Here is an 81,376-nt window from a genome sequence, read left to right as displayed (position 1 = left end):
GACGGTGGGGTGTGGAAGCCGTGGTGCGTCTGTTACCGGCGCGTCGTCGGTGGGGAGGCAGCGTCGGTGGTCCGGGCGCGGAGCGGACATCGCATGAGGCGACGCGGGTAGAGGAGCTGGGACCGCGAGGAGCGCAGGCTGAGGAGGACGGTTTCGATGAGCACTGCGGACAAGGCCGACAACACCGGCGACAAGAAGAAGGGCAAGGCAAAGGAAGCACTCGGCAAGGCGGTCGGCGACGAACGCCTGCAAGCAGAAGGCAAGGCCGACCAGGTCGAAGGCGACGTCAAACAGGCCGGCGAGAAAGCCAAGGATGCGGCGAAGGACCTCTTCAGGGACTGAGTTGCATTCCTGACGAAGGCGGGTCATGGCTCATCGAGCTGCGGCCCGCCTTCCGCGCTGCCCCCGGTTCGACATCGGAGTCGCGCGCGGCAGCGGACCGGCGAGGCAGTTGTGAGGATGCCCAGTCATTCCTGTGGGGAGTAGACGATCATGGATGATACTGACGGTCGTAAGCAAGAGTGGTGGGCGGCGCTGTGCCGCACACCGGTGGCGGTCTGGAACGATGACGTCACCGACTGGGCCGCCGCTCTGACCTACTACGCCGTCCTCGCCCTCTTCCCCGTCCTGTTGGTGATTCTCTCGGTTCTGGGGCTGACCATGCCCACTACGACGCCTGAGGTGATCGACCGGGTGACGGGGGTCGTCCCGGTCACCTCCCGCGGGCTGCTGCGCGGTGCTCTTCTGCAGATGGCCGAACAGTCGTCCGCGGCATGGATGCTGGTCTTCCTCGGCGCCGTCGGGGCGTTGTGGTCGGGCTGCAGCTATCTGAGTGTCTTCCGCAGGGCCCTGCACGCGATCCACCACGCCAACGCACACCGGCCGGTATGGCGCACCGCCCCGCGCATCATCATCACTGCGATCGTACTGATCAGCCTCCTGCTCACCACGACTCTCGCGCTGTTGGTGAGCGGGAGCCTGGCCAGGCGCCTGGGCCGGGCCTTCAACCTGGGCACCGTGCCTCAGACCGCGTGGGACGCGCTGCGCTGGCCCGTTCTGGCTGCGGTGGCGGTTGCCCTCGTCCTGGTGCTCTACCGGTCAGGTCCCGCCCCCTCGAGACGGGTGCGGAAAACGGCGCCGGGTGGTGGGCTGGCGATCGTGCTTCTGCTGACCATCTCCCTCGGCTTCACCCTCTACGCCTCGCACGTGAGCACTTACCACCGCCTGTACGGTTCGCTGGCGGGCGTGGTGGTCTTTCTCATCTGGCTGTGGCTGTCCAACCTGGCCCTCTTGATCGGCGCTCAGTTCAACGTAGAGCTGGCGAAACCCGCCCCGCATCGGTCGACTGCGATTACTGCCTCAGCGTCGGCGACCCCACAGTCTCCCAGCTGATCGTCTGCTTTATGAAGGTACGCCGGGTATGTACCAGCTTAACCCTGTGCCAGTAGTCACCAGCGGCCCGTCAAACGAGACATCGGTGCCGGGATGCGGCAGGCCCCCGGGCATCTGCCTGTGCCCTGGAAGTGACCTGCGAAGGGATCGGCTCCGGTTTCAGCTGTTGAGTCCCTTGCGGTGGCTTCCACCGCTGCCTTTCTCTCGCTGGGGTGCCGGTGTCCGCACGGATTGCGCGGACACCGGGAGTGGGATGGTCAGGTGGGCTGGGGGCGCCCGAAGAGCAGGTCGTAGCCTGCGGGGAGCTGAAGCAGGATCTGCTTGAGGAGGTCGTCCCCGGCAGCGTCGGCGACCGTACTGAGGACGGCGCTGACGTCCCAGGCTGCGGTCTGCTCGGTGGCCCCCTCGATCCAGGCCGCCGTCGCCCGCACGAACCGCTCCGGCGGCAGCGGTTCGGCGCTTTGCAGCGGATTGAGCAGGATCAGGGCGAAGGCCTCCGGCAGGCGCGCCGCCAGCTGGGCGCGTACCTCGCCGACCAGGTGTGCGCCGAGCAGGGCGAGGACCACGCGGGCTGCGCGTTCTGCTTCCTGCTCGTTTTCGTACTCGCCGCGTTCCTTGACTTGGTCGAGGAACGCTTCGATTCGCAGGGTCACGTCGGCCGCCGCCCTTCTTCGGCTTCTGTGCTCCGGTGGGTGCGGAGGGCGGGTGAGGGGGAGATGCCCGCCCTGCGCTGCTGATCGGCCCCTGTCGCCTGCCGATTCAGCCGGAGATCTCCTTGCGGCCGGATCCGACGCCGATGGAGATCTTGCGGGGCTTGGCACGCTCGGCGATCGGGATGCGCAGGGTGAGCACCCCGGCGTCGTAGTCGGCCGTGATGTGCTCGGTGTCGAGGGTGTCGGCGAGCACGATCTGGCGGGAGAAGACGCCCAGGGGCCGCTCGGAGAGTTCCATCTGCACGTCGTCGCCCTTCGCCACGGGTCGGCGCTCGGCCTTGACGGTCAGCATGTTCCGCTCGACGTCGATGTCGATCGCCTCGGGGCTGACGCCCGGCAGGTCGAAGGCCACCACGTACTCGTCACCCTCGCGGTAGGCGTCCATCGCCATCGCGGACGGCCGCGACCAGGTGCCCGGACCCATCATCTGCTGAGCCAGCCGGTCGAGTTCACGGAAGGGGTCGGTGCGCATCAACATCGTGAAACACCTCCAGAAGGTTCGGGCAGTTGCTGCCAATGCGCTTCACTGAAACCGTTGTAACATGTCATCCAATGGATGACAAACATGGTGTCATCGAACGGACGACACGCTTGAAGGAGGTGCCCATGGCAGCAGCCGACCACCCGGCCTCTTCCAGCACCGACGGTCGCAGCCCGACCTCGTTCCTCGCCGCCGCCGCGGCCTTGCACGCCATAGACGACGCTCTGGAGGCTGCCCGGCAAGCGACCTCCGACGCCCCTGATACCGGCCCTGAGCCGGAGCAGGCCCTGGCCTCGCTGCTGCTGCTGCGGCAGGTTCGCGAGCAGCTCGCCGGCTGGGAGAACGGCCTGATCGAAACAGCCCGCGCCGCGGGCGCCAGCTGGGCCGACCTCGCCCACCCGCTCGGCGTCGCCAGCCGCCAGGCCGCCGAACGCCGCTACCTGCGAGGCCGGCCCGGTCCCGCCGGCGCCACCGGCGAACAACGTGTCCAGGCGACCCGCGAACGCCGCGCCGCCGACCGCGCCCTCACCGCCTGGGCCCGCCGCAACGCCGCCGACCTGCGCCGCATCGCCGGCCAGATCACCGCCCTCACCCAACTCCCCGCCGCCGCCCGCGGCCCCGTCAGCCAGCTCGACGCGGCCCTCGCCCAAGACGATCCCGCCGCCCTCGTCCGCCCCCTGAACGCCACTCGCCCCTACCTGACACACCTCCGCCCCGACCTCGCCTCCCGACTCGACGCCCTCACCGACACCACCTCCGCCGCCTCCGACTGAGCCGGTGCTTTGACCGGTACAGCTGTCGGCGCCGAGAGGGATCTGCTGCCGGGAGGCGCTGTCAGGATGTCCGGGCACGGCGCGGACGACTGTGACCGGCTGGCTGCGGCGCGCCGGCTCCGCACTACCAGTTCTCCAAACAGCCCATGGACGCTCACCTGGGCAGGTCACCTACCACGGCGGACACCACCGCGAGGATCACGGTGGCCACCGTGATGGCGGCTATCACCGGGCGTCTGCTCCACGACGCCGGCCGCTTCGCCGTGCGTTCATGCACGTCGGCGTTGTTGGGACTATCCGACTCGGGCGGCAGCCGGTACGCCCCAGCGAAGCCGCAAAAGGCTCCGCACCAGCGTTGTGAGCATCCACGCACTGCCAACGAGTGATCCGACTCGTAGGCTTCGGCCATGGCAGAGATCAAGACTCCGACGCCCCGTGACGCCTTCGAGCTGCTGCTGGCCGGTAACCAGCGCTTCGTCGCGGGCTCCCCCGAGCACCCGAACCAGGACGCTACCCGCCGCGCCGAGATTGCACCGTCCCAGCAGCCCTTCGCCGTGCTGTTCGGATGTTCCGACTCCCGGCTGGCCGCCGAGATCATCTTCGACCGCGGCCTGGGCGACCTGTTCGTGGTGCGCACCGCCGGCCACGTCATGGGCCCGGAGGTGCTGGGCAGCATCGAGTTCGGCGTAGACGTGCTGGGCTGCCCGCTGGTCGTGGTCCTCGGTCACGACTCGTGCGGCGCGGTCGGCGCGGCGTGCGCCGCGCTGGAGGACGGCATGACACCGGCCGGATACGTCCGGGACGTCGTCGAGCGGGTGACGCCCAGCGTGCTGGCCGCGCGGGCCGCCGGAAAGGTCGAGCCCGATCAGATCCTCGCCGAGCACATAAGGCACACCGCCGACCTGCTCTTGGACCGCTCCCGAGTCCTCGCCGACAAGGTCACCGCCGGGCAGGCCGCCGTGGTGGGCCTGCACTACCGCCTAGCCGACGGCAGCGCACAGCTCGTCGCCGCCCGCGGCCTCGACGCCACAGTCCCCGCCGCGTCCTGACCGCCCCGGCCGTGGCTGCTCAGCGCGATGTGCCGCGGCCGCAGGACACGCCTATGTACGTGGATGAGGCGCGCGCCCAGCACCGTCCCCCGCCCTGATCTGGCGCGGGCCGCGGGCTGCGAGGTGTGCCGGGGATGAGGAACGGTCGTCACCGACGACGGGCGGCACGAGCTGTGCCTGGCCTGCCAGAACGGTGGCCGCTCAGCCGAACCCGTCCCCAACCCGCCCCGCCCCGTCTCCAAGAGCAGTGAGAGCACGGCGCCCGGCGCCGGTCACGCGGTAGACCGTGGCCCCGCGGCGCGGCGAAGCCGGTTGACGATCGCCAGTCCTAGTCCCTCCTCCGTCGGCAGGGAGGCGATGATGAGGTCGCATCCCTGCTGGTCGAGTTCGCGCAGGAACCCGTACAGCCCGCGCGCGTAGGCGGCGAGAGAGCTGGGGACCTTCACCAAAGCGTGCGCCTTCACCGCAGTGCCGGCGAAGGTCGGGGGAAGGAATACGCCCACCTGGTGTCCCGGGGATCGGTCCGTGCACGGTGGACTTAACGGGGGTGGCGGGTCGACCAGGCACGTCCCAGGTGCGAATGCTCAGGCCACGCTGCAAGCTGGTGCCGTAGGCCGCAACTGTCGAAGGAAGTGTCGTGGTGGCGGTGGCCACACGTGGGATCGCCGGAGCGTCGACCCGGTGGGGGACGGCGCCGCCAGCCGAGGGTGTGATCGGGGCAGCCCTGCTGTCGCCTGTGATGTGCGCCGGGCTGATGCATGCGGCTTGCCGGTACATGCCGTGACTGAGAACGCGTCGCGACCGGCGACCGGCGCACGACGGCCCTATCTGATCGTGAACCCGCATTCAGGGGGAGGGAAGGCGAGCCGGTTCCGGATCGCGCAACGCGCCCGTGCGTTCGGAGCTCAGGTTTTCCTGATCGATCATTCCCTGCCCCAGGACCTGGCGACTGTCGCGCGACGCGCCGTGGACGACGGTGCGGATCTGCTCGGGGTCGCCGGGGGAGACGGCACGCAGGCGCTCGTCGCCGAGGTGGCCGCGGAGAGCGGCCTGCCGTTCATGGTCATTCCGGCGGGCACCCGCAACCACTTCGCGATGGATCTCGGTCTGGACCGTGAGGACCCTTCGGCCGCGCTGGAGGCCCTCAGGGACGGCGTCGAGCTGCGCGTGGATCTCGGGTACGCAGGCGAGCGGGCGTTCGTCAACAACGTGTCGTTCGGAGCGTACGCCGCCCTGGTGCAGGACCCCGCCTACCGGGAGGACAAGATCGGCACGATGGTACGGATCCTCCCGGAATTCCTGGCCCACCACCAGGGTCCGGAGCTGGTGGTACGCACAGGGCTGCTCACCGTGGACCGGCCGGACGCCGTACTGGTGAGCAACAACCCCTACCAGATCGACGACCCGGCCGGGCTCGACAGGCGTGCGCAGCTCGACTCCGGGCTCCTGGGAGTACTGGCCGCCAGGGCGGAGACCCCCGCCGAAACGGCCGCCAGGCTGCGAAGCGGGCAGATGCACGGACTGACCCGTCTGGCGACACCCGACGACGTCGTCATCCACGCCGATCCCCCGGTCGTCCCCGTCGGGCTGGACGGCGAAGCCGTCACCCTGCGCACTCCCGTGCGGTGCCGGATCAGTCCCCGGACGCTTCGGGTATGGGTTCCCCGCCATCGGCCGGGCATCGCGCCCACCGGATGGCGACCGCCGGGATGGTCCGTCGCCCAGCGGGCTGCTTCACTTGTCGGGCGGTTTCATGGCCGTCACACCGCTTGACCGAAGCAGGTCGCACAGTGGGCAGCGGAGACAGGGCCCGAAGGCCCATTGGGGCGTGGCGGCTAAAGGTGGAAGGTGAGATGGTGAGGCCGCTGTCAGGTGATCTGTGTGCGGGCCCGTCCCCCCGTCCGCTCAGCGCTGCCGGACGTTCGTCCGGCTGTGCGCGGACGTGTTCGCCTCTGTGGAGCGCCCACCGCCCGGGCGGTGGGCGCTGATGGTGACCACTGTCGGGGCGAGGCCGATGGCCGCGGGGCGTGCCGTCTCGGCGGCCGCCCTGCCCACCGCGCAGGTGCTCCGTGATCTCCAGGTGCCGGAAGGCGGCCTGTCGTCGGAGGAGGCGGCAAGACGACTGAAGCGCTGGGGCCCGAACGCCGTCCACTCCCACCGAGCTCGGGCGTGGTTGGTGCTGTGGCATCAGCTGCGGTCCCCGCTGCTCGGCCTGCTGCTGGCCGCGGCCGTCGTGTCGTACTTCGTCGGGGAGCGCAGCGACGCCGTGATCATCGCGGTGATCGTCGCGCTCTCCGTCGGCCTGGGTTTCGTCAACGAGTTCCGGGCTGAGAAGACCGCCCAGTCGCTGCACGCGAAGATCCAGCACCGCGCGGTCGTACTGCGCGACGGGCGACCGCAGGAGGTGGCGGTCACCGCTCTGGTCCCGGGTGACGTGGTCGAGCTGCGGCTCGGCGACATCGTGCCCGCGGACCTACGGCTGCTTCAGGCAGCCGGGCTCGAGTGCAGCGAGTCGGTGCTGACCGGCGAGTCGTTGCCGGTCGCGAAGGACACCGCTGCCGTGCCAGCCGGAACGGCGCTGGCGGACCTGTCCGGCTGCGCCCTGATGGGCACGGTGGTGCACTCCGGAACCGGCCGCGGTGTCGTGGTCGCCACCGGTGCCGAAGCCGAGTTCGGGAAGATCGCCGCCGGCCTGAGCGGACACCAGTTGGAGACCGAGTTCCAGGTGGGGCTGCGCCGCTTCTCCATGCTCCTGGTCTACGTCGCCGGGGCACTGACCACGTCGATCTTCATCATCAACGTCGCACTGCACAAGCCGCTGATCGACGCACTGCTGTTCTCCCTTGCCATCGCGGTCGGCATCACCCCGCAACTGCTGCCCGCGGTCGTCTCCACCAGCCTCGCCGCCGGCTCCCGGCGCATGAGCCAGCGCAAGGTGCTGGTCAAGCGGCTGGTGTGCATCGAGGACCTCGGCGACGTCGATGTGCTGTTCACCGACAAGACCGGAACCCTCACCCAGGGCCGCATCGACTTCATGCGGGCCGTACCCGTCCCCGGCACGTCGGCGGAGGAAGTGCTGCGCCGGGGACTGCTGTGCACCGAATCGGACGTTGACGGCCAAGGCCGGCCGGTAGGCGGGAACCCGCTCGACGACGCCCTGTGGGACTCACCGGCCGCCACCGCCCAGCGCCCGCTGCTCAGCGGCTGGAAGCTGGCCGGCGTCCTGCCCTTCGACCACGAGCGGCGGATGGTCACCGTCACCGTCACCGATCCCGCCGGTGACACCCTGCTCATCACCAAGGGCGCTCCGGAGACGGTACTGGAACGCTGCGCAGAGGTCCCCCGGCCGATCCGCGAGGCGCTGGACGCGGAGTTCGCCGCCGGGAACCGAGTCGTCGCGGTGGCGACCCGGCCCGCTCACCCGGCCACCGCACTCAGTAAGGCCGACGAGCGGGACCTCCGTCTGGCCGGTCTGCTGGTCTTCCTCGACCCGCCCAAACCCGACGCGGCCGAGGCGCTGGGACGGCTGGACGCGCTCGGCGTCACGGTGAAGATCGTAACCGGGGACAACCCCACGGTCGCCGCCAAGGTCTGCCGCGACCTGGGGCTGACCGACGCCGCCGTGCTGACCGGGACCGACCTGGACGCCATGGACGACGAGCAACTCGCCACAGCTATCCACGACACAACCGTCTTCGCCCGGGTCAGCCCCGAGCACAAGGCTCGCATCGTGCGCATCCAGCGGAAGACCGGCGGAGACGTCGCCTTCCTCGGCGACGGCGTCAACGACGCCCTCGCGCTGCACGCCGCCGACGTCGGCATCTCGGTGGACTCGGCCACCGACGTGGCCAAGGACGCCGCCGACGTGATCCTGCTGGAGAAGGACCTCGATGTTCTGGCCGACGGGGTCGCCGAGGGGCGACGCATCTTCGCCAACACCATCAAGTACGTCCTGATGGGCACGTCCAGCAACTTCGGCAACATGTTCAGTGCGGCCGGAGCCTCACTGTTCCTGCCCTTCCTGCCGATGCTGCCCTCCCAGATCCTGCTCAACAACCTTCTCTACGACACCAGCCAGCTCGCCATCCCCACCGACGAGGTCGACGAGGAGCAGGTACGCCGCCCCGCGCACTGGGACATCGCCTTCATCCGGCGCTTCATGATCTGCTTCGGGCCGATCAGCTCCCTGTTCGACTTCGTCACCTTCGCCGTGATGCTGGGCGTCTTCCACGCCGACGCCGCCCAGTTCCACACCGGCTGGTTCGTGGAGTCCCTCGCCACGCAGACTCTGGTGATCTTCGCCATCCGTACCCGCCGCATACCGTTCTGGCGCAGTCGCCCCAGTCTGCCTCTGACACTGACCGCGCTGGGAGTCGTCGCCCTCGGCGCCGTCCTGCCGGCCACTCCCCTGGCCCACGTCCTGGGCTTCCAACAACTGCCGACCGCCTTCTTCGCCGCCGTGGCCGTCATGGTCATCGTCTACCTGCTCCTCGTCGAGCTCGGCAAACGGATCTTCTACCGGACCACGGGTCCACGGGGTCGCCCCGAACCCGCTCCCGGCCACCGGCATCTGCGCCGCCGTGCAGCACGGTTCAGCACCGTCACCCGCCTGCCCCACCGGCAAGCCCTCCGCCCTCCGCCGGTGGAGGGTCCACACCCGACGGGCGCGGCCGTGTCTTCCCACTCGCCCGTTCCTCGGACCCCATCTGCGTGATCCGCCGGAATCCTGCATCCGTCCGCCGTACGAATCCGCAATTTTCCGGCCGGTCGCGCTTCTACGGCCGACGCAGTCGGTGATCCGCCCGCGCAAGGCAGGCCCAACAAACGCATGCTCGCCGAGCCTGTCCGTCCACTTGAGCCGTTCATGCGCTATGCATGCTTTTCGTGGCCGGGACCGGGAGGAGTTCGACGCTTCTGCACTCCTCTGACTCGGGTGGAGCGTGAGTACGGCCCTGATGGGCCGATACTCGAGAACGCCCCCGCCGGCCGATCAGTGCTGGGGGTGCGCACGCGCGTGGAACAGAGGGCGCCGCTGCGTGGCTGTGCCGGGAGCAAGATGGCCGATCTCGACGCGTGTCCTGATGGCGCGGACCACCTCGGTCAGGCCGAGAACTATGGCCATGACGCCCACCACCAGTGTGAGTGTCGCGATGGATGCAAACGGCATGATGATCATCACGATGCCGGCCATAGTGCCGATGATGCCGAAGGCCACGTGCCAGCCGCGCGCCGGCATGGTCTGGTCGGAGGCTGCGGCAATCGTCTCCAGGGTGCCCCGCAGGAGCCAGCTGAAGCCGATCCACAGGGCGAGCAGGAAGATCGACTCAAGGGGGCCCCTGAAGCAGATCAGTCCGAGCAGGATGGAGGCCGCGCCGGTGATGAAGTGCAGTACGCGAAGATGCCGGGGGACGTGGGTGCCGAAGGCGGCGGCGAGTTGGAAGACACCGGTGGCAAGCAGGTAGACGCCGAAGAGCACGCCGATCACGCGAAGCGTCGCACCGGGCCAGACCAGCGCGATGACGCCCAGGGCGATGGTGGCGAGGCCCAGGGTGAGCAGGATCTGCCAGCCCATGTTCGCCAGGGCTGCCATGCCTTCGGTCAGGGGGCCCTCTTGCGGCTCGGTGCCGCGCGGAGAAACGGGCCCGGAGGAGTGTGAAGGAACTGTCATGGCACCTGCCTCCTTCTCGGAGCAGCGTCGTCACATCCGTCTATTTCCATCGTCACCCGTTCGGCCTCATGTCGCTCGGCGGAGAGGGCGGGCTTTGTGGCGCATGTCCTGCTGTCCCGTTCGGGTTGACACGTCGGTACTCATGCGTCGGGGGTGATGACGGCGCGTCCTTGGATCTTGCCGTCGTGCAGGAGCTGGTAGGCCTCGCCGGCGCGTTGCAAGGGGAAGCGCTCGACCAGCATTTTGATCTTGTCCTGCTGGGCGAGGGTGATCACTTCCATGAGTTCGGTGAGCGAGCCCCAGTAGGGCGAGGCTACCGAGCACTCGTGCGGCGGGCTGGAGAAGTTGACGGGCAGGGCTCCGCCGCCGAGGCCGACGATGGTCAGGTGGCCGAGCGTCCTGGCCACCTGTGCGGCCATCCGCAGCGTCGGGTCTATGCCGACCATGTCCAGCACGAGCTGAGCGCCCTGTTGCGCCGTGATGTCCTTGATGCGCGCGATCGTCTCGTCGCCCGAGAGCAGTGCTTCGTGGGCGCCCATGCGCTTGGCGGTTTCCAGCTTGTCGGCGTCTGTGTCCACGGCAACAACGGTGGTCGCCGCGCTGAGCGCGCGCAGGATCTGGATGGTCATCTGGCCCAGGCCGCCGGCCCCGATCACGACGGCGGTCGAGCCCGGTCCCAGCAGGTGCAGCGAGCGTTTGACGGCGTGATAGCTGGTCAGTCCGGCGTCGCTGAGCGGGGCGGCCTGGCGGGGGTCAAGGGTGCCCAGCGCAATGAGGTGTCGCGCCGCCGGGACCAGCAGGTACTCGGCCATTCCGCCGTCGCGCCCCCCTCCCAGGCCCGGGCCCTGACCACGGAGGTTCTGGCAGTAGTTCTCCCGGCCCTGACGACAGTTGGCGCACACCCCACAGCCCCAGGAGCCGTAGACGATCACAGGGTCTCCCGGCGCGAACCTGGTAACACCGGGCCCCAGCCGTTGCACCCATCCCGCGTTCTCATGGCCGAGCGTGAAGGGCAGATGTGTGAAGCCGGGTAGCGGTGCGGGGGCCTGCATGATGTGCAGATCGGAATGGCATGCACCGGCACCCCCCACCTTCACCAGGACCTGCCCAGGCCCGGGCTCGGGCACCGGCACCTCTCGCAGCTCGGGCGGCTGCCGCCAACCGACGAGTTGAAAAGCCTGCATAGCGATCCTTTACACGCACTGGGTCAGTCGTGGATGCCGTCGATGTCGACCAGGACGTGGCGCGGGCCGCGGAAGATCTGGTTGTGCCGGTACGGCGGCGGGTCCTCGACGAGCCGGGGGTTCTGCACCCGGCGGATGAACTCGCCGACCGCGATCTGGACCTCGAGCCGGGCGAGAGGAGCGCCGAAGCAGAAGTGGATGCCCTGGCTGAATCCGAGGTGCTGGTTGTTGGGGCGTTCGAGGTCGAGTTCGTCGGGGTCGGTGAAACGGTGCGGGTCGCGGTTCGCCGAGCCGTACGCCAGGAAGATCGGCGCCCCCTTGGGGATGGTGGTGCCGGCGATGTCGATGTCTTCCAGGGCGGAGCGGGTGTGCCAGAACTGCACCGACGACTCGAAGCGCAGCAGTTCCTCCACCCCGGGCACGATCAGCTCGGGCCGGCGCCGCAGCTTCTCGAACGCGTCGGGGTGGCGCAGCAGGGTGAGGACGCTGTGGGCGATGAGATTGACCGTGGTTTCGTGTCCCGCGAAGATCAGGAGCAGGGCGTTGCTCACGAGCACGCCCTTGGACATCCGTCCCTCCGGGCCGTCCTCGTTCACCATCGCCGAGAGCATGCCCGGGCCGGGCTGCCGGGCGTACCGGTCGAGCAGCTCGGCTGCGAACTGCCCGAAGTCCCGCACGGCCTGTCGGCCCCCGGCCTGGCGGCTTCGGATCTCTTCGGAGGTGGCCTCGGGGCCGAAGTCCAAAGCGTCCAGGGCGGTCTCGATCCACTGGTGGAAGCGTGGCTCGTCCTCCAGCGGCACGCCCAAGACCTTGCAGATCACCGTCACCGGCAGGGGGTAGGCGAAGTCGTCGACGGCGTCGATCCGCTTCTTGCCCTTCATGTCGTCGAGGAGTCCATCGACGATGCGGCGGATCTCGGGCTCCAGGTCGGAGATCAAGTGAGGTGAAGGAGGCGGGCCGACGAAGTGCGGCATCATCGTCCGTCGATCCCGATCGTGCTCGGGTGGATCGCAGGTAATGATGTTCGGCTCGTTCAGCACTTGCCTGATCGGCTCCGCGGAGCTCTCTGCCTGAGCCGCGGCCGGGGCGGGGCACTTTCGTGGGTCCGAACTGACCCGGGGGTCGTGCAGCAGCGCGACGATCTCCCGGTAGGTGCTGACGACATAGGTGCCATCCGGCTGCCGCGCCACCGGTGTCTTGCGGAGTTCCTCGTAGAAGGGGTACGGGTTGGCGCGGTTGGCGTAGCGGAGGGCCTGCTGCCAGGGGGTTTCCTCGACCACGAGGCTCCCCTCCTTCTTCCTGTCGGTGCTGTCCGCCTACACGCTCGCCCCGACGAGCGCGTCAGTGACGGCGCGGCCGGAACTCAGCCGTCCGCTCGCTCGGGGCGTGTCCGGTCAGGACGACGTCGGGGATCGCCGTCGGGACCCTCGGGTCCGGAAACTCGGCCGGCATCGGCTTCGTGTCGGACGGCTGGTCCCAGCCCGGCGGCGGAGGCGGGAACGGACCAGATTGCTCGATCAGCTTTCCGTAGTACTCCAGCCACTTGCCGTGATCGAAGGTCACGGCCGCGACAATGCGACCCCGGTGACCGTAAGCCGCTGCGAAACGACGCTCTGCAACAGACCCCTGCGTGAAGACGATCTCGTCACCGAACGGCGGCACACCGACGGACTTGATATTGATGCCGAACTGACCCGACCAGAAGCCGGGCAGCAGCAGATGGGGGCGATAGTGGGGCTCGAGGTTCACCATGTTGTGCGCCGCGACCTCGGCGCCCAGAACGGCGTTGTCCCAGTGCTCCATCGCCAGGAACTGGTACTCGTACAGCACATGCGGCGCACGGGCCACGTCACCCGCCACGTAGATGCTGTCGGTTACCACCCCGTTGATGTCGAAGGCACGGCCACCGGCATCGCACCCGACACCCCAGAAACCGGCCGCCAGCCCAGAGCCCTCCAGCCATTCCACGTTGCGGATCGACCCCAGCGAGGCCACCACCACGTCGGCGTCGACGGTGGATCCGTCCGAGAGCTCGGCACGCCGCACATGTCCGGCGGCGTCGCCCTCAAGTGACGACACGCCCAGCCCGCAGCGCAGGTCCACACCGTGATCACGCTGCATCTGCGCGGCGATCTCCCCGATCACCCCACCGAGCGCGCCGACCAGCGGCGCCGAACCCCGCTCGACGACGGTCACCGCGACGTCGAGCTCCCGGCAGACAGAGGCCACTTCCGAGCCGATGAATCCGGCGCCGATGACCAGGACCCGCGACGGCGACTCGGCCAACGCCTTCTGCAGCTGCGCGGCATCATCACGCGAGCGAATCGTATGGACCCCGTCCAGGGCGGCCTCGGCCGGGTTCGGCCACTGTCGCGCGCGGGTGCCCGTGGCGATCAGCAACCGGTCGTACGGAACCTGCTCACCGTCGGCCAGGTGCACCTGTTTGGTGACCCGGTCCAGCGCGACGGCGGCCACCCCGAGCCGCCAGTCCGCATCCACTTCTCGTATGCGGGGCAGCTTGGTGTGGTCGGCCGGCACCCAGCCCTTGAGCACCTGCTTGGACAGCGGGGGACGGTCGTAGGGCTCGTACGGCTCGTCCCCGATGATGGTCAAAGAACCGGTGAAGCCCTCCTCACGCAGGGTCTCCGCGGCCCGAAGCCCGGCCAGAGAGGCACCCACGATGACGATCCGGCCGCTGGCCCGGAACTCGCGCACCAGCTCCGCGACCGTTGCCCGCAAGGTCATGACGTCTCGCCCCGCTCCGCGCCGTCCAAGCGGTCGATGACGATCGCCTGCACTGGGCACGCCGCAGCGGCTCGCTCGACCTGCAGGCGCCGCGCGTCATCGGGGTTCGGCTCATAGGTGAGCGCCTCTTGACCGTTCAACCTGAAGACCTCGTGCGCCAGATACACGCATTGTGCGTATCCCTGGCATCGATTCAGGTCCACGACGATCCGCATGGGCAGACTCCTTCCGTTCTGCCTACCGCCCCCACTGCCACCATCGACTCGGTCATGAAGCTATGGGGCGGTTCTCAACCCTCCCGTGAGGCGACCGGGCTGGATGTCCCACTCGTCGCCTGGGCCGCGGCCACCGACTGAGCAGGTTCGGTCCTGTTCGCTGCGCCGCAGCGTTCACGGTGACGCTTGTCAGCTGTGAGCGTCACAGCTGGAACGGGGCGGTACATCGACAGCGTCGACATCAGGTGGACCCCGGTCGTCGCGCCCTAAAAATACTCGTCCCGCCTTCCGACGATCGCAAACGGTCGGCACCGCTGATCGACGCTCCGCCGCCGCGCCAGGTGCGCCAGGCAGCCGATCTGTCGCGGCTGCTCGTCTCCGGCGCCGTGCTGGTGGTGGCAGTGCTGCCGGCCGTCGCGGCGCTCGCACCCACCCGCAGGATGCAGCAAGGGGCTGCTCGATGCGGCGACCGCGCTACCGCCGGGATTGCGCGATGGTGTCGTCGGGCGGTGCAGGTGGTCGCTGTCGTCGCGCCGGTGGTGGCCGTCGGCGTACTGGTCGCCCGGCGGCGGGGCGACGCGATTCTCCGGATCGTGCCCGCAGCGGCGCTGGGCGCGTGCTTTCGTGGCCCGTCACCCACCTGGCCATGACGCGTAGCAGTCCAGGCGTATGGCCGCAGGTGCTGGCGGGGCGGGGCGCGCTGGTGGATGCCGGCTGGCCGCCGGCGCGTATCTGGCCGCTTGCGTTGCGGTGGTCGTGGCGGCAGGTCCGTGGCCGGACACACGTCTGCGGCGGACGTGGTGGACGCTGGCCGTCGGGTGCGCCGGGCTGAGCATCGCAGCCGCCGCCATCGTGCTCGGCCCCGAGGACCGCAACCGCGATCTCTTCCACCGGCTGGCCCGGCTCGCGCTGCTGCGCCACCCCGCCGACACGGACGCATATACCCCACTCGCCGCGGTCAAGCACGAACTCCTCAATCTCGTGTTCGCGTGCCGTACCCGGTGGCCAGGGGCGGCGCACTCCTGGTGGCGGTCGAGCACGCCGCCTGTCCGCTTTCCCGGGCGAGGAGATGACCGACCAGATACTCACCGGCGTGTGGACGTCCGTGGCCCACGCGGTCGCGATTCCACGGTGATCATCGATCCACCGGACATGAGAGTTGCGATGCACCATGCAAACCCAGACGAGCACGCAACGCCGTCCGCACGGGGATGCCCCCGACACCGACAAAGCGTTCCGCCGACTGGCCACCCTGCCGCCGGGACCCCAGCAGGACACCCTCCGTGAGGAGGTGGTCGGGGCCTGGCTGCCGATGGCCGACCGCATCGCGAGCCGCTTCCGCGGCCGCGGGGAAAGCTACGAGGACCTGCGCCAGGTCGCGGCCCTCGGACTGGTCAAGGCCGTCGACCGCTACGACCCCGGGCGCGGCAAGGCCGTCGCGCGCTGGTTCTCGGCGATCTGGCATCTTCGAGTTGCCGGCGTTTCAGGCGGTGGCCGAGTCTCTGGGCGGTTCCTCGATCGGAAAGAGGATCGGGCTGAGCAAGTACCGCGCGCGGTCGCCTGCGGGCTGGTTGGCCAGCCGGGGGGCGATCGCGCTGCGCAGCTCACTGATCAGCTCGTGGAGTTCGTCGCGGCTGAGCCAGACGGCATGCTGCCGGTAGCCGACGAGATCCGCGGCCGGGTCGGCGTGGTCTTGTCCGAGGTAGGCATTGAACTCGGCGGCCAGCACGGCGAGCGCGATGGCGAACGCGCCACGATGATCGTCGAGCGAGAGTGACTTGACGGTGTCGGCGTCGATGACCGCCCGGTCCTGGCGCAGGCGGAAGACCCGTTCCACCGCGCCCCGCACCCGCCGTTCCTCGGCCACTTCGAGGATTCCGCCCCCGGAGAGCAGGTCGACATGCCGGTAGACCATCGCCTTCGACACGTCCGGCACCAGCGCGCACAACTGGGACGTGGTCAGCATCCGCCCGCCACGCATGGCGTGCACGATCCGCAGGCGCACGGGGTGCGCCAGGAGTTCCAACGTGTCCATGAGCCAACCTTCTCGCAATCTGCTACCGTTCGCAAAAAATGAGAAAGGTAGCAGGGGATGGAAGCGAGTCCGATACGGAGTGCGACGCGGGTCGTCGACCTGGCATGCAGCGGGCGCTTCACCGAGATCGAAGAGCTTTTCGCCCCGCGGCTGCGAGCAGTCGTGTCCGCGGAAACGGTGCGGACGGCCTGGGCAACCGAGACGGGCATGAAAGGATCGGTCTCGGAGATCGGTCAACCGACGACCGAACAGCGCGACCCGGGGCTGGTCCGCGTGAGCGTCCCGGTGACCTGCGAACGCGGGGGCCTGACCGTGGTCATGTCGGTGGACGACACCGGCATGCTGCACGGCCTACGATTCGCACCCCTGTCCACCACGTCGTGGACACCGCCGCCCTACGCGGCCCGGAGCGGGTTCACCGAGCAGGAGGTCACAGTCGGCACCGACCCACTCGCCGTGCCCGGCACGCTGACGCTGCCCCGCAGGCGCGGCCCGCGGCCCGGCGTCGTACTCCTCAGCGGCGGCGGCCCCTTCGACCGCGACGAGACCAGCGGAGCGAACAAGCCACTGAAGGACCTGTCCTGGGGACTGGCCAGCCGCGGCGTGGCGGTGCTGCGGTTCGACAAGGTGACCCACACCCACCCAGACGTCGCCTCCGCGCCCGATTTCACCATGTCGGACGAGTACGTGCCGCATGCGGTCGCCGCCGTCCACCTGCTGCACCGACACCCGGCCGTGGACGCCGAACGAGTCTTCCTGCTGGGCCACAGCATGGGCGGCAAGGCAGCGCCGCGCGTAGCAGCCGCCGAACCGTCCGTCGCCGGCCTGATCATCCTGGCCGGGGACGCCGAGCCGATGCATCACGCCGCCGTCCGGGTCGCCCGCTACCTATCCACCGTGAACCCAGGCCCTGCCATCGAGGCCGCCGTCACCATCGCCGCCGAACAGGCCGCACGTGTCGACAGCCCGGAGCTGTCCGCCACGACGCCGGCCGAGGACCTTCCGTATGGCTTCCCAGGACAGTACTGGCTGGACATGCGCGGCTACGACCCCGTCTCCGCTGCGGCCGACACGGACAAACCGATGCTCATTCTCCAAGGACGACGCGACTACCAGGTGACCGTCGACGACGACCTCGCACGGTGGAGGCGTGGCCTCGCCCACCGCCCGGATGTCACGATCCGTATCTACGACGCCGACAACCACCTGTTCTTCCCCGGCGAAGGGCCATCCACGCCGACGGACTATGACGCGCCCCAACACGTCGACCATGCCGTCGTCACCGACATTGCACAGTGGCTGGCACCGAACCGCGGGAAGCTCACCCGCTTCCTTCCCACAGCCAGACGCCGCCGAAGCTGATCACGGGCTCAGGCGCGACCATGTGTAATTGCCATTCCTGAAGGGGCCGGGTGTGTCAAGCGGGGTATTTCCGTTGGCTGTCAGTGGTTCTGGGCAGCGTTGATCGGCACACCGTCGGTGGGATGGTGACGGCGGGTGGGACGGGGCTGCTCGTCGGATATGCGGTTGTGGGGGTCGTTCTCCAGCCCTTGATGGGGTGACGGCAGGGCCGTGCTCGGCTGCCGGTCATTCCTTCGCGGCGCGGGGCCGCATGGAGCGGTGCGACGTGCGACAGGCGGGGTCGATCAAAACCGCGACCACGCCGTGCAGGGGGTCAGACAATTGCCCGACCGCGCGCCTGCCGCGTCCGAGGTGCTCACGCTGCCTGGCGGGCCAGGGCGCGGATCTGTCCGTCGCGCAGCCCGTAGTAGACCAGTGTGAGCAGCTTGCGTGCCGCGGCGATCTTGGCGATGTTCCCGCCGCGACGGGCCTCGATCCGGGCCCGTTCCTCGGTGGTCTTGGGGGTGGTCTCGCGCAGGACCGCTTCCACCACGGCCCAGCGCACCAGCTTGCTGTCCTGTTTGGTGACGTACCCGCGGCGGACGACGGTGTCGGACTCTTAGTGCCGCGGGGTCAGCCCCGCCCACGAGCACAGCCGGTCGGCGGAGGCGAACCGGTGCACGTCGCCGATCTCAGCCACAAGCACCGCCGCCAGGGTGGTGCCGATGCCCGGCAGTTGCTGGACGGCCCGGTAGCCGGCATGGTCGCGAAGCCGTCCCCGATGCGGCCGTTGAACAGGACTTCCTCGGCATCCAGTCCGTCGATCAGCTTCGCGACTACAGTCAGATCTCTGACGCCAGCGTTAGCCGGATCACCTCTGCCCTGGAAGCCGCCGGCTACCTCAAAGTACGCAAGGGATACATCGGCAAGCGCCCACGCACCTGGCTGTCGCTCACACCCATGGGCCGCACGGCCCTCGCCCGCCATCTGGCAGCACTTCAAACCATCGCCGACACGGCACAGGAAGCAGGTGACCAAGCTGAGGGGACAGCGGAAACCCGACGTCACCATTAGTCGGCGCCGAACGGCGCCGGGAGGCCGTCGACCGCGTCACCGCCCTTCAGTTCGACCGGCACGGCCAGCGGGTCTGGCGAACTGCGAAGAGCCTGCTGGACTCCGGGCACGTCCGCCGGGCGATCGGCGAGGTCGCGACCGCCTACGGCGTCTGCCGGGAACCATCCAACGTCGCAGCCGGCGGCCGCTCCTGCCCGCTCCGGTTCCGCTGCCTGGGCTGCGAGCACTTAAGCACCGACGTGTCCTAACTGCCCGACCTCGAAGCCCATCTCGCCGACCTGCTCCGCAACCGCGAACGCCTGATGTCCGCCATCGAGGCCGACGACGGGGCACGAACCCAGGCCATGCCGGCCGAGGAAGAGATCCGACGAGTTCGACGCCTCATCACACGCGTCAAGTCCGACCTCGACGACCTCACACCCGAGGACCGCGCCCAGATCGAGCAGGCCGTCGGCGTCGTACGGCGCGGCCGCACCGTCCTGCTTCGGCATGCCGCGAGTCCGCCAGTCCCTGCCCGACGTCCGACCCCCGGGGACCGCCGTGTGACGACCGCGATGAACGACGGGCGATACGCCGGCACCGAACGCCGCCGCGACCGAGTGGAGGCGGCTATCGCTGCCGCCACACGGGACGGGACCAATCTGACCGCCTCAGCCATCGCCCGCGCCGCAGGAGCGACTCCACACCGCAGCCCGCGAACCCACCGGTCCAGCAGCCGCGAACGGAGCACCCGTCACCAGGGCTTCCCTGGAGGCCGACCTCGCCAACGCCCACGCCCGCAACACCCGCCTCGTCGCCCGGATCCAGCAACTGGAGAAACGCCTTTCCGAGGTACTGGAGGCACAGGTCTGGCGCGAGTCCGGCGTCGGGGCCACCACCGACATCGAGGAACTCCAGCAGACGATCACTCGCCTGGAACAGCAGGCCGTGGACGTGAGCGCGTCCCTGGAGGAGCGCGAGGCCGAACTGGAGGCTGCCCGGGAAGCCAACCGGCAGCTGACCCGGGCCCTGAACCAGCGCGAGTGACCTGGCCGTCAGCCGGGCGCCACCTCCGAGATCAACACCCGTACACGCGCCTCGATCGCGTCACGGATGGGACGCACGGCGTCAACACCCTGCCCGGCCGGGTCGTCGAGCTGCCAGTCGAGGTACCGCTTGCCAGGGAAGACAGGGCAGTGGTCGCCGCATCCCATGGTGATCACGACGTCGGACGCCTGGACGGCCTCAACGGTGAGGATCTTCGGGATCTCGGCGGAGATGCCGATGCCGACCTCCTTCATCGCCTCCACAACGGCTGGGTTGACGGTGTCCGCGGGAGCCGAGCCGGCGGAGCGGACCTCGATGCGGTCGCCCGCGAGGTGAGTGAGGAAGGCGGCGGCCATCTGGGAGCGGCCGGCGTTGTGGACGCAGACGAACAGCACCGACGGACGCGGCGTGGTGGAAGAGCTCATGAGCGGGGGCTTTCTCGGGAGAACGCATCGGTCAGGAGACGGCGGGTTCCGGTTCGCCGTGCGGGACGACGACCTCATCCGGGACAGGAGCAGGACGGCCGTGGACCACAGCGACGGCCCCCAGCCCGACCACCCCTCCCAGCAGCTGGGCCGCGATGAACGGGGCAACGGAGGCAGGGGCGATGCCGGCGAAGGTGTCGGTGAACGTCCGGCCGATGGTCACCGCCGGGTTCGCGAAGGAGGTGGAGGAGGTGAACCAGTACGCGGCCCCGATGTAGGAGGCCACCGCGGCCGGGGCGAGCGCGGCGCGGCCGATCCGGCCGAGGCCGAAGATCAGGAGGATCAGCCCGGCCGTGGCGACGACCTCGGCCAGCAGCAAGTGCCCGGCGGACCGGTCGTGGGTGGAGAACTTGACCAGCGGCTGGGCGAACATCGCGTCGGCCAGGATCGCGCCGCCGATCGCGCCGGCGATCTGGGCGGGCACGTACGCGGCGACGTCCCGCAGGGCCAGGCCGTCCGGATCACGACGGCCGGTGAACCAGGCGGCGAGCGTGACGACCGGGTTGAAGTGCGCGCCGGACACGGGCCCGAGCAGCAGGATGAGCACGCCCAGGCCGAAGACAGTGGCGAGGGAGTTGGCGAGCAGTTGCACACCGACGTCGTGCGACAGCTCGGTGGCCTGGATGCCGGAGCCCGCTACCACCGCCACCAGTAGTGCGGTGCCGATCGTCTCGGCGGCGACGCGGCGGCTGAGGGAGGCGTTCACGCAGTGGCTCCGGCGGGCTGCGTGGTGGTCAGGAACGCGGCGAGCTGGTCGAGGACGCCGGGCAGCACCCAGTAGTAGACCCAGGTCCCGCGGCGCTCGCAGTCGATCAGGCCGGCCTGGCGCAGGAGCTTGAGGTGGTGGGAGATCGTCGGCTGGGACAGGTCGAAGGCCGGGGTCAGCTCGCACACGCAGACCTCCGCGTCCTGGCCGCGGGAGGCGATCATCGACATCAGGCGCAGTCGGACCGGGTCGCCCAGGGCCTTGAAGACCTTCGCCAGGTCTGCGGCCTGGTTTTCGTCCAGCGGCGTGGCGGACAGGCCCGGGCAACAGACGGCGTCCTGGCCGAGCACCTCAAGCTCTTGTTTTGACATGCCTCTATGTTGACGTTTTTCAATTCAAGGCGCAAGGTTGCATCAATGAACATCAATACAAGCAGTTCGAGTCCATTCTGCGGCCCGTCATCTGGGAGTGATTCATGAGCGAGCAGACCACCACCGACCTGCGGGAAACCGTCCGCCAGCGGTACGCCGCGGCGGCCGTGAAGGTCACCGAGGGCCGAACCGCCTGCTGCGGGCCCGAGCCGGTCGAGATCGACGACAACTTCGGCTCCGCCCTCTATGCCGCCGACGAGCGCGACGCCCTGCCCGCCGAGGCCGTCGCTGCCTCCCTCGGCTGCGGCAACCCCACCGCCGTCGCCGAACTCCGCGCGGGCGAGCGCGTCCTCGACCTCGGCTCGGGCGGCGGCATCGACGTCCTCCTCTCCGCCCGCCGCGTCGGCCCCACCGGCCAGGCGTACGGACTCGACATGACCGAGGAGATGCTCGCCCTGGCCCTAGCCAACGCCGCGAAGGCCGGCGCGACGAACGTCGAGTTCCTCAAGGGCGCGATCGAGGCGGTCCCGCTGCCCGCGAACACCATCGACGTGGTGATCTCCAACTGCGTGATCAACCTGTCCGTCGACAAGCCCGCCGTCTTCGCCGAGACCTTCCGCGTCCTCAAGCCGGGCGGCCGGATCGGCGTCTCCGACGTCGTCGCGGACGACGCCCTCACCCCCGACCAGCGTGCCGAGCGCGGCGACTATGCCGGCTGCATCGCCGGCGCACTGTCCTTCGCCGAATACCGCGCCGGCCTGGAAACGGCCGGGTTCACGGACATCGTGATCACCCCGACCCACCAGGTCGCCGACGGCATGCAATCCGCCATCGTCCGCGCCATCAAGCCCACCACCGCCACCGGACCGGGCGCCTCCGCGACAGACGACTCCTGCTGCGACGTCACTGCCTGCTGCACCCCGGCCGAGCAGGCAACCGACCCGTCCGTCACCGTGAGCGAGGCCAAGAGCGCCGCGGGCTGCGGCTGCCAGGGCTGAAGATGTGCCCACCGGGATGGCGCAGTCGCTCGATCCAGCGATGGCGCCACACCTGTTGTGTCCGGTAGCGTCAGCCACACCGGCGCTGAGCTGCACTGCCTTGATGAACTCCGCCCCGCACCACACGACTTGCCTCAGAGAAACCGCTGTGCCAGTGGTGGGCCGCACCGTGCGGTTCACGAGCACACGCTCCTGACCCCTCCCGCGGACAACAGCCCGGTCCCTCGTCTACGCGCTGCGGGGCCGACGGCCCGCCGACTTCTTCCCGCCCGGCTCCTTCGCAGCGGTCTTCTTCGCCGCGGCCTTCTTCACCGGCTGCTTCCTCGCGGCCGCCTTCTTCGTCGGCTTCGGCAACTCGCGCACCTGTGCCGGGCCCGCGCCAGCGGCGCGGGAGGCCCTGGCCTTCTGCACCGACTCGTTCAGCGCGGCCATGAGGTCGAGGACGAGAACCTCGTCCTCGAATCCCTGGTCCACCAGGGCCATCTCCAACGCATCCCGCACCGCTCGGCCGCCTGGTCGAGCAGAGCGATGCCGGCGGCGTTGTCGTGGGCGGAGGCGGCCAGCACCACGACGCGCTGTACGGGAGAGAGCCCGGCGATTAGAGGACCCACGTGGCCTGCGCGACGAGGAAGGCGTTCAAGATGGCCTGGTAGACGGTGGGAGCCTCGGCTGGTTCGGGTTCTACCCCGGCTGGTGCGAGGTCCGCCAGACGGGCCTCGGTCTTGGCCAAAACGGCTGTCAAATCATGGATCCCTTCGCGTAGTTCCGGTGAGACCGCCGCTTCCGGCTCCGCGGCGCGTACGTCCTGAGTTGGTGACAACGTGCAGCAACCCTGAGCCCGCTGGGTACGTTGTCCGCGAGCGTGGTCGGCGTGGCCTGAGGGGGGCGTGGCGTGGAGATTGGCAGTGGTGCGGTTCTCGGGGGCCGGTACAAGCTGTCCGAGCGGATCGGCGCTGGCGGCATGGGCGTCGTCTGGCAGGCCACCGACGCCCGGCTCGACCGGGCGGTCGCCGTGAAGCTGCTGAACATGCCCGCCGGTCTGACCGACCAGGAGCAGGAACGGTTCCTCGGGATGTTCATGCGGGAGGCCAGGGCCGCCGCAGCGCTGGAGAGCGCGTACATCGTGCCGGTCTTCGACCACAGCTCCGAGGACGACACCCCGTATCTGGTGATGCCGCTCCTCAACGGGCGCACAGTACGTGAACTCATTGACGAAGACGGCCTGTTGGAGCCCACTCGCGCAGCGGACATTGCCGCCCAGGTGTGCCGTGCGCTCACGGCGGCGCACCGCGCGGGCATCGTGCACCGGGACATCAAACCGCCGAATGTGATCCTCACGAACGAGGGGACCGCGAAGGTCCTGGACTTCGGGCTCGCGAAGTTCATGGAGGCCACCGCCGGCGCTGGGTTCCTGACCAGGTCGTCCGACTCGCCTGTCGGCACACTGCACTACATGGCACCCGAGCGGTTCACCCAGGGCGGGGACGTCAGCGCGGGCGATCTGTATTCACTCGGCTGCATGCTGCACGAGATGCTGACCGGGGTCACCCCGTTCACGGGTACTTCTGCCGCTGTACTTATGCACAGCCATGTATACGAGGAGCCCCGGCGACCGTCTGAACTGCGGCCCGAACTAGGCGGAGTCTGGGATGAGTTGGTGCTGCAGCTCCTCGCCAAGGATCCGGCGGCTCGGTCGGATGCCGCGTCCCTGGCGGGGAGGCTCGACGCGCTGGCCCGGGTGGCGGCACCTGTGTCCGAACCGGTCACCGCAGTCTTACCCGATCCCGCCCCTCCCACCTCGTATGTCATCGCCCCGCCCCGACCGGTCGCCCCCGCACCGCGCCGGGCCCTGTGGGTGACAGCCGTTGCGGTACTGGCGGCGGGCGTGCTCACGGCTACGCTCCTCGCCCTCGCACCGTGGGAAGGATCCACCCACGGCGGCGATCGCGGGGGAATCACCGTCGCCCCTGCCGCACTGACCCAGACCCTCAGCGAGGGCACGGCGGACGACTCAAGGGGCCCGGCACCGGCGGTGAAAGGTGCCAGACGCGGAGGAACGATCACGGTCCTGGAGCCACACCAGATCAAGACGATCGACCCGGGCAACGCGGAGTACGGCACCGACTCCAAATTGATGCAGCTCGCCTATCGCAGCCTCACCGGCCTGAAGACAGCGCCCGACGGCACCGTACGCGTCGTCGGTGATCTCGCCGACGACGCGGGGACGGCGAGCGACGGCAACCGTACCTGGACCTTCCACCTCAAGTCCGGTGTGACGTACGACGACGGTGCCCGGGTGACCGCGAAGGACTTCGCCCACGCAGTGGAGCGCACCCTCGACCCGTCGTTCAACTACGGCTACGGACTGCTGCGCAGTTGGCTGCTCGGCCCAAAGGGCTCCGCACAGAAAGCCGGGGCCAAGCTGCCCGCAGGGGCGATCGACACCCCGGACGACCGCACCGTCGTCTTCCATCTGGCCGCGGCCCGCGCCGATTTCAACGTAGCCCTGTCCGGTCCTGCCGGCGCTCCGGTACCCGCAGGCTGGAACGAGAAACCGGATGCGTACGAGGCGGTCCCGACCACCGGGCCGTACCGGATCACGAGTTCGGCGGCCGCCAACAAGCAGGGCAAAGTCACCCTGACCCGCAATACGCACTGGCAGCCCGCGAGCGATCCTCTGCGTACCGCGTACCCGGACAAGTTCATAGTGGACAGCACCGTCGCACCCGGCTCCCTCGCCACCAGCATGGAGAAGCTGGCGACGAAGCCTGTGATGACCTTCACCGGCGACCCGGCGGTCACGAAGAACAGCACCCCGGCCGCGACCGCAGGACTGCAGGTTCTCAAGAGCCCGGTGTTCTACGTGACGTCCTATGTGATCAACACCAAGCGCGTACCGGATCTGGCGGTCCGCCGCGCCATTGCCCTGGCCATGCCCTCGAAGGACGTCCTGGCGGCCTTCGGCAAGCCCGGCACCATCACCCACCACCTGCTGCCGCCGGGCGTCCCGGGCTCCAAGGATTTCTACAGGTTCCCGTCCGGAGACAACGGCGATGCGGACGAGGCCCGTTCCCTCCTTACCCAGGCGGGCAAGCTCGGCACAAAGCTGACGCTCACGGTCCCGGATGACAGGCCCGTCAAGGCGGACGAGGCGACTGTCGTGCAACAGGCTCTGACCAAGGCCGGGTTGACGGTCGCGATCCACGTCGCGGATACCTCCACCTACTTCAGCAAGACCGGCTCCTACGACATCTTCTTCGCCGATCTCAAGGCCAGTCTGCCCATCGGCTCGACCGACCTACCGGACAACTTCGGCAGCAACGGCCAGGCGCTCGGAATCCAGTTCTCCGACAAAGATGTCGACCAAGCCATCGACAAGGCCAATGCCGCCCCGGACCTGAAATCGGCGGGACCCCTGTGGGCGGACGTCGACCGCCAAGTGATGGGGCAAATGATGGCGGTCCCCGTCTTCGTACCGATCCGCCCCTATCCGGCGTCGAAGAGCGTGCACGGGCTGCAGACAGACCTGCGCGGCGTATCGGCCCTGAACGCCTACGTCACCGAAGGCTGAGCGCCGGCAGGCGGCGAACCCGACCCACCCGAGAGACGCACACCACCTGCCAAGCCATCCTGAAAGCCTTCAACCAGCACCCCGACCAGGAGTTCCGAGCCCGCGAGCTGCACGAACTCCTTGGCATGCCCACCTACGCCGTTCCAGGCGCCGGATCCGTGTGACGAGCCGGGTGTTGCGGGCGTGGGAGTTGGCGAGGTCGGCTTGAAGCGACGTCAGGCTGACGGGCGGGCCGCTGGCTGAGGACGGCGATGCGTTTGGCTCGCGTTCGGCCACGTGGATCAGTGCGAGCAGGTCGCGGTGGCGGTAGAGGAAGGTGCGGTCGACGCCGGCTTGCCGGGCGATGCCGCTCACGCTGACACCCGGCACCGCTCGATCCGAGAGCCGCCCACGCCGTTCACATGTGCACGCTGTGCGATCCGGACATGCCCCTCGCTTCCATCCCCGACGAGGTCGGCCTGTCGGCACCGCGGCTGCGGGCCTTGGTCCGGCAGGACTTGGGCATCGCGCTCGCTCACTTGCGGCGATGGGGCCGACGCCGTACCGCGATCGCCAGCCTGCCGGACGGGGCTGCGGCCCTGGCTGCGGCCACCGCGGGCTTCGCCGACCAGGCCCACCTCACCCGTACGGCACGGGACTTCATCGGCCGTACGCCCGCCTCTCTGCGACCCAGCAGGTCCGCCTGACGGGGGTCCACGACAGCATCTGCGCACGCCCGCTACTCGAACGCATCCGCGTGCCCCGCACCGGCCTGGGCCGACCACGCTGCAGGCCCGACCAGGTCATCGCAGACAAGGCCTACAGCTCCCGTGGCTTCCGCTCCTACCTGCGCAAACGCGGCATCGCACACACCATCCCCGAGAAGGCGGACCAACAACGGCATCGCTACAGTCGCGGCCGCCACGGCGGCAGACCACCAGGATTCGACAGGCAGATCTACCGCCGACGCAACATGATCGAGCGCTGCTTCAACCGGCTCAAGGGCTTCCGCGGCACTGCCACCCGATACGAAAAGACCGCCACCTCCTACGAGGCAGCGGTCACTCTCGCGTCGTTCCTGCTCCGGGCAAGATCCGTTTGAAGACGGACCCTAGCAATCACTGGACCTGCTGAACGAGCCAGTCACCGGGGCCCGCGAGGATGACGATCTCGGAGTCCTTCCCGTGATCAACCGGTCCCTCGGCTCTCGCTGCGCCGTGCCGTGGATCGTCGGCCGTCCGCGCGGGAAGTCGAGCGGTCGCCTCATCCGCCATCCGGGCCTGCTCGCGATGTCGGCCTCTGATGGGTTCGTCATCGTCGACGCCCGTACCGGAGCGGTCCGCGCCCCCCCCCGGGGCCAGGGGCGTATGTGCACCTCTGGCACCGTGACTTCGACGGAACGTCCGTCATCCTCTGCAACGACCGGCTGTTCGGTCAGACGCACTCGATCGCGGCTTTGGACGCGACGTCGATGAAATGGCTGTGGTCGATCACCGAGGCGCCGGAAGGACGACTCGTGCCGGAGGTCACCGCCGTGTGGCATGGAGCGGTGCACGGCCGGACGGCCAACGGCAATGTCGTCCTCGACGCCCGCAGCGGCGCCGACCGGGCAACCCCGAAGCTGGCTCCCTTCCTCGTCAACACCTGCGTGGGCATCGAGAACCGAGGACGCAGCGTGACCCTGATGCGCTCCACGGGGTAGCGGGATGCCCCGGTTGCCGGAGCGCCCCTCATGGCTGCAGCGCGCGCAGGAAGGTCAGCGCGGCACGTGCGGTCGCGTCGTTCTGGCGGAGGCTGGCGGCATTGGCTCGTGGCCGCGGGAGTCCCACTGGGATGCGGGCGTTGGTGAACGGTCCGAGCGCGAAGCGCCGGGGGTGGGGCCGACCGTCGCGGTCGAGCACGCGTCCGTCGGCCGGGGCGACAACGAGCAGTCCGCGAGGAGTCACGCGGGCGTGTGCACCAAGAGAGCGGAGCAGGGGTTCCCGGGCGCGCGTGACGGACGGTGGCGGCTGCCTGGCCTCGACGAGCGTCCGGGCCTCGGTGACGCGGCCGGGCAGGCTTGCACTGTGCGCCCGGAAGACACCGCGCACCGGGTCGGCCTCGATGGTCGTGCCCGCACCGAGGAACCGGACCACCCCGGCACGCGAGAGCGCGAGCAGCTGCCGCAGCCGCGGAGCCGGCGGGCCGGATGCCAGGTAACTGAAGAAGCCGTACCACCAGGGGCCGATGCCTTCCAGCCGCCGGAGCTGGCGGTGCACGGGAAACAGACGGCGGATCACCGCAAGATCGGGGCTGTGTCGAGGATCGTCCCTGCGGGCGAGGTCGGCCTCGATGTAGGCGCGCAGACCACGTTGGAGAGACTGGGCGTCAGGGAACCTGACGCCGACGAGCGGCTGGTCAAGGGTGTCGAGGTCGAGCCGGTCGTTCGGGTCGGGTACCGAGGACTCGACCAGCGCGCGGAGTTCGGCACTGCCCGGCGCGCAGGCGGCGTACTTCACGTCGAACGCGTCCCAGGTGAGGCGGGTGCGCTCGGGGTGTGCGGCGAACAGTTCGTGATAGTGGGCGAAGCCCAGCTCTTTGGCGACGAGAGGACGCACGTCCTGCGAGAAATCGATGCGGTCGGGGCGGCGCAGTAACTCGTCGATGGCAGCCGGCCCCAAGTAGCGTGGCGGCGGCAGTGGTCGACCGAGCATCCCGTAGCCGATCTTCGCGTGATAGGGCACTCCGCGCCTGGAGCCGACGTGAAGGACGGGTTCGCGGCCGGTGGGGTGGTAGGTGAGCTTCCCGGAGCCGTCGTCCGTGTAGCGCCCGCCGCGGCCTTCGGTGAGCAGCACCATCAGGTCGGTGAAGGCGAGACCCAGGCCGCGTACCAGGACAGAGGTGCCGGGCAGCAGGACGCTCAGGTCGGCCTCGGACGTGAAGTCGGGGGGAAGGTAGACCAGACCGTGGCGGGCGGCGAAGGCGGCGAGCGTGGTCTGTTCGTCGTCGGGTTCCGACGCGAAGTGACCAACGGCGATCACGACGAGGTCGGCGGTCAGTGGGTCGGCCCGGCCGTCGAGCCAGACCCGCTGGCGCCCGGTGCGCGGGCCGGCCAGGCGAACGGCGGTCGCACGGTGTTCGTGGACAGTGATGCCCGGCGGCAGAGCGGCGATCGCCCGCGCGTACACCTCGCGCAGGTAGGCGCTCTGCAGCCGGCGGCTCGCGAAGCTCTGCGCGGTCAACTCCCTTGCCTCGGTGGTGAGCTCGGGGGACGAAAGGGGCGGTGCGGCCAGGGCTGCCCACTCGGCGAGCGTGGGGCCGGGCCTGACCGGGCCCTCCATCGTCACCGAGTCGTCGGTGTACATGGTGACGTCCTTGGCCCTGGAGTTCATCCAGAGCAGTGGTGACTGCTCGTGCCTCCAGGTCCGGCCACCGCCTGGTGGATAGGGGTCGACGATATGAAGATCCAGCCGTTCGGGGCCCAGAAGCTCTGGTGCGTTGGCGGCGATGCGTTCGACCACTCCGGTGCTGCGGGGCCCAGCCCCGACGATGACGAGGGACGGGATGCGGCCCGCCGGCTGTGATCCGCTGGCTGAGATCATGTCCTCTTGTCTGCCGAGTGCTGTGCCGAGTGGTGTGCTGCCGACCGCGTCCCGAGAAGCGCGGGCACGATCGTCGGCCATGCTATTCGGGACGGCACGAACCCAGTTGGGCCTTGTCGCGGATCTCCGCCGACTGTAGCCCCGTGGGGTGAATCGAGTCACCCGCAGAGGGGAGGAGACGGACGCTCGCCAAGTCCTGCGGGGCGCCCTGCCCGTTACGTACTGCCGGGCTGAAGCCGCCGCGGACCAGAGCAGGAATTCGGCCATGGTCGGCTCACCGCTGAAGCAATCCGGCTGCCAGGGCCCGATGCGTTCGATTGGGATGTGTGACATGCGAGTTGTTCTGCTGGGCGAACATCGCGCGGACCGAATGGTGCCGCCGCTGGCGTGCGCCGGCGCGGAGGTGGTGGTCCTGAGCTTCGTGGATCTGGACGAGCTGCTGGGCGGGGAGGCCAGCTGCGCGAAGCTGCCGGCCGAACTGACGGATGCCGGGCTGCTGTCGCTGCTGCGCGAGCACGACGCGGACCTGGCAGTCGCGAACCTGGGCCAGATCGGCCAGGAACGCATGCTCCCGGTCTACGCCCGGGTGGGGGCCGCCTGGCGGGCGCGTGGGCGTCGGATGCTCGCGCACTCCGAGGAGTTCGCGCGACTCGCCACCGACAAGGTGTGGTTGCACACGGTCGCGCGGCAGCGGCGCTGGCCGACCCCGCAGGGAGTCGTCTGCGACGGACCGGCGGCCGTTCTGGCTGCCGCCGAGACGATCGGACTGCCCGCGATGGTCAAGGAAGCGTGCAGCGAACCGTTCGCCGGCCGTCACTACGTGCCGGACGGCCGGTCCCTGCGACAGGCGTGCGGGCAGGTGCGGTTCCCGGCCCTGGTCCAGGCCGTCGTGGCGGGGGAGGAATTCGGCGTCGAGCTGCTGACGACCCCCTCGGGCACGGTTGTCTGGCCGATCGCCTCCATGGGGCGGCTCGACAGTGACTGCTCACCCGGGAAGCGGGCCCGGGTCGCGCCAGCGCCGATGCCGGACGAGGCGCACCGGGAGTTGCTGCGGGTCGTCGAGGACATCACGGCGGGCTTCGGCCCGGCGGGCCCGTGGCAGATGGACCTGGCGGTCGGCGATGACGGGCGGCTGCAGATCATCGAGATCAACGGCCGGCTCAGCGGCATGTCCAATCTGAGCTGGACGAGCTCGGGCGTGGACCCGCAGGCCGCACACGTCGCCGCCGCCCTCGGCGAGCCCGTGCCGCCGTGCCGGGCCGAACAGGTGGCGCTCGAACTGCCGGTGCGCAACGATGCGGTCCTGCCGCCGGCTCCGGTGGGGACCGAGCTGCGTTGCTTCACGGGCAACTCCGCCAACCGCGGGCCCTTCCACCTCGGGTACTACCGGGCCGTCCTCGGCGTCCCGGCCGATCGCGCGGAGAGCGCACGCGACTGGTTACGGTCCGTGCCGCCGCAGCTGCTGCTGGCGCCCCCTCGAACGGCGGTCGATCAACTCGCCCGTGGCACGCGTGCGCTCGAACAGAGTCCCCCGGGTGCAGCCTGAGCCAGTACCATCACTCCTCGAAATTGATTGCCTACCTAAAGTGTCCGGGGTTCGTATGCGTGTCGTGCTCGATTCGGTGGTTCCGTCCGCTGAGGTCGCCGACCGCTATCGCGAGCGGGGGTGGTGGCGCGATGCGACGTTCTCCGACGATCTGCGCACTGCGGCGCTCGAACGGCCCGTTGACCCGGCTCTGCTGACGTGGCGGCATCTGGAGGACACACTCGTCACGCTGTCGTTCGGAGAGTTCGATGTGAGGGCCGATGCTGTCGCGGCGGCCTTGCGGGAGCTCGGGGTGCGTCGCGGCGAGGTCGTCGCGTACCAGCTTCCGGCCTGGTGGGAGGCTGCCGTGCTCGCGGTGGCGTGCCTGCGGGCCGGCGTGGTGGTGGCCCCGATGCCGTTGCTGTTCGGGCCGCAGGAGGTGGAGCGGATGCTCGCGGCCACCGGGGCGGTGGCGTGCGTGGTGCCGGACAGCTGGGACGGCGTCGAGTACGGCCGCCGACTGGCCGAACAGGCTGGCAGGCTGCCGGCACTGCGGCATCGCATCGTCATCGGTGACGCGGCGGCCACCGCGGCGGAGAGCCTGCAGGGCGCCTTCAGCGGCGATCGACCCGCAACGGCTCCCGGCGAGCCGCTCGGCGCCGACGAGGTGTGCGCACTCCTGCTCACCTCCGGCACCACGGGCGAACCCCACCTGGTCGCCCACAGCGCCAACACTCTGAACGCCTCGCCGAGACTCCGCCCGCGCACCAGCCCCGAGCGGCTCCATGCGGTCGTCGTCGGCATGACGTTCATCGGTGGGTTCCGCAGGGTGCTGCAATCCACGAGCCGGCGAGCCCCCACACTGTACGGCGACACCTGGGATGCCGCGACCTGGCTGCGCCTGATCGAGGAAACGGGCGTCAGTCACCTGTGGGTCTCGCCCCTGACGCTGCGCCGCCTCACCGAGGAGCAGCAACGCCAGGCCCGCGACCTGTCCGGGCTGCAGCTCATCACCTGCTCGGGTGGCCCGCTGTCGCCCGAGCTCCTGGCAGCGGTGCGGCTGACACTCTGCCCGGCCGTGGTGAACGTCTGGGCGATGACCGAATGCGGCAATGCCATCGCCACCGCCCCGAACGATCCCCCGCACTGGGCAGCTGAACGGCTCGGCCGGATGAGGCGGGGAGGAGAGGTCAGGCTGGAGCCGGCGGGCCGCACCCGGGACGGGGAAGGTTTCCGACTGCATGTGCGCGGTCCGGGAGTGTGCCTGGCCACCATCGGCCGCGACAGCGGGACGGTCGCCTGGTCGCCGGTCGACGACGAGGGCTGGCTGGACACGGGCGACCTGGTGGCGTCCGACGAGGCGGGGGTGCTGCGGTTCGTCGGACGGGCTGCCGACCGCATCGGTCACCCGAGGGTGATTCCGGTGGCCGATGCCGAGCGCGCCCTGCTGACCCACCCGGGCGTCGACGACGTGGTGCTGGTGCCCTGGCCGGCCGCCGACGGCGGCGAGGACCCGTGCGCGGTCGTCATCTCCTCCGAACCCCTTGAGCTGGGCGAGGTGCGCGACCACCTGGCCCGGTCCGGCTTCCATGAGACCTGCCTGCCCGTCCGGATCGAACGCGTGGACGAGTTCCCCCGCACGGAAACCGGGAAGGTACGCAGGCACCTGCTGCTCGACCACCTCAAGGACCGCCTCTGTCGCACGGATCCGGCTCACGCCTGACGGCGCGTCAGCAACAGCACACATCAATTACGCAGGGGGAATCGGTCGATGGCTGAGGGTGGTCAAGGCATGCGTGCTGTGTTGGAGTCGGTGATTCCGTCTGCGGACGTTGCCGTCCGCTATCGCGAGCAGGGGTGGTGGCGCGATGCGACGTTCTCCGACGATCTGCGCACGGCCGCCCTCGAACGTCCCGATGACCCCATCCTGCTGACCTGGCGGCACCAGGAGCAGCGACTGTCCAGCCTGTCGTTCGGCGAGTTCGATGCCCGCGCCGACGCCGTCGCCGCCGCCCTGCGGGAGCTCGGGGTGCGCCGCGGCGACGTCGTGGCACATCAGCTTCCGGCCATGTGGGAGACGGCCGTGCTGATGGTGGCCTGCCTGCGCGCCGGTGCGGTGCTGGCTCCGGTGCCGTTGCTGTTCGGCCCGTTCGAGGTGGAGCGGGTGCTCGCTGCCACCGGGGCGGTGGTGTGCGTGGTGCCCGATGAGTTCGACGGGGTCGCGTACGGCCGTCAACTGGCCGAACCGGCTGGCAGGTTGCCGCTGTTACGGCATCGCATCGTGATCGGTGACGCGGCGGACAGCGGGGCGGTGAGCCTGCGGGCCAGTTTCGGCGGCGAGCGTCCCGCGCCGGCGCCCGCCGAGCCGCTCGGGGCCGACGAGGTGTGCGTGCTGCTGCTGACCTCCGGCACCACGGGCGAAACGCAGTTCGTGGCGCGCAGTGCCAACACCCTGGGGGTCGCCCTGACGGACTGGGAGCCCCGGCCCAGGACCGGAGAGCTGTTCGGCACCACCTCGGGGATGGGGCACTCGACCGGGTTCCGTCAGGTCGTCCGAACGCTCGCCCAGGGGGTTCCGACGCTCTTCAGTGACTGCAGGCATCCGGAGTGCTGGCTGCGGCTCATCGAGGAGGTCGGCGTCACCCGGCTGTTGTGGGCGGCCCCGCGGATGCTGCGCTCGCTCATCGAGGAGCAGCGGCGCCGTCCCCGCGACCTGGCCAGCCTGAAAACCGTGCACAGCACCGCCGGACCGCTGTACCCGGAGGTGCTGGCCGAGGTGCGGGCGACGCTGTGCCCGGTGGTGCTGAACAGCTGGGGGATGACCGAGACGGGCAACCTGCTGAGCACGGACCCGGCCGACCCCGGCCACTGGGCGGCACAGAGCCTGGGCCGCCCCCACGGATCGGCGCAGCTCCGGCTGGACCCCGTCGGCGGCGGAGCCTTCCGCATGCACCTGCGCGGTCCCGCGGTGGGCTTGGCGACCATCGGCCGCGACAGCGGCACGGTCACCTGGTCGCTGGAGTCCGACGAGGGATGGCTGGACACCGGCGACGTGGTGGCTCCCGACGGAGCCGACGGTCTGCGGTTCGTCGGGCGTACGGCCGAACGCATCGGCGACGCATGGCAGATCCCGGTGGCCGACGTCGAGCGGGCGCTTCTCGCCCACTCCGTCATCGAGGACGCGGTGCTGGTGCCGTGGGCGGACGGCGAGGGCAGGGAGGTCCCCTGTGCGGCCGTCATCTCCGCCGCACCACTGGAGTTGAGCGAACTGCGCGAGCATGTGGCCCGGTTCGGCTTTCACGAGTCCTGCCTGCCCGTCCGGATCGAGCGTGTCACCGAGTTCCCCCGCACCGACATGGGCAAGGTGCGCCGGAAGGTCCTGCTAGACCAGCTGAGGGATCGTGACCGGCACATCACCGAGTCGGCATCCGCCGAGTCCTGAACCCCTGCGAGGTCTGCGTGCGCACTGTGTTGGATTCGGTGGTTCCGTCCGCTGAGGTCGCCGACCGCTATCGCGAGCGGGGGTGGTGGCGCGATGCGACGTTCTCCGACGATCTGCGCACTGCGGCGCTCGAACGGCCCGATGCCCCGGCTCTGCTGACGTGGCGGCATCTGGAGGACACACTCGTCACGCTGTCGTTCGGAGAGTTCGATGCGCGCGCCGACGCTGTCGCGGCGGCCTTGCGGGAGCTCGGGGTGCGTCGCGGCGAGGTCGTCGCGTACCAGCTTCCGGCCTGGTGGGAGGCTGCCGTCCTCGCGGTGGCGTGCCTGCGGGCCGGCGTGGTGGTGGCCCCGATGCCGTTGCTGTACGGACCGCAGGAAGTGGAGCGGATGCTCGCCGCCACCGGGGCGGTGGCATGCGTGGTGCCGGACAGCTGGGACGGCGTCGAGTACGGCCGCCGACTGGCCGAACAGGCCGGCAGGCTGCCGGCACTGCGGCATCGCATCGTCATCGGTGACGCGACGGCCACCGCGGCGGAGAGCCTGCAGGGCGCCTTCAGCGGCGATCGACCCGCAACGGCTCCCGGCGAGCCGCTCGGCGCCGACGAGGTGTGCGCACTCCTGCTCACCTCCGGCACCACGGGCGAACCCCACCTGGTCGCCCACAGCGCCAATACGCTGCACGGCGGATCGCTGCTGAGCGCGCCTTCCGAGGCCGAACGGCTCCACGCGACCAGTTCCGGCATGACGTTCATCGGAGGGTTCAGCCGGGCGCTTCGTGCGACGGCCCGGCGCGTCCCCACGCTCTACAGCGACAGCCGCGAGGCGGGGTGCTGGCTGCAGCTGATCGAGCGGACCGGTGTCACCCAGCTGTGGACCACGCCCGGCTCCCTGCGCGCCCTGACCGAGGAGCAGCAGCGCCGAGCCCGTGACCTCTCCAGCCTGCAGGCGGTCCGCTGCTCGAGCGGCCCGCTGTCCCCGACGCTCGTGGCGCAGGCGCGCGGGACAATCTGCCCGGTCGTGCTGAGCGTCTGGGCCACGACCGAGTGCGGCCACGTGATCTCCACGTCGGCGGACGATCCCCGGCATCGGGCAGGGCATCGGCTCGGCCGCTTGAGGGGCGCGGGAGAAGTCCGGTTGGAGCCGGACGGCCGGACACGGGACACGGATGCCTTCCAGTTGTACGTCCGCGGTCCAGGCGTGTGCCTGGCCACCATCGGCCGTGCCAGCCGACAGGTCATCTGGTCACCGGCTGACGACGAAGGATGGCTGGACACGGGCGACGTAGTGGCGCCCGACGAGCAGGGCGCGCTGTGGTTCATCGGACGGCGCGCCGGACGCGTCGGCCGGGCATGGCAGATTCCGGTGGCTGACGTCGAAGAGGCTCTGTGTTCCCACCCCGGAGTCGACGACGCGGTGCTGCTGCCCTGGCCGGACGCCGAGGGCGGCGAAGTCCCGTGCGCGGTCGTGGTCGGCTCGACGCCACCGGACCTCGGCGAACTCCGTGACCACGTGGCCGGGCTCGGCTTCCACGAGTCGTACCTGCCCGTCCGGGTCGAGCACGTGAGCGAGTTCCCCCGCACGGAGCTGGGCAAGGTGAGTCGGCGGCTCCTGATCGACCAGCTCAAGGACCGGGCGCGTGCTGCCGAGGAGCTGCCCCCGCCGAGTCACGGGCTTGAGAACGGCAGCCTGCCGCACTGATGCGCCACCGCTCCACGTCACTGATGCGGGCCGTCCGCGATGCCCTGACCGCCATGTGCGCCGTCCTGCTTGCCCTCGCCACCGCGGTGGCGCTCGCGCACCTCGTGGGCTCGCCGGTGGCGCCCTTGGCCGTGTCGGGGGCCGCGGCCGCCTTCATGCTGAGCGGGCAGCGCGGTGGCGATCCGTGGCGTGGGGGCCTCGCATCGGCTGCCGCGTTCGCGGTGCTGATGGCGGCCGGCACCTGGATCACCTGGCGGATGCCGCGTCAGCCCGTCGTGGGCGCCGGCTTGTTCGTCGCGCTGATGACCGTGTCCGTCTGGGCGCGGCGGTTCGGGGCCAGGGCGGTGCGGCTGGGCGCGATGGTGCCGCGCGCGTTGCTCGTGGCGCTGATGACTCCGCACAGTGGTGGGGCCCGCGGGTGGTGGCCGGCCGGTTGTTGGGTGGCCGTGATCGGCTTCACGGCCTTCTGGTGGGTGCACGCGGTGCGGTGGGCAGGCCGGCGGATGGCCGGCAGGTCCGGGCCGGCTCGGCGTCCGGTGGCACCGCTGCCCCAGCGGCGCTCTGTCGGCCTGTTGGTCAGCACGAGGGCCGCTGTGCAGACCGGTGTCGCTCTCACCGCTGCGTTCGCCGTCGGCCACCGGCTCTTCGCGCATCACTGGCAGTGGACGGTCGTGACGGCCCTGGTGGTGGGCCTGGGCCGGGGCGGCCGCGGCGATCTGGCGCTGCGCGGCGTCGAACGGGGCGCCGGAGCGATGGCCGGCGCGCTGCTGGCCGCCGGTCTGGCCGTCGTGGTCCACCCGCACGGGACCCTGGGCCTGGTGGTGATCTTCGCGGTCCTCGCCACGGCCGCGGGGTTCCGCGCCAGGAGTTACGCGCTCTTCACCGCCACCCTGACCACCCTGATGTCCCTGCTGCACGAGTACTTCGGCCACTCGGCCGCGCACCTGCTGCTGATCAGGTTCCAGGCCGTCGCCGTGGGCGCGGCGCTGGCCGTTGCCGTGGGCTGGTTCGTGGCACCCGTGCGGGCCGGCGAGGTGCTGCGGCTGCGCCTGACCGCCGCACTGCGCGCGCTGGCGGCGCTCCTCGACGCCCACCACAGCGGCACCCCGGTCGATGTGGCGCTGCTGCGCTTCGAACGCGCCGCCGACGCAGTGGAGTCCGTCGCCCGGCCGCACCGCATCTACCGGCGCCTGCTCGGCACACGGCGCGGACGACCCCATCGCGCTGACCTGGCGGACGCCCTGCACGACTGCCGCGCGCCGGTCCGCGCCCTCACCGCTCTCGGCGCTGTGCCCGGCCACCCAGCCGGGGCGGCCGGGACCGCCGCCACCGTGACGGCGCTGCGGCACTGGCTCGCCGACCCCGGCACGGCGCTCGGTCTGCGGCACGCCCCGGCCGCTGAGTGGCCGCTCGCCGACCTCGACGCCGCCCTGGCCCGCCTGGGCCGCGCACTGCCCGCGCTGGCCCCGCGCCAGGCCCAGCCCGCCGCCCGGTCAGCGGATCAGGCCGAGCCGGACGCGGAACTCAAGTCCTCAGGCAGCCGCGACCGCGGGTGACTCAGCGGAAGAAGCAGTAGGAGTCGTCGAGCACGCCCTGGGACTGGACGAACCGGGCCAGGCGCCCGGCAGCAGCGGCCGCCTGTCGGTGGTGGCGGCCATAATCGCGGTCGTCATGATCCCCGGGTCTGGACGTCCTCGTTGTCCGCGCTGAACGACTTCGCCACCTGGGAGCCGCTGTTGCGGCTCCTGCGGGATCCAGGCGATGGCCGGGGCCCACTCATCGGCCGACCCACAGCCCTCTGACCTCTCGACCTCAACTACGGGGATCGGCGACAAGGCGTCCGGGCATCGCCATCACAGTGATCCGTGTCGTCTTGTTGTTCGTCACCGTGCAGTGAGCATCGACGCCCCGTTCATCCGCCGTCGAGCACCAGGGCGCCGGCAAGCCCGGCCACTGAGAATCGGACTCATTCATCTAGGCGCGCAGTAGGCGGTACAGGAGTGGGCGGTAGTGCGCGAAGGAGGGCACCGCGGCCTTCGGGTCCTTGGCCGCCTCGTCCCAGCGCCTGAGGTCTGTGGCCTGTCGGGCGTGGGGCAGGGCGGCGAACTCGTCGGCTTCGGCGGCCGACATGGAGCCGCCTTGCACGTTGAGCGTGTAGAGCGAGGCCGGTGAGAGGCGTTGGAGGTAGTCGGGTTCGACGGCGCACAGGTAGCGTTTGGCTGCGACGTGCAGCCGAATGGGTTCAGTGACCTCCGGCGGGAACCAGGTGGCGAGCCAGTCAGCGCCGGTGTGGCTGTGCCGGTTGTCGGTGCCGGCCATGAGCTGGTGGCCGCTGATCCGACCGGTGAAGTGGCCGATGTCGTGCAGGAGCGCCGCTGCGACGAGAGCGTCGGGGGCGGCTGCGGCCTCGGCGTGCGCGGCTGTCTGCAGCATGTGCGCGGCTTGTGTGAGCGGCTCGCCGAGGTACTCGCTGTTGCCCTCGTCGTTGAAGAGCTGTTCGAGTTGGGCGACGATGTCGAGGCTGCGGCGCAGGACGGCCAGATCGCTGGCGGCGGCGTCGAGGTCGGCGTAGCAGCCTTGCAGGTGCCGGGCGCCGTCGGCGGTGAAACCGGAACGGGCGTGCAGGATCCGGGTGTTGTCGAAGATCACGCAGTCGCCGGGTTCGAGTCGGAAGCTCAGCTGTGCGGTGGGGCGGTAGAGCAGTTCGGCGAAGGCGCGGTAGGCCTCGTAGAACGCGGCTATGCAGTCCGGCTCCAGTGCGATCGGCCGCATCGAGCGGTTGTTGAAGCGGATCTGCCGGATCCGGCCGAGTGGATCGAGTCCGATGAGTGGTGCGCTGGTGCTCAGGTCCGCGCCGGAGTCGGCGTAGCGGAAGGTCACCGGGGTGCGGGTGAGCAACTCGAAGGCATCCGGCTGCTCACGGCGCAGCGTGGCCGCGGCGTGGAAGCCGTCCACGAGGCCGGAGTCACCGCCGGCTGCCGCGTTGGTGAGGCAGTGCAGCAGTTGGACGGTCGGGAGCGGATCGCGGTAGGGGTTGTCGGTGTGGGGCAGGATCGGACGAGAGCTGAACGCCAGGTTTGCCGGATTCTGCTCGACACGCACCTCGAAGAGCTCGCCGTAGTTCGTCTCGCGCACGTAGCCGAACGACCTCGCGACGTCCAGCACGGCACGATCTGCACGGGGTACGCCGCGGAGGATGACGAAGCCCTGGGTCAGCAGCGCGTGCAGACAACGCGCGCGTTCGGCGGGATCGTCCGCGAAGGAGGGCCAGTCACCGGTGGGTGTGACGCCCTGAAGGTCCGCGGCGGTCCACAGGGACTTGGCGTCCTCGGTCCGGTCGTCGTAGGGAGGCGCCGTGCCGGGCCGGTAGGTCTCCAGCCATGTGTGGGTGAAGCGCGAGCGGTGCCCGTCCGGGGCGAAGACGACCTGAACGCCGTCGGCATCCTCGTCCGCCTGCGCGATCAGGACGTCGCGGGCCAGGTCGGTGATGTCGAACAACTTCTGGCCACTGCCCGGGATCTGGCATGTGCCGCACGGGCAGTTGTCACGAAGCCAGAGGGCGGGAAATCGCGTCCCGTCCTGGCGGATCAGTTCCGTTTGCACGGTGGTGGTCACTTTCCTGTCACCGGGGGCCGGTCGCGGACGAGCGGAGAGGCCGCGACGGAGTTGCGGACGGTGAAGGCGACGGCGTCGCCGAGGTAGCGGTCCTGCGACCATTCCAGCGGCCGGCCCTGGTGATCGGTGGACCGTCGTCGCTCGCGCAGCAGCGCGATGCCGGCCGGGATCTCCAGCAGCCGGGCGTCCTCGGCGTCGGCGTTGACCGCGTCGATGGTGTGTTCGGCGTGTGCGAAGACGATGCCGTGCTCCTCCAGCCGCTCGCAGATCGACTCACGCTCCAGGTCGACGAAGGCGAACAGCGTGCCGACCCGCTCCGGATACGCCGTACGCTCGATCATCACCGGGACACCGGTCAGCAGTCTGACGCGCACCAGATGGACCACCGGGTCGCCGGGCTCCAGTCCGAGCGCGTGCGCCTGCGCCAGATCGGCGGGCCGGCGCTCCAGGACATCGACACGTCCGGACGGCACCTCCCCGATCGAACGGGCCCAGCGCGAGAACGACCTCAGTTCCCCGAAACTCTGCAACCGGGGCAGGGCGAGCACCGTACGGCGCGCGCCCTGCTGTGAGGCCATCAGACCGTCCTCGCGCAGCACCTCCAGAGCACGGCGCACCGTGTTGCGGGACACGCCGTACTCCTGAGCGAGGACATGCTCCGACGGCAGCCGGGACCCCGGCGGGAACACCCCGTCGGCGATCGCCCTGCGCAGCCGGACCACCACTTCCAGGTAGAGGGCATCGCCCTGGTCCGTCATCACACCTCCCCATCTTGTAGGTACAAGATGAATCTTGTACCTACAAGTTAGCGGGTGCGGGCGAGGCGGACAAGAGCCCGGCGCCTCCGGGGCGCCGACGCGCGCAGGAGTGTCTCGGGGCTCCCGCGTGATCGGCCGCGCGCGGCATCAGCTTGCGAATTTCTCGATGGCTGCCGGGGTGACGGGGGTGAAGAAGTTGACGAGGTTGCCGTCGGGGTCACGGAACAGCAGCGACCGGTTGCCCCAGGGCATCGTGGTGGGCCCGTTGACGAAGTCGGTGACGAAGCCGGTCAGGTTCTGGTGCACGCGGTCCACGTCGTCGACGAGGAACTCGGTGATCACGCTCCGGTTGTCCGCCGGGCGGGCAGAGCCCGGGGCGAACAGCGGGACGGTACGGGTGCCGGCGATCGCGAGGGTGGCGCCCGGGGTCTTGAGTTCGGCGAAGTCCTCGGTGGCCCACATCGCCTGCACTCCGGTGGCTCGCTCGTAGAACTCGACGAGCCGTGCGACGTCGCCGGTGATGATGCGGATCGAGACGAAGTCCATGGTGATCTCCTTGACAGATGGATGCGCTGCACGCCGCAGACTAGGAGAAATAGTGGACAGAATCGGTCCTGTATTCACGTAGGCTGTGAACATGACCCGACCCACCGGCCGCGTGCTGACACTCCTGGAGCTGCTGCAGTCGGGCGGCACCCGGACAGTGGCCGAACTCGCCGACCGGCTCGGCGTCGAGGGGCGCACCGTGCGGCGCTATGTGGACCAGCTGATCGACCTTGACGTGCCCGTCGAATCGGTGCGCGGCCGCTACGGCGGGTACCGGCTCGCCTCCGGATACCGCTTGCCCCCGCTCATGTTCAGCGACGACGAGGCGCTGGCCGTGCTGCTCGGCCTGGTCTCCGGCCGCCGAGCGAGGTTGACGACGACGGAGCTGACGGCAAGCGAGACGGCCTCGGCCAAGATCCGGCGGGTACTGCCCAAGCACATCGCCCACAGGCTCGACACGCTCCTGGAATCGCTCGCCTTCACGGATCAGCCCGGTGAGTTCGACACCCCGGACGCCGGGGTCTTGCTCACCGTCGCCGATGCGGTACGCCACCGCCGACCGGTCTCGATCCGCTACACCGACCGCGACGGACGGCGCAGCGAACGCACCCTGCACGCGTACGGGATCGTCGCCCATTCGGGCCGGTGGTACGTCACGGGCAAGGACCCCGAGATCGGCGAGGACCGGACCTTCCGGCTCGATCGCATCGCGGACGCGCGAGCCCTGCCCGGCTCATTCGAGGCGCCCGAGGGTCCCGCTCCGGCGCAGCGCCTGTTGTCAGGGTTCGCCACAGCGGAGTACCGGCACGAGGTGACCTTGCGGATCCACGGGACAGTTGAGCAGATCCGTGCCCGCCTTCCCGCCGGCATCGCGAGCCTGGAGGAGCACGAGCCCGAGGCGGACCAGGACCAGGAACGGGACCAGGAACGGGACCAGGAACGGGCGCCCGAGCGCTGGCTGCGCGTCGAGCTGCGTGCGGAGCGGCTCGACTGGTTGCCTCCGCTGCTCGCCTCACTGGACCGGCCGTTCGTCATCGAACGCCCCGATGAACTACGCGACCTGGTCATCGCGCTGGCCGATCGCCTCGCGTCCTGCGCCCGCCGAGCCTGACAGCGCGGAACCCATTCGTTGGCCGCGGGCCGGGGTACAGACAGCTGCAGGCTGGAACTCATGAACTCCCGTCGGGGATCGGGACGTTCACGGCCACATGGCGAGAGCCCGCCGACCCCGATGTGACGACAGCCCTAGGTCCTGTGTGATGTCGTGATCAATCTTGCCGGTTTGGGTCCTTCAGGAAGAGGGATCCGGTAGGAAGACGAGCGTGACACGCAGGCAACTCACTGACGAGCAGTGGAAGTTGATCTAGCCGTATCGGCCGATAGGCGAGTACGGGCCGTACCCCGAGCGGCTGAGGGATCAGTTCGAGGGGGTGATCTGGCGGTTCCGCACCAGCAGCCAGTGGCGGGAGATGCCCGGCGAGTTCGGCCCGTGGCCGACGGTCTACGGCCGCTTCCGGGTGTGGAGGGATGCCGGCGTCTTCACCGCACTGCTCGAAGGCCTGATCGCCGAGGCCGCCCGCCAGGGACAGACGGACTTGTCCCTGGTCAGCGTGGACTCCACCACGGCCCACGCCCACCACGACGCAGCCGGGATGCGCATCGACAGGGAAGTCATGGACGCCCTTGAAGAGGCCGCCGTCGAGCAGGAGCGGGCCCGGCAAAAGGGGGTGGCTCGCCAGAACAGGACGGACAGCACGGCCGTGACGACCCCGATCAGGAAGAGCGGCGGCACATCAGACGACGGCGCAAGCTTCGCCTGAGTCAGGCCCTGCTCGGCAGATCCCGTGGTGGACTGACGAGCAAGATTCATCTCGCCGCAGACCGCAAATGCCGCCCGCTGTCTCTCGTGCTGACCGCAGGACAGGCCGCCGACAGCCGGCAGTTCGTCCCCGTGCTGCAGAAGGTGCGCATCCGTGTTCCCGTTGGCCGGCCCCGAACCCGGCCCGACGCTGTCGCCGCCGACAAGGCCTACTCGTCCCGCGCTAACCGCTCTTACCTGCGGAAACGCAACATCAAGGCAGTCATCCCGGAGAAGAAGGACCAGGCCGCCAACCGGAAGAAGAAGGGCGACTGCCAGGACCAGCCGCCCCTCCGCCGTCCGGGGAAGCCGTAATCCTGCCAGTGCCCTGCGCAGCCGGGACAGATCCATACGCCCGTGGTTCAGTCCGCCGTACAACGCGCCGTGACCGCGCCGGTGCTCAGGTGCCAGGGACAGTTCGGCCAACGTCCTCACCGGGCCGTCCGCACACGGCAAGGCGTCACTCAGCTCGAACAAGGCGTCGGGCCGCTGGGTCATGCAGGCACAGAACTCGGCCCGAAAGCATGTCAGTTCGGCAAACGCATCCCGCCGGACACCCCGCTGCAGCAGACTCATTGCTACGGCCTTCGTACTCATCAAGTGCCTCTGTGACGGAGCACAGGATCAGACGAAGGCCGCTCTCGCGTCAGGCACTCAGACGAAAACGTCAGCAAGTTCGAGGCCATGTTCGACCAGAGACGATAAACGCCAAGCTCAGTCGATGCAGAACTCGTTGCCCTCGATGTCCAGCATCGGGATGCACGAGTCATTGCCGTCATACAGCGTTCGTACGTGTACCGCCCCGAGCGGGACCAGCCGTGCGCACTCGGCCTCAAGTGCGGCGAGGCGTTCTTCACCCACGAGTCCGGTGCCGACCCGCACGTCGAGGTGCAGCCGGTTCTTGGCGGCCTTCCCCTCGGGGACGCGCTGGAAGTACAGGCGCGGACCCACGCCCGAGGGGTCGATGCAGGCAAACCATGCGTCCTGCTGCTCAGGTGGCTGCGAGCGCTTGAAATCGTCCCACGTGGCAAACCCCTCGGGCGGCGGCGGTACGACGTACCCCAACACCTCGCACCAGAAACGGGCGAGGCGCTCAGGTTCCGCGCAGTCGAAGGTGACTTGGAACTTCTTGATCGACATCACCGGGCCACCGTATTGGCGCGTACTGCTCAGCGAAACCCCCGCGGTGCCATCGCCTCGCCGGGCGAGGTCGGCGGCGCAGGTGCTGCGACGGTCGCCGGCCTCGGGACTTGAGGGGTGACGCATGCGGCGAGCGAGCCCCAACTCCGTGTTCCAGTGGCCGAGTCCCACCAGCCGGTGTAACGTCGTGATCAGCAGTCGTGGTTCCGAAGTACCGTTCGCCCGTGATCGCAGTCACGGGCGTTTTTGCTGTTCAACGCCTCTCCGGACCAGGGCGATCACCTCGGGGTCCCGCACGGTGCGGGATCCGATACGAGTCCCTTCGAAGGAGACAAGCACATGGCTACTGGCACCGTGAAGTGGTTCAACGCGGAAAAGGGCTTCGGCTTCATCGAGCAGGACGGCGGCGGCCCGGACGTCTTCGCTCACTACTCGAATATCGATGCCAAGGGCTTCCGGGAGCTCCAGGAAGGCCAGAAGGTGACCTTCGACATCACGCAGGGCCAGAAGGGCCCTCAGGCGGAGAACATCCGCCCCGCCTGACGACCCACGTGGATGCCCCGGCGCATCCACCAGCCGGGTATGTGCCGGCCTTCGCACCGTCCGGCCGCAGCTGCCGGCCGCGTTGAGGAGCGCCCGCTGCTCCCAGGAGTCCGGGGGCGTCGTCCCGGACGCGCGGTGCCTGGCCGCCACGACGCTCGCCCTCTCGTCATGGGCCTGCGAACTGGGCCGCCCGGCCACGGGCAGCAGCCCCGCGGACGACCTGACCGGCGCCCTCTTGCTGCTCGCGCAGGGGGCCGCCGGCCGGTCGGTCCCGGCGGCTTTCAGGCGAGCCGACGGCACAGGAGGGCAGCGGGCCCCGGGCGGCTGCCCACCCTGGTGGTGAAGGCGATGCCGGCGGCGTACTCGTCGTCGGCGCACTGGCCCTTGTAGTCGCCGTACGCGAAGTCGCCGCCGGAGGCGTCGGCAGGGCGGTTGTCGGACCGGTCGAACCACACCGTGCGGCCGGCTCCCGCCAGCGCTGTGCGCGCGGGCGCGCACAGCGCCGCCGACACGCGTTCGCCGCGCACGCTGTAGCCGATGAGGTAACTGCCCGCGGGACACTGCAACTTGGTGTATCCGGACGCCCAGTCGCCGCCCGCCGGGACATAGCGCTCGTCGGTGACGACCGTCTGGCCGTCGAAGGCCGCACGCAGGTCGGCCGGGCCGCTGCCCGTGGTGTCGGAACACAGCCCGCGCCCGCTGGTATGGCCGAGGCCGATCAGCCGCAGCCCGTCCGGGCAGGCGGCCTTGTACGCCCCGGAGTCCCAGTCACCGGTGGCCCGCACCCGCAGGGACTCCACCGCGTCGCCGTGGTCGACGGCGAGCATCCGCCACGTGGGAACGGCCGCCACCTGGCCGGTGTCGCTCGGCGCCGACATCAGGTGCTGCCACGCGGTCGCGCGCCAGTCGCCGGAGTCGAGGATGCCGGAGCGGTGACCGGACTCGTCGTAGCTGAGCAGCGCCCAGTCGTCGTGGCCCGCGAAGCCGACCAGCGGCCAGAAGGCGAAGTCGGTGTCGTGGTCGGCGAAGTAGTCGGTGATGTTCGTGAACCAGGTGCGGGCGGCCGGGTTCGTCTCGTTGGCGCCGATGCCGAACTCGCTGACCCAGACCGGTGCGGTGTAGTGCCGGCCCGACTCCTCGACGAAGAACGCCTCGTCCTTCAGCGCCGCGTACAGCTCGTCACGGGTCAGGTCCTGGTAGCGAGGGTCGTGTGTCTCGCCGATGCCGGTCGCGCCGCTGTGGTGCGGGCCGGTGTATCCGTAGAAGTGCGCCGAGTAGACCAGCTTGTGGGCGTCGACGAGGGTGTGGGACAGGGTGCCGGCGGGCGTGAGCACCGGCCGGCCGTGCGGGAGGCCGTCCGCCGGGATGCCGGTCCAGTTGATGCCCTCGATGACGATGAGGAGCCGGGGGTTGGCCTCGGTGAGGATACGGTCGGCGGCGAGCTGGGCGGCGGCGTACCAGTCGTGGTCGTCGCCCATGCCCCAGTTCGGATCGTTGAGTACGTCGCGGCGGACCTCGTTGTAGAGGTCGGCTCCCACGACGCGCGGGACACCGGCGTAGCGGCGGGCCATGAACACCCAGTCGTCGGCCCACGTCTGCGTCGACTGCGAGCTGTTCCAGCGCTCGTTGCCGTCGACGCCGCAGCACCAGCGGGAGGTGTTGGTGTGGTTGTTGAGGATCACGGCGAACCCGCTCCCGCTGAGCGCGCCGACCACCGCGTCGTACACCTCCAGCGGTGTCTTTCCGCGCAGCTGCGGATTGGCGGTGACCGCGTTGTCGGGGACGGGGGTCGTGCTGTGGATCATCTCGTTGGAGAACGGCAGCCGGATGGTGTTGATGCCCAACTGGTGGAAGTCGGCGAGGAGTTGGCCCAGCGGGACGCGGTCCAGGCCGAGCGGGATGCCGTGGGAGTCCTGGCCGGCGTGGTGGTTGGCGGGGTCGGTGACGCCGCCGCTGCCCAGCCAGGAGCCCTGTGCGCCGTCCCAGTTGGCGCCCTTGAGGCGCAACCTCCTGCCCTGGCTGTCGACGACGTAACGGCCTTGCGTCGACAGGGGAGCGGACCAGGAGGGTGTGTCGGCGGCTCTGACCGGCGTACTCGGTGTACCCGGCGTACTCGCGTGGACTGCTGCCGTGGGAGAGGCGGCGGATGCCGCCGTGGTCGGGGCGGCGACGAGCAGGAGGCCTGCGGCTGCGACGGCGAGCCGTAGGGCGACAGGTGCGAACGACATCTGGGAGGCCCTTGCGTGAAGAGGGGTGAAGGAGAACTGCTCGACCGAAGTGACGACATCGGCCCGGTGGGCGAGTGTCCACCACAGGACGCGCACAGGGAAGGGGCCCGCCCCGGAGCCCGGGGACCTCTTCGACGCGTGCACCTACGCGGCCGCGGTGATCCCGGAACACGGCGTCGTGGTCGGCCGGACCCGCTGCGTCACGGCGCTGCTCGGCCACCCGGCACCGGGGGTGGGCGGCCACCCGCATGGTCATGGCTGCGGGCGGGAGGAGGACCGGCGCTGTGCGGAACTCCTCCTCGTCCCGCCCGCTTCGCGGCCGAACAGCGCCGCGGAATCATTCTTCCGCGGCCGGGAGCCGTTCGTGCACGAAGAGGATCGTGCAGCCGGTCCCGCTGAAGGTCTGGTGCTCGACGGGGTGCGGGTAGTCGAAGAAGTCGCCCTTGGCCCGGTGCGCGGTGTGCCGGGCCCCGTCGGGGAAGACCAGTTCGTCGTCGGCCTCACCGTCGAGGAACAGGAAGCGGTGCGCCGTGCGGTGCGGGTGCCGGGGCGAGAAGGAGCCCGGCTCGAAACAGGACAGCCCGACAACCCGTTCGCCGAAGTGCCCGTCGAAAGCGACGTCGAGGAGCAGCCGGAACCACTGGCCCGGTCCCGACTGCTGCCCCCTACGGACCCAACACGTCGTCGGCCGGAGTTCCCAGCCGCTTCCCGGTCAGTACGAGGGCCAGGGCGCTCCAGGCCGCGGGCCAGCCACCGCATCGACTTCAAGTACGCGATGGCCATGGACCTGGACGATCCCGGTTTCCAACACAGCGTGCCGGCCGACTTCCGTGGCCGTCTCGCCGAAGACGACCGTGCTGACCGGCTCCTCGATCTCGCGCTTGCCCGTCTCAAGAAGGCCGGCCTGGTGCGCGAGCGCACCACGCAGCGCACCGACTCCACCCACGTCCTGGCCGCGGTGCGTGACCTGACCCGACTGGAGCTGATCACCGAGGCCGTCCGCGCCGCGCTCGCAGAAGTCGCCGGCACGTCCCCTCACCTGCTCGACGAGCTGGCCGATGAGGACTGGGGGCTCGGCTACGGCCGACCGGTCCGCCTGGGCTAGAACCCCACCAAGCCCAAGACCAGGATGCTCGCCACCGGAAACGACGCCGTCCGGCTCCTGGAACACCTCGGCTGGGCCCGGAGCCGACCGCATCTCCGGTCCTCGTGTCCATGTCCTGCGCCACATCATGGTGCAGAACTACCTCTAAGGCACCGTTGGTTTCGTAGGCGAGAGCGAGCACCGTTTGTCCACGGACTTGGGCAGCACTCAGCGATCAGACGGCTTGAGAACGTCGATGAGAACTGACAACGCCCGGGACCGGGCCGTCATCCGCGTGGGCGACACTTGTCGATGCGGATTCGGCTGAACGTCGAGGCTGATCAGTCAAGGACCGCGAGGTGGTCAGCGGCGCCCCCGCGCCACTCGATCATGAAGAGGGTGGCGTCGTCGCTGGTGAGCCCTCCACGCTCCCTCTTCAGCGTGTGGGAGAGCTGGCGCAGATCCCCCCGCACCCCCTGTGACGGCTCCTGCCCAAGGCGGTTGATGCAGCGGATGAGTCGCTCCTCACCGAACGGCTCCCCGCCGTCGACGTGCTCCTCGATGATGCCGTCGGTGTAGCACAGCACCCGGTCGCCCTGCTGGAGCATGTGTTGTCTGATCGGGGGTGCCGCACCGCCGAAGCCGACGGGCAGCGTCGTCGCGCTTTCCATCTGCCGCACGACCTGGCGATCGCGGATCAGCAGCGGGGCGGGGTGGCCCGCATTGACCAGTTCCAGCTCACCGGTGGCGACGTTGACATGCATCAGCTGCGCCGTGACGAAGTGGTCGGGCCCGAACTGCCGTGAGATGGCTTCGTCCATGAACACGTACTTCTCAGCCAGGCTGACGAACACGCGCCGGGCATGCCGATAGGCGCCGATGGCGATGGTCGCCATCGCGGCGGCGTCCAGGCCGTGGCCCATCGCGTCGATGACGGCCACGTGCAGGATGTTGTCGTTGAGGGCGTAGTCGAAGCTGTCGCCGGCGACGCGGTAGGCGGGCTCCAGGATGCCGGCCACCGAGACCTGCGGAATGGACATCGTCAGCGGTGGCAGCAGGCTCCATTGGATCTCCGCGGACACGCTCATCGGCTCCCGGCGCCGGGCCAGGAAGAACTGGTCGGTGTAGGCGTTCTTGGTGACCAGCATGTCGGCGACCAGGCCGGCGAGCCTGCCCAGCAGGCGCCGGTCATCATCGCCGACGGCGTCCAGGGTGAGGGCCATCACTCCCACCTGGTCGCTGCCGTCCAGCAGCGGCAAGTACATCCGCACGCCGTTGGCCCGCTTCACCTCGACGATCTCCGCGCGCAGAAAGGCCCGGCCAGCGGGGGAATCATCCACCGGCTCGGGCTGGCTGACGTGCAGCTTCCTACCCGGCAACGGCACCATCAGCTCCTGCGCGTAGTCCTGCAGCAGGATGGAGACGTCACGCCCGCCGATCCTGGCCACCTCTTCCGCGATCAGCGGGGCAATCAGCTGCGCCGGCAGCAGCCGCGCCCGATCCAGCAGCAGCCCCAGCAGCCGCTCGCCGAAACCCTCCGACCGGTCCACGCTCTCCTCAGCCATGGCCCGTCTCGCCACCTCCTTCCGCCACCCACGCCACTCACCGCCTTCGCACAAGATGACCTGGAAAGCCGCCTGAGCGGCCCATTACGCCATGTGCGGCATGTCAGCACACGCTGTCCACGCGAAGTGATCAGGCCACCCGGGGCAGCGAAGACGCCGTCACCCTCTCGCGCAAGGCTTGGTGGATGCCTCGACCTTCGCCGTGGCCACGCCACTGTTCGCGTCTGGGGTGCGCGGCCTGCCCAAGGCGCAGGCCCAACGACGGGCCGGGCCGGCGTTGTGACGTGTCTACCGTCGTGAACTCGCGGAAGCGTATCTCTTCGTGGCGGCCACGCCGCTGCTGGGTCGCGGGGGCTGGCGTGGGCCGTGGATGGTGTGCTCGTGCCGGTCAGGGACGTGGTCGTCGGCAGGTGATCGTCTGTCAGCGGCTGACTTCCGCGTTCGTCAGCACGAGCAGGGCGCGCAGGAGTGTGGTGGCGTGGATGGCGTTCATGCGGACCTTGCTGAGGATCCGCCAGTTCTTCAGGTCGGCGAAGCCGCGCTCGTTCGCCGCCCGCTCGCGGCTCACCAGCCGGTTCGCCTCCTTCTGGGCGGCGGTGAGCGGATGGCCGCGACGCGCCCGGCGGCCGGTGGCGATCACAGGGTCGTCGGGGTCGTCGTCCGGACCGATGAAGCCGAGGTCGGCCAGGGCATCGAGGCCGGCTTCCCGCAGGCGGGTGGTGATCTTGTTGTGGCGGGCGGTGGTGATCTCACTGGAGCGCCCCGGCTTCGCCGCCGAGATCCACACCAGGTTGCCGCGCTCGTCGGTCAAAGCGAGGAACGGCAGGCCGTGGGCCTTGTGTTTGCCCGAATAGTTCGGCCGGTTCCCGTCCCCGGTACGCCGGCGGGTGCGCACAAGGGTGCCGTCGAGCAGCACGACAACGCCACTCTGGCGGGCGATTTTCTTCAGGGCGCGGTCCAGACGCGGGGCACGCGCTGCGAGGAGCTCGAGCACTTCCAGCAGCCGGCGGCGCACGGCGGAGGCGGAGTCGCCGTTGCCGCCCGCCATGTAGGAAAGCCGCTGGTCGTGGCGGAGGACGGCGAGGCCGATCAGAGCGATCCGGCCGGGCGGGAGCTTGCGCCAGCGGGAGCGGATCTTCTTCAGGTGGTCGCGGACCAGGCCGGAGACGAGGTCCAGGTTGGCGCTCGGCAGCGGCAGGCGACACTGGTAGACAAGGCCGTCAGTGCCCTCGACGGGGTGGTTGTTCTTTCGCACGGACGCCCCAACTCCCGCCGGGGGCCTGCGTGTTACGTCGACATGCGGCTGAGAGCGGTCATGCGGGAGGCTGCGGCAGGGCGGTGAAGCGGGCCGGGGGGTGCGGTGCAGTCAGACCCGGTCCGCCAGGCGCCTGAGCTTGTCGCGCACCGGCTCCACCTGACCAGGCGCGGTACCCCTGCCGAGTTTGACACTGATGTCCTTGACCGGGACCGGATCCGGGGCCGCGGCCACGATCGTCATGATCGTCTGGCAGTCGGCGGGCAGCACGCTCTCATCCATGGCCGGCTCGCGGTGCGGGACCAGGAGCATCCCGCCCGCACCCGGGGCAGTCGTGACCCGCTCCAACTCGGCGGCCACGGCCGGTCGTCGGCCTCACCGGCGCGTTCGGCCTCGATGAACTGCCCGATCACCACCTCTGCCGCCTCCAGCCGGGCCAACTCGGCATCGATCTCGGCGAGTTCCTTGCGCAGCCGGTCGGCGCGATCGGCCAGAACCACCCGCTGCTGCATCACCCACACCCATACATCCGCCACCAGCAGCTCCTCCCGCACACGCTCCCTCGGGAGCCTTCGAAGGAGCCAGAACCCGGCACCGCGATTCCAACGAGTCGACAACGCGCCCGGTGATCACCTGCTAGCGATCACGCATCTGACCCGCACAAGCACCCCATCCGCGGTCCACGCCAGCCCCTGCGACCTGCAACTTCAGGTTGAAAACCTCTCAGTGGTTCCGGGCTGGTGAGTGCTCACCTGCTGGCGGCTTCGAACCGTAGTCCCTCCTACGACCCGCTGAGTCCCATGAGGGCCGGCAGGCTGATCCACCGCCGCCGCAGGATACCGGTCACGGGCTCGCCGGCCGGAGGTTCCGGCTGGGCGAGCGCCACTTCGGCGTCGGCGACCTGGTGCTGCGCCGAGGCCAGAACGCGCTCCAGTGCCCGGGTAAGTCTTCGCTGATGACATACCAGGGTGAGGCGCACTGCGGTGCGGGAGCGCAGTGCGATCAGGTCGGCGAGACAGGAGTCGGCTGCAGGCTCCTCGGGTGGGGAAAGTGACCGTTTGTGAAAGTAGCCATGCGTGGGGCTCTGCCTGCCTGCCACGCCTTGTACGGCGGCCGTCGGCTCGTGCCCGGGCCGGTCTCGGTGGAGTGAACTGCTCGTGTGGACGGTCTACATGGTGGTGTCGTGGAGCGGGCTGACGACCTGTGTGCTGACGTGCTGGTAGATCACGTTGCTGCGGAAGTTGACGATCTCTCGGCGCTGGCTGAAGCGGTCCATGAGGAACGTGTGTAGTTGGTCGACGTCCGGTACGGCCACGTGGACGAGGAAGTCGTCGCTGCCCGCGATGACAAACACGGACAGGACCTCGGGCAGGGCGCTCACGTACGTTTTGAAGCCTTCGATGACATCCCGGCTGAGCGGGCGCACCTGGATCGACAGCAGCGCCTGGACGGGGCGGTTGAGTGCGCGCAGGTCGACCGCCGCGTGGAAGCCTGTGATCACTCCGCGCTGGCGCAGCGCGCGCGTGCGCTCCAGGCAGGTGGACGGGGCGATACCCAAGACGCGGGCCAGCTCCCTGTTGGTGATCCGTGCATCGCGCTGCAGATGTTCCAGGATCAGCGAATCAAGTTCGTTCATGACCACCATTCTCATCCATCAGACGAATTTCCTTCGGCTCATCTCTTGAACTGTGGTTGATCGCTCTATGTTTGCCTCCGTCAGCCGAACAACGAGTGGAGGCGCATGGTGGAGAGGCGGCCTGGCCTGGGGGTCGGGACAGGTACGGCCCTGTGCATCGGTGCGGTACTGGGGCCCGGAGTACTGACTTTGACGTCCACGGCCGCGGCAGCCGCGGGACCGGGGTCGATACTGGCGTGGCTCGGACTCGTCGTGGTGAGCCTGCCGATCGCCTGGGTGTTCGCCGTGCTGGGCGCCCGGCATCCCGACGGCGGCGGGGTGGCGACCTTCGCTCGCAGAGCCTTCGGACCGCGACTCGCCGCACCCGTGGGCTGGTGGTTCTACTGGGCCGTTCCTCTGGGCGTGCCTGCCGCGGCACTCATCGGCGGGGAGTACACGGCCGCCGCAGCCGGGTGGGGGCATTCCACCGCGGCTGCGGTCGCCCTGCTGGTCCTGGCCACGGCCTACGGCAGCAACCTCGTCGGCTTGCGCCTGTCGGGCCGGATACAACTGCTCATGGTCGGACTGCTGGCATCCCTGCTGGCGGTCACGATCACCGTGGCTGGCACTCATGTCCAGCGCGCCCACTTCACTCCCTTCATGCCCCGTGACTGGACCTCCGTCGGGATTGCGGCGGGCATCCTGTTCTTCGCCTTCGCGGGTTGGGAAGCCATCAGCCACCTCTCGGCGGAGTTCTCCGCCCCCCGCCGTGATCTTCCCCGCGCGACCCTGCTGGCCTGGGGCATCGTCAGTGTCCTCTACCTGGGACTCGCCCTCGTCACCATCGGAGTGCTCGGGCCACGGGCCGGAACCACCACCACCCCTCTCACGCTCCTGCTGGAACAAGGCTTCGGCGCACCCGCCCGCGCCGTGGCGGCAACCGCCGCGCTCCTGCTCACCTTCGGCGCGGTCAACGCCTACCTCGCGGGAGCCGCCCGGCTGGGCGAGGCACTAGGACACCAGGACGCCATGCCGCGCAGCATCACCACCAAAGCCGCGGGGGCCACGGCTGTCCCCCGGCGCAGCCTTACGGTCGTCACGCTTGCCTCGGCAGTGATCGCCGTGACGGCGGCCTTCGGGCTCATCGGCCTGGACAGCCTGTTGCGCGCCACCTCCGCCTGCCTGGCCGCCGTCACTCTTGCCGGACTCGCCTCCGCGACCGTCCTGCTGCGGGGCCGCGCCCTCTTGCGGATCAGCGCCGGCGTGAGCTGCGGCATGGTCGGCACCGTGCTCATCTTCTGCGGCCCCTTCCTGCTGGTGCCCACTGCCCTGGCTGCTGCTGCCACCGGCTTCCATGCCGTCAGCACCTCCGCTCGCACCGTACGAAGCGCAAGAGCTCACGAGACCGCACGAAGCCGTGAGGCTGCAGGAAACCGCGAGAAGGGAATTGCCGCATGACCACCGCGTCCGACCACTACGACCGCCTTCTGGCAGCGCACTACACCTGGATGCTCGGCGGAGATGTCGCTGTCGTGGCCCGAGACCAAGCGCGCCTGCTGAACGACCTCGACGTATGCCCTGGCGCGGCAGGCACGCTCGCCGTCGATCTCGGCTGCGGACCGGGACCCCAGAGCCTGGCACTCGCCGAACTGGGCTTCTCCCCGGTCCTCGCGATCGACACCAGCCGACCGCTCCTCGACGAACTCACCGACCTCATGGGCCGCACCGGACACGCGTGTGCCATCCGCCCGACACAGGCGGACGTCCGGGGCGCGCTAGCAGCACACACCCAACCCGCCACCGTGTCCGCAGTGGTGTGCATGGGCGATACCCTGACCCATCTGCCGAGCAAAGATGATGTGGCAGCACTGCTGCGCGACGCGGCCCGGTGCCTCGCCACGAACGGCCAGCTGATCCTCAGTTACCGCGACCTGACCCGGCCTCTCACAGGAACCGACCGCTTCCTTCCCGTACGCGCCACCGACGAGAGGATCATGACCTGTTTCCTTGAGTACGTCGACGTCGATACCGTCATGGTCCACGATCTGATCCACACGCGCGCCGGGAACACATGGACTCAGCACGTCAGCTGTTACCCCAAACTCCGTATCAGCCCCGCCTGGCTGATCGATCGCTGCCGCGATGTGGGTCTGCACATCCAGCACAGCGCCGACGGGCCGCGCGGTCTACACATCATCACCGCGACCAAGTCTTGACCTCGAATACTGACGGAAGGACCGTAGTGACCCCTCGTCCGGCTACCGCCGCACCCTGGCTGCGGGCTGTCCACTGGTACCGAGCGGAACCGCAGAACCACTCTCGCACCGCCTGCGATCCCAGTGCCGAAAAGCAGCGCCAGGGAGGCCCGCGATGAGCCGCATAACCGTGAACGACGCCACGCTGCACTATGACGACTTCGGCCCCTCGGACGGCATTCCGGTCGTTCTGATCCACGGGCACCCGTTCAACCGCACGCTGTGGGCCCCTCAGGCCCACGCGCTCAGCGCGGCCGGGCACCGGGTGATCACCCCCGACCTGCGTGGTTACGGGGAAAGCAGCGTGACGCCCGGCAAAGTGCTCCTCTCCGATTTCGCCGACGACATCGCCGTTCTCCTTGACCACCTGAACATCGAGCGCGCAGTGATCGGCGGCGTCTCCATGGGCGGCCAGATCTCCATGGAGTTCTGCCGCCGCCACCTGGCGCAGGTTCGGGCGCTCGTCCTGTCCGACACGTCAGCCCTCGCCGAGACCCACGCGGGCAGGGCATTCCGCAACCGCCTCGCCGACCGGCTGCTCTCCGAGGGTATGGGTGGTTACGCGGACGAGGTCATCGACAAAATGCTCGCTTCCTACAACGTCGCTGCTCTCCCGGATGTGGCCGCACACATTCTCGGCCTGATGCGCACCACCGATCCCCGTGGGGCTGCCGCGGCACTGCGCGGCCGCGCCGAACGTCCCGACTACCGCGACACCCTCGTCACTGTCGCCACCGCCGGTGTTCCCACTCTGATCGTGGTCGGCGCGGACGACGTCTACACGCCCGTCACCGAGGCCGAGGCCATCGCGAGTCTCGTTCCCCATGCCACTCTGAGTGTCATCGACGGCGCCGGGCATCTGCCGGGCGCGGAGCAACCCGAGCGCTTCAACACCGTCTTGCTGGACTTCCTCCGAACACAGCCGTTCGAACACGCTCAATAGCCCTGACCCGTGTTGTCCTGATGTTACTCAAACCCGAGATGGACAAGCTGCGGCGATGCAATCGCGCCCTCGAAGGAGGACACCCCACACGGGTGTTGCCAGCGAAGAACCGCTCACTCTTCCACGCCGTCATCGTCCTCGTCGAGGTGGGCCGCAGCCCGGCCGCGCAAGGGTCGCAGCCCCTCGCACGGCGGGCGGGCGGCGAAGCTGTAGCGGCCGGCCCAGGCAGTTGAGGTTGACGTGCTTGAGCGGGGAGACCCGGGCGACGCCCCCGTCCAGGACGTCGTGCTCCCGCTCCTCGGGTGGCTGAGCCCGCAGGTAGTCGACGGCGGCGTCGAGCTAGCGGGTCGTCCAGAGGTCGGCGGCATTCAGGACCATGCCGGGCTCACCGAGATGCTCCTCCTGCCCCGTCCTATACGCCAGCATGATCTGGCCGCGCTTGCCGTGGTAGATGTCCCGGGCGGGCTTGTGCCGCGGCTCCTGGACGGTCAGCTGCCAGTTCATCTGCCGACGGTAGGCGTCGTCGACCGGGTCGACGACTCTCGAGTCCTTCAACCGGTTCTCCCAGTGGGTCGGCTTCGGCAACCAGGACGTCAGCGCCGACAACGACCCCGTCGAGCAGGAGAAGGCGACGAAATTCAATACTCTGTTGACGAACGCGGTGATCCTCCACCACGCCCTGGGCATCGCCGAGATCGTTCGCCAACTCCTGGAGAAGGGATGGGAGATCGACCCGGAGGACCTGGCCCAGGTCTCCCCGTACCTGACCGACCACATCAAGCGGTTCGGCGAGTACAGCACCCACGAACTCGGCATCCAGCCCGAGGCCTACGATCCCAAGCTCGATGTCGACTTCACCCAGCTCCGCGAACAGGAACCGGCCGCCCCCTGCTTCGGCACGGCCGCCTGATCGCGTCGCTCACCGGGCGGCCGCCTGGGCCAGCCGGCGGTCCAACTCACTGTCGAGATCCTGCTCCTCGGCGGGGCTGGGAGCGTAGCCGGTCCACGCCTTCGGAGCGGCGCGGGCCTGCTCGGCCCGCTCGGCCGGGGTGAGCAGGCTCTCGGCAAGGCGAGCCAGGCAGGCACGCAGCGACAGACCCTCGGCCGCCGCCAGGGCGGCGAGCCGGTCCCGGGCCTGGCCAGCCGGCGGTGCCGACGGCCTTCTCGCCTTGGGCGAGGAAGTGACGGAAGTCGGCGTCCTCCTTCTCCAGGATCGAGGCGGCCTGTGCTCGTCGGCGGCGGTGTGGCCGCTGCTGCACCGGCACGGCTGGTCCTGGCAGTGTCCCGCCCGCCGGGCCCTGGAGCGCGACGAGCAGGCGGTGGGCCTGCGGAAGAAGGATGTGTGGCCGCAGGCGGAATGACTGCGGCGGCGCTGGGCGCGTACCTACTGGAGCCGTGCCTCCTGGCTCGAAGCGGTCAATAGGCAAGCCTCGGCCAGCATGGCTGAGACGCTCCTGCACATGCTCGACCTGTCCACGGACGAGGCCGCGGCGGCGTCCGGCGCACTCTTCCCACTCCAGCCTGACGAGGGCGCCGTGCCCCTCGGCTTCATAGGTGGATGGGCAGGTGGCGGGGTCCGCGAAGCATGGCGTTCTGCCGGTAAGGGGGCCGGTCCTGGACCAGGCTTGCCGTCGCGAGATAGGGAAGCAGCGCGCCGAGCGCGGCGTAGGCCTCGACACGGGCCAAGGGGCCGCCGTAGCAGGCATGGATGCCACTGCCGAAGCCGAGGTGCTGGTTGTCCGGGCGGGCGGGGTCGAACCGGTCGGGGTCGGGGAACCGCTTGGGGTCGCGGTTGCCGGAGGCGAGGGCCAGGATGACGGAGGCGCCTTGGGGGATGGGCGTACCGGCGACGTCCACGTCGGCGTGCGGGATGCGCTCGCGCATGTGGACCGGGGGCTCGTAGCGCAGCAGTTCCTCCACCGCACGCGGCAGCAACTCCGGTTCCCGGCGCAGCCGGTCCAACTGCTCGGGCTGGCGCAGGAAGGTGAGGGCGCCGTTGGCGATCAGGTTGACCGTGGTCTCATGTCCGGCGATGAGGAGGAGTATGGCGGTTTCCGCGAGTTCCTCCTGGGTGAGCCGCAGGGCCGGGTCCGGCTCGTTGACGAAGGCGGAGAGCATGTCGTCGCCCGGCTTGCCACGGCGCTGCTCGGCCAGGTTCAACAGGTAGCCGCCCATCTCCATCCGTGCCTGGTCGCCGGCCTTGTCCGGCTCGGTGGAGTCGTCGTCGGGCCTGACGTCGGCGGCTGCGACGATCGCGTCGGACCAGGCCCGGAAGAGCGGCTCGTCCTCGTGCGGCACGCCGAGCAGGCGGCAGATCACGGTGACGGGCAGCGGGTAGGCGAAGTCGTCGACGATGTCCACCTGCCGGCCCGCCTCGAACGGCTCCAGCAGTTCCTTGGTGATCCGGTCGATCTCGCCGCGCATGCCGTCGACCCGGCCCGGGCTGTGCGGGGGCCCGAAGGGCCGCATGGCCAGGGTGCGCAGCCTGTGGTGCTCGGGGTCGTCGAGCCGCAGGAACGGCGGCTTGTGGGTCACCTCGCCGCGGGTGCGGGGGTCGGCACTCATCCGTGGGTCGTGGAGCAGAGCGACGATGTGGTGGTAGGTGCCGATCAGGTAGCTGCCGTCGGCCTGCTGGACCACCGGACCGGCCTCGCGGAGTTCCGCGTACAGCGGATAGGGGTTGGGACGGCTGGCGTAGTCGGTGATCCGTGCCAGCAAGGTCGCGGAGTCCATGGTGGCTCCTCGTAGGGGGCGGGATGTGGGCTACACCACCGTCAGCCGGCGGTCGGGAAGGTGACCGGTGAGCGCGACGGTCGGACCGTGGGACAGCACTGAGGGGTCCGGTACGGCGGAGGGGATCGTGATGTCGGCCGCGATCGCACGGTCCTGCGCGCCGGGCGGGGGCGGGAAGGGAGCGGCGGTCTCGATCAGGTGCCGGTAGTAGTCGAGCGCCTTGGCCATGTCGACGGTGACGGCGGCGGTGACCCGGCCCTGGTAGCCGTAGACCATCGCCAGACGGCGTGCCTCCAGGGAGCCCTGGGCGATGACCACGTGGTCGGAGTAGGTGGGGACGCCCACCGACTTGATGTTGAGTCCGAACTGGGTCGACCAGAAGACCGGGATGGCCAGGTGCGGGCGCTGCAGCGGCCCCGGGTTGACCATGTTGTGGGCCGCCACCGCGGCCTGCTCGACCGCGTTGCCCCAGTGCTCCAGGGAGAGCATCTGGTAGCCGAACAGCGGGTGGGGGAAGCGGGAGACGTCGCCGGCCACGAAGACGTCGTCGGTGACGATCCCGTACATGTTGAAGGCCCGGCAGCCTGCGTCGCAGGCGATGCCGCGGGGGCCCGCCGCCAGCCCGGACTCCGCCAGCCACTCCACGTTGCGGACCGCGCCCAGCGCCACGACGCACACGTCCGCCTCGACGCGGCTGCCGTCGGACAGCTGCGCGCCGGTGAAGGCACCGTTGCCGTTCAGGGCGGTGACCGTCACCCCGGTGCGCAGGTCCACGCCGTGGTTGCGCTGCATGACGGCGGCGAGCTTGGACAGGGTGCCGCCGAGCGCACCTACCAGGGGTGCGGGGCCGCGTTCGGCGACGGTCACCTCAAGGCCCAGTTCCCGGCAGGCGGAGGCGATCTCGGAGCCGGTGAAGCCGCCTCCGATCACCAGTACCCGCTCTGGTCTCGCGGCCAGCCGCTCGGCCAGTCCCGCGCCGTCCTCGCGCGTGCGCAGGGTGAACACCCCGTCCAGGGCGCCTTCCTCCGGGTTGGGCCAGGGCCGCGCGCGCGTTCCGGTGGCGATCAGCAGCCGGTCGTAGGGCAGCGACTCGCCGTCGGCCAGCAGTACCCGTTTCGCCAGCAGGTCCACACCGGTGGCGCGCACGCCGAGGCGCCACTCGGCGTCCGGGTCCCGACGCATCGGCAGCTCGAGGGTGTCCGCCGTCGCCTGGCCCAGCAGCACCTGCTTGGACAGCGGCGGCCGGTCGTAGGGCGCATGGGGCTCGTCCCCGACCACGGTCAGAGACCCGGCGAAGCCCTCCTCGCGCAGCGCCTCCGCGGCTCTCAGCCCGGCCAGCGACGCGCCGACGATGACGATCCGGCCGTCTTTCAGGTCACCGGGCACCGGTGCTCACCTCTTCCCCGAGGAGGATCGCCTGCACCGGGCACGCCGCCGCGGCCTGGCGTACCCGCTCCACCTGGTCGTCTGGGACGGCCGTGGCGTACAGCAGCCCCTCCTCCCCGTGCAGCTCGAACACCTCCGGGGCGAGGAACACGCACTGTGCATAGCCCTGGCAGCGTGTGAGGTCGACAACGGTCCGCATCTCCACCACTTCTTCCTCCGTTGTCACACCCCCCTCATCTCCAGCATGGGGCCAGACCCGGATGCCTGCATGCCTTGTGATCGAGAGCCGGGATTCGGGCCAGCACGATGAGAGAGAAATGGATGAACTCCCGGGAACGACCTTCCAGTTGCTCATCAGCGTTCAGCGGTGACACCTCACCGAAGCAGTGGTGCGCCGTGCGGTCAGCCCGTCCGGGTGACCCGAGTCACTGTCGCCGCCCCATCATTTCCATACGACGTATGGTTATCCTGGCAGGGCGATTCCATACAGCGTATGGAACGGCTGGATCGGACAACGCCAGGCGCTTCACATCGCCTGCAAAAGCAGCCGTTGCTGCAGATCGCACCAACCGGAAGGAAAGATCATGAAGAAGCTCACGAGGCGGATTGCTGTCGCTGTTTCCTCCGTGGCGGTCGCGGGTGTCGCCGTTGTCGGTGCCGGGGGCACCGCTTCGGCCGCGACTCCCGCATCCGTGCGCGTCCAGCGGTCGGCCGCCGGCGTCAACGCCGCCGACTACCGTTGGGACCACGGCGTCGGCTACCTGATCGAGCAGGGCTATTGCTGGGACGCAAACCGTGGCTGGCACCACGACGACCGTGTCACCGACTCGTCCTGGCACAGCCGCGACGGTCGCTGCTACCGCTGGGACGACGAGGGGCGCGGGTGGAAGTCCGACAGGTCGTACCGGCACAACTGGAACCGCTACGAGCGCGACGGCCGGGACTGGGACCACCACGACCAGTACCACGGCGACCGGGACCACCTCGGCTGGGACCACTACGACCGGAACCACGGTGACCGGTGAGACAGGTACTGCTTGTGCCCACATGGGCCGAATCCGTACCCCTTGCTCTGATGCCTGCTGGCGGCAGGGATGCGACCGCTGGTCAAGGATCAGCGGTCCCCTGACCACCGCCCGGGCGGGCGATTGAGTGAGGGCCTGTTCCCCTTGAACCTGTCTGCGGACACCTACCAGTGTCGCAGGCACGCGCCGCCACGAATCGCATGGTCCGCCGATACCGACCGGCGCCCGAGCCCTGCTACAACGCCTCTTCCTCCGATGCCTTTTCGCTGCCGCAAGCGGCAGGACGCAGCCGAGGCAGGGGATGCCTTGGAGTGAATACCGATGGAGTCTTTGAGGAGCGTGGTTCAAGGACTGACCGCGCAGCTCGTCGTCTCACGCACCTACTCGCTCCCCCTGTGTATGCGTCTGCGGTACGAGCCCGCCGATCCCTATATCGTCCGTGCCGCCTTCTTCCCTCACAGCGACGAGCCGGTCGAATGGGTCCTGGGGCGTGATCTTCTGACCGATGGCCTGAAAGGTTCCGCAGGTCATGGGGACGTCCGGATCTGGTCGGCCGTCGGCCGTGGCGACCAGGCGATGTACATCGCTCTCGGGTCTCGCGCGGGCACCGCCCTGGTCGAGGTTCCCGTGCAGGACGTCAAGGCATTCCTGGAGCGCACGGAGGCTCTGGTGCCACGGGGCACCGAAGCCGGACGCATCGACTGGGATGTCGAACTGGCGCACCTGCTCTCGCAAAGCTGACCACTGACCATCCACGCTCAGACGGAAAAGGAACGAGTGTCCATGTCCCAGTACCGGCTCCGTGTCTACACGCTGTGCAGCCCTGAGGCGCTCGTCGCCTACGAGAACATCTGGTCCAAGCACATCCCCGGTATGGCGAAGTACCGGATCACCACGCACGGCATCTGGACGGTGCCCGCGGCTTTCGGAAGTGAGACGCCCAAGCTGTACGCCCTCGTCTCATAGGGGCCATGGTCCAACAGCTCTTGTCACGGGGAAGATTCCCCGGCACGGGACATGAGGTGCGGCCGGTGCAGATGACGCGAGGGGGTGCGTTCGATGATCAGGAAAGCGGCGTCGTCGGTGAGTCGCCCTCCGGTGTGCGCGAGCAGGTCACGGTGAATGTGGTGCAGCAGCGCGTCGGGGTTTGAAGGGGGGAAGGCGGCGACTCGTTCGGCGAGCGGATAGAAGGCCCCAGCTGGTGAGCGTGCTTCGATCACGCCGTCGGTGTAGAGCAGCAGCATGTCACCTGGTTCCAAGGTGAAGGGGTCGGTGCTGTCCTTGCGGACGCAGAGGGCGCACAGACCCAAGGGGGGCGCGGGCCGGCGGGAGTACAGGACGGTCACCTGGTCTCCTCGGACCAGCAACGGCGGCGGATGGCCGCAGTTGAGCAGCTCAGCCTGCGGGCCCTGATCGGGGATGTCGACCATGATGGCGGTGATGAAGTGCTCGTCGACGTCGTGCGCGGTATCGGCGACCTCGTCCAGATTCCGGCAGACGCTGTCTTCGACGGCGGTGACGAGCTCGGGCAACGTGTCGTACCGGTGAGCGCCCTCACGGAACGCACCCATCACCACCGATGCCTCGCCGATGGAGGCCAGCCCATGGCCTCGTACGTCGCCGATGAGTACCCGGGTGCAGGGGTGATCGGCGCGCGCGACCGCCAACAGGTCGCCCCCGATCTGGGCCTCCTCCTCAGCGGCCAGATACAGCCAGGCCACCCGCAACGGCCCGATCCGGCGGGGTGGAGGCCGCAGCAGAATCCACTGGGCCGTCTCGGCCACCGACCGCACCCGGCTCAGCTCCCGGGCACGCCGCTCCCGCACATAGGCAATGAAGACCACCAGAGCCGACAGCACGGCCAGGGCGATGAGCTGCGCCACGTGGTTGGTCGTGGTCAGCCCGCCGTGGAAGACCGAGATGATCACCAGGGCGGCCTGCGCCAGAGCCCCGACCACAGCGGTCAGCCGCGGACCGGCGAAGGAGGCGGTCAGAGTCGGCGCGATGACCAGCAGCGGGCCCAGATGAACACTGGTGCCTATGCCGATGTCCGTCACGGTGATGGCAACGATCAGTGCGAGCGCGATCCCCAGCAGCCCGCGCCCCGCGCGCTGCTCCAAGAGGCGATCATCCGATATCCCTCGCGCACCCATACGCCCTTTTTACGCCCTCTTCGGCCGTACATGCCCCTGCGTCGGTTCCTGTCGAGGTCGGTACGGCTTGCGGTGTTGCATGTGAGCGCGGACGGGAGTACTCGCCCATTACCGCTGGTCACTAGCCCAGGTCAGCGGAGGAACTGGTTCCAGGCGATGCCGCCGAGGTCTGATCAGGTCCGTGATCCGGGGCGAGCGACCCGAACGCTGGCGTCCAGGCTCCTGGCCACTGCCAGACGCTGCGTTTCCTGGAGCCCTACGAGACCGAGGCCATGTACACCGTCCAGGCGAGCAGAGCATCGGCAAACATGGTCGGCGAAGCCGCTGCGGAAGGAAGGCGTACCCCGCTGCGAAGCATTGAAGGGCGGAGACCTTGTCGGACGGATGGCCTGGCTTGCTTCGCGGCCGCAAGCCGCTGCTCCTAGGACCAACCTCGCAAAGCGGCGTCCACGACGGCGTTCACGGTGTCGCGCCCCAGGCCGTTCCCCACGAAGAAACGCTCGAAGAACAGCGGCCCGGCGGTGGCCCTGGCGAGGCCGCCAGGCTCATGGTGGGCGCGATGACCGTGCCCAGCCCGATGCCGACGAGTACCAGCTGGGGCAGTACCTGCGTCACGTATCCGCTGTTCAGATCGAGCGTGGTCAGCCAGATCAGCCCGACGGGCGCAATGGCCATGTCCAGCGGGACCACCGGCTTCGGTCCTATGCGCGCCACCAGGACGTTGTTGGCCACGGCGGATGCGGACGACGAGGCCACGATCAGGGGCAGGAAGGCGAAGCCGGTGTTCAGGGCGCTGTAGCCGAGGCTCTGCTGCAGGTAGTAGGTCAGGAACAGGAACACGCCGACCATGCCTGCGCCGGTGACGAAGAGGGTGGCGAAGGAGGCGCCGCGGTTACGGTCCAGCAGGACCCGCAGGGGCAGCAGCGGAGACGCCGCCCTGTTCTGCCACCGGGCGAAGACGGCCACCAGTACGGCGCCGACTGCCGGCATGCCCCAGGTCGCCACCGAGCCCCAGCCGTGTGTTTCGGCGTTTGAGAACCCGTAGACCAGGCAGGACAGTCCGATGGACATGGTCCAGCGCCAGTCCAGGTACCGGGTCAGCACGCCGCCGAGGATCAGGCCGATAGCTCCGCCGGCAGCGGCGACCGATCCCGCGACGGTGAAAGCTTTCGCCCGTTCGCGCGGATCGGTGAAGGTGGTCATCAGGACCGACAGGGCCGACGGGGCCCGCAGGGCAGCGAACAGGCCCCGAACTGCGCGCGCGATGACGAGCATGACGAAACCGTTCGCCGCGCCTGCCACCATGGAAGCGGCCGCGAAGCCGGCCAGACCCACCAGGAACGTCACCTTCTGCCCGACCAGGTCCGCGACCTTGCCGCCAAGCAGCAGCAGACTGCCGAAGGCCAGCGCATAGGCGGTGACCACCCACTGCCTGTCGGCGTCCGAGAAGCCCAGGTCGTGCTGGGCGGACGGCAGGGCGATGTTCACGATGGTGCCGTCGAGGACACCCCATCAGCATCGACAGGGAAATGACCAACAGAATCCACCAGCGCCGCCGGTGCGACAGGTCGGGCACATTCTCAGGTGTGGTCTCGGCGGCGTAGCCGCCGCGGTGAACGGATGACGCGGGTGATTCAGCTCGACGAGGCCGACGGTCTCCCCCTTCAGGAGGGAGACCCGGAACAAGCCAACGACCATGGCCATTTCACGGTTCGGCGTCGGCATACGGCTGCCGTGCAGAGGCTGGATGTGGAACCACCCCGCCAGGCGGTCTCACCCGAGGGGACGCGGGGGTGGCTCCCGTGTGTCGCAGCCTGAGATCGCCCGACTTCGGGCGCGCCTCAGAGGCCAGCGCTTGGGGCGCAGCGTCTCAGGCTGACTGGCTCAATGGCTGGCGTCCCGGCCGTCACGACCGGCGGTGAGCCGGGTTTCCAGACCCGCGATCAGCGTGTCCATCACGAGGCGGAACATGTGGTCCTGGTCAGGGCCTTCAGGGGCCGCACTCGTAGAGCCAGGTTCTGCGTCCGCGGCCCCGTCTTCGTCGGCTTCAGGGCGGTGGGACTTGAGGGTCGACCACTGGTGGAGAGCGCCGTTGAGTTCGGCGGTGAGGACACCGATGACGACGGCGACCATCAGCGCGGCGATCTCCGAGACCTCTGACTGCGGCACACCGGCAGCCGCCACGATGGCGGTGAGGGTGGTCCAGAACGGGTCGTCGGGCTGGATGAAGTCCGGCTGGTGGCTGAACGAGTACGCCAGCAGCTTGGGGTGACGATGCGCCAGGGTCCGGAAGTCCGTGGCGAGCAGACGGATCCGCTCCTGCCAGGGAGCGTCCTCCAGTGTCACGGTGCGGAACTGCGCTCCGACCATTCTCGTCACTCCGCGCAGCACGGCTTCCTTGTTCGGCACGTGGTGGTACAGCGACATCGGGTTCGCGTCGAGCTCGGTGGCGAGTTTGCGCATGGTGAGCGCCTCGACCCCGTCGGCGTCGATGAGCCGCAGGGCGGCGGCATAGATCCCGGCCTCGGTCAGAGGCACGTCTCTCTTCCTCGTTCCCCGCGGGGGACGTCTCACCTTCTTTTCCATACCCCGTACGGTACCAGTTCCGTACACGGTACGGAAATGAGCTTCACCACAGCGCCACCTGGGCTCCCGCGGTTGCACTCCACTTTCCGTACCGCGTATGGTTTGGATTCCATACGGCGTATGTTTCCGTACGGCGCCACGGCATCGACCTACGCAGCGCGCCCTTGCCCATCCCCCCTCCACCCCTCCGCGCAGAGGAGCAAGCCATGACTACGCACTCCGCGAACGACCTTCGCCCCATCCGGTCCCCGCGTGGGATCCCCTTCCTCGGCAATACGCCGCAGATCCCCGACACCAATCCGGTGGAGTACTTCGGTGAGCTGTCCAAGCAGTTCCCCGAGGGCATCTACGGCATGGACATCGCCGGCATCGAGCAGGTCTTCGTCTACGACCCGGACCTGGTAGCCGAGGTCTGCGACGAGACGCGGTTCTTCAAGCAGATCGACAAGACGCCGCTGCACCACGTCCGGGACTTCGCGGGGGCGGGCCTGTTCACGGCCCACCAGTACGAAGAGGAATGGGGCATGGCACACCGTGTCCTGCTGCCGGCGTTCAGCCAGCGGGCCATGAAGGCCTATTACGGGCAGATGCTGGAGATCGCCCAGAATCTGGCGGGCAAGTGGGAGCGCCGGGAGGGTCAGTCGGTCAACATCACCGATGACTACACCCGCCTGACGCTGGACACCATCGCCCTGTCGGGGTTCGGTTACCGGTTCCGGTCCTTCGACAAGGAGGAGCTGCACCCCTTCCTCAACGCGCTGCTGGGTGCGCTGGTGGAGTCGCTTCGGCGCTCGCAGGAGCTGCCGATGATGACCAGGCTGCGCAAGGCGGATGACCGGAAGTACCGCGACAACATCCGTCTGATGCAGGACCTGGTCGAGAGCGTGATCAAGGAGCGCCGCGAGGGCAAGGGCACCGGTGAGGAGGACCTGCTGGGCCTGATGCTGGAGGCCACGGACCCGGACACCGGCAAACTGCTGGCCGACGACAACGTCCGCGACCAAGTGCTGACGTTCCTGATCGCCGGGCACGAGACCACCAGTGGTCTGCTGGCGTTCGCCACCTACTCGCTCATGCGCAACCCGCACGTCCTGACCCAGGCGTACGCCGAGGTGGACCGCCTGCTGCCCGGCGACACCGTCCCGGACTACGACACGATCATGCAGCTGGACGTCATCCCGCGGATCCTGGAGGAGACGCTGCGCCTGTGGGCTCCGATCCCGGCGTTCGGCAAGGCCCCGCTGGAGGACACCGTGATCGGCGGCCACTACCAGCTCAAGAAGGGCACGCAGGTCATGATTCTCGAAGGCCCGCTGCACACCCATCCCAAGGCATGGGAGCGTCCGGAGGAGTTCGACATCGACCGGTGGCTGCCGGAGAACCGGGCCCAGCAGCACCCGCACGCCTACAAGCCGTTCGGCAACGGCGTTCGTGCCTGCATCGGCCGGCAGTTCGCGCTCACCGAGGCCCGCCTGGCCCTGGCGCTGGTGCTGCAGAAGTTCAAGCTCTCGGACACCAGCGACTACAAGATGGACGTGCGGGAGGCGTTGACGCGCAAGCCCGGCAACTTCGAGCTGATCGTCCGTCGCCGTCAGGAGCACGAGCGGACCGTTTTCGGTGCCGCGGACCTGCAGACCGGCGACACGCAGGCGCAGGCAGCGGTCAGCGGTGTCGGTGTGAACCTGACCGTCGCCTACGGCTCCAGCCTGGGCTCCTGCGAGGACCTGGCGCGCACCATCGCCGACCGAGGTGAGCGCTCCGGCTTCGGCACCACGCTGGTGAGCCTGGACGAGCTGGGTGACAACCTGCCCTCCGAGGGCCTGCTCGCCGTGGTGGCGGCCAGCTACAACGGCAAGGCTCCCGACAACGCCCAGCGCTTCGACGACCTGCTCGCCGCCGGGCTGCCCGAGGGCTCGCTGGCGAATGTGCGGTACGCGCTGCTGGGCGCCGGCAACACCCAGTGGGTGGCCACCTACCAGGCATTCCCCAAGCGGATCGAGGAAGGTCTGCTGGCCGCCGGCGCCACCCCGGTCGTCGAGCGCGGCATCGCGGACGCCGCCGGGGACTTCGACGGCATGGCCACGCGGTGGATGGACAACCTGTGGGCCACTCTGGCCGAGGAGTACGCCGCCGACACCTCCCAGGCGAGCGGCCCCCGCTACCAGGTCCAGCTGCTCACCGAGTCCGACGTGCGTCCCGCCATCGTCTCCGAGCAGGCGTACCCGCTCACCGTGGTGACCAACGACGAGCTCGTGGCCGACGCGACCGGCCTGTGGGACTTCCAGATCGAGCCGCCGCGCCCGTCGGCGAAGTCCATCACCTTCGAGCTGCCCGAGGGCGTCACGTACGACACCGGCAACCACCTGGCCGTCTTCGCCAAGAACGAACTCGCCCTGGTGGAGCGCGCACTGAGGCGGCTCGGCGTCGACTACGACCAGGTGCTCCGGCTCGACCAGCCGGCCGGTGGCCGCACCCACCTGCCGGTCGGCACCCCGGTCACCGCCGGCATCCTGCTCACCGAGTTCCTGGAGCTGCAGGACGTGGCCACCCGGTCCCAGATCCAGACGCTGGCCGAGCACACCGAGTGCCCGTGGACCCGGCCGCAGCTCCAGGCGTACACCGCCGACACCCAGGAAGCCGAGGAGCGCTACCAGAAGGAGGTCCTCGGCAAGCGCATCTCCGTCCTGGGCCTGCTGGAGCGCTTCCCGGCCGTCGAGCTGCCGCTGGCGGTGTTCCTGGAGATGACGGGCCCCATCCGCCCGCGCTTCTACTCCATCTCCTCCGCCCCGTCCGCCAATCCGCGCCATGTGCGCCTGACCGTCGGCCTGCTGGAAGGCCCGGCCCTGTCCGGCGACGGCCAGTACCGCGGCACCTGCTCCGCCTACATCGCCGGCCTCGAGCCCGGAGACGTCGTCTACGGCTATGTCCGCGTGCCCTCCCCAACCTTCGCCCCGCCCGCCGACCCCGCCACGCCGCTGATCCTCATCGGCCCCGGCACCGGCATCGCGCCGCTGCGCGGCTTCCTGGAGGAGCGGGCGACACAGCACGCGAACGGCACCCAGGTGGGCGCGTCGCAGGTCTTCGTCGGCTGCCGCCACCCGGAGCACGACTACTTCTACAAGCAGGAGATGCAGGACTGGGAGCAGGCCGGGATCGCGCAGATCCACACCGCCTTCTCCGCGGTGACCGGCCACCCGGCCCGGTTCGTGCAGAACGCCATCGCCAATGCCGCCGACACGGTGTGGCAGGCCATCCAGGACGGCGCGTACATCTACGTCTGCGGTGACGGCCGCCGCATGGCCCCCGCCGTCCGCGAGGCACTCGCCGCCATCCACCGCCGGGAGACCGGCAGCGACGACGAGAGCGCCCAGCAGTGGCTCGCCCAGCTCGAAGCGGACGAGCGCTACCAGCAGGACGTCTTCGCCTGACCGTCGCACGCCGTCAAGGCGCGCTGACCCCCAGCCGCCGGGAGGCGTGCGGACGTCCTGCCTCCCCCGTACGCCTCCCGGCCCCACCAGCCATCCAGACACCCCATGGCACCCATGGCCCAACCACCGGGCCGTGCCGCTCACAGAAAGCAGATCACCATGGACACCATGCTCGCCGGACGCTTCCACCTGGACAGCAAGAAGTTCGCCGTGGAAGAGGTCCCGATCCCCGTGCCGGGCCCGGGCGAGGTCCTCATCGAGGTCAAGGCCGCCGGCGTCTGCCTCTCCGACGTCCACCTGCTCGACGGCTCCCTCGTCCCGCTGTTCGCCACCTCCGACACGGTCACCGTCGGCCACGAGGTATCCGGTGTGATCCACACGCTCGGCCCCGACCTCAAGCGCGGCCTGCACGTCGGCACCCGCGTCACCCTGGAGGCCGGCAAGACCTGCGGCCAGTGCGCCGGCTGCGTGCGCCACCGCCCCTGCACCCAGATGCTCACCGCCGGCATCGACTACGACGGCGGCTGGGCCGAGTACGTGATCGCCCGCGAGGACACCCTCATCCCCATCCCCGACAGCCTCCCCTTCGACCAGGCCGCGATCATCCCCGACGCGGTCTCCACCCCCTACGCCGCCGTCGTCGCCACCGCGGGCGTCCGTGCCGCCCAGTCCGTCGGCGTCTGGGGAGTCGGCGGAGTCGGCGCGCACAACGTCCGCGTCGCCCGCCTGGTCGGCGCCGCCCCGATCATCGCCGTCGACCCGCTGCCCAGCGCCCGTGAGCGCGCCCTGGCCTTCGGCGCGGACCTCGCGCTCGACCCGGCAGCCCCCGACTTCGCCGACCAGGTCCGCGCAGCCACCGGCGGACGCGGCCTCGACTTCGCCTTCGACTGCGCCGGCGTCCCCGCCGTCCGCGACCAGGCCGCCTCCGTGCTCGGCCTGGGCGGCTCCCTGATCCTGGTGGGCATCACCCCCAGGCCACTGACCATCACCGAGGGCCTGACCTTCAACTACCTGCAGAAGCAGGTGCGCGGCCACTACGGCGGCTTCCCCGAGTCCGTCTCCGAGCTGGTGCAGCTGACCGCGGCCGGACGCCTCGACCTGGCCCCCTCCATCACCGACCACATCCCGCTCGTCGAGGCCGCCGACGCCGTCCACCGACTGGAGAGCAAGATCGGCGACCCGATCCGCCTCATCCTCGTCCCCTGACGCCCGTCAGCAGGACAACAAGCCACCCTGGGCAGGGGTGAGTGGGCGCCGGTGCGTGAGGGAGCACCGGCGCCCACGGCTTTCCGGCAACCGCGGAGAGGAAGAACCATGCAGACGACCGACACCCCGGGCCGTACCTTGCAGCGCAAGGATGCTCACTCCAACCGCCGACGCATCCTCGCGACCGCCCGGCGGAAACTGCGGGAGGACCCGGACGCGAGTCTCGACAGCATCTCTCAGGCGGCCGGCGTCGCCCGGCGCACCCTCTACGGACACTTCCCCAGCCGGCATGCGCTGATCGCCGACCTGGCGCAGGAAGCAGGCCATGAACTCCGGCAGGCGTTCGACAGAGCCCGTACCGCGGATGCCGACCCGGTCGAGGCGATGACACGGATGGTGGTGGCGGCATGGACGGTGGGCGACCACTACCGCATGCTCATCACCTTGGGACGGCGCCATCTGGGAGAGGACGAGATCCGCACCACCCTGGCACCGGCCCGCGCAGAAGCCGTCGCAACCCTACGGCGCGGTCAGCGCGAAGGCGTCTTCGCGGACCACCTTCCAGCACCCGTGCTCGCCCAAGCACTGGAGGCACTCATGCTGGCCCTCGCCGAGGAGAACGCCGCAGGCCCGTGGGCGGACCCCACTGGTGAGGCCGCGGCAACCGCGTTCCTCGTCGCTGCCGGGGTAGCACCGCAGAGGGCCGCGCTCCAGGTGCAGGAGGTCATCGGGCGAGACCGGGCAGCGGGCGACGGGTGACCTCGTGGGCGTCGTCCGCAGCGAGGCCGAGCATGCGCAGGACCATCTCGGCCAGGTCGGAGGCGGCCTCGTCGCCGTCGAGGTCCGGGCGGTCCAGCCGGAGAGCCACCAGGGACAGCAGGATGCCGCCCAGGGCGGACAGGGCGGTAGTCGCGTTGCCGCAGGTGAAACGGCCTGAGGCGATGCCGATCTCCAGGTCGCGCAGGGCACGTGGGGCGAGGCCGCGGTCGGAGTGGATGTGGGACAGGCCGCGGTCGCGCAGGATGCGCATGAGTTCCGGGTGGGAGTCGGCCATCCGGGCGGTGAGCCGGAAGCCGGCCGCGACCAGCTCGGCCGGGTCGTCGATGCTTTCCACGCGCTCGTCGATGACCTGCCCGAACTCCTCCAGGGCGTCCGTCACCGCCGCGTCGAACAGCTCCGTCTTCGACTCGAAGTGGTTGTAGAAGGACCCGAAGCCCACATCGGCGCGCTCAGCGATGGCCTGGATGCTCGCGCTCGTGTCCCCGGTTTCCGCGAGGATCTGCCGGGCCGCGCGGACGAGCGCCTGACGGGTCTCGGCACGGCGTCGCTCGAAGCGGTTCCTGGGCGGGGCTGACGTCGGCATGCGGCCCAGTGTAACCGCCGCAACGATGACACTGCCATTACTGATGAGATCCTCAATTATTTGGGCTACACCTATTGACGACGAGAAACAGCAGAGTTGATGATTTCCTCATTACGGCAGTGTTGCTTGGAGGACACCATGTCCCACATCCCCGTTAACCAGGGCGGTCCTCTGACGCCCCACCAAGACCTCCACAGTGAGCAGGGCGCCCTACGCGGTGAACACCCCGGACGAGCCCGGAATCCGGTGATCAAAGTGGCGGACCTGGCCTGGCTGGAGTTCGAGAAGCCGGACCTGGACCGGGCCGAGGTGTTCGCCCGTGACTTCGGCTTCGCGATCGCCGCCCGCACCGATCACGAGCTGTGGCTGCGCGGCACGTTCGCGGGCTCTCCCTGCATGGTCATCCGGCGCGGCCGCGCCTCCCGCTTCCTCGGACCGGCGTTCCGCGCGGCCGAGCGGGCCGATGTGGACCGGCTCGCCGCCGCCGTCGGACACACCGTCCGGGACATCGACGTCCCCGGCGGCGGCCGGTCGGTCGCCCTGTTCGATCCCTCGGGACTCCCGGTGCGGGTGGTGCACTGCGCCGAACCGCTGCCCGCGCTGCCCGGGCAGCAGCCGCTGATCCTCAACACCGGCATCGAAGGCCGCCGTACGAACACCACCCAGCACCCGCCCCGCGAACCGTCCCGTATCCAGCGCCTCGGCCATGTGGTGCTGGAGACGCGGACGTTCACCCGCACGCTGGACTGGTACCTGGACACCCTTGGCATGATCGTGTCCGACTTCCTGTTCCTGGACGGGCAGCGCCGGCGCGGGCCGACCATGGCGTTCATCCGCTGCGACCAGGGCAGCCTGCCCGTGGACCACCACACCCTCGCCCTGCACCTCGGGCCGGGCACCGGCTACGTCCACTCCGCCTACCAGGTCACCGACCTCGACGCGATCGCCGCCGGCGGGGAATACCTGGCCGAACGCGGCTACCAGCGCAGCTGGGGGATCGGCCGGCACATCCAGGGCAGCCAGCTCTTCGACTACTGGCGCGACCCCGACCGCTTCATGCTGGAGCACTTCGCCGACGGCGACCTGTTCTCCTGCGACCTCGAACCCGGATGGGCGCCGATGTCGGCGAGCGGCCTCGCGCAGTGGGGGCCGCCCATCACCCGCGACTTCCTGGGCGCCAGCCCCTCCCCCGCCAAGCTCCGCGAGGTCATGACGGCCCTGCGTGACGACAACGAACTCGACACCGCACGCCTGCTGGGCCTGATGAAAGCGATGAGCTCATGAGCACCAACGTGCTGCGCACCCCCGACGGCTGGTGGGCCGTCCGAAACGAGCGCGCCGTCCGCATCGAGACCAAGGCGGTCACCACCGCCGAACTGCTCGCCGACCGGGCCGCCGTCCGGGAGGCCGCCGCCTCCGGCGAGAGCGGCACGCCTGTCGCCGACCTGGTGGCACTGCCTCCGGTCACCACCCCCTGCCGGGTGGTCGCTCAGATGGTCAACTACCGCAGCCACGCCAAGGACTCGGGCTTTACGGGCGACATACCGCCCACCTTCTTCCGCAAGGCGTCCGGCTCGGTCAGCGGCCCGCACGACACGATCGTCCGCCCGGCACATGTGAACTTCCTCGACTACGAAGTCGAACTCGGCCTCGTCATGGGCGCGACGCTCCCGGTGGGCACAGTTGTGGAGGAGCAGGACCTTGCTTCGTACGTCGCCGGGCTCGTCCTCACCAACGACGTCAGCGCCCGCGACGTCCAGCTGACCAAGACCCAGTTCTACGAGAGCAAGTCCTACCCGACCTTCACGCCGACGGGTCCGTACCTGGCCCTGCTGGAGCCCGAGGACTTCGACCGTCTGATCGACCTGCGACTGCGGCTGTCGGTGAACGGTGTAACGCGTCAGGACCGCACCCTGGCCGACATGATCGTGCGGCCTGCGCAGGCGCTCACCCTGCTCGCCCGCTTCCAGACCCTCGACCCGGGCGACCTGCTGCTGACCGGTACGCCCGGCGGCACCGCCCTGAAGGCCCCGCCCAAGCCGGTCGAGAAGATCGCCGCGCTGCTGCCGCCCGCGCTGAAGTGGAAGGCGTTCTTCAACGGCCAGGACAAGAACCCCCGGTATCTGCGCGACGGTGACCTCGTGACCGCCTCGATCGCCACCCCCGACGGGCGGATCGACCTGGGCGAGCAGCGGACCGCTGTGGCGGACGCGACGTGAGCGCCGCATCCCGGAGACCGGTAGTGATCATCGGCGCGGGGCCCGTCGGAGTCACGGCCGCGCTCCTGCTCGCCCGGCACGGAGTGCCCAGCCTGCTCCTCGAACGCCACCGGGACATTTACCCCCTGCCGCGCGCCGTCGTCGTGGACGACGAGGTTCGCCGGATCCTGCAGAGCCTCGGCGTCCACGAGGAGTTCGCCACCCTCGCCAGGCCGGCGCCCGGGTTGCGGCTGCTGGACGCCCGGCGCCGCGTGATCGCCGAGTTCCCACGGTCGCTGCACGGCCACCACGGCTTCCCGCAGACCAGCATGTTCGACCAGCCAGAGCTGGAACGGCTGCTGCGCGACGCCCTGGCCCGTCGCCCCGAGTGCGAGCTGCGGGGCGGGGTGGAGGTCGTGTCCGTCAGCCAGGACACCGGCGGAACGGCTCCGGTCCGGGTCACCTTCCGCCGCGACGGCAGCGATGAGGACGAGCACGTGTGGGCCGACGCCGTCCTCGGCTGCGACGGCGCGGGCAGCATCACCCGCGACGCCATCGGCGCCGTGTGGGAGGACCTGCATTTCGAGGAGAGCTGGCGGGTCATCGACGTGCGCACCAGCCTCCCGGTACGCACCTGGGAAGGCGCCGAGCAGATCTGCTGCCCCACCCGCCCGGCCACCTTCATGCGAGTCGGCGAAGACCGCTACCGCTGGGAGTTCCGACTGGCCGAGGGTGAGACCTTGGACGGCCCGGTAGAGCTGGAACAGCTGCACGAGCTGGTCGCCCCCTGGGTCGACCTGCCGTCCGCTGCCCACGGGGGCGACGACTTCGAGGTGATCCGGCAGGCGCGGTACACCTTCCGGGCCCGCCTCGCCAACCGGTGGCGCCGTGGACGCGTCTTCCTGCTGGGCGACGCGGCCCACCTCACCCCGCCCTTCATCGGACAAGGCCTGTGCACGGGCCTGCGCGACGCCCGCAACCTCACCTGGAAACTCGCCCGCGTCCTTCAGCAGGGCGCAGACGACCGACTGCTGGACACCTACCAGCAGGAGCGCAAGCCGCACGCCCGCCACATGATCCGTGTCGCGGTCGCCGTCGGCTGGGCCATGACCGGGGGGCAGGACCGCGGTGCGGCCATCCGCCGGGCCGTGGTGGGCGCGGCCTGCCGCATCCCCGGTGTGACCGCGGCGGTGAGCCGCGACCTCAGTCCCGCCCTGAGCGCCGGTCCACTCGTCCGGCGCCGCGCCAGGCTGACCGGGCGCGCGCTGGCCGGCACCTTCTGCCCGCAACCCTGGGTGCTGTGGGACGGCGGGCGAGAGCGCCTCGACGACATCCTCGGGGACTCCTTCGCCGTGCTGACCGCCCTGCCGCCCACGGCACGGATGACGGGCGTGGCCACGGCCCTGGGCGCATCCGTGATCCATGTCGGCGACCTGGACGACGACGGCACGCTGGCCGCCTGGCTGTCACGCGGCCGGGCGGACGCCGTCCTACTGCGCCCCGACCGCGTCGTGATGGACACCGTCCCCACCGGCACCGGCGACTTCACCGACGCCGCCGCCTGGGCTCCCCTGCTGCACACGGCCCGCCGCCCCGCCGAAGCCCGGCCCGCACCCTGACGAGGAACACCACACCATGACCACCCCGCACTCCACGCCCTGTCCGGAGCCCTTCCTGCCGCCCAACCCCCAAGCGGCCGCCGGCAGCCGCATCGCGGACTTTGCCCGCTGGACCGCCCGGCGCCAGGGCGCCGACAGCATCCAGGACCCCGCCGACTACCAGGCCCTGCACCACTGGTCCGTCACCGACCTGGAAGACTTCTGGGCCGCGGTGTGGGAGTACTTCGACATCGACGCCACCACTCCGTACGAGCGGGTGCTGGCCCAGGAGACCATGCCCGGCGCCCGCTGGTTCCCCGGCGCCACCCTGAACTACGCCCACCACGCACTGCGAAACCTGCACCCCGACGCACCCGCGATCACCGCACTGGACGAGACCGGAGCCGCCCACGAGATCACGGGCCGACAGCTGCGCGCCCAGGTCGCCTCCGTCGCCGCCACCCTGCGCGACCTCGGCGTCGGACCGGGCGACCGGGTGGTCGGGTACCTGCCCAACACCCCCCACGCCGTCATCGCCTTCCTCGCCACCGCCAGCCTGGGCGCGGTGTGGTCGGTGTGCGGCCAGGACTACGCGCCCAAGGCCGCCAGCGACCGCTTTGCCCAGCTCGAACCCACGGTGCTCATCACGGCGGACGGCTACCTCTTCAACGGCACCCGCCACGACCGCCGCGCCGCCTCCCGCGACCTGGCCGACACCCTGCCCACCCTCAAGGCCACGGTTCTGGTGAACCACCTGGGCCTTGTGTGGCCCCAGACCCGGGCCGCCGGACTCACGGTTCCCTGGGAGGACGCGGCGACCCGCAGCGAGCACCTCACCACCACCCCGGTGCCCTTCGACCACCCGCTGTGGATCGTCTTCTCCTCCGGCACCACCGGCCTGCCCAAAGGCATCGTCCACGGCCACGGAGGCGTCCTGCTGGAGCACCTCAAGACCCTCGGCCTGCACAGCGACCTGGGCGTCGGAGACCGATTGCTGTGGTACACCACCACCCACTGGATGATGTGGAACCTGGTCGTCTCCACCCTGCTCACCGGCGCCACCACCTGCACCTACGACGGCAGCCCCGCGCCGGTGGCGCACCCGGACGTCCTCTGGGAGCTGGCGGCCCGCCACAAGGTCACCGTCTTCGGCACCAGCCCCCAGTACCTGCTGGCCATGGCCAAGCTCGGCATCGAACCCTCCGCGCACGACCTGTCGGCCGTCCGCGCCATCGGCAGCACCGGCTCCACCCTGCCCGCATCCGCCTACCCCTGGGTCCGCGACCACGTCGGCGCAGGCATCCAGCTGGCCTCCACCAGTGGCGGCACCGACGTCGTCTCCGGCTTCGCCGGCAGCGCCCCCACTACTCCGGTGTGGGCGGGTGAACTGTCGGCCCCCAACCTCGGCGTGGCACTCGCGGCGTACGACCACACGGGACGGCCGGTCGTCGACCAGGTCGGCGAACTGGTCATCACCCGCCCGATGCCCTCCATGCCGCTGTACTTCTGGAACGACCCCGACGGCAGCCGCTACCGCGACGCCTACTTCAGCGCCCACCCGGGCGTGTGGCGGCACGGCGACTGGATCACCCTCACCTCCCACGGCTCGGTGATCGTCCACGGCCGCTCCGACGCCACCCTCAACCGCAACGGCGTACGGCTGGGCAGCGCCGACATCCACGACATCGTCGAACGCCTCCCCGAGATCACCGAGGCCCTCGTCATCGGTGCGGAAGAACCCGACGGCGGCTACTGGATGCCGCTCTTCGTGGTCCTCGCCGACAGGGTCGGTCTGGACGAGTCCCTGTGCGAGAAGATCCGCGACGCGATCCGCACCGGCGCCTCACCCCGCCATGTCCCCGACGAGATCCTCGCCGTACCGGCCATCCCGCACACCAAGACCGGCAAGAAACTTGAGGTCCCGGTCAAACGCCTCCTCCAGGGCGCCCCCGCCGAGCAGGTCCTCAACCCCTCCGCGGTCGACAACCCCGACCTGATCGCCTACTTCGCCGCCCTGGGAGCCGAACGCCGTCAGGTCCGCCATCCGCACACCCCCGAGGGCGTCTCGTGATCCTCTCCGCATCGCTGACCTGTCTCATCGCGTTGATCTTCGCCCTGCTGGAAGCGGCCAAGATCCTGGCCTGGGTCCGATTCCCGGGCTGGCTGTCCACGCCGGCTTCACGACCGTGGCCTACCGGGTCATCGGCGGCCTGGAGCCGGCGGGCGCCATCGGCGTGGCCCTCGGCCGGGTCGTACCGCTGTACGGCGGCCTGGCCGGTTTCGGGCTGCTGATGCTGCTCGCCGGTGCCGTGATCACGCATGTACGCAAGGGCAACGGGCTGCCCAAGCTCGCCCCCGCGGTGGCGTGCGCGGCCCTGGTCGCCTGGTACCTCGTGCTCCTTGCCGACCTGTGGCCCGTTTCGGCCGCCACTCGTCCTGTTAGCGAGCCCACGGCGGGGCTGGCAGACTGAATCTGTGGTTCCGCTGATGGTCGCGGCGGATCAGATTGCGTCCTCGTCGCTTACAGGCGCCAGTGTCGTCTCGACCTGCGCACTGGTCTTCACCGTCGCGTCGTTCTGGTGGCTCAACGCCAGGCAGGGACGCCTGAGGGCGTGGGAGCCTCATTCCTTCGCGGCAATTGTCCACGGTTCCATGGCTCGACTGCGACTCCCGCTCGTCCTGCACAACACCGGCCCCAAGCCCATAGTCGTCCAAGACCTGATACTGACCTTCCCTGATGAGCCCGCCTCACATCTGCCGCTCCTGTGGGTGTCCTCTCCGTCCCGTCTCCAGCCGGGGCCGGACGAGGAAGCGAAGCTGCCGGCCGGATTCGTGGTGGGCGGCAGAGAAGCGCAACAGCTCTTCCTCGAGTTCGAGGCACCGTTTTCCGGATTCGCCCCGGAGGCCCGTGACTACAAGGCACAGATACAAATGAGGGTCGGCCACCGCAAGGGGTGGCGACCCCTGCTGACGTTCACCTTGAGGGCTGCCAACATCATCGATCCCGATCGGTACACCGTCTACAACAACGCGCCCATCGAACTGACGAAGGAAGACCAGAAGAGGGCAGATGCTGCACTCCTGGAGCTGCTGGACGGGGAGGGAGACGCATCCGCTCCGGGCGAGAGGAAGCGGCGGGACTCTTCGAGTGACGATGGCAACACGGGTACGGATCGCTAGCGACCTCGTGCATGGTCGGCCGCGGCACGTCGAGGCATGCGGAGCCGGGGGTGTGTTCACGCTTGACTGGCGCGGGAGAGGGTGGCGGTCTGCTGGTGTGAGAGCAGTCCGGCGGCGGCTTGGACGATGTCGCTCATGTGCTCGCGGCGGCCGTGGTGGCGGGCGAGAGCCTTCCGGTTCTTCAGGTGGGCGATGCCGTCCGGGCATCGTTGGCGGCCTGCGGCAGCATCCGGTCGCAGACCGGGTCGCCGGAGGAGCGGCCGGTGTTGCGGTGGGAGATCCGGGTGGCCGGTTCCTGGAAGGCGACGTAGGCCACCGTGCGCAGCGGAGAGTGCCGGCTGTCGGAGACGAAGCCGCCGCACATGTGGGCCATGCGCGCCCGCTCCAGCGCCATCGGGTCCACCGCGCGGGAGGCGAGCATAGTCGCGCAGCACCATCGAGTGGCGGGCTTCCTCGGCCGTCCACTGGTGCACCCAGGTGCCCCACGCCCCGTCCCGGCCGAACAGGGTGGCGATCTCGTGGTGATAGCTGGGCAGGTTGTCCTCCGTCAGCAGACGGACCACGAGCGACACCCGGCCCACCCCGGTCAGCGGGGACTCCTCCTCCGACCACGGCCGCGCACCCAGCGGGCCGTCGAAGTCCTGCGCACGGCTCCAGGGCACGTACTCGCGCGGCATCCACGCCCTGAAGACCCGGAACGGGACGGAGGGATGGTGGCCGCGAAGAAACCGGCCTCTCGCCGCGGGGACGGAACCTATGGTTCCGTAAGTTAGGTGACCGTGCGGTGGTTCCGCTGGGGCCGTTCGGTCCTACTGGCGTGTACGGGGCGCGTGGTTGGCGCATACCGGGTGCCCCGACCCCGCTTCCGGTCTGGGGGACCGGGAGCCCGCAGTGGGAGGGCGCACCCGGCTGCGGCACCAGACAACCACCAGGTGGAGCGGGCTCGGCAGGGCCGAACGGCCCTGCCTGCTGGGGCCGGACGGCGACGGGGCGGCGGTGCGACACTGGCGTGCCTTCCGGCTGCGTCCTCCACCCAGCCGCTGTCGCGTCGGCCGGTCCGCCCGGCCTCCCGTGCCCGCCGCGCGCCATCGCCCGGCGTGCGCGCGACCGCTGGGTAAGGCGCGTTTCGGTCTGTCCGACAGGAGCCGTACTCATGATTCGACAGGGAACGTCCGCCCTGCCTCGTCCGCGGTACCCGCGTCGCCTCGCCGCGCACGCCGGCGGTGTCTGTTGCCTGGCGGTGGTCGCCGCGGTGGTGTCCTTCATCCGAGGCGGGTGGGTAGGGATCGTCTGGGTCCTGCCGGCCGGGCTCGCCTCCAACATGGCCTGGTACTACGCGCGCCGAGGCGGGGGCACGGCCGGGAACGGAACGGGCACCCGGGCCTGGGGCGGCCTCCGCCGGGCCGGTGTCGGACGCGGGGCCGCGACCGTCGGTTGTGCGAGCGGCGGCACGTGCGTCAGCTGCGTGGAGACAGCACTCAAGGAGACCCGTTGACGACCTCCGGGGGCAGGACCGCGACGCGTGGGATACGGCAAGGGGAATTCCAGCTCGTGAACACCATGGGAGGCGACGCGTACGACGAGTATCACGCGCTCCTCGCACGGCAGGACGCGATGCGGCTGCGTCAGCAACTGCGGTCCCCGGCGCGGCAGCCGTCCGTGGCTTCCGCCGGACCGCGGGAGGCCGGGCGTGCCTACGACGGGAGTGCCGACCGGCGGACGATCACCCGGCACCTGCCCCTGGTGACCCCCTTCAGCGACCTCATCGCGCACCTCTACGAGGCGATGTTCGAGCGGCACCCGTATCTGCGCGGGCTGTTCCCCGACTCGATGGAGTTCCAGCAAGCCCATCTGGAACGGGCCTTCTGGTACCTGATCGAACACCTGGACCGGCCCGACGAGGTGGCCGCCTTCTGTGCCCGGCTGGGCCGTGATCACCGCAAGCTGGGAGTGCGGCCCGTGCACTACGAGGTGTTCGAGGCGGCGCTCGCCGAAGCGCTGCACCGCAGCGCGGGCGAACGGTGGACCGAGGAACTGGAGCGGGCGTGGCTGCGCATGCTGCGGTTCGCCGTCGAGGCCATGGTGGGCGCAGCGGACGAAGCCCTGGCCGAGCCGCCGTACTGGAACGGGACGGTGACGGACCACCAGCTGCGCCGTCCGGATCTCGCGGTCCTCCGCGTTCGCACCGCCGAGCCGTTTCCCCACCGGGCCGGGCAGTACGCGCACCTCCAGTCCCCGCTGCTGCCGCACACCTGGCGGCCGTACTCCCTCGCCTGCGCTCCCCGCCCGGACGGGGAACTGGAGTTCCACATCCGCCGTACCGGACCGGGCGGGGTGAGCGAGGCGCTGGTGGCGCACACCCGCGTCGGCGACCCGCTGCGCCTGGGACCCGCGCAGGGGTCCATGACACTGGACGACCGCCTCACGCGGGACGTGCTGATCGTGGCGGGCGGTACCGGATGGGCCACCGCCAAAGCACTGCTGGACGAGCTGGCCGTACGCCGCCCGCACGGCCGCCGCACGCACCTGTTCCTCGGCGCGCGCACGCTTCAGGACCTGTACGACACGGCAGCCCTGGCCGAGTTGGAGAAGTGTCTGCCGTGGCTGCGTGTGGTCCCGGTGATCGGCGAGGGCCCCGGAACGGCCGCCGAGGACGGCTCGGTGGCCGACGCGGTGGCCCGGCACGGCGACTGGTCCGGCCACCTCGCCTACGTGAGCGGCCCGCCCTCCATGGTCACCGCCACGGTGCGACGGCTGACCGCCATGAACCTGCCCGCCGACCGAATCCGTCACGACCCCGTCGGCGGCACGGTACCTCTCCCCTCTCATCCTGCGGCCACCGATCAGTGACCGACGCGCCCGCGCCCCCGTCCGTCCACGTCTCGACCGCGAGGATCTGTCGCGTTGGTCGCCTCCGCTGACCGTTCACCTCCGCTCGACGGCCAGATCGAGGAAGTGGGCGGAGCAGGAGATACACGGGTCGTGGTTGCGGATGGCCTTCTCGCACAGGGTGGTCAGCTCGGCATCGGTGGGCTCGTCGACGGCCAGGCGGTCGGTGACC

General features: G+C 69.6%; 73 protein-coding genes and 10 pseudogenes (1 of these 83 running past the window's edge). 43 read left to right on the top strand and 40 right to left on the bottom strand.

Annotated features, from left to right (window positions below; translation table 11 throughout):
* Window positions 1-156: 156 nt before the first annotated feature.
* Window positions 157-342, top strand: a complete 186-nt coding sequence (locus tag ACFC8N_RS39665) for a CsbD family protein (protein ID WP_376294017.1) — start codon at window positions 157-159, stop codon at window positions 340-342.
* A gap of 150 nt (window positions 343-492) precedes the next feature.
* A complete protein-coding gene (locus tag ACFC8N_RS39660; protein WP_376294015.1) occupies window positions 493-1,392 on the top strand; it encodes a YihY/virulence factor BrkB family protein in 900 nt (299 codons plus the stop codon).
* 257 nt (window positions 1,393-1,649) lie between these two features.
* On the opposite strand, the gene ACFC8N_RS39655 is transcribed toward ACFC8N_RS39660, so the two are convergent.
* A complete protein-coding gene (locus ACFC8N_RS39655) occupies window positions 1,650-2,045 on the bottom strand; it encodes a DUF2267 domain-containing protein (protein ID WP_362821061.1) in 396 nt (131 codons plus the stop codon).
* A 106-nt stretch (window positions 2,046-2,151) separates the two neighbouring features.
* Window positions 2,152-2,583 (bottom strand): Hsp20/alpha crystallin family protein, encoded by a 432-nt coding sequence (locus ACFC8N_RS39650; RefSeq protein ID WP_071386621.1) that lies wholly within the window; start codon window positions 2,581-2,583, stop codon window positions 2,152-2,154.
* 128 nt (window positions 2,584-2,711) lie between these two features.
* Between ACFC8N_RS39650 and ACFC8N_RS39645 the strand changes: the two genes are divergently transcribed.
* Window positions 2,712-3,359 carry a type III effector protein gene (locus ACFC8N_RS39645; protein WP_362821060.1) on the top strand — a complete coding sequence of 216 codons (648 nt, stop codon included), beginning with the start codon at window positions 2,712-2,714 and terminating at the stop codon, window positions 3,357-3,359.
* 154 nt (window positions 3,360-3,513) lie between these two features.
* Here ACFC8N_RS39645 and ACFC8N_RS39640 read toward each other — a convergent pair whose 3' ends face one another.
* Window positions 3,514-3,768 carry a hypothetical protein gene (locus tag ACFC8N_RS39640; RefSeq protein WP_376294012.1) on the bottom strand — a complete coding sequence of 85 codons (255 nt, stop codon included), beginning with the start codon at window positions 3,766-3,768 and terminating at the stop codon, window positions 3,514-3,516.
* Between ACFC8N_RS39640 and ACFC8N_RS39635 the strand changes: the two genes are divergently transcribed.
* On the top strand, window positions 3,767-4,408 hold the full coding sequence (locus ACFC8N_RS39635) for a carbonic anhydrase (RefSeq protein ID WP_376294010.1): 642 nt from the start codon (window positions 3,767-3,769) through the stop codon (window positions 4,406-4,408). The genes ACFC8N_RS39640 and ACFC8N_RS39635 overlap by 2 nt on opposite strands.
* Window positions 4,409-4,680: 272 nt before the next feature.
* Here ACFC8N_RS39635 and ACFC8N_RS39630 read toward each other — a convergent pair.
* Window positions 4,681-4,920 (bottom strand): annotated as a pseudogene (locus ACFC8N_RS39630) (Sua5 family C-terminal domain-containing protein); the annotation flags it as partial.
* Here ACFC8N_RS39630 and ACFC8N_RS39625 point away from each other — a divergent pair.
* Window positions 4,877-6,181, top strand: a complete 1,305-nt coding sequence (locus ACFC8N_RS39625; RefSeq protein ID WP_376294008.1) for a diacylglycerol/lipid kinase family protein — start codon at window positions 4,877-4,879, stop codon at window positions 6,179-6,181. The pseudogene ACFC8N_RS39630 and the gene ACFC8N_RS39625 overlap by 44 nt on opposite strands.
* A 214-nt stretch (window positions 6,182-6,395) precedes the next feature.
* Window positions 6,396-9,122 (top strand): magnesium-translocating P-type ATPase, encoded by a 2,727-nt coding sequence (gene mgtA / locus ACFC8N_RS39620; protein WP_376294005.1) that lies wholly within the window; start codon window positions 6,396-6,398, stop codon window positions 9,120-9,122.
* Window positions 9,123-9,398: 276 nt separating this feature from the next.
* Here the strand turns inward: mgtA and ACFC8N_RS39615 are convergent, their stop codons facing one another.
* The 5 genes from ACFC8N_RS39615 to ACFC8N_RS39595 all read right to left on the bottom strand — a co-directional run bounded on the left by ACFC8N_RS39615 (window position 9,399) and on the right by ACFC8N_RS39595 (window position 14,220).
* Window positions 9,399-10,076, bottom strand: a complete 678-nt coding sequence (locus ACFC8N_RS39615; RefSeq protein ID WP_376294003.1) for an HdeD family acid-resistance protein — start codon at window positions 10,074-10,076, stop codon at window positions 9,399-9,401.
* A 140-nt stretch (window positions 10,077-10,216) separates the two neighbouring features.
* Window positions 10,217-11,260 carry an NAD(P)-dependent alcohol dehydrogenase gene (locus tag ACFC8N_RS39610; protein WP_376294001.1) on the bottom strand — a complete coding sequence of 348 codons (1,044 nt, stop codon included), beginning with the start codon at window positions 11,258-11,260 and terminating at the stop codon, window positions 10,217-10,219.
* Between the two features lie 23 nt (window positions 11,261-11,283).
* On the bottom strand, window positions 11,284-12,540 hold the full coding sequence (locus ACFC8N_RS39605) for a cytochrome P450 (RefSeq protein ID WP_376293999.1): 1,257 nt from the start codon (window positions 12,538-12,540) through the stop codon (window positions 11,284-11,286).
* Window positions 12,541-12,601: 61 nt separating this feature from the next.
* The gene (locus ACFC8N_RS39600) at window positions 12,602-14,005 is read right to left on the bottom strand and encodes an NAD(P)/FAD-dependent oxidoreductase (RefSeq protein ID WP_376293997.1); all 1,404 of its coding nucleotides are present in this window, start codon (window positions 14,003-14,005) and stop codon (window positions 12,602-12,604) included.
* The gene (locus ACFC8N_RS39595) at window positions 14,002-14,220 is read right to left on the bottom strand and encodes a ferredoxin (protein ID WP_228622888.1); all 219 of its coding nucleotides are present in this window, start codon (window positions 14,218-14,220) and stop codon (window positions 14,002-14,004) included. Before ACFC8N_RS39595 ends, ACFC8N_RS39600 begins: the two co-directional genes overlap by 4 nt.
* A 245-nt stretch (window positions 14,221-14,465) precedes the next feature.
* Here ACFC8N_RS39595 and ACFC8N_RS39590 point away from each other — a divergent pair, with 245 nt between their 5' ends.
* A complete protein-coding gene (locus tag ACFC8N_RS39590; RefSeq protein ID WP_376293995.1) occupies window positions 14,466-14,870 on the top strand; it encodes a hypothetical protein in 405 nt (134 codons plus the stop codon).
* 521 nt (window positions 14,871-15,391) lie between these two features.
* Window positions 15,392-15,997, top strand: a complete 606-nt coding sequence (locus ACFC8N_RS39585; protein WP_376293993.1) for a sigma factor — start codon at window positions 15,392-15,394, stop codon at window positions 15,995-15,997.
* Window positions 15,998-16,096: 99 nt separating this feature from the next.
* On the opposite strand, the pseudogene ACFC8N_RS39580 reads toward ACFC8N_RS39585, so the two are convergent.
* Window positions 16,097-16,255 (bottom strand): annotated as a pseudogene (locus ACFC8N_RS39580) (helix-turn-helix domain-containing protein); the annotation flags it as partial.
* A 207-nt stretch (window positions 16,256-16,462) separates the two neighbouring features.
* On the opposite strand from ACFC8N_RS39580, the gene ACFC8N_RS39575 reads away from it, so the two are divergent.
* A complete protein-coding gene (locus tag ACFC8N_RS39575) occupies window positions 16,463-17,617 on the top strand; it encodes an alpha/beta hydrolase family protein (protein WP_376293990.1) in 1,155 nt (384 codons plus the stop codon).
* Between the two features lie 355 nt (window positions 17,618-17,972).
* Here ACFC8N_RS39575 and ACFC8N_RS39570 read toward each other — a convergent pair whose 3' ends face one another.
* Window positions 17,973-18,161, bottom strand: a complete 189-nt coding sequence (locus ACFC8N_RS39570; protein WP_376293987.1) for a hypothetical protein — start codon at window positions 18,159-18,161, stop codon at window positions 17,973-17,975.
* 54 nt (window positions 18,162-18,215) lie between these two features.
* Window positions 18,216-18,335: pseudogene (locus tag ACFC8N_RS39565) on the bottom strand (transposase); the annotation flags it as partial.
* A gap of 71 nt (window positions 18,336-18,406) precedes the next feature.
* On the opposite strand from ACFC8N_RS39565, the gene ACFC8N_RS39560 reads away from it, so the two are divergent.
* Complete coding sequence (locus tag ACFC8N_RS39560; protein WP_376294037.1) at window positions 18,407-18,670, top strand: transcriptional regulator; 264 nt, start codon at window positions 18,407-18,409, stop codon at window positions 18,668-18,670.
* A gap of 227 nt (window positions 18,671-18,897) precedes the next feature.
* Here ACFC8N_RS39560 and ACFC8N_RS39555 read toward each other — a convergent pair whose 3' ends face one another.
* The 4 genes from ACFC8N_RS39555 to ACFC8N_RS39540 form a co-directional block, all read right to left on the bottom strand.
* The gene (locus tag ACFC8N_RS39555) at window positions 18,898-19,161 is read right to left on the bottom strand and encodes a hypothetical protein (RefSeq protein ID WP_376293985.1); all 264 of its coding nucleotides are present in this window, start codon (window positions 19,159-19,161) and stop codon (window positions 18,898-18,900) included.
* Window positions 19,162-19,704: 543 nt separating this feature from the next.
* Complete coding sequence (locus ACFC8N_RS39550; RefSeq protein ID WP_356028657.1) at window positions 19,705-20,121, bottom strand: arsenate reductase ArsC; 417 nt, start codon at window positions 20,119-20,121, stop codon at window positions 19,705-19,707.
* A 31-nt stretch (window positions 20,122-20,152) separates the two neighbouring features.
* Window positions 20,153-20,887 carry an aquaporin gene (locus ACFC8N_RS39545; protein WP_356028659.1) on the bottom strand — a complete coding sequence of 245 codons (735 nt, stop codon included), beginning with the start codon at window positions 20,885-20,887 and terminating at the stop codon, window positions 20,153-20,155.
* Window positions 20,884-21,258: a metalloregulator ArsR/SmtB family transcription factor gene (locus tag ACFC8N_RS39540; protein WP_356028662.1), complete on the bottom strand. Its 375-nt coding sequence runs from the start codon at window positions 21,256-21,258 to the stop codon at window positions 20,884-20,886. The genes ACFC8N_RS39545 and ACFC8N_RS39540 overlap by 4 nt, the downstream gene beginning before the upstream one ends.
* A 104-nt stretch (window positions 21,259-21,362) precedes the next feature.
* Here ACFC8N_RS39540 and arsM point away from each other — a divergent pair, with 104 nt between their 5' ends.
* Window positions 21,363-22,256 carry an arsenite methyltransferase gene (gene arsM / locus ACFC8N_RS39535; protein WP_356028665.1) on the top strand — a complete coding sequence of 298 codons (894 nt, stop codon included), beginning with the start codon at window positions 21,363-21,365 and terminating at the stop codon, window positions 22,254-22,256.
* A gap of 228 nt (window positions 22,257-22,484) precedes the next feature.
* Here the strand turns inward: arsM and ACFC8N_RS39530 are convergent.
* Window positions 22,485-22,828, bottom strand: a pseudogene (locus ACFC8N_RS39530) (hypothetical protein); the annotation flags it as partial.
* Between the two features lie 320 nt (window positions 22,829-23,148).
* Between ACFC8N_RS39530 and ACFC8N_RS39525 the strand changes: the two are divergent.
* From ACFC8N_RS39525 to ACFC8N_RS39510, 4 genes are all read left to right on the top strand, one after another.
* Window positions 23,149-25,827, top strand: coding sequence for an ABC transporter substrate-binding protein (locus ACFC8N_RS39525; protein WP_376293982.1), 2,679 nt, complete (start codon window positions 23,149-23,151; stop codon window positions 25,825-25,827).
* Between the two features lie 425 nt (window positions 25,828-26,252).
* Window positions 26,253-26,513 carry a helix-turn-helix domain-containing protein gene (locus tag ACFC8N_RS39520; RefSeq protein WP_376293979.1) on the top strand — a complete coding sequence of 87 codons (261 nt, stop codon included), beginning with the start codon at window positions 26,253-26,255 and terminating at the stop codon, window positions 26,511-26,513.
* Window positions 26,510-26,908: a transposase gene (locus ACFC8N_RS39515; protein ID WP_376294034.1), complete on the top strand. Its 399-nt coding sequence runs from the start codon at window positions 26,510-26,512 to the stop codon at window positions 26,906-26,908. Before ACFC8N_RS39520 ends, ACFC8N_RS39515 begins: the two co-directional genes overlap by 4 nt.
* Window positions 26,909-27,175: 267 nt before the next feature.
* Complete coding sequence (locus tag ACFC8N_RS39510; RefSeq protein WP_376293977.1) at window positions 27,176-27,508, top strand: hypothetical protein; 333 nt, start codon at window positions 27,176-27,178, stop codon at window positions 27,506-27,508.
* A gap of 28 nt (window positions 27,509-27,536) precedes the next feature.
* On the opposite strand, the gene ACFC8N_RS39505 is transcribed toward ACFC8N_RS39510, so the two are convergent.
* Window positions 27,537-29,387, bottom strand: a complete 1,851-nt coding sequence (locus tag ACFC8N_RS39505) for an FAD/NAD(P)-binding protein (RefSeq protein ID WP_376293975.1) — start codon at window positions 29,385-29,387, stop codon at window positions 27,537-27,539.
* Window positions 29,388-29,718: 331 nt separating this feature from the next.
* On the opposite strand from ACFC8N_RS39505, the gene ACFC8N_RS39500 reads away from it, so the two are divergent.
* The 5 genes from ACFC8N_RS39500 (at window position 29,719) to ACFC8N_RS39480 (ending at window position 37,610) form a co-directional block, all read left to right on the top strand.
* Window positions 29,719-30,933, top strand: a complete 1,215-nt coding sequence (locus ACFC8N_RS39500) for a hypothetical protein (protein ID WP_362821039.1) — start codon at window positions 29,719-29,721, stop codon at window positions 30,931-30,933.
* Between the two features lie 55 nt (window positions 30,934-30,988).
* Window positions 30,989-32,635 (top strand): AMP-binding protein, encoded by a 1,647-nt coding sequence (locus tag ACFC8N_RS39495; protein ID WP_376293974.1) that lies wholly within the window; start codon window positions 30,989-30,991, stop codon window positions 32,633-32,635.
* Window positions 32,636-32,704: 69 nt separating this feature from the next.
* Window positions 32,705-34,354: an AMP-binding protein gene (locus ACFC8N_RS39490; RefSeq protein ID WP_376293972.1), complete on the top strand. Its 1,650-nt coding sequence runs from the start codon at window positions 32,705-32,707 to the stop codon at window positions 34,352-34,354.
* Between the two features lie 38 nt (window positions 34,355-34,392).
* Window positions 34,393-36,054, top strand: coding sequence for an AMP-binding protein (locus ACFC8N_RS39485; protein ID WP_376293968.1), 1,662 nt, complete (start codon window positions 34,393-34,395; stop codon window positions 36,052-36,054).
* A complete protein-coding gene (locus tag ACFC8N_RS39480; protein WP_376293966.1) occupies window positions 36,054-37,610 on the top strand; it encodes an FUSC family protein in 1,557 nt (518 codons plus the stop codon). The genes ACFC8N_RS39485 and ACFC8N_RS39480 overlap by 1 nt, the downstream gene beginning before the upstream one ends.
* Window positions 37,611-38,028: 418 nt before the next feature.
* Here the strand turns inward: ACFC8N_RS39480 and ACFC8N_RS39475 are convergent, their stop codons facing one another.
* The 3 genes from ACFC8N_RS39475 to ACFC8N_RS39465 all read right to left on the bottom strand — a co-directional run bounded on the left by ACFC8N_RS39475 (window position 38,029) and on the right by ACFC8N_RS39465 (window position 40,973).
* Complete coding sequence (locus ACFC8N_RS39475) at window positions 38,029-39,657, bottom strand: phosphonate degradation HD-domain oxygenase (RefSeq protein WP_376294031.1); 1,629 nt, start codon at window positions 39,655-39,657, stop codon at window positions 38,029-38,031.
* Window positions 39,658-39,665: 8 nt separating this feature from the next.
* Window positions 39,666-40,427 (bottom strand): GntR family transcriptional regulator, encoded by a 762-nt coding sequence (locus ACFC8N_RS39470; RefSeq protein ID WP_356028680.1) that lies wholly within the window; start codon window positions 40,425-40,427, stop codon window positions 39,666-39,668.
* A 147-nt stretch (window positions 40,428-40,574) separates the two neighbouring features.
* The gene (locus ACFC8N_RS39465) at window positions 40,575-40,973 is read right to left on the bottom strand and encodes a VOC family protein (RefSeq protein WP_356028682.1); all 399 of its coding nucleotides are present in this window, start codon (window positions 40,971-40,973) and stop codon (window positions 40,575-40,577) included.
* A gap of 91 nt (window positions 40,974-41,064) precedes the next feature.
* Here ACFC8N_RS39465 and ACFC8N_RS39460 point away from each other — a divergent pair, with 91 nt between their 5' ends.
* Together ACFC8N_RS39460 and ACFC8N_RS39455 are read left to right on the top strand one after the other, a co-directional pair.
* Window positions 41,065-42,084 (top strand): helix-turn-helix transcriptional regulator, encoded by a 1,020-nt coding sequence (locus ACFC8N_RS39460; RefSeq protein WP_376293963.1) that lies wholly within the window; start codon window positions 41,065-41,067, stop codon window positions 42,082-42,084.
* A gap of 268 nt (window positions 42,085-42,352) precedes the next feature.
* Window positions 42,353-43,101 (top strand): annotated as a pseudogene (locus ACFC8N_RS39455) (transposase); the annotation flags it as partial.
* Here ACFC8N_RS39455 and ACFC8N_RS39450 read toward each other — a convergent pair.
* Together ACFC8N_RS39450 and ACFC8N_RS39445 are read right to left on the bottom strand one after the other, a co-directional pair.
* A pseudogene (locus ACFC8N_RS39450) lies at window positions 43,102-43,407 on the bottom strand (transposase); the annotation flags it as partial.
* Window positions 43,408-43,545: 138 nt separating this feature from the next.
* Complete coding sequence (locus ACFC8N_RS39445; RefSeq protein ID WP_362821033.1) at window positions 43,546-43,974, bottom strand: VOC family protein; 429 nt, start codon at window positions 43,972-43,974, stop codon at window positions 43,546-43,548.
* Window positions 43,975-44,310: 336 nt separating this feature from the next.
* Here ACFC8N_RS39445 and ACFC8N_RS39440 point away from each other — a divergent pair, with 336 nt between their 5' ends.
* Window positions 44,311-44,514 carry a cold-shock protein gene (locus tag ACFC8N_RS39440; protein ID WP_356028690.1) on the top strand — a complete coding sequence of 68 codons (204 nt, stop codon included), beginning with the start codon at window positions 44,311-44,313 and terminating at the stop codon, window positions 44,512-44,514.
* Between the two features lie 281 nt (window positions 44,515-44,795).
* Here ACFC8N_RS39440 and ACFC8N_RS39435 read toward each other — a convergent pair whose 3' ends face one another.
* Complete coding sequence (locus ACFC8N_RS39435; RefSeq protein ID WP_376293961.1) at window positions 44,796-46,742, bottom strand: glycoside hydrolase family 5 protein; 1,947 nt, start codon at window positions 46,740-46,742, stop codon at window positions 44,796-44,798.
* Between the two features lie 232 nt (window positions 46,743-46,974).
* Between ACFC8N_RS39435 and ACFC8N_RS39430 the strand changes: the two genes are divergently transcribed.
* A complete protein-coding gene (locus ACFC8N_RS39430; RefSeq protein ID WP_376293959.1) occupies window positions 46,975-47,847 on the top strand; it encodes a hypothetical protein in 873 nt (290 codons plus the stop codon).
* A 320-nt stretch (window positions 47,848-48,167) separates the two neighbouring features.
* Here the strand turns inward: ACFC8N_RS39430 and ACFC8N_RS39425 are convergent, their stop codons facing one another.
* From ACFC8N_RS39425 to ACFC8N_RS39405, 5 genes are all read right to left on the bottom strand, one after another.
* Window positions 48,168-49,391, bottom strand: coding sequence for a PP2C family protein-serine/threonine phosphatase (locus tag ACFC8N_RS39425; RefSeq protein WP_376293957.1), 1,224 nt, complete (start codon window positions 49,389-49,391; stop codon window positions 48,168-48,170).
* 421 nt (window positions 49,392-49,812) lie between these two features.
* The gene (locus ACFC8N_RS39420) at window positions 49,813-50,646 is read right to left on the bottom strand and encodes a transposase family protein (protein WP_376293955.1); all 834 of its coding nucleotides are present in this window, start codon (window positions 50,644-50,646) and stop codon (window positions 49,813-49,815) included.
* Window positions 50,647-50,757: 111 nt separating this feature from the next.
* A complete protein-coding gene (locus tag ACFC8N_RS39415; RefSeq protein ID WP_376293952.1) occupies window positions 50,758-50,889 on the bottom strand; it encodes a hypothetical protein in 132 nt (43 codons plus the stop codon).
* Window positions 50,886-51,200, bottom strand: coding sequence for a hypothetical protein (locus ACFC8N_RS39410; RefSeq protein WP_376293950.1), 315 nt, complete (start codon window positions 51,198-51,200; stop codon window positions 50,886-50,888). The genes ACFC8N_RS39415 and ACFC8N_RS39410 overlap by 4 nt, the downstream gene beginning before the upstream one ends.
* A gap of 614 nt (window positions 51,201-51,814) precedes the next feature.
* A complete protein-coding gene (locus tag ACFC8N_RS39405; RefSeq protein ID WP_356028707.1) occupies window positions 51,815-52,282 on the bottom strand; it encodes an Lrp/AsnC family transcriptional regulator in 468 nt (155 codons plus the stop codon).
* 105 nt (window positions 52,283-52,387) lie between these two features.
* Between ACFC8N_RS39405 and ACFC8N_RS39400 the strand changes: the two genes are divergently transcribed.
* The 3 genes from ACFC8N_RS39400 to ACFC8N_RS39390 all read left to right on the top strand — a co-directional run bounded on the left by ACFC8N_RS39400 (window position 52,388) and on the right by ACFC8N_RS39390 (window position 55,459).
* Window positions 52,388-53,719, top strand: a complete 1,332-nt coding sequence (locus ACFC8N_RS39400; protein ID WP_376293947.1) for an APC family permease — start codon at window positions 52,388-52,390, stop codon at window positions 53,717-53,719.
* Window positions 53,716-54,477, top strand: coding sequence for a class I SAM-dependent methyltransferase (locus tag ACFC8N_RS39395; protein WP_376293945.1), 762 nt, complete (start codon window positions 53,716-53,718; stop codon window positions 54,475-54,477). Before ACFC8N_RS39400 ends, ACFC8N_RS39395 begins: the two co-directional genes overlap by 4 nt.
* 154 nt (window positions 54,478-54,631) lie before the next feature.
* The gene (locus ACFC8N_RS39390) at window positions 54,632-55,459 is read left to right on the top strand and encodes an alpha/beta fold hydrolase (RefSeq protein ID WP_362821023.1); all 828 of its coding nucleotides are present in this window, start codon (window positions 54,632-54,634) and stop codon (window positions 55,457-55,459) included.
* 113 nt (window positions 55,460-55,572) lie between these two features.
* On the opposite strand, the pseudogene ACFC8N_RS39385 reads toward ACFC8N_RS39390, so the two are convergent.
* Window positions 55,573-56,002 (bottom strand): annotated as a pseudogene (locus ACFC8N_RS39385) (Tn3 family transposase); the annotation flags it as partial.
* Window positions 56,003-56,054: 52 nt separating this feature from the next.
* On the opposite strand from ACFC8N_RS39385, the pseudogene ACFC8N_RS39380 reads away from it, so the two are divergent.
* Window positions 56,055-56,369, top strand: a pseudogene (locus tag ACFC8N_RS39380) (Tn3 family transposase); the annotation flags it as partial.
* Between the two features lie 9 nt (window positions 56,370-56,378).
* On the opposite strand, the gene ACFC8N_RS39375 reads toward ACFC8N_RS39380, so the two are convergent.
* A complete protein-coding gene (locus ACFC8N_RS39375; RefSeq protein WP_376294028.1) occupies window positions 56,379-56,573 on the bottom strand; it encodes a hypothetical protein in 195 nt (64 codons plus the stop codon).
* Window positions 56,574-56,628: 55 nt separating this feature from the next.
* On the opposite strand from ACFC8N_RS39375, the gene ACFC8N_RS39370 reads away from it, so the two are divergent.
* Window positions 56,629-56,820, top strand: a complete 192-nt coding sequence (locus ACFC8N_RS39370) for a winged helix-turn-helix domain-containing protein (protein ID WP_376293943.1) — start codon at window positions 56,629-56,631, stop codon at window positions 56,818-56,820.
* Between the two features lie 187 nt (window positions 56,821-57,007).
* Here ACFC8N_RS39370 and ACFC8N_RS39365 read toward each other — a convergent pair whose 3' ends face one another.
* The 3 genes from ACFC8N_RS39365 to ACFC8N_RS39355 are packed head-to-tail and all read right to left on the bottom strand — an operon-like array spanning window position 57,008 to window position 59,777.
* Window positions 57,008-58,192, bottom strand: coding sequence for a cytochrome P450 (locus ACFC8N_RS39365; RefSeq protein ID WP_376293941.1), 1,185 nt, complete (start codon window positions 58,190-58,192; stop codon window positions 57,008-57,010).
* A gap of 30 nt (window positions 58,193-58,222) precedes the next feature.
* The gene (locus ACFC8N_RS39360; RefSeq protein ID WP_356028722.1) at window positions 58,223-59,578 is read right to left on the bottom strand and encodes an FAD-dependent oxidoreductase; all 1,356 of its coding nucleotides are present in this window, start codon (window positions 59,576-59,578) and stop codon (window positions 58,223-58,225) included.
* Window positions 59,568-59,777, bottom strand: coding sequence for a ferredoxin (locus ACFC8N_RS39355; protein WP_030176846.1), 210 nt, complete (start codon window positions 59,775-59,777; stop codon window positions 59,568-59,570). Before ACFC8N_RS39355 ends, ACFC8N_RS39360 begins: the two co-directional genes overlap by 11 nt.
* Window positions 59,778-60,162: 385 nt before the next feature.
* On the opposite strand from ACFC8N_RS39355, the gene ACFC8N_RS39350 reads away from it, so the two are divergent.
* The 3 genes from ACFC8N_RS39350 to ACFC8N_RS39340 all read left to right on the top strand — a co-directional run bounded on the left by ACFC8N_RS39350 (window position 60,163) and on the right by ACFC8N_RS39340 (window position 61,569).
* The gene (locus ACFC8N_RS39350; RefSeq protein ID WP_356028724.1) at window positions 60,163-60,603 is read left to right on the top strand and encodes a hypothetical protein; all 441 of its coding nucleotides are present in this window, start codon (window positions 60,163-60,165) and stop codon (window positions 60,601-60,603) included.
* 339 nt (window positions 60,604-60,942) lie between these two features.
* Window positions 60,943-61,344 carry an SsgA family sporulation/cell division regulator gene (locus ACFC8N_RS39345; RefSeq protein ID WP_376293938.1) on the top strand — a complete coding sequence of 134 codons (402 nt, stop codon included), beginning with the start codon at window positions 60,943-60,945 and terminating at the stop codon, window positions 61,342-61,344.
* 42 nt (window positions 61,345-61,386) lie between these two features.
* A complete protein-coding gene (locus tag ACFC8N_RS39340; RefSeq protein ID WP_376293936.1) occupies window positions 61,387-61,569 on the top strand; it encodes an NIPSNAP family protein in 183 nt (60 codons plus the stop codon).
* 23 nt (window positions 61,570-61,592) lie between these two features.
* Here the strand turns inward: ACFC8N_RS39340 and ACFC8N_RS39335 are convergent, their stop codons facing one another.
* From ACFC8N_RS39335 to ACFC8N_RS39325, 3 genes and pseudogenes are all read right to left on the bottom strand, one after another.
* On the bottom strand, window positions 61,593-62,723 hold the full coding sequence (locus ACFC8N_RS39335) for a PP2C family protein-serine/threonine phosphatase (RefSeq protein WP_376293935.1): 1,131 nt from the start codon (window positions 62,721-62,723) through the stop codon (window positions 61,593-61,595).
* Window positions 62,724-63,287: 564 nt separating this feature from the next.
* A pseudogene (locus tag ACFC8N_RS39330) lies at window positions 63,288-64,275 on the bottom strand (MFS transporter); the annotation flags it as partial.
* A 365-nt stretch (window positions 64,276-64,640) separates the two neighbouring features.
* Window positions 64,641-65,294, bottom strand: a complete 654-nt coding sequence (locus tag ACFC8N_RS39325; RefSeq protein ID WP_376293932.1) for a TetR/AcrR family transcriptional regulator — start codon at window positions 65,292-65,294, stop codon at window positions 64,641-64,643.
* Window positions 65,295-65,548: 254 nt separating this feature from the next.
* Here ACFC8N_RS39325 and ACFC8N_RS39320 point away from each other — a divergent pair, with 254 nt between their 5' ends.
* The 3 genes from ACFC8N_RS39320 (at window position 65,549) to ACFC8N_RS39310 (ending at window position 70,735) form a co-directional block, all read left to right on the top strand.
* On the top strand, window positions 65,549-68,770 hold the full coding sequence (locus tag ACFC8N_RS39320) for a bifunctional cytochrome P450/NADPH--P450 reductase (RefSeq protein WP_376293930.1): 3,222 nt from the start codon (window positions 65,549-65,551) through the stop codon (window positions 68,768-68,770).
* A gap of 159 nt (window positions 68,771-68,929) precedes the next feature.
* Complete coding sequence (locus ACFC8N_RS39315) at window positions 68,930-69,976, top strand: zinc-binding dehydrogenase (RefSeq protein WP_362821016.1); 1,047 nt, start codon at window positions 68,930-68,932, stop codon at window positions 69,974-69,976.
* 108 nt (window positions 69,977-70,084) lie between these two features.
* On the top strand, window positions 70,085-70,735 hold the full coding sequence (locus ACFC8N_RS39310) for a TetR/AcrR family transcriptional regulator (protein ID WP_376293927.1): 651 nt from the start codon (window positions 70,085-70,087) through the stop codon (window positions 70,733-70,735).
* On the opposite strand, the gene ACFC8N_RS39305 is transcribed toward ACFC8N_RS39310, so the two are convergent.
* Entirely contained in the window at window positions 70,701-71,339 is a 639-nt protein-coding gene (locus ACFC8N_RS39305) for a TetR/AcrR family transcriptional regulator (RefSeq protein WP_376293924.1), read from the bottom strand. The two genes, ACFC8N_RS39310 and ACFC8N_RS39305, sit on opposite strands and share 35 nt — an antisense overlap.
* A 138-nt stretch (window positions 71,340-71,477) precedes the next feature.
* Between ACFC8N_RS39305 and ACFC8N_RS39300 the strand changes: the two genes are divergently transcribed.
* The 6 genes from ACFC8N_RS39300 to ACFC8N_RS39275 all read left to right on the top strand — a co-directional run bounded on the left by ACFC8N_RS39300 (window position 71,478) and on the right by ACFC8N_RS39275 (window position 78,315).
* Complete coding sequence (locus ACFC8N_RS39300; protein ID WP_376293922.1) at window positions 71,478-72,623, top strand: VOC family protein; 1,146 nt, start codon at window positions 71,478-71,480, stop codon at window positions 72,621-72,623.
* Window positions 72,620-73,558, top strand: a complete 939-nt coding sequence (locus tag ACFC8N_RS39295) for a fumarylacetoacetate hydrolase family protein (RefSeq protein WP_376293920.1) — start codon at window positions 72,620-72,622, stop codon at window positions 73,556-73,558. The genes ACFC8N_RS39300 and ACFC8N_RS39295 overlap by 4 nt, the downstream gene beginning before the upstream one ends.
* On the top strand, window positions 73,555-75,156 hold the full coding sequence (locus ACFC8N_RS39290) for a bifunctional 3-(3-hydroxy-phenyl)propionate/3-hydroxycinnamic acid hydroxylase (RefSeq protein WP_376293918.1): 1,602 nt from the start codon (window positions 73,555-73,557) through the stop codon (window positions 75,154-75,156). The genes ACFC8N_RS39295 and ACFC8N_RS39290 overlap by 4 nt, the downstream gene beginning before the upstream one ends.
* Before the next feature lie 16 nt (window positions 75,157-75,172).
* Window positions 75,173-77,206 (top strand): acetoacetate--CoA ligase, encoded by a 2,034-nt coding sequence (locus tag ACFC8N_RS39285; RefSeq protein ID WP_376293916.1) that lies wholly within the window; start codon window positions 75,173-75,175, stop codon window positions 77,204-77,206.
* Between the two features lie 115 nt (window positions 77,207-77,321).
* Complete coding sequence (locus ACFC8N_RS39280) at window positions 77,322-77,606, top strand: DoxX family protein (RefSeq protein ID WP_376293914.1); 285 nt, start codon at window positions 77,322-77,324, stop codon at window positions 77,604-77,606.
* Window positions 77,607-77,610: 4 nt separating this feature from the next.
* Window positions 77,611-78,315 carry a hypothetical protein gene (locus tag ACFC8N_RS39275; protein WP_362821007.1) on the top strand — a complete coding sequence of 235 codons (705 nt, stop codon included), beginning with the start codon at window positions 77,611-77,613 and terminating at the stop codon, window positions 78,313-78,315.
* Window positions 78,316-78,520: 205 nt separating this feature from the next.
* On the opposite strand, the pseudogene ACFC8N_RS39270 reads toward ACFC8N_RS39275, so the two are convergent.
* A pseudogene (locus tag ACFC8N_RS39270) lies at window positions 78,521-78,992 on the bottom strand (acyl-ACP desaturase); the annotation flags it as partial.
* Between the two features lie 476 nt (window positions 78,993-79,468).
* Between ACFC8N_RS39270 and ACFC8N_RS39265 the strand changes: the two are divergent.
* Together ACFC8N_RS39265 and ACFC8N_RS39260 are read left to right on the top strand one after the other, a co-directional pair.
* Window positions 79,469-79,810: a hypothetical protein gene (locus ACFC8N_RS39265; protein ID WP_376293912.1), complete on the top strand. Its 342-nt coding sequence runs from the start codon at window positions 79,469-79,471 to the stop codon at window positions 79,808-79,810.
* Window positions 79,811-79,875: 65 nt separating this feature from the next.
* A complete protein-coding gene (locus ACFC8N_RS39260) occupies window positions 79,876-81,165 on the top strand; it encodes a globin domain-containing protein (RefSeq protein WP_376294026.1) in 1,290 nt (429 codons plus the stop codon).
* A gap of 75 nt (window positions 81,166-81,240) precedes the next feature.
* On the opposite strand, the gene ACFC8N_RS39255 is transcribed toward ACFC8N_RS39260, so the two are convergent.
* Window positions 81,241-81,376 carry the final stretch of a Ni/Fe hydrogenase subunit alpha gene (locus tag ACFC8N_RS39255; RefSeq protein WP_376293910.1) on the bottom strand. Its footprint extends 1,232 nt past the window's final position, so only the last 136 of its 1,368 coding nucleotides appear in the window; its start codon lies beyond the right edge, outside the window; it ends in the stop codon at window positions 81,241-81,243.

Origin of the sequence: Streptomyces sp. NPDC055966 (assembly GCF_042269865.1) — a bacterium.
In the GTDB taxonomy this organism is placed as follows: Bacteria; Actinomycetota; Actinomycetes; order Streptomycetales; family Streptomycetaceae; genus Streptomyces.
This window is presented reverse-complemented; position numbering and strand designations above follow the sequence as displayed.

Bases quoted from the DNA above. Each gene is read 5' to 3' on its own strand.
- ACFC8N_RS39665 (WP_376294017.1), top strand. From the start codon at position 157: ATGAGCACTGCGGACAAGGCCGACAACACCGGCGACAAGAAGAAGGGC.
- ACFC8N_RS39660 (WP_376294015.1), top strand. From the start codon at position 493: ATGGATGATACTGACGGTCGTAAGCAAGAGTGGTGGGCGGCGCTGTGC.
- ACFC8N_RS39650 (WP_071386621.1), bottom strand. From the start codon at position 2,583: ATGTTGATGCGCACCGACCCCTTCCGTGAACTCGACCGGCTGGCTCAG.
- ACFC8N_RS39645 (WP_362821060.1), top strand. From the start codon at position 2,712: ATGGCAGCAGCCGACCACCCGGCCTCTTCCAGCACCGACGGTCGCAGC.
- ACFC8N_RS39635 (WP_376294010.1), top strand. From the start codon at position 3,767: ATGGCAGAGATCAAGACTCCGACGCCCCGTGACGCCTTCGAGCTGCTG.
- ACFC8N_RS39640 (WP_376294012.1), bottom strand. From the start codon at position 3,768: ATGGCCGAAGCCTACGAGTCGGATCACTCGTTGGCAGTGCGTGGATGC.
- mgtA (WP_376294005.1), top strand. From the start codon at position 6,396: ATGGTGACCACTGTCGGGGCGAGGCCGATGGCCGCGGGGCGTGCCGTC.
- ACFC8N_RS39615 (WP_376294003.1), bottom strand. From the start codon at position 10,076: ATGACAGTTCCTTCACACTCCTCCGGGCCCGTTTCTCCGCGCGGCACC.
- ACFC8N_RS39610 (WP_376294001.1), bottom strand. From the start codon at position 11,260: ATGCAGGCTTTTCAACTCGTCGGTTGGCGGCAGCCGCCCGAGCTGCGA.
- ACFC8N_RS39600 (WP_376293997.1), bottom strand. From the start codon at position 14,005: ATGACCTTGCGGGCAACGGTCGCGGAGCTGGTGCGCGAGTTCCGGGCC.
- ACFC8N_RS39595 (WP_228622888.1), bottom strand. From the start codon at position 14,220: ATGCGGATCGTCGTGGACCTGAATCGATGCCAGGGATACGCACAATGC.
- ACFC8N_RS39585 (WP_376293993.1), top strand. From the start codon at position 15,392: ATGCAAACCCAGACGAGCACGCAACGCCGTCCGCACGGGGATGCCCCC.
- ACFC8N_RS39575 (WP_376293990.1), top strand. From the start codon at position 16,463: ATGAAAGGATCGGTCTCGGAGATCGGTCAACCGACGACCGAACAGCGC.
- ACFC8N_RS39555 (WP_376293985.1), bottom strand. From the start codon at position 19,161: ATGCCGAAGCAGGACGGTGCGGCCGCGCCGTACGACGCCGACGGCCTG.
- ACFC8N_RS39550 (WP_356028657.1), bottom strand. From the start codon at position 20,121: ATGAGCTCTTCCACCACGCCGCGTCCGTCGGTGCTGTTCGTCTGCGTC.
- ACFC8N_RS39540 (WP_356028662.1), bottom strand. From the start codon at position 21,258: ATGTCAAAACAAGAGCTTGAGGTGCTCGGCCAGGACGCCGTCTGTTGC.
- arsM (WP_356028665.1), top strand. From the start codon at position 21,363: ATGAGCGAGCAGACCACCACCGACCTGCGGGAAACCGTCCGCCAGCGG.
- ACFC8N_RS39520 (WP_376293979.1), top strand. From the start codon at position 26,253: ATGCCCCTCGCTTCCATCCCCGACGAGGTCGGCCTGTCGGCACCGCGG.
- ACFC8N_RS39505 (WP_376293975.1), bottom strand. From the start codon at position 29,387: ATGATCTCAGCCAGCGGATCACAGCCGGCGGGCCGCATCCCGTCCCTC.
- ACFC8N_RS39500 (WP_362821039.1), top strand. From the start codon at position 29,719: ATGCGAGTTGTTCTGCTGGGCGAACATCGCGCGGACCGAATGGTGCCG.
- ACFC8N_RS39495 (WP_376293974.1), top strand. From the start codon at position 30,989: ATGCGTGTCGTGCTCGATTCGGTGGTTCCGTCCGCTGAGGTCGCCGAC.
- ACFC8N_RS39490 (WP_376293972.1), top strand. From the start codon at position 32,705: ATGCGTGCTGTGTTGGAGTCGGTGATTCCGTCTGCGGACGTTGCCGTC.
- ACFC8N_RS39480 (WP_376293966.1), top strand. From the start codon at position 36,054: ATGCGCCACCGCTCCACGTCACTGATGCGGGCCGTCCGCGATGCCCTG.
- ACFC8N_RS39470 (WP_356028680.1), bottom strand. From the start codon at position 40,427: ATGACGGACCAGGGCGATGCCCTCTACCTGGAAGTGGTGGTCCGGCTG.
- ACFC8N_RS39465 (WP_356028682.1), bottom strand. From the start codon at position 40,973: ATGGACTTCGTCTCGATCCGCATCATCACCGGCGACGTCGCACGGCTC.
- ACFC8N_RS39460 (WP_376293963.1), top strand. From the start codon at position 41,065: ATGACCCGACCCACCGGCCGCGTGCTGACACTCCTGGAGCTGCTGCAG.
- ACFC8N_RS39440 (WP_356028690.1), top strand. From the start codon at position 44,311: ATGGCTACTGGCACCGTGAAGTGGTTCAACGCGGAAAAGGGCTTCGGC.
- ACFC8N_RS39435 (WP_376293961.1), bottom strand. From the start codon at position 46,742: ATGTCGTTCGCACCTGTCGCCCTACGGCTCGCCGTCGCAGCCGCAGGC.
- ACFC8N_RS39425 (WP_376293957.1), bottom strand. From the start codon at position 49,391: ATGGCTGAGGAGAGCGTGGACCGGTCGGAGGGTTTCGGCGAGCGGCTG.
- ACFC8N_RS39415 (WP_376293952.1), bottom strand. From the start codon at position 50,889: ATGACGATCGTGGCCGCGGCCCCGGATCCGGTCCCGGTCAAGGACATC.
- ACFC8N_RS39405 (WP_356028707.1), bottom strand. From the start codon at position 52,282: ATGAACGAACTTGATTCGCTGATCCTGGAACATCTGCAGCGCGATGCA.
- ACFC8N_RS39400 (WP_376293947.1), top strand. From the start codon at position 52,388: ATGGTGGAGAGGCGGCCTGGCCTGGGGGTCGGGACAGGTACGGCCCTG.
- ACFC8N_RS39395 (WP_376293945.1), top strand. From the start codon at position 53,716: ATGACCACCGCGTCCGACCACTACGACCGCCTTCTGGCAGCGCACTAC.
- ACFC8N_RS39390 (WP_362821023.1), top strand. From the start codon at position 54,632: ATGAGCCGCATAACCGTGAACGACGCCACGCTGCACTATGACGACTTC.
- ACFC8N_RS39365 (WP_376293941.1), bottom strand. From the start codon at position 58,192: ATGGACTCCGCGACCTTGCTGGCACGGATCACCGACTACGCCAGCCGT.
- ACFC8N_RS39355 (WP_030176846.1), bottom strand. From the start codon at position 59,777: ATGCGGACCGTTGTCGACCTCACACGCTGCCAGGGCTATGCACAGTGC.
- ACFC8N_RS39350 (WP_356028724.1), top strand. From the start codon at position 60,163: ATGAAGAAGCTCACGAGGCGGATTGCTGTCGCTGTTTCCTCCGTGGCG.
- ACFC8N_RS39340 (WP_376293936.1), top strand. From the start codon at position 61,387: ATGTCCCAGTACCGGCTCCGTGTCTACACGCTGTGCAGCCCTGAGGCG.
- ACFC8N_RS39320 (WP_376293930.1), top strand. From the start codon at position 65,549: ATGACTACGCACTCCGCGAACGACCTTCGCCCCATCCGGTCCCCGCGT.
- ACFC8N_RS39315 (WP_362821016.1), top strand. From the start codon at position 68,930: ATGGACACCATGCTCGCCGGACGCTTCCACCTGGACAGCAAGAAGTTC.
- ACFC8N_RS39310 (WP_376293927.1), top strand. From the start codon at position 70,085: ATGCAGACGACCGACACCCCGGGCCGTACCTTGCAGCGCAAGGATGCT.
- ACFC8N_RS39305 (WP_376293924.1), bottom strand. From the start codon at position 71,339: ATGCCGACGTCAGCCCCGCCCAGGAACCGCTTCGAGCGACGCCGTGCC.
- ACFC8N_RS39300 (WP_376293922.1), top strand. From the start codon at position 71,478: ATGTCCCACATCCCCGTTAACCAGGGCGGTCCTCTGACGCCCCACCAA.
- ACFC8N_RS39295 (WP_376293920.1), top strand. From the start codon at position 72,620: ATGAGCACCAACGTGCTGCGCACCCCCGACGGCTGGTGGGCCGTCCGA.
- ACFC8N_RS39285 (WP_376293916.1), top strand. From the start codon at position 75,173: ATGACCACCCCGCACTCCACGCCCTGTCCGGAGCCCTTCCTGCCGCCC.
- ACFC8N_RS39265 (WP_376293912.1), top strand. From the start codon at position 79,469: ATGATTCGACAGGGAACGTCCGCCCTGCCTCGTCCGCGGTACCCGCGT.
- ACFC8N_RS39260 (WP_376294026.1), top strand. From the start codon at position 79,876: ATGGGAGGCGACGCGTACGACGAGTATCACGCGCTCCTCGCACGGCAG.